This is a genomic window from Bremerella sp. JC817 (genome assembly GCF_040718835.1).
GTDB lineage: Bacteria > Planctomycetota > Planctomycetia > Pirellulales > Pirellulaceae > Bremerella.
In genome coordinates this window covers 634,387-749,729 of record NZ_JBFEFG010000274.1, presented here as the reverse complement: position 1 = coordinate 749,729, position 115,343 = coordinate 634,387, and the positions used below count along the sequence as shown (strand labels likewise).

Annotated in this window: 93 protein-coding genes (1 of these 93 running past the window's edge); 44 read left to right on the top strand and 49 right to left on the bottom strand. The window is 56.5% G+C overall.

Translation table 11 applies throughout. The features are described from left to right. From alaS to AB1L30_RS17240, 5 genes are all read left to right on the top strand, one after another. Nucleotides 1-547 carry the 3' end of an alanine--tRNA ligase gene (gene alaS / locus AB1L30_RS17260; RefSeq protein WP_367014648.1) on the top strand. 2,270 nt of this gene lie to the left of the window's left edge, so 547 of the gene's 2,817 nt are visible here — the last part of the coding sequence; its start codon lies beyond the left edge, outside the window; its stop codon occupies nucleotides 545-547. A 203-nt stretch (nucleotides 548-750) separates the two neighbouring features. After that, nucleotides 751-969, top strand: coding sequence for a BON domain-containing protein (locus AB1L30_RS17255; protein ID WP_345086904.1), 219 nt, complete (start codon nucleotides 751-753; stop codon nucleotides 967-969). 247 nt (nucleotides 970-1,216) lie between these two features. After that, on the top strand, nucleotides 1,217-1,738 hold the full coding sequence (gene tpx / locus AB1L30_RS17250) for a thiol peroxidase (RefSeq protein ID WP_367014647.1): 522 nt from the start codon (nucleotides 1,217-1,219) through the stop codon (nucleotides 1,736-1,738). Between the two features lie 90 nt (nucleotides 1,739-1,828). Further along, nucleotides 1,829-3,331 (top strand): hypothetical protein, encoded by a 1,503-nt coding sequence (locus tag AB1L30_RS17245; RefSeq protein WP_367014646.1) that lies wholly within the window; start codon nucleotides 1,829-1,831, stop codon nucleotides 3,329-3,331. Nucleotides 3,332-3,491: 160 nt separating this feature from the next. Beyond that, on the top strand, nucleotides 3,492-4,901 hold the full coding sequence (locus tag AB1L30_RS17240) for an undecaprenyl-phosphate glucose phosphotransferase (RefSeq protein ID WP_367014645.1): 1,410 nt from the start codon (nucleotides 3,492-3,494) through the stop codon (nucleotides 4,899-4,901). Between the two features lie 10 nt (nucleotides 4,902-4,911). Here the strand turns inward: AB1L30_RS17240 and AB1L30_RS17235 are convergent, their stop codons facing one another. Then, the gene (locus AB1L30_RS17235; RefSeq protein WP_367014644.1) at nucleotides 4,912-7,275 is read right to left on the bottom strand and encodes a PVC-type heme-binding CxxCH protein; all 2,364 of its coding nucleotides are present in this window, start codon (nucleotides 7,273-7,275) and stop codon (nucleotides 4,912-4,914) included. A 244-nt stretch (nucleotides 7,276-7,519) separates the two neighbouring features. On the opposite strand from AB1L30_RS17235, the gene AB1L30_RS17230 reads away from it, so the two are divergent. Next, complete coding sequence (locus AB1L30_RS17230; protein ID WP_367014643.1) at nucleotides 7,520-8,518, top strand: hypothetical protein; 999 nt, start codon at nucleotides 7,520-7,522, stop codon at nucleotides 8,516-8,518. 59 nt (nucleotides 8,519-8,577) lie between these two features. Here the strand turns inward: AB1L30_RS17230 and AB1L30_RS17225 are convergent, their stop codons facing one another. The 7 genes from AB1L30_RS17225 to eda form a co-directional block, all read right to left on the bottom strand. Beyond that, nucleotides 8,578-10,170, bottom strand: a complete 1,593-nt coding sequence (locus AB1L30_RS17225) for a Wzz/FepE/Etk N-terminal domain-containing protein (RefSeq protein ID WP_367014642.1) — start codon at nucleotides 10,168-10,170, stop codon at nucleotides 8,578-8,580. 113 nt (nucleotides 10,171-10,283) lie between these two features. Further along, a complete protein-coding gene (solA, locus tag AB1L30_RS17220; RefSeq protein ID WP_367014641.1) occupies nucleotides 10,284-11,411 on the bottom strand; it encodes an N-methyl-L-tryptophan oxidase in 1,128 nt (375 codons plus the stop codon). 9 nt (nucleotides 11,412-11,420) lie between these two features. Then, entirely contained in the window at nucleotides 11,421-13,280 is a 1,860-nt protein-coding gene (locus AB1L30_RS17215; protein ID WP_367014640.1) for a hypothetical protein, read from the bottom strand. Nucleotides 13,281-13,420: 140 nt separating this feature from the next. Continuing rightward, entirely contained in the window at nucleotides 13,421-14,521 is a 1,101-nt protein-coding gene (gene holA, locus AB1L30_RS17210) for a DNA polymerase III subunit delta (protein ID WP_367014639.1), read from the bottom strand. Nucleotides 14,522-14,564: 43 nt separating this feature from the next. Next, on the bottom strand, nucleotides 14,565-16,316 hold the full coding sequence (locus AB1L30_RS17205) for a hypothetical protein (protein ID WP_367014638.1): 1,752 nt from the start codon (nucleotides 16,314-16,316) through the stop codon (nucleotides 14,565-14,567). A gap of 151 nt (nucleotides 16,317-16,467) precedes the next feature. Continuing rightward, nucleotides 16,468-17,364, bottom strand: coding sequence for a DUF1559 domain-containing protein (locus AB1L30_RS17200; RefSeq protein WP_367014637.1), 897 nt, complete (start codon nucleotides 17,362-17,364; stop codon nucleotides 16,468-16,470). A 119-nt stretch (nucleotides 17,365-17,483) separates the two neighbouring features. After that, nucleotides 17,484-18,131: a bifunctional 4-hydroxy-2-oxoglutarate aldolase/2-dehydro-3-deoxy-phosphogluconate aldolase gene (eda, locus tag AB1L30_RS17195; protein WP_367014636.1), complete on the bottom strand. Its 648-nt coding sequence runs from the start codon at nucleotides 18,129-18,131 to the stop codon at nucleotides 17,484-17,486. An 879-nt stretch (nucleotides 18,132-19,010) separates the two neighbouring features. Between eda and clpX the strand changes: the two genes are divergently transcribed. From clpX to AB1L30_RS17165, 6 genes are all read left to right on the top strand, one after another. Then, the gene (gene clpX, locus AB1L30_RS17190; protein WP_367014635.1) at nucleotides 19,011-20,300 is read left to right on the top strand and encodes an ATP-dependent Clp protease ATP-binding subunit ClpX; all 1,290 of its coding nucleotides are present in this window, start codon (nucleotides 19,011-19,013) and stop codon (nucleotides 20,298-20,300) included. Between the two features lie 232 nt (nucleotides 20,301-20,532). Then, nucleotides 20,533-21,498 carry a UbiA family prenyltransferase gene (locus AB1L30_RS17185; protein WP_367014634.1) on the top strand — a complete coding sequence of 322 codons (966 nt, stop codon included), beginning with the start codon at nucleotides 20,533-20,535 and terminating at the stop codon, nucleotides 21,496-21,498. 90 nt (nucleotides 21,499-21,588) lie between these two features. Continuing rightward, nucleotides 21,589-22,422 carry a sugar phosphate isomerase/epimerase family protein gene (locus tag AB1L30_RS17180; RefSeq protein WP_367014633.1) on the top strand — a complete coding sequence of 278 codons (834 nt, stop codon included), beginning with the start codon at nucleotides 21,589-21,591 and terminating at the stop codon, nucleotides 22,420-22,422. A 133-nt stretch (nucleotides 22,423-22,555) separates the two neighbouring features. Further along, a complete protein-coding gene (locus AB1L30_RS17175; protein WP_367014632.1) occupies nucleotides 22,556-23,878 on the top strand; it encodes a nucleotide pyrophosphatase/phosphodiesterase family protein in 1,323 nt (440 codons plus the stop codon). A gap of 271 nt (nucleotides 23,879-24,149) precedes the next feature. After that, on the top strand, nucleotides 24,150-25,766 hold the full coding sequence (locus tag AB1L30_RS17170; RefSeq protein WP_367014631.1) for a HEAT repeat domain-containing protein: 1,617 nt from the start codon (nucleotides 24,150-24,152) through the stop codon (nucleotides 25,764-25,766). An 11-nt stretch (nucleotides 25,767-25,777) separates the two neighbouring features. Beyond that, the gene (locus AB1L30_RS17165; RefSeq protein ID WP_367014630.1) at nucleotides 25,778-26,254 is read left to right on the top strand and encodes a hypothetical protein; all 477 of its coding nucleotides are present in this window, start codon (nucleotides 25,778-25,780) and stop codon (nucleotides 26,252-26,254) included. Here AB1L30_RS17165 and AB1L30_RS17160 read toward each other — a convergent pair. Both AB1L30_RS17160 and AB1L30_RS17155 read right to left on the bottom strand, forming a co-directional pair. After that, nucleotides 26,251-26,577, bottom strand: coding sequence for a YbjQ family protein (locus AB1L30_RS17160; protein WP_367014629.1), 327 nt, complete (start codon nucleotides 26,575-26,577; stop codon nucleotides 26,251-26,253). The two genes, AB1L30_RS17165 and AB1L30_RS17160, sit on opposite strands and share 4 nt — an antisense overlap. 212 nt (nucleotides 26,578-26,789) lie before the next feature. Next, nucleotides 26,790-28,190, bottom strand: a complete 1,401-nt coding sequence (locus AB1L30_RS17155; protein WP_367014628.1) for a hypothetical protein — start codon at nucleotides 28,188-28,190, stop codon at nucleotides 26,790-26,792. Nucleotides 28,191-28,690: 500 nt separating this feature from the next. Between AB1L30_RS17155 and polA the strand changes: the two genes are divergently transcribed. The 7 genes from polA to AB1L30_RS17120 all read left to right on the top strand — a co-directional run bounded on the left by polA (nucleotide 28,691) and on the right by AB1L30_RS17120 (nucleotide 37,149). Further along, nucleotides 28,691-31,549, top strand: coding sequence for a DNA polymerase I (gene polA, locus AB1L30_RS17150; RefSeq protein ID WP_367014627.1), 2,859 nt, complete (start codon nucleotides 28,691-28,693; stop codon nucleotides 31,547-31,549). A 104-nt stretch (nucleotides 31,550-31,653) separates the two neighbouring features. Next, nucleotides 31,654-32,283, top strand: a complete 630-nt coding sequence (gene coaE, locus AB1L30_RS17145) for a dephospho-CoA kinase (protein ID WP_367014626.1) — start codon at nucleotides 31,654-31,656, stop codon at nucleotides 32,281-32,283. Between the two features lie 750 nt (nucleotides 32,284-33,033). After that, nucleotides 33,034-34,293 (top strand): transcription termination factor Rho, encoded by a 1,260-nt coding sequence (gene rho, locus AB1L30_RS17140; RefSeq protein ID WP_345090843.1) that lies wholly within the window; start codon nucleotides 33,034-33,036, stop codon nucleotides 34,291-34,293. A gap of 116 nt (nucleotides 34,294-34,409) precedes the next feature. Continuing rightward, nucleotides 34,410-34,892, top strand: a complete 483-nt coding sequence (gene ribH, locus AB1L30_RS17135) for a 6,7-dimethyl-8-ribityllumazine synthase (protein ID WP_367014625.1) — start codon at nucleotides 34,410-34,412, stop codon at nucleotides 34,890-34,892. Between the two features lie 101 nt (nucleotides 34,893-34,993). Then, nucleotides 34,994-35,413 carry a transcription antitermination factor NusB gene (gene nusB, locus AB1L30_RS17130; RefSeq protein WP_345086853.1) on the top strand — a complete coding sequence of 140 codons (420 nt, stop codon included), beginning with the start codon at nucleotides 34,994-34,996 and terminating at the stop codon, nucleotides 35,411-35,413. 175 nt (nucleotides 35,414-35,588) lie between these two features. Beyond that, a complete protein-coding gene (gene ftsY / locus AB1L30_RS17125) occupies nucleotides 35,589-36,578 on the top strand; it encodes a signal recognition particle-docking protein FtsY (protein ID WP_367014624.1) in 990 nt (329 codons plus the stop codon). A gap of 247 nt (nucleotides 36,579-36,825) precedes the next feature. After that, complete coding sequence (locus AB1L30_RS17120; protein WP_345086850.1) at nucleotides 36,826-37,149, top strand: calmodulin-binding protein; 324 nt, start codon at nucleotides 36,826-36,828, stop codon at nucleotides 37,147-37,149. Between the two features lie 131 nt (nucleotides 37,150-37,280). Here AB1L30_RS17120 and AB1L30_RS17115 read toward each other — a convergent pair whose 3' ends face one another. Continuing rightward, nucleotides 37,281-38,444: a M20 family metallopeptidase gene (locus AB1L30_RS17115; protein ID WP_367014623.1), complete on the bottom strand. Its 1,164-nt coding sequence runs from the start codon at nucleotides 38,442-38,444 to the stop codon at nucleotides 37,281-37,283. A 264-nt stretch (nucleotides 38,445-38,708) separates the two neighbouring features. Between AB1L30_RS17115 and AB1L30_RS17110 the strand changes: the two genes are divergently transcribed. The 3 genes from AB1L30_RS17110 to AB1L30_RS17100 all read left to right on the top strand — a co-directional run bounded on the left by AB1L30_RS17110 (nucleotide 38,709) and on the right by AB1L30_RS17100 (nucleotide 41,742). Continuing rightward, on the top strand, nucleotides 38,709-40,082 hold the full coding sequence (locus AB1L30_RS17110) for a sigma 54-interacting transcriptional regulator (RefSeq protein WP_367014622.1): 1,374 nt from the start codon (nucleotides 38,709-38,711) through the stop codon (nucleotides 40,080-40,082). A gap of 67 nt (nucleotides 40,083-40,149) precedes the next feature. Then, nucleotides 40,150-40,593 carry a hypothetical protein gene (locus AB1L30_RS17105; RefSeq protein WP_367014621.1) on the top strand — a complete coding sequence of 148 codons (444 nt, stop codon included), beginning with the start codon at nucleotides 40,150-40,152 and terminating at the stop codon, nucleotides 40,591-40,593. Nucleotides 40,594-40,674: 81 nt separating this feature from the next. Then, nucleotides 40,675-41,742, top strand: coding sequence for an Mrp/NBP35 family ATP-binding protein (locus AB1L30_RS17100; protein ID WP_367014620.1), 1,068 nt, complete (start codon nucleotides 40,675-40,677; stop codon nucleotides 41,740-41,742). Nucleotides 41,743-41,875: 133 nt separating this feature from the next. On the opposite strand, the gene AB1L30_RS17095 is transcribed toward AB1L30_RS17100, so the two are convergent. The 5 genes from AB1L30_RS17095 to nhaA form a co-directional block, all read right to left on the bottom strand. Next, nucleotides 41,876-42,166, bottom strand: a complete 291-nt coding sequence (locus tag AB1L30_RS17095) for a hypothetical protein (RefSeq protein ID WP_367014619.1) — start codon at nucleotides 42,164-42,166, stop codon at nucleotides 41,876-41,878. A 334-nt stretch (nucleotides 42,167-42,500) separates the two neighbouring features. Continuing rightward, nucleotides 42,501-43,295 (bottom strand): hypothetical protein, encoded by a 795-nt coding sequence (locus tag AB1L30_RS17090; RefSeq protein ID WP_367014618.1) that lies wholly within the window; start codon nucleotides 43,293-43,295, stop codon nucleotides 42,501-42,503. Then, nucleotides 43,292-44,083, bottom strand: coding sequence for a site-2 protease family protein (locus AB1L30_RS17085; protein WP_367014617.1), 792 nt, complete (start codon nucleotides 44,081-44,083; stop codon nucleotides 43,292-43,294). Before AB1L30_RS17085 ends, AB1L30_RS17090 begins: the two co-directional genes overlap by 4 nt. Nucleotides 44,084-44,342: 259 nt before the next feature. Next, the gene (locus AB1L30_RS17080; RefSeq protein ID WP_367014616.1) at nucleotides 44,343-45,038 is read right to left on the bottom strand and encodes a DUF1080 domain-containing protein; all 696 of its coding nucleotides are present in this window, start codon (nucleotides 45,036-45,038) and stop codon (nucleotides 44,343-44,345) included. 100 nt (nucleotides 45,039-45,138) lie between these two features. After that, on the bottom strand, nucleotides 45,139-46,563 hold the full coding sequence (nhaA, locus tag AB1L30_RS17075; protein ID WP_367014615.1) for a Na+/H+ antiporter NhaA: 1,425 nt from the start codon (nucleotides 46,561-46,563) through the stop codon (nucleotides 45,139-45,141). Nucleotides 46,564-46,727: 164 nt separating this feature from the next. Between nhaA and AB1L30_RS17070 the strand changes: the two genes are divergently transcribed. Both AB1L30_RS17070 and AB1L30_RS17065 read left to right on the top strand, forming a co-directional pair. Further along, nucleotides 46,728-48,299: a sialate O-acetylesterase gene (locus tag AB1L30_RS17070; RefSeq protein WP_367014614.1), complete on the top strand. Its 1,572-nt coding sequence runs from the start codon at nucleotides 46,728-46,730 to the stop codon at nucleotides 48,297-48,299. Between the two features lie 163 nt (nucleotides 48,300-48,462). Then, entirely contained in the window at nucleotides 48,463-49,356 is an 894-nt protein-coding gene (locus tag AB1L30_RS17065) for a mechanosensitive ion channel domain-containing protein (RefSeq protein WP_367014613.1), read from the top strand. A gap of 115 nt (nucleotides 49,357-49,471) precedes the next feature. Here the strand turns inward: AB1L30_RS17065 and AB1L30_RS17060 are convergent, their stop codons facing one another. Further along, the gene (locus AB1L30_RS17060) at nucleotides 49,472-50,062 is read right to left on the bottom strand and encodes a protoglobin family protein (RefSeq protein ID WP_367014612.1); all 591 of its coding nucleotides are present in this window, start codon (nucleotides 50,060-50,062) and stop codon (nucleotides 49,472-49,474) included. A gap of 150 nt (nucleotides 50,063-50,212) precedes the next feature. On the opposite strand from AB1L30_RS17060, the gene AB1L30_RS17055 reads away from it, so the two are divergent. Next, nucleotides 50,213-50,665, top strand: coding sequence for an Rrf2 family transcriptional regulator (locus AB1L30_RS17055; protein ID WP_367014611.1), 453 nt, complete (start codon nucleotides 50,213-50,215; stop codon nucleotides 50,663-50,665). Nucleotides 50,666-50,733: 68 nt separating this feature from the next. Here the strand turns inward: AB1L30_RS17055 and AB1L30_RS17050 are convergent, their stop codons facing one another. Together AB1L30_RS17050 and AB1L30_RS17045 are read right to left on the bottom strand one after the other, a co-directional pair. Next, entirely contained in the window at nucleotides 50,734-50,901 is a 168-nt protein-coding gene (locus AB1L30_RS17050; protein ID WP_367014610.1) for a hypothetical protein, read from the bottom strand. A gap of 99 nt (nucleotides 50,902-51,000) precedes the next feature. Beyond that, on the bottom strand, nucleotides 51,001-52,011 hold the full coding sequence (locus tag AB1L30_RS17045) for a DUF1559 domain-containing protein (protein ID WP_367014609.1): 1,011 nt from the start codon (nucleotides 52,009-52,011) through the stop codon (nucleotides 51,001-51,003). A gap of 791 nt (nucleotides 52,012-52,802) precedes the next feature. Here AB1L30_RS17045 and AB1L30_RS17040 point away from each other — a divergent pair. After that, nucleotides 52,803-54,113, top strand: coding sequence for a hypothetical protein (locus AB1L30_RS17040; protein ID WP_367014608.1), 1,311 nt, complete (start codon nucleotides 52,803-52,805; stop codon nucleotides 54,111-54,113). Nucleotides 54,114-54,156: 43 nt separating this feature from the next. Here the strand turns inward: AB1L30_RS17040 and AB1L30_RS17035 are convergent, their stop codons facing one another. Both AB1L30_RS17035 and AB1L30_RS17030 read right to left on the bottom strand, forming a co-directional pair. After that, nucleotides 54,157-55,821 carry a hypothetical protein gene (locus AB1L30_RS17035; protein WP_367014607.1) on the bottom strand — a complete coding sequence of 555 codons (1,665 nt, stop codon included), beginning with the start codon at nucleotides 55,819-55,821 and terminating at the stop codon, nucleotides 54,157-54,159. 56 nt (nucleotides 55,822-55,877) lie between these two features. Further along, nucleotides 55,878-57,578, bottom strand: coding sequence for a hypothetical protein (locus tag AB1L30_RS17030; protein ID WP_367014606.1), 1,701 nt, complete (start codon nucleotides 57,576-57,578; stop codon nucleotides 55,878-55,880). 310 nt (nucleotides 57,579-57,888) lie between these two features. Between AB1L30_RS17030 and AB1L30_RS17025 the strand changes: the two genes are divergently transcribed. Next, complete coding sequence (locus AB1L30_RS17025) at nucleotides 57,889-59,523, top strand: M60 family metallopeptidase (protein ID WP_367014605.1); 1,635 nt, start codon at nucleotides 57,889-57,891, stop codon at nucleotides 59,521-59,523. Nucleotides 59,524-59,550: 27 nt separating this feature from the next. Here the strand turns inward: AB1L30_RS17025 and hisB are convergent, their stop codons facing one another. From hisB to rlmKL, 6 genes are all read right to left on the bottom strand, one after another. Beyond that, complete coding sequence (gene hisB, locus AB1L30_RS17020) at nucleotides 59,551-60,144, bottom strand: imidazoleglycerol-phosphate dehydratase HisB (RefSeq protein ID WP_367014604.1); 594 nt, start codon at nucleotides 60,142-60,144, stop codon at nucleotides 59,551-59,553. A gap of 20 nt (nucleotides 60,145-60,164) precedes the next feature. Continuing rightward, on the bottom strand, nucleotides 60,165-61,223 hold the full coding sequence (hisC, locus tag AB1L30_RS17015; protein ID WP_367014603.1) for a histidinol-phosphate transaminase: 1,059 nt from the start codon (nucleotides 61,221-61,223) through the stop codon (nucleotides 60,165-60,167). A 16-nt stretch (nucleotides 61,224-61,239) separates the two neighbouring features. Further along, nucleotides 61,240-62,604, bottom strand: a complete 1,365-nt coding sequence (gene hisD, locus AB1L30_RS17010; protein ID WP_367014602.1) for a histidinol dehydrogenase — start codon at nucleotides 62,602-62,604, stop codon at nucleotides 61,240-61,242. 257 nt (nucleotides 62,605-62,861) lie between these two features. Next, nucleotides 62,862-63,932, bottom strand: a complete 1,071-nt coding sequence (locus AB1L30_RS17005) for a DUF1559 domain-containing protein (RefSeq protein ID WP_367014601.1) — start codon at nucleotides 63,930-63,932, stop codon at nucleotides 62,862-62,864. A gap of 153 nt (nucleotides 63,933-64,085) precedes the next feature. Next, nucleotides 64,086-64,550, bottom strand: coding sequence for a carboxypeptidase-like regulatory domain-containing protein (locus AB1L30_RS17000; RefSeq protein ID WP_367014600.1), 465 nt, complete (start codon nucleotides 64,548-64,550; stop codon nucleotides 64,086-64,088). A 171-nt stretch (nucleotides 64,551-64,721) separates the two neighbouring features. Then, complete coding sequence (gene rlmKL, locus AB1L30_RS16995; protein ID WP_367014599.1) at nucleotides 64,722-66,938, bottom strand: bifunctional 23S rRNA (guanine(2069)-N(7))-methyltransferase RlmK/23S rRNA (guanine(2445)-N(2))-methyltransferase RlmL; 2,217 nt, start codon at nucleotides 66,936-66,938, stop codon at nucleotides 64,722-64,724. Nucleotides 66,939-67,134: 196 nt separating this feature from the next. On the opposite strand from rlmKL, the gene AB1L30_RS16990 reads away from it, so the two are divergent. The 4 genes from AB1L30_RS16990 (at nucleotide 67,135) to AB1L30_RS16975 (ending at nucleotide 75,426) form a co-directional block, all read left to right on the top strand. Continuing rightward, nucleotides 67,135-68,862 (top strand): DUF1559 domain-containing protein, encoded by a 1,728-nt coding sequence (locus tag AB1L30_RS16990; protein ID WP_367014598.1) that lies wholly within the window; start codon nucleotides 67,135-67,137, stop codon nucleotides 68,860-68,862. Nucleotides 68,863-68,970: 108 nt separating this feature from the next. Next, nucleotides 68,971-70,017: a GntG family PLP-dependent aldolase gene (locus AB1L30_RS16985; RefSeq protein ID WP_367014597.1), complete on the top strand. Its 1,047-nt coding sequence runs from the start codon at nucleotides 68,971-68,973 to the stop codon at nucleotides 70,015-70,017. A gap of 275 nt (nucleotides 70,018-70,292) precedes the next feature. Beyond that, nucleotides 70,293-73,271 carry a protein kinase gene (locus tag AB1L30_RS16980; RefSeq protein WP_367014596.1) on the top strand — a complete coding sequence of 993 codons (2,979 nt, stop codon included), beginning with the start codon at nucleotides 70,293-70,295 and terminating at the stop codon, nucleotides 73,269-73,271. 25 nt (nucleotides 73,272-73,296) lie between these two features. Continuing rightward, on the top strand, nucleotides 73,297-75,426 hold the full coding sequence (locus AB1L30_RS16975; protein WP_367014595.1) for a hypothetical protein: 2,130 nt from the start codon (nucleotides 73,297-73,299) through the stop codon (nucleotides 75,424-75,426). Between the two features lie 100 nt (nucleotides 75,427-75,526). Here AB1L30_RS16975 and aroF read toward each other — a convergent pair whose 3' ends face one another. Both aroF and AB1L30_RS16965 read right to left on the bottom strand, forming a co-directional pair. Next, nucleotides 75,527-76,552 carry a 3-deoxy-7-phosphoheptulonate synthase gene (gene aroF, locus AB1L30_RS16970; RefSeq protein ID WP_367014594.1) on the bottom strand — a complete coding sequence of 342 codons (1,026 nt, stop codon included), beginning with the start codon at nucleotides 76,550-76,552 and terminating at the stop codon, nucleotides 75,527-75,529. A 282-nt stretch (nucleotides 76,553-76,834) separates the two neighbouring features. Further along, on the bottom strand, nucleotides 76,835-77,689 hold the full coding sequence (locus AB1L30_RS16965) for an ATP-binding protein (RefSeq protein WP_345086791.1): 855 nt from the start codon (nucleotides 77,687-77,689) through the stop codon (nucleotides 76,835-76,837). Nucleotides 77,690-77,913: 224 nt separating this feature from the next. Between AB1L30_RS16965 and AB1L30_RS16960 the strand changes: the two genes are divergently transcribed. Next, nucleotides 77,914-78,174 carry a hypothetical protein gene (locus tag AB1L30_RS16960; protein WP_345086789.1) on the top strand — a complete coding sequence of 87 codons (261 nt, stop codon included), beginning with the start codon at nucleotides 77,914-77,916 and terminating at the stop codon, nucleotides 78,172-78,174. Nucleotides 78,175-78,200: 26 nt separating this feature from the next. Here the strand turns inward: AB1L30_RS16960 and nadD are convergent, their stop codons facing one another. Further along, the gene (gene nadD / locus AB1L30_RS16955) at nucleotides 78,201-78,824 is read right to left on the bottom strand and encodes a nicotinate-nucleotide adenylyltransferase (protein WP_367014593.1); all 624 of its coding nucleotides are present in this window, start codon (nucleotides 78,822-78,824) and stop codon (nucleotides 78,201-78,203) included. 214 nt (nucleotides 78,825-79,038) lie between these two features. Here nadD and priA point away from each other — a divergent pair, with 214 nt between their 5' ends. From priA to recG, 4 genes are all read left to right on the top strand, one after another. Beyond that, complete coding sequence (priA, locus tag AB1L30_RS16950) at nucleotides 79,039-81,237, top strand: primosomal protein N' (protein ID WP_367014592.1); 2,199 nt, start codon at nucleotides 79,039-79,041, stop codon at nucleotides 81,235-81,237. Between the two features lie 87 nt (nucleotides 81,238-81,324). After that, nucleotides 81,325-83,217, top strand: coding sequence for a HAMP domain-containing sensor histidine kinase (locus AB1L30_RS16945; RefSeq protein ID WP_367014591.1), 1,893 nt, complete (start codon nucleotides 81,325-81,327; stop codon nucleotides 83,215-83,217). 148 nt (nucleotides 83,218-83,365) lie between these two features. Further along, on the top strand, nucleotides 83,366-83,833 hold the full coding sequence (gene rnhA, locus AB1L30_RS16940; RefSeq protein WP_345086780.1) for a ribonuclease HI: 468 nt from the start codon (nucleotides 83,366-83,368) through the stop codon (nucleotides 83,831-83,833). Nucleotides 83,834-83,863: 30 nt separating this feature from the next. Next, the gene (gene recG / locus AB1L30_RS16935; RefSeq protein ID WP_367014590.1) at nucleotides 83,864-85,960 is read left to right on the top strand and encodes an ATP-dependent DNA helicase RecG; all 2,097 of its coding nucleotides are present in this window, start codon (nucleotides 83,864-83,866) and stop codon (nucleotides 85,958-85,960) included. Between the two features lie 19 nt (nucleotides 85,961-85,979). Here the strand turns inward: recG and AB1L30_RS16930 are convergent, their stop codons facing one another. The 7 genes from AB1L30_RS16930 to ubiE form a co-directional block, all read right to left on the bottom strand. Further along, nucleotides 85,980-87,005: a DUF4272 domain-containing protein gene (locus AB1L30_RS16930; protein ID WP_367014589.1), complete on the bottom strand. Its 1,026-nt coding sequence runs from the start codon at nucleotides 87,003-87,005 to the stop codon at nucleotides 85,980-85,982. A gap of 21 nt (nucleotides 87,006-87,026) precedes the next feature. Next, nucleotides 87,027-87,863 (bottom strand): hypothetical protein, encoded by an 837-nt coding sequence (locus AB1L30_RS16925; RefSeq protein ID WP_367014588.1) that lies wholly within the window; start codon nucleotides 87,861-87,863, stop codon nucleotides 87,027-87,029. Nucleotides 87,864-87,917: 54 nt separating this feature from the next. Continuing rightward, nucleotides 87,918-88,406, bottom strand: a complete 489-nt coding sequence (locus tag AB1L30_RS16920) for a molybdate metabolism regulator (RefSeq protein WP_367014587.1) — start codon at nucleotides 88,404-88,406, stop codon at nucleotides 87,918-87,920. 21 nt (nucleotides 88,407-88,427) lie between these two features. Continuing rightward, nucleotides 88,428-89,579: an aminofutalosine synthase MqnE gene (gene mqnE, locus AB1L30_RS16915; protein ID WP_367014586.1), complete on the bottom strand. Its 1,152-nt coding sequence runs from the start codon at nucleotides 89,577-89,579 to the stop codon at nucleotides 88,428-88,430. 116 nt (nucleotides 89,580-89,695) lie between these two features. After that, a complete protein-coding gene (locus AB1L30_RS16910; protein ID WP_367014585.1) occupies nucleotides 89,696-90,604 on the bottom strand; it encodes a UbiA-like polyprenyltransferase in 909 nt (302 codons plus the stop codon). Further along, nucleotides 90,597-91,250: a flavin prenyltransferase UbiX gene (locus AB1L30_RS16905; protein ID WP_367014584.1), complete on the bottom strand. Its 654-nt coding sequence runs from the start codon at nucleotides 91,248-91,250 to the stop codon at nucleotides 90,597-90,599. The genes AB1L30_RS16910 and AB1L30_RS16905 overlap by 8 nt, the downstream gene beginning before the upstream one ends. Further along, nucleotides 91,247-91,921, bottom strand: a complete 675-nt coding sequence (gene ubiE, locus AB1L30_RS16900) for a bifunctional demethylmenaquinone methyltransferase/2-methoxy-6-polyprenyl-1,4-benzoquinol methylase UbiE (protein ID WP_367014583.1) — start codon at nucleotides 91,919-91,921, stop codon at nucleotides 91,247-91,249. Before ubiE ends, AB1L30_RS16905 begins: the two co-directional genes overlap by 4 nt. Before the next feature lie 468 nt (nucleotides 91,922-92,389). On the opposite strand from ubiE, the gene rpmE reads away from it, so the two are divergent. The 3 genes from rpmE (at nucleotide 92,390) to prmC (ending at nucleotide 94,753) form a co-directional block, all read left to right on the top strand. After that, complete coding sequence (gene rpmE, locus AB1L30_RS16895; RefSeq protein ID WP_345086761.1) at nucleotides 92,390-92,620, top strand: 50S ribosomal protein L31; 231 nt, start codon at nucleotides 92,390-92,392, stop codon at nucleotides 92,618-92,620. Between the two features lie 133 nt (nucleotides 92,621-92,753). Then, nucleotides 92,754-93,830, top strand: coding sequence for a peptide chain release factor 1 (gene prfA / locus AB1L30_RS16890; protein ID WP_367014582.1), 1,077 nt, complete (start codon nucleotides 92,754-92,756; stop codon nucleotides 93,828-93,830). A 44-nt stretch (nucleotides 93,831-93,874) separates the two neighbouring features. Continuing rightward, nucleotides 93,875-94,753, top strand: a complete 879-nt coding sequence (gene prmC, locus AB1L30_RS16885) for a peptide chain release factor N(5)-glutamine methyltransferase (protein WP_367014581.1) — start codon at nucleotides 93,875-93,877, stop codon at nucleotides 94,751-94,753. On the opposite strand, the gene AB1L30_RS16880 is transcribed toward prmC, so the two are convergent. The 4 genes from AB1L30_RS16880 to galE form a co-directional block, all read right to left on the bottom strand. Beyond that, nucleotides 94,750-96,045, bottom strand: a complete 1,296-nt coding sequence (locus AB1L30_RS16880; protein ID WP_367014580.1) for a GGDEF domain-containing protein — start codon at nucleotides 96,043-96,045, stop codon at nucleotides 94,750-94,752. The genes prmC and AB1L30_RS16880 overlap by 4 nt on opposite strands. A 114-nt stretch (nucleotides 96,046-96,159) precedes the next feature. After that, nucleotides 96,160-97,176, bottom strand: coding sequence for an HD domain-containing protein (locus tag AB1L30_RS16875; RefSeq protein WP_367014579.1), 1,017 nt, complete (start codon nucleotides 97,174-97,176; stop codon nucleotides 96,160-96,162). 78 nt (nucleotides 97,177-97,254) lie between these two features. Then, nucleotides 97,255-98,475, bottom strand: coding sequence for a 1-acyl-sn-glycerol-3-phosphate acyltransferase (locus AB1L30_RS16870; protein ID WP_367014578.1), 1,221 nt, complete (start codon nucleotides 98,473-98,475; stop codon nucleotides 97,255-97,257). A gap of 36 nt (nucleotides 98,476-98,511) precedes the next feature. Further along, nucleotides 98,512-99,495, bottom strand: a complete 984-nt coding sequence (gene galE, locus AB1L30_RS16865) for a UDP-glucose 4-epimerase GalE (RefSeq protein WP_367014577.1) — start codon at nucleotides 99,493-99,495, stop codon at nucleotides 98,512-98,514. A 209-nt stretch (nucleotides 99,496-99,704) separates the two neighbouring features. Between galE and xerD the strand changes: the two genes are divergently transcribed. Further along, nucleotides 99,705-100,646, top strand: a complete 942-nt coding sequence (gene xerD / locus AB1L30_RS16860) for a site-specific tyrosine recombinase XerD (RefSeq protein WP_367014576.1) — start codon at nucleotides 99,705-99,707, stop codon at nucleotides 100,644-100,646. A 40-nt stretch (nucleotides 100,647-100,686) separates the two neighbouring features. Here the strand turns inward: xerD and AB1L30_RS16855 are convergent, their stop codons facing one another. From AB1L30_RS16855 to AB1L30_RS16825, 7 genes are all read right to left on the bottom strand, one after another. Next, nucleotides 100,687-101,190, bottom strand: coding sequence for a biopolymer transporter ExbD (locus AB1L30_RS16855; protein WP_345086744.1), 504 nt, complete (start codon nucleotides 101,188-101,190; stop codon nucleotides 100,687-100,689). A 17-nt stretch (nucleotides 101,191-101,207) separates the two neighbouring features. Then, nucleotides 101,208-101,657, bottom strand: a complete 450-nt coding sequence (locus AB1L30_RS16850) for a biopolymer transporter ExbD (RefSeq protein ID WP_345086742.1) — start codon at nucleotides 101,655-101,657, stop codon at nucleotides 101,208-101,210. Between the two features lie 45 nt (nucleotides 101,658-101,702). Next, nucleotides 101,703-102,521, bottom strand: a complete 819-nt coding sequence (locus tag AB1L30_RS16845) for a MotA/TolQ/ExbB proton channel family protein (RefSeq protein WP_345086740.1) — start codon at nucleotides 102,519-102,521, stop codon at nucleotides 101,703-101,705. A 240-nt stretch (nucleotides 102,522-102,761) separates the two neighbouring features. Beyond that, entirely contained in the window at nucleotides 102,762-103,778 is a 1,017-nt protein-coding gene (locus tag AB1L30_RS16840) for a hypothetical protein (protein ID WP_367014575.1), read from the bottom strand. A gap of 69 nt (nucleotides 103,779-103,847) precedes the next feature. Next, entirely contained in the window at nucleotides 103,848-107,009 is a 3,162-nt protein-coding gene (locus AB1L30_RS16835) for a hypothetical protein (protein WP_367014574.1), read from the bottom strand. Between the two features lie 262 nt (nucleotides 107,010-107,271). Continuing rightward, complete coding sequence (locus AB1L30_RS16830) at nucleotides 107,272-109,359, bottom strand: hypothetical protein (protein WP_367014573.1); 2,088 nt, start codon at nucleotides 109,357-109,359, stop codon at nucleotides 107,272-107,274. Nucleotides 109,360-109,424: 65 nt separating this feature from the next. Beyond that, the gene (locus tag AB1L30_RS16825) at nucleotides 109,425-109,925 is read right to left on the bottom strand and encodes an RNA polymerase sigma factor (RefSeq protein WP_367014572.1); all 501 of its coding nucleotides are present in this window, start codon (nucleotides 109,923-109,925) and stop codon (nucleotides 109,425-109,427) included. Between the two features lie 362 nt (nucleotides 109,926-110,287). On the opposite strand from AB1L30_RS16825, the gene AB1L30_RS16820 reads away from it, so the two are divergent. The 3 genes from AB1L30_RS16820 to mdh all read left to right on the top strand — a co-directional run bounded on the left by AB1L30_RS16820 (nucleotide 110,288) and on the right by mdh (nucleotide 113,981). Next, a complete protein-coding gene (locus AB1L30_RS16820) occupies nucleotides 110,288-111,406 on the top strand; it encodes a hypothetical protein (RefSeq protein ID WP_367014571.1) in 1,119 nt (372 codons plus the stop codon). Between the two features lie 22 nt (nucleotides 111,407-111,428). Next, nucleotides 111,429-112,850 (top strand): hypothetical protein, encoded by a 1,422-nt coding sequence (locus AB1L30_RS16815; RefSeq protein ID WP_367014570.1) that lies wholly within the window; start codon nucleotides 111,429-111,431, stop codon nucleotides 112,848-112,850. 186 nt (nucleotides 112,851-113,036) lie between these two features. Next, nucleotides 113,037-113,981: a malate dehydrogenase gene (mdh, locus tag AB1L30_RS16810; RefSeq protein WP_345086726.1), complete on the top strand. Its 945-nt coding sequence runs from the start codon at nucleotides 113,037-113,039 to the stop codon at nucleotides 113,979-113,981. A 130-nt stretch (nucleotides 113,982-114,111) separates the two neighbouring features. On the opposite strand, the gene AB1L30_RS16805 is transcribed toward mdh, so the two are convergent. Beyond that, on the bottom strand, nucleotides 114,112-114,264 hold the full coding sequence (locus tag AB1L30_RS16805) for a hypothetical protein (protein ID WP_367014569.1): 153 nt from the start codon (nucleotides 114,262-114,264) through the stop codon (nucleotides 114,112-114,114). A 53-nt stretch (nucleotides 114,265-114,317) separates the two neighbouring features. Here AB1L30_RS16805 and AB1L30_RS16800 point away from each other — a divergent pair, with 53 nt between their 5' ends. Beyond that, nucleotides 114,318-115,061 carry a hypothetical protein gene (locus AB1L30_RS16800; RefSeq protein WP_367014568.1) on the top strand — a complete coding sequence of 248 codons (744 nt, stop codon included), beginning with the start codon at nucleotides 114,318-114,320 and terminating at the stop codon, nucleotides 115,059-115,061. Nucleotides 115,062-115,343 lie beyond the last annotated feature (282 nt).

The window sequence follows — 115,343 nt, the reverse complement described above, 5'->3', positions numbered from 1 at the left end:
GGTCGCTACGTCGAGCAAGGCAGACGTCGATTACTTCCATCGCAAAGAGATGCTGAAGGAATCGGCTCGTCAGTTGAATTCGCCACTGTTCGAGTCGGCTGAACGCGTGAAGACGTTGTTCGCGGAAATCGAAAAGCTGAAGCACCAACTGACCGAACGTGAAAAGTCAGGCACGCTGACCGGCGACGACCTGCTGGCCAAGTCGAGCACTGTCGGCGACGTCTCGGTGGTGGTGGCGGAAGTCCCAGGGGCCAACGCTAACCTGATGCGTCAGTTGATCGATCAGATCCGCAAAAGCACCTCGTCTTCGGCCGTCATGCTGTTTGCAGCCGCGGACGAAGGAAAGGTGACCATCGTGGCTGGACTCAGCAAAACGCTGACCGACAAGGGCTTGAAGGCCGGCGACTGGGTCAAGGAACCTGCCGCACTGGTCGGTGGCTCTGGCGGTGGTCGTCCCGACATGGCTCAGGCCGGCGGTAAAGACGCCGCTCAGATTCCTTCCGCCATGGAAAAGGCCGAAGAGCTGGCCAAGAGCTTGTTCGCTTAGATGAATCGATCGGGTGTCACGTTCTGTCGTGGCACCCTTCTTCTGGTGCGGTAATCGGTACAGTCGGTTCAATCGGCACTGCTTTGCATCGGTTTTCCTACGGGGACGTTAAATTCGTCCAGGCTTTCCGCAGGGGACTCCGATAGCAGTGATAGCACTCAAGCTAATATCCCGATCTCAGAACCAACCCCGAGGCACCCGTGATGCAAGACGTGACCGCGATTGCCAGCACTGTTCATCAGGCCCTTTCGGCCAACCCTCACTTCCCCAGCCGCCATCTTCAGGTGGAAGGAAGCGAAGGTCGCGTGATCTTGAAGGGTCGCGTGGGCAGCTATTTCCAAAAGCAGATGGCCCAAGAGGCCGTTCGCCGCGTCGATGGCGTGCATGAAGTTGAAAATCAACTGGAAGTCGATTGGCTCTAATTGGTCCGCCTCCAACGGACAAAGATTTTGGCCAGCGATCCATTTCCATAACAAAAAGCCGCCGGGTGCACGCCGGGCGGCTTTTTTCGTTTCTTGGACGTCGGCAGAGGACGGCATTCGCGCTGCAAATCCCCCGAAACGGGCACGCCCTCTTTAATCACCCGAAGCGGCGCGGCACAATGCGGTTTCGTTACCAAACCGAAGATGTGCCTTTCGGCACCCTGATTTTCATGTAGAAGGAAATTTCATGAGCCGCCCCGCAGCGATTACGTTCAAAGGCAACCCGATGACCCTGGTTGGCGAAGAAGTCCAAGTGGGCCAAGCTGCCCCTGACTTCAAGCTGCACGCATTTGGTCCTCAGGGCCTGACCGCGATCACCGTATCCGACCTGAAGGGTAAGCCCAGCATTTTGAGCGTGGTTCCTTCGCTCGATACCGGTGTCTGCCAGGTTCAGACCAAGAAGTTCAACGAAAGCCTCGGCGAAATGGGCGATTCGATCAACGCCCTGACGATCAGCTTGGACCTGCCTTTCGCCCAGAATCGCTTCTGCGGTGCTGAAAACATCACCAACATCAAGCAGTACAGCGATTACCAGGAACGCAGCTTCGGTAACAACTGGGGCATGCTGATCGACGAACTGAAACTGCTGGCCCGTGGCACATTTGTGCTCGATAGCGAAGGCAAAGTCGTCTACGCTGAAACCTGTAAGGAAGTCACCGAAGAGCCCAACTACGACGCTGCCCTGGCCGCGCTGAAGTCGCTCCTCTAAATATCCGGCCGATGCTCCTCGTCTCCGTTTCGGGCGAGGAGCCATGGCTCGCGGCGGCAAGCTGGTTTTCTTTTTTCCGGATGTCACGCCATGAACTGGATCCGTAAACACTGGGGTAAGGTTCTTCTGGCTGGCGGCTCCTTCGTGGGCTTGCTGGTTGTTCTGGTTATTGCCGCCCCCACCTTGATTAGCTACGGTCCAGTCCGAAACTTTCTGTTGCACCAACTATTCAATGGTAAGGAAGTCGACGTGTCGGTCGGCTCGGTTTCCGTTGGTTGGTTTACGCCCACCGAGATCACCAATCTGAAGGTGACGCAAAACAGCGGTAAGTATGACATCGGGGTCCCACGCATCTCGAACGATGTCACGCTTTTCCATTTGCTGAAGCAGCCTCGGCAGTTGGGCAATCTCAAGATCGAGAGTCCCCTGATCGAGATTGAGCTTCCTTCCGAAGAGGCCGACCTGGCGAACGATGGCCCCGCCGAAGCTCCCTCACTCGATAAAGAAAAAGTCCAAGCCGCGCTGCAGCGGACCATTGATGTCGCGGTGACCGATGCCACCGTCCGAGTGAGCAAGCCAGGGGCTACGCAGCCATGGGGCTTCGACAAGATTGGTTTCCTGGCTCAGCTACGCCCAGGCCAGACCGATGCGGAAGGCCCCACCATCCTGATTCCCCGGGCCACGCTGATGGATCATCAACAGATGACCCAAGCGATGTGCGACGACATGCTGAAGTTTGTCGCTCCGGTTGTGACCGGGGTGACGAAGGTGAACGGCGATATTTCCCTTTCGCTGGAAGACATACAGGTCCCACTGGCAGACCACCAAAATGCGGTTGGCAAGGGCAAGCTGGTGATTCACAAAGCTCAGCTGACAGGCACTCCGCTAGTGCAAAAGATTACCGAATTCGTTGGGCTTGGCCCATCGGTCGATGTCTTTTCCGACTGCACGATCAACTTCGAGCTCGCGGATAAACAGGTCTATCATGAAGGCCTCGATTTCGGAATTGGCAACCTGCGGGTACGAACGCATGGCTATGTCGGCCTCGATAAATCACTGAATCTGATCGCCGAAATTCCGATTCCGCTGAACCCGACCGAAGGGCTCGAAGAAGGGGAGTTGCCGCTTCCGTTCTTGACGGCGCTACGAGGCAAGACGATCGAGATCCCGATCACCGGTACGCTTGATCACCCGATCATCGACAAACGGCGATTCGGAAATTCGCTGATGACGACAGCCGAGTCAACGCTGCAAGACCTGCTGAAGAGTGACGAATTCAAGCTCGACTTCGAGGGCGAAGATGGTGAACTCGACCTGGAAGGGGTGATGGGAATGGCAGGGGCATTGTTGAAAGGAACCGCGGGCGAAGGTGGCTTGCTCGACCTGATGCGCGAACGTCGCCAGGCCAATCAGGACACCCCATCGCCGTCCGATCCGGCAGGTACAGATCAGGAAGAGACTCCGCGGAAGGGATTGTTTCGTCGCTTAAGAGAACGGAGCCAGGAAGAACCGGCGCCGAAACAACTGGAACTTCCTCCTCCGCCAGAGACGCTTCCGCCGCAGATCGATCTGGAAGGCGCGATCGACATCTAATCGTAGTCGCGACAATCGCTACGACTGCTACGATCGTTTCCACGGCTCACACGATCTGAATTCTGCTTGGCGCATGCTTCGCTCGGCGAAGGGGCTTAACCTATATTTGCCTGGTTTTCTTTTTCGGCCGGCGAGTCCGCCCTGCTGCCAGGCAACATTGATGAGCAATCCACTTCGACAGATCCAACACAAATCGACCCTGCTCGACGGTATCTACCGCGTAGCGGATGCCGCCGCCATTTTGTTTGGCCTGGTCTTGGCCGTCATGAGCGCCGGCGAAACTCCGGCTGGCGATCATCAACTGGCAGGCGTGGTCGCCTTGGCGATCTATTACGTCGTGGCCGAATTCACCGGCGTCTATCGCAACTGGCGTGGTGTTTCGACCGAACGCGAAATCAGTTGCGGTGCGTTGACCTGGGCAATTTCGCTCGGGCTGCTCGTTGTTTCGGCGACTGTCGTTCACTACGAACATCCGCTGCATCGCTACACGCTGGTGTGGTGGTTCTTGATTACGCCACTCTTGCTGACCGTTTCGCGCATGATCATTCGTACCGTGCTGCGATGGATGCTTGCCAGCGGATTGAATCAGCATGGCGTGGCGATTGTTGGCGTGAACGAGCTTGGCATTCAGCTGGCTGAAAATATCCGCGATACCCCGGACCTCGGCATGCGTGTGGCTGGCTTCTACGACGATCGCCCTAGCGAACGATTGCCTGCCATTCCGGCTAACCTCGGCATGCGGATTGGCAACCTGAACGATCTGGTCGAGGCGGCTCGTCGGGGCGAAGTTCATCGAATCTATATCACGTTTCCGATGCGTGCCGAGACACGAATTCGCAACGTGCTGAATCACCTGGGCGATACGACCGCCTCGGTTTATATCGTGCCGGACTTCTTCGTGTTCGAGATTTTACACTCGCGCTGGTCCGATATCCGCGGACTGCCGGTGGTTAGTGTTTACGAAAACCCTTTGCTCGGCGTCGATGGAATCTTGAAGCGGGTGAGCGATATCATCCTGGCGTCATTCGTGCTGCTGTTGCTTTCGATTCCGATGGCACTGGTCGCCCTGGCCGTCAAGCTGACCTCGAAGGGCCCAGTCTTCTTCCGTCAGCGACGTTATGGTTTGGACGGCCAGGAAATTCTGGTGTGGAAATTCCGCAGCATGACCGTCTGTGAAGATGGCCCAAACGTGAAACAGGCGCAGAAGAACGACAGTCGACTCACACCGATTGGCGGGTTCCTGCGGAAGAGCTCGATCGACGAACTACCGCAGTTGTTCAACGTGATCGGTGGAACGATGTCGTTGGTGGGACCTCGGCCCCATGCTTCGGCCCACAACGAACAATATCGCAAACTGATCCATCACTACATGCTGCGGCACAAGGTGAAGCCTGGGATTACCGGGCTGGCCCAGGTTCGCGGCTGGCGTGGCGAAACCGACACCGTCGAAAAGATGGAACGTCGCGTTCAATGCGATCACGAATACATCCGCACGTGGAGCATCTGGCTCGACCTGCGAATCTTGTTCGAAACGGTCTTTGTCGTGCTGGGACGCAAAAACGCGTACTAAAGCAGCTGGCTTACGACTGCGGTGTCGCCAGCAGGAAGGCGATCAGGTCACGCATTTCTTCCGGCGTCAGCACTTGCTGGAAGCCGGCAGGCATGATCGACTTGTCCGAGTCCTTTTCTTCTTCGATCGAGGTGGGTTCCAACTCGAATCGTTGACCGGCCGTGTCGACAAAGAGCCGCTTTTCGTTCACCTTCGGATCGGTAATCGGATAGCCAATGTGCAAGCGGCCGTCATCGGTCAGCACCACCTTGGGAACGTACATCGGAGCGATCTCGCGGCTCGGCTGCAGGATCGATTCCAGCAGTTTCTTCTTCGTCATTCGCTGACCGATGTAAGTCAGGTCGGGCCCGACATCGGCGCCACTTCCATCAAAGCGGTGGCAACGAATGCAGTAGCCACCTTGCGAAGAAAGAAACGTTCGCCGACCAGCCGCTACGTCTCCTACGCCTGCGATTCGCGTCAACCATTGATCGAGGTCGTCTGGCGGCGTTGGGTTGGCAACCATTTCGGAATCCAACGTGCGTTTTGCTTCTCGCTGCACGACCTCATTAGAATCTTGGCTCAATATTTCGAGCTGCTTCTGGAACTGGTCGGCATGATCTGATAAGCCGACGATCGCCATCGCACGTAGTTCTGGCGAACGTTTTCGGTCCATGGCAATCGCTTCGGCCAGCTTCTCGGCCTCGGAACCGCCACGAAGGTAGATCGATTGCATCGCCTGCTGAGCAAGTTCCGCCGACGCGCTGTCGACGAGCGCACGAATCTCTTCTAGCTTCAGTTGATTGCCACCGGGGACGATCAACTTCAGAGCCAACGTCCGCAGTTCGGCCGACTGCTTCTCGTCGCGAACGATGTCGGCCAGCATGCGCTGCTCGACAATATCGTTCTTTCCGCCTGCGTTGCCCGACTCCAGCCACGAAATGGTACTGAGCAACACCGGAAACTCACGAACGGTCGGTGTGGCTACCTTCAATCGCTGCTGCAAGTCAGGCAGGAACTCGGTTCGCTTCTGATCGGCGATCCAGCGCATCGCATACATCCGAACACGATCGTCCTGATCGTTGAGCGCCTTTCGTAGCTGCTGCGGATTCGTCTCCGGGAACGTCGCTTCCTGGTTCCAGTGAATGGCTTCGAGCACGCCGAGCCGCTGGGTACCGGTCGGCACCGAAGTCCAGTCGATGCCGGCCAGCATTTCTGGGTTTTGCGAAAGCCCATACGTGGCGGCCTGCCGTAGGAAAGGATCGTCGGAGTCGAGTGCCGCGAGGGTTGGTTCCTGACGCAACTTGGCGGCTTGCTGCTCTTCCGCGGAAAGCGGGAGGGGAGTGTCGGTCGGCGGCGACCCTTTCCACGAAAGCCGCCAGATGGCACCTTTGCCATGGACCGGATAACTACGATCGACCCAGTCCGTGAAATAGAGCGAGCCATCCGGAGCGACCGCGAAATCGACCGGGCGAAAGTTGTGATCGCCTTGAACGACGGTCTGTGGTGTGGCTTGCACGCCAGCGCCGTTATGGCCAAGACGGAACGTTTCAACGCGATGGTCGCCCCAACTGCTGCCCCAAAGTTCACCGTGGTACCACAGCACGCCGCTGGGTGCTTCGCCCGTTCCGGCAACCATCGGCAATGTGCCCGGCAGTTCGCCATTCCAGGCCTGTAGCGGATGCACGCCGGTGCGACCGTAGCGGAATTGATAGCCATAGTCGCCCCCAGGAACAATTTGCAGCAAGCGACATGGTGGGCGGCTGTCTGGATCATTGTCGACCATGAACAAGCGGCCTGAGGGATCGAAGATCATACCGAACGGATTCCAAACACCGGTAGCGAGGCGTTCCAGTCCCGAGCCATCCATGCGGCAACGATAAATCGTGCCTCCTTCGCCTCCGCCAGAAAGCTTCGCGCCATCGCTCCCCACCAAGGCGTACGGTTCGCCAAGGTTCTCGCCCAGACCGAAGTACAAAAAACCATCCGGACCAAAGGCGATGCCGGCCAGGCCGTTGTGGGGATAGCGTCCTGCCGTTTCCAAGTGAGCGATTTCGTCTCGCTTGTCGGCAACTTTGTCACCGTTGGTGTCGCGTAGTCGAAAGACTTCCATGCGTGTGGCAACGTAGATCGAACCATCACTGGCGGCGACCAGACTCATCGTCGCTTCGGTTCCTTCGTAAAACGTGCTCCAGGTATCGAGCTTGCCATCGTTATCGGTATCGGCGAAGCGGCGGATGCGATCCGTGGGCGGGCCTTGGTAATCGGCCTGGCGATGATGCGTGTGCGATTCGATCACCAGCAAGTCCCCATGCTGGTCGAATGTGATTCCGATTGGCGTGACGATCTCGGGCTGCTGCGCAATTTGTTCCAGTTGAAAACGTGGGTCGAGCACCTTAGGGGTTCCGGCCGTCGCGGAGCGAAACGGTATCAGAAAAATCGCACAGCAAAAAGCAATCCAACAGAAGCGATTCATGCGGAAACCTTCGGGGAAGAGCAGGTTGGGGAGGGATGGGGGCAGGGATCGAGTTTTTCGCCCGAATTGCCACTGGCCAAACGGTGCATTGAGCCTCGGTTTCGATTATAAACGAAGGGACTCACAACTTCCCACCTCCCCAATCCCCACCAGGAATTTCTCAATGATTGCCAGGAATCTGTGGACTGCTCTGATCGCGATGGTGATTCTGCCCTGTTCGATGGTCTCGGCGAACGAGTCGGTGCTTTCTTTCGACGGCGGCGAAGGTCACGGCAAAGGGAAGAAGATCGTTCTGATCAGTGGTGACGAAGAATATCGTTCGGAAGAAGCGTTGCCGATGCTGGCGAAGATCTTGTCGCAGCATCACGGCTTTCAGTGCACCGTCTTGTTTGCGATCAACCCGGAAGATGGCACCATCGATCCCAACAACCAGACCAACATTCCTGGCATGGAAGCGCTGAAGGATGCTGACCTTTGCATCTTGATGACGCGTTTCCGAAACTTGCCGGAAGCCGACATGCAGATCTTGGACGACTACCTGAAGGCTGGCAAGCCGATCATTGGTATCCGCACTTCCACCCATGCGTTCAACATTCCGAAGGACGCCAAGTTCGGCAACTACAGTTGGAGCAACAACGGCGGCTTTGGCAAGAAGGTGCTGGGCGAAACCTGGGTGAACCATCATGGCCGCCACAAGGGAGAAAGTACCCGGGGTGTGATCAACGAAGCCGAGAAAGACAATCCAATCCTCAGTGGTGTCGACGATGTCTGGGGACCGACCGATGTCTATGGGATTCGTTCGTTGCCCGACGATGCCAAGGTGCTGATGTACGGTGCCGTGCTAACCGGGATGAAGCCAGAAGACAAGCCGCTGGAAGGTGCCAAGAACGATCCCATGATGCCAATCGTCTGGACGATGCCTTACCAGTGGGAAGGTGGCAAGCAAGGGACGTCGGTCTGCAGCACGTTTGGAAGTGCGATCGACTTCGTCAACGAAGATGGACGCCGCTTGATCGTGAACGCGGCTTATGACCTGGTGGGCTTGGAAGACAAGATCACGCCCGATCTCGATGTGACGATCGTGGGCGATTACGAGCCAAGCTTCTATGGCTTCAACGCGTTCCAGAAAGGGCTGAAGCCAGCCGACTTCCAGGGTAAATAACTATCGCCCCGACAGATTTGTTTCACCATGAAAGCCAGTTGCAATCGCGACTGGCTTTTTTATTTCGCTCGGCGATCGTCTGGCGTTGGCACACCACGGCGATCGAGGCCGCTGCGTCGGTCGATTTCGGGATAGGTTGCCTGAGGAACCTGATCGGTGGCTCGGCGTCCGCGAGAAGCTCCATTGGCATTCTGCGCTGGAGGAGCCTGTTGAGGAGGTGCACTCCCTGCACGGCGATCACCACCGGCAGGCGTCGTGGTGTCGGTCGAGCGACGTCCCCACAAACGATCGGTCCAGCGGCGACCCTGACCGTTTTCTGGCGGAGCCAACAAGACCACCAGGCCAATGCCCAGTGCCAGCCCACCCAACAAGCCGGTGCCGGCGATGACGGTCTTGCCAGGTCCCAGCGGGTTTTCGCCGGTCGTTGGCAAGTCGATGCGAGTAATCAGGCTCGAAGTTTCCGAAGCGAGTTTATTCGCCTTCGCGTCGGCCAGTTGTTCGTGAGCGGCGCGAAGCACCTGCGAGCATTTCTCAACGTCAGCAACCAGGTTGGCGTAGGTCGCACGAATCGAAGCCAACGCATCGAGGCGTTTACGGACATCTTCTTCCTGCGAACTGATCGACTTGATCTGGGTCTGCTGAAGCTTGATGTCGGCTTGAACGCCACGGACCGCGATCGAAAGCTCGTCACGTAGTTTGTTACGCACTTCTTCTTCGGAAGCCATCGCCGATTGCACCTGCGGATGGTCCTTGCTCATCTTGCCCATCAGCTGCGACGTGCGAAGTTGAGCGTCGACCAGGCCATCTTTCAAGCGACGGAGGGCAGGCTGGCTTTCGAGCAATGCGTTAGGCGTCGCGATCAATTGTTCAGGGTCGCTTTGGGCTTCCTGCAGGATCTTGAGTTGTTCCTGAAGCTTGGCGAGATCCGATTCGCCATCGCGGATCTGCTGCTTGATTTGGTTCCACGAGTTTCGCAGATTGCCATCGCCTGAGGTGGCATCGTTCAGGCTGCGAAGTTCACCCAGATCGCTACCGACTTGGGTTTCTTGAGCCTTCAACGCTAATGTCGACTTATCAAGTTCCTGCTGAGCAAGTTTCTCGGCATCTTTCAATTCATCGATCACGCTATCGGCACGTCTATTACGAATGTCCTTCAGGGCCTTGTCGAGTTCTGTGCAAAGCGCCGAGGTCAACTGAATGGCTCGTTCGCGATTGTCGGACACGACCGACAGATGCAAAACTTCGGTCGTGCCGAACTCGGCGCCGTTGGGTGGGCTGACCGAAACGTTCTTGCGGAGACTTTCGATATCGCTAAGCGATGGCCAGGTGCCATGGCTGGAATGATTCGGAGCAGGGCCGACCTTTTGCAATGTGGCTTCCAGGACGGCCTGGTTACGGGCCACTTCGACCACCATTTCCTGCGCTGCTTTCAGGGTATCGTTGCTGTCGAAACGTCCCTGGCCGCTGAGCTGACCGGCGGCTTCGTCACGCAGAACGACCGACTGGGTCGCCTTCCATTCATCTGGCTTGATCAACGCATAGGTAGCGGCCAGCAGGAAACAACCAACGGCCACCGGGACCCACAGCTTCCATTGAGCGCGAAGCAATTGAATATATTGTTGGGCCTGACGAGGCAACTGAAGCTGGCTCATGATGACTTCCGAGTGCAGATTGCAGCGGTTGTGACGATTGTCCGAGGTCTGCGCTGTGGCGCAATAAGACGTGTAAGCAACTCTAGGTTGTCGTTACGAGCGCGGGGGCCGAATTACGAGAATCGGTTTGGCGAAAGAAAGCCGATCGGCGAGGCCGTTTGGCCGGTCGTGGCCAGGTCGCAAAGAATCTGCCCCAAGGCAGACGCAAACTTGAATCCGTGTCCCGAGAGCCCTGCCGCGAAATGCAGGCCCGATTGCTCCGGATGCGAGCCAACCAGGAAGTGTTGGTCGGGTGTCATCGTATACATGCAGGCCGCATGGCGTGTCAGGTTCCTCGAAAGCTGCGGCATGCAGGTTTGCACGAACTCTTCGACCGATTGACGATCGGCGATGTCTTCGGTCTGCGAATGGGCTTGCGCAGAAGCGATCGTTTCGCCTCCATCGTGCCGGGCCAGCTTCACACCCTGCGCATCGATCTGAGGAAATCCATAATAGATCCCATGCGCCGTTTCGAAGAGAAACACCGGGAATGAAGCCTCGGTGGTGTAATGCGGAACCTGATTGTCAAACCAGTAAAGCTGCTTGCGGAAGATCGTCAGCGGGACGTTTAAGTCGGCGAGCAGTTGTTGCGCCCATGCCCCTCCGCAAACCACCAACTGCTTCGCGTGGGTTGGCCCGGAGGCGGTCTGTAGGACGAACTCGTCCGCTTCCTTATCCCAGGCATGAACCGGGCAATTGGTCGCCATCTCGGCACCAAGTTGAACGGCCAATTTCAGGTAGGCATCGATGCACTCGGACACCAGCAGATAGCCAGCGTTGCGCTCGAGGAGGCCGACACAGTTCTCGGGTGGAACCAGGCCGGGAAATGCCTTCGAGATCTCTTCGTGCGAAAACGAGTCGATCGCCAGTTGATGCTGCTCGGCACTTTTGCGGACGCCGGCAATCACTTCGCCTGATTCGGGACCGATCTGCAAGACACCGGTCGGGAAGTAAAGCGTGCGGCCGCTGGCCGCTTCTAATTCGTACCAGGCCTGGTACGACTGACGGAGCAGGGGGACATAGTCTGGGTGCTCGAAGTAGGCCATCCGAATCACCCGGGTTTGGCCGTGCGAGCTACCCAGCGAATGCGGAGGTGCGAACCGGTCGAGACCGATCACACGGGCACCACTCTTCGCCAAATGGTACAGCGCCGAACTTCCGACGCCGCCGATTCCGATCACCGCAACGTCGTATGTGGTCATACCTCGTCCCTACTTGATACGGAAGTCGATCGATGACTGCCCGAACTTGTCGGAGGCAGGATCGCGAACCGTCAATTCTAAACGATATGAACCAGGCGTGATGTTCTCGGGCATGTAAAGCCGGTAAGGAACGTAGAAGTCGCGGCGACGAACGCGGCAACTGTCTTTCACTTCCGGGAACTGGCGAGCATCGATTCGACGCCCGGCCTGATCGTAGATTTCGTAGTTGCTTTGTAGCGTCGTTTCAAACTTGCCACCGTTGTCGCGGCTCGAGAAGTTGTCGACTTCGACGTACAGTAGCACTTCCTGTTGGGGTTGGAAGTCGTGCGAAGGGAAAGGCTTGAACTGGCCAAAGCTGTCGACGCTTTGGATGAACTCGAGATTCTTCAGTTCCAATGGGCTGGCGGCTTCCAGGTGCGACATCACGCGGCGGAACGATCCCAAGGCAAGGCTATGGCGTCGTTCGACCGGGATCTCTTCGACTTGCATATAGTCGGCCAGGCCAAACAGCGTGTTGCTCCAGACCTCTTGTTCTTCAGGGCTCAAGCCTTCGACCTTCTCTAAGGCGTCCGACTTGCGATCGGCGACCAGGTACAGCATTCGCAAGCGAAGCTGGGCGATCGTTCGTTCTTCTTCGGAGAGTCGGCTGTCACCGGCGACCTGTTGAAGTTGCTGGATCGAATCCGAAACTAGTTTCTCCCAGTCGCCGCTGCTTGATTCAGGCTGGTTGCGGGAAGCCCAGTAGGCAACCGTGTTGCCACGACGCGTGTCCGCAATCCATCCACGTCCCTTCAAATCGAAGAGGATGGCATGCAGTTCGTCGAGGCTCATCGCAATTGGGTTCGGCGAAGTCCGCGACTGTTCCGGACCGAACTGGGCGAGGTAATCTTTGTGCAACGCTTCGAGCGAAACCTGACCTCGTTCCCATAAGATCTGCATCACGCGGTATTCGTCCTTGGTCAGGTTGCTGACCGACTCCTCTTCGGCGGGCTTCTTTTTGGGCCCCGCCATCTTGTCTGGCAGACTTTTCGTGTCGTTACGCATCTGGTTGTAGGCGACAATCTGGACGTCTTCCGGGTAAAGCCCTTCGCTGCCGGCATCGACTTCCGTGACATGGGCAGCCAGTTGGACTCCTGCATCCCGGTGGTTTGCGGCTTCCAGAGCGACCGGCTGACGTGCTCCGGGCATCGTCTTTCCACGCTCGAGATCGATCGTTTTGGGATACAAATCAGGATCGACCTGGGCTAAGTGCGAGGTGTCTTGATGCATGTTCGTGGAAGGCAAACGCTTTGGGCCTTCTTCGGCATTGGTCGCCGGCTGTGGCACGCTGCCACTGGCGAGGTGCTGCTGGACCAGCTTTGTGGCATACTTCTGCACCATATCCTCGCTCTTGGCCGGAGGCGGTGCCTGCTGAGCGATCTTGGTTTCAGTCTTCGGGCCGAAGACTGGTTCGAGCTTGGAAAGCAGTTCTTCCCACTGCGAATCGTTGGCCGAGGCGAACTCGGTCAGAATCTGCTGCTTGTCCGCTTCCGGAAGAGTCAACGCGGCGACGCGAGCAGCATAGGAGGCTGGTTTCTTGGCTTCTGTTGATGGTGGCTGCTGCTGATCGGCTTCCGCCAGACGTGCCGCCAGCTTCTTGCCGAGGGAAACATCGCTGCTTTCCGACTCGACCAGAATATTCTTTTCCGGAGGCTTCTCTTCCATGCCGGCCGGCTTGGTCGACATTGGGCGCGCTTTGGTGGCGGCTTGATGGTCTAGGTAGCTGTTCAACGAGCTGGATTCTTTGGCGCCCCGGTTCCAACCGCTCATGCAGCCAGTCAGCAGAACGCTTAGCAGTACGATACAGGGAAGGTAAATCTTCGACATCATTCGCTCGGGCTTCCGTTGTTGGCGCGCTTGCGCAAGCCTTCTTCCAAGAAACGGTCCGGCGGATAGTAGGAAAACCTCAAGTTTGAAGCAAGAGATACCGATCGGTGAATCTTCGAGCAGTGATAGCACGCGGCGATCCGCTACCGAGCGTTGCTAGCTCGCGGTGGATCGAGGGCCTTCGAGAACGAAACCACCAGCTTCTCTAAGGCCAGTCGGCCACGAGTTTCGTGCGAGTGGCTTCCCTTCAGGGAGAGATCCAGCTCCAGCAGTTGGCGGTAGAGTCGCCCCCCGCGAATTTGCCCCAGGGCCAATAGACGACGCTGGGCTTCTTCCAACGCCTTGGGCCAGTTCGGGAAGCCTGCTTCCTTCAAGGCATCTCGCAGGCTGACGGCATCACCGCGGCGACGTGCCCGTTGATAGATACGCGTGGCGGCAGCAAAACGTCGCAGGCTCCAGGCGATCTGACCGTACAGCTTCTGAGGTTTCTCACCGGCTTGGAACAATCGGTCGAGTTGCAGCAAGGCATCCGCCGTCTTCCCTTCGACGGCCGCATCGACCAGGTGCCAGATCTCTTGCAACTGGCCACCATGCACTTGTTCGGTAACGAGCGCTTCGTCGATCGGTTGATGGATATCGACAAACAATGCGAGCCGGGCGATCTCTTGATCGATCAAACCGAGTTCCGTGCCGAGCATCTCGACCAACAGGTTCGCTGCGCCGACGTTCAACTTGGCATCGTGTTCGACCTTGGCACGCCGCACAAACCACTTGGCCAGGGCATCGTAGTCGAGCGAGGTCTTCTTGCCCGACTTCTTCTCAGGTGGATTGCATTGAATCTGAAGACCGGTCGCGTCGCACTTTTTGTAGAGACGCGTGTTGGCGGCCCACTTCTCGACCTGAAGAACCAGCACGCCGCCTGGACGTTTCTTCTCGAGAAAGTTTTCTAGTTCGTCGCGGTAACGGCTGACGAATGGATCGGCGTCTTCCACCACGGCAAGGCGGCGACCGGAACTGCCGAACAAGCTGACGGTCGAGACTTCATCGGCGACATCGACCCATGTCACGGTGTTGCCGGCAAGCTTGCCGTAAGGAACATCGGTATCAGCCCCCAAGACTGCCTGGCGAACCTTCTCGGTGGCCAGTCCGCGCAAGAAGGCGTCGCGTCCGAAAACAATGCAGACCGAAGGAATCGTCGTTTCCTCGGCGTCCAGAAAGTCGAAAGCATGAACCGTATTTGCCATGGCACCAAGTTACCCGGTCTGGCACCGATTGGCTACCGGCGACCTAGCGGACGGTGACCGGCATGGCGGCTTGTTCCGGCTGGTTGTTTCGCGGCTGGATCGAGCGAATTTGCCCCCGTGGAACGAGTCCATCGTTGGCGATGGCCCGTTTCAGAATGAATTCGCCAATGTTGCCGGCCTTGTCCTGCGATTCGACCTTCAGGTAGATGTCGGCGGGGACTTCCGGCGTAATCTTCCAGACGTATTTGCCGGAGTTCGCGATTTCTTGGGCAATCGGCTTCCAGGGGCCATTCACCGACGACGAGTAGAACAGCGAAATCGGCCGTTCGGTCAAGTTCGCATCGCTGCTGGTCCAGTTGATATCGAGGTGCCCGACATGAGGCCCTTCGCCATAGACAACGTTGGTCAGCGTGGCGACCGGTTTCGTCAGGTCAACATTCACCCAGATATCGGCCAGGTCACCCGCTTGGGGGCGGCGACCAGTCAAACCATTGCCACCTTCGACGACGATCCGGAAGCCGTAGATGCCTTCGGCTTGAACTTCAACATCGAAGGGACTTTCGCGGTCAGGATCGATACCGCCTGGTTCCCAGGTTTCGCCCCCGTTTCGCGTGACCCACAGTTCGATCTGACCGATCCCTGAAGGACCGACCGTATCGACACCGTAGTTCAAGGCGAACGTCTTCTGATTGATCGATTGCGGCACGACGCCTGGCGGCAGGCCAACCATCGCGGGCTGCGTAGGCTGAGGTGCCGATGGCTGGCCCGAGTTGGCAACCGGAGGTTCCATCTTCATGCTCGCCGGACGGAATCGATCTGGCATGCCCGATGGAATCGGAGCCAGGCCATTTCCGCCAGCGGCTGGTGGTGCCGGTTGCTGCGGAGCCGCGGCCAGGTTGCCGGCCGCTGGAGTTTGCGGGCGAGGCACTGCGTTATCGGTTGGCCATGGAATCGACTGCGACGGTGGTGGTGGCATGTCGACACGTCGTTGTTGGAATGGATCGACCGGAACGTTGCCGCCTGCCAGAGGATTGGAAGGCTGGCCATCCTGCCCCGGCAGCGGTCGGGAAACGCCATTCCAGCGAGGTCGCTGGGCGACCAATGGAACCGCGACCGATTGCTGCGAGAAACCAACGTTGCCTGCTTTGTCGTTCGCATCGAGTCGAACCAGCATCACGCGGTCGGTCGCGATCGGAAACCAGCGGGTTTCGCCTGCAATGATTCCATTGGCCTGATAGGCCTGACTGGGGTCGATCTGAACTTGCTGGAAAGGGCTTTGCTGCGAAGTCTGATAGCTCAGTCGAATCTGGCTCGCATCGATCGCCTTATCGCGGACCGTCCACTTGGCGATGACTTCGCCGCTGTCCAGGGCCTCGACTTCCAGGTTGATGACCGGCGTCTGGGTATCGATCGCCACTTTGAGTTCCGGTTTCATCACCGGCGAAGCATTCGTGGGCCGTCCCGAATTGTCGAAGGTCCGAATGGCGAACCAGTATTCGCCATCGCTGCTGGCTTGAAACACGAAGCGATCTTGCCGAGACGACTGGCGTTGGTAGCCCACCCAGTTCACGCCTTGATCGTTCGAGACCATCAGTTGAACTTCAGGCGTCGTATTGGGGGCATCGACCTGGTAAGGGATGCCGAACTCGGTCTGACGAATTACGACCGGCTCTCCCTTGTCTTGGGACGGCCGAGCTGGCTGCGCTTGCTGTGCTGATAGCATGCCAGGGCCGGATGCCAGCATCGATGCTAATACGCCAGCCGTGGCTGCGAGCATACGTGGATTGCTGAACATGAATGACCCTTTGAACGATAGAGGACGCGACAGAGAATCTATCGGTTGTTCGGGAAGGCCGCTTGACGGGGTCGCCCATATGGTACGCGTCAGCGAAGGCTGGCAATTTGTACCGGTCGTATCGTTCGTAACAATCGGCGAGGCCGTGCCGTCATGGCATGGTCAAAGTGCTCAGGTCGATATCGAGCGGTTCGCTGCCGCTACGAGTGGCTAAGGCCTGCAGACGAACAGGAGAAGTGTTCTCGTGGAAGTGGTAAGTGTCCCCGTTCAGCATGCCGACATTGCCGCTGAGCGTCGATGCTGGCGCGTTGGGGTCGGTGCGAATGATCATCGTTCCCTGAGGCGAATCGATATCGTAGTTGTTTGTCGGATCGGTCCAGTCGAGACCGATTCCATTCACCTCGACAATCGTGAGGATACCCTCCGGGTCATCGAGTGCTTGGGCACGCCCAACGGACTTGTCGCGGGGGAAGATCGAACGATTTCCGACGACGGCGGCAAAGTGGGTGATTGTGTTGTTGGCGGAAGTTTCGTCGAACGCACGAAAGACTGACGGCATCTGCATCGTGACGTTGACGTTATGAGCCGAATTCCAGGCCTCGTCGAATTTGTACTGGTCGTACAGATGCTGATAGCCGAGTTCTGGCAGGATCATGACCCGCCAGGAATGGGCTGGCTTCCCTTTCTCGTCCAGGAAGTAGGCCGGGGGGAAGGTGCCATGCGTGTCGTGGTACGCGTTCAAGGCGTTGATCAACTTGGCAATTTGCTGCTGGTTGGCCTTGTTGCGAGCATCGGTTCGCATCTGGGCGATCGCCGGCAGACCCACGCGAAAGATCAATACTGCCAGTAGAAAGAGCACCGAAAAGGAAACGACGGCGACTCCCAGAATGCCGATCAGCGTTCCCAGCTCGACGCCACGGTCGCGATTGTCGTCAGAGCTTTGTCCAGATCGGGCATTCTTGTTGTCCGAAGGTTCAGGAATGCTGATCGTCTTCGCACAGACAGCACATGGCCCAGTTTGCCCCGCATATTGATCCAGGACTTTCATCCTGGTTCCACAGTTGGGGCATTCAAACGTAATGGGCATCGGGTGTCAGCTACACGAAGAGTACGAGCGAGGAAGTCAGCACTTCGATTTATCGTAGCCCCGAGCATCCAGCGGAACAACTATTGAGCACGGAATCGCTGGACGATCTCGACGTACTGACTTGCAAGATCTCGGATGCGATCCATATTGCCGCTGCTGACGGCCGACTTCTCGACCAGCGAGCCGCCAATTCCCAGCGAACAGGCACCTGCCTTCAGGAACGATTCGGCCGTATCGAGGTTCACACCGCCTGTTGGCATCATGCGCACTTGGGGTAGGGGACCCTTCAAGGCCTTCAGATAGTCAGGACCGGTCAGGTCAGATGGGAAGATCTTGACGACGTCGGCCCCTGCTTGCCATGCCTGAACGACTTCCGTCGGTGTCAAAGCTCCTGGCATCATCGCTTTGTCGTAACGATGACTCATCTCGATCGTTCGCGGATCGACGATGGGAGAAACGATGAACTCGGCACCGGCCAGAATGGCAATGCGTGCCGTTTCTGGATCGAGCACGGTGCCAGCACCGAGCTGAATCTGGTCACCGAAGCGGTCGGCGACGTATTCAAGCACCTTGTGAGCCTTGGGCACGGTGAAGGTAACTTCGATCGCCGTGACACCTCCGTCGACGAGTGCCTGGGTGACGTCCGCCAGGATTTCCCCATTGTCCGCGCGAATGACCGCGACGACGCCCACATCGCAGATCTTTTGAACGGTTGCTTCGCGTGCCATGCCTGTTGCCCTAAATGATGCTTGAATAAGAGGATACGTCTGTATTAAGCCTATCGCCCTGAAAAGGGTGCTGTCAATTTGCCGATCGGGCTGAGCATTCCGGGCGAATCATTGGACGTCGCACGCGATAATGGAAATAATGGAGGATTGAGAGACTCCGGGCGGTTCGGTTGTATTTGCCTGGTAGGAAAACCTTGTCGATTCAACCTCTGCCGTACCGCGATGGAAAAGTACTACCTGCAGTTAGCATTCGCAGTATTCCTACTAGCGATATGCATCCTAGGATTGGCACTAACGTTCCACCTTGTGAGAAAATGGCGCGAATACTCGGACGACGACCAACAAGGACCCGATGGGATGCTATCAAAGTTCCGCGAAATGCATTCACGGGGTGAGCTATCGGACGAGGAATTCCGAAAGATAAAGACGGACATCAAAGCCAGAATCCAAGAGCCAGCAACAGTTTCGGAAGAAGCGGAACCCGTTTTTGCCGAAGATGCCAGCAAGGCGGATTAAGGTGAATTTGTCTGGTTTTGCGAAAGACAATCGCACAAACCAAAACATCGTTTCGTAATGCGAGGTGTGGTGCCTGGGAGGCCAACCAACGAGAGTTGCTAGTCGACTCTCTCTTCGCCCATGCGAAGCGGTATCAGCGTAGAGAGTTGCACGAATAGAAGCAGCTACTGCGGCTGAAGAATACGGCTCGAACTTCTTGCGGACAAGGATGCCCCCAGGCCAAACGGCTTCGATAAGCCATGGCCAGTCGAGCAGCACGTGGAAATTTTAACAGCCCTGGCCGGCATTGCATCAAGAGATTGACTCAAGGTCCCAAGCCCACTGCCAGACGCTGTTCCAAGCGAAGCCGAAAGGAGTTAATTCATGCCCGCAGGTAATGACGTTGGTGGATCCCGGCACAACAGCACCAACAAGAAAAATGCATTCTGCTCGTTCTGTCGTCGCAACTATCGCGAAGTTGGTCCTTTGGTCGAGGGCCCAGGCGACGTTTACAATAACGTGTACATTTGCGGCGAGTGCATCGACCTGTGCAAAGAGATCCTGGAAAAAGAGAACCGACGCCGTGGCGCCGGTAACAAGCTCTTCAACAAGATCCCCAGCCCTCGTGAAATCATGGCCAACCTCGACGAGTATGTCATTGGTCAGGATGGGGCGAAGAAGGTCCTCTCGGTCGCGGTTCATAACCACTACAAGCGACTGGTCGTCGGTCACGAAGGTTCCGACGTTGAAATCGAAAAGTCCAACATCATGCTGGTAGGTCCTACTGGTAGCGGTAAGACGCTGCTGGCTCGTACCCTGGCACGTATCCTGAACGTTCCTTTCGCCATCGGCGATGCCACCACGCTGACCGAAGCTGGTTACGTGGGTGAAGACGTCGAAAACCTGCTGCTGAAACTGCTGCACGCTGCCGACTTCGACGTCGAAGCTGCCCAGCGAGGCATTCTGTACATCGACGAAATCGACAAGATCGGCAAGACCTCCAACAACGTTTCGATCACCCGTGACGTGTCGGGCGAAGGTGTGCAGCAGGCTTTGCTGAAGATGCTGGAAGGCACCGTCGCCAACGTTCCACCACAAGGTGGTCGTAAGCATCCAGAGCAGCAGTACATCCAGATCGACACGAGCAACATCCTGTTTATCTGTGGTGGTACGTTCGTCGGTATCGAAGACATCGTGCGTCGCCGCATGGGCCGCAAGAGCATTGGCTTCGGTCAGTCCTCGGGCTTCAAGTCGGAAGCAGATGCTGCCGAACTGATGCGAAACGTCACCAGCGACGACGTCCTGGAATTCGGTTTGATTCCGGAACTGGTCGGTCGTTTGCCAATGGTCGCTTCGCTGGAACCACTCGATCTGCCAGCTCTCAAGAGCGTGTTGACGCAGCCAAAGAACGCCCTGATCAAGCAGTACCAAACGCTGTTCGAGATGGAAAACGCCGAGCTGCAGTTCACCGACGAAGCGATCGAAGCCATCGCCCAGCGGGCCTTGGCCAAGGGAACCGGTGCTCGTGGTCTGCGTTCGATCATCGAATCGGTCATGCTCGACATCATGTTTGACCTGCCAGAACAGGAACCAGGTTCCAACTACTCGATCACTCGCGAAATCGTTGAAGGCCGTGAAAAGCTTTTCAAGATGCCTGAAACGAAGAGTGCCTAAGAAGTCTCCTGACTTCCCCTCCTTTTCCAACGCAGAACCCCGCGTCATCGCCCGGCGCGGGGTTCTTTTTATTCCTCCCTCTCTTTTCGATTTATTCCCCGGTCGCCAGTTCTCGACGATAAAGGGCGAAAATCGTACAATCGCAGCCTAATCCTGACGCGCCGAACGAGCTTTCGAGAGATGCCCCTTGGACGATTCGAGCCAAACTGAATCCTCTGTCGACTCCCCCTGGTTGGCTTTCGGAAAACTGTGTCGACTTCCGAATCTATTCACGGCTTGGGCCGATATCTTCGCCGGTTTTTTCATCGTCTCGGCGTTTTCGAACCTGGGCATTGCCAATCTGAACGCCCCGGCGATCTTCGTGTGCCTGGTGCTGGCCTCGAGTTTGATTTACTCGGCCGGTATGGTGCTGAACGACTATTACGACCGAGACATCGACGCCCAACAGCGACCCAATCGGCCCATTCCTTCCGGGGCGATCGCTCCCCAGACGGCGATGCTGGCGGGCTATGGCATGTTGCTTGTGGGCTGCCTGGTCGCGCTGCTGGGGGGCTATGTTTACGTCGACTACGCTGCGATTCCTTGGCGAGGCGGGGTCGTGGCCCTGGCTCTGTCGGTTTGCGTGGTTGCTTACGATGCCGTCCTGAAGCGGACCTTTCTGGCTCCCTGGATGATGGGGGCATGCCGCTTTTTCAATATCTTGCTCGGAATGAGCCTGGCCAAGGGATTGCCCCTGGAAGACTGGCCTCAACTGCTGAGCTTTGATCTGGGACAACTGATGTTTGCCGGCGGGATTGGTCTGTATATCGTCGGGGTGACCTGGTTTGCCCGGACGGAAGCGACCGAAAGCAGCCGCCCGATGCTGATTTTGGGGGCCGGGTTGATGCTGGCGGGCATCCTGATGCTGGCCGTTTTGCCGTTCGTGCAGCCCTCGATTGTCGATGTCGACCGATCTCAGGCATTCGGCTTGGCAGGCATTTTGGTATTATTAAGTCTGTCCTTAATCCGACGCGTGGTGATCGCCATCATGACGCCGGTTCCCGAAAATGTGCAAACGACGATCAAACAGGCGATCTTGTCGCTGATTTTTTTCAACGCGGCAATTACCCTGGCTGTATGTGGAACGATCTGGGCGGTTTCGATTGTCGCCTTGCTGGTTCCCATGCTGGGGCTGCGGCGTTGGATGTATTCAACCTAATCACCACCCGGCAACTGCCTTTCCAGCAACACGCAGAACAAGCCGGACTGAAGTAACAGCGACACCAAAAGGCCGAAGGTACCATTGGGGATGATCCTGGGATACAACACGAATGGACTCGCGCATCACGATCCTTTCGATGCCGTAGAGATCTTATCCGAGATCGGATACTCGGCCATCGCGTTGACGATCGATCATCTGACGTTGACCCCCTTCGGTAATACCTATCTGGCAACTCGCCAGGTCGATCTGTTGGCCAAAGTTCTGGACGAAGCGAAGATGCGTTCGGTTATCGAGACCGGTGCCCGCTTCCTGCTGAACCCACGTGTCAAGCACGAGCCCACATTCGTCAGCCCTGATGCCAAAGGTCGGGACCTTCGTTACGAATTCATGCGGCACTGTATTGATACCGCCCAGACACTCAAAAGCGACTGCGTGTCGGTCTGGTCTGGGCGACTGTTGGACGATGTCTCGGAAGAGGTCGCCATGGATCGCCTGGTCGCGTCGCTCGAGCCAGTCCTCGACTACGCCGCCGAACGCGAGGTGACGCTTGGCTTTGAACCCGAGCCAGGCATGTTCATCGATACGATGGCGAAGTTCGATCAATTGCAGCAGCGGATCGATGCGACCAACTTCCAGTTGACCATTGATATCGGCCACCTCCATTGTCAGGGGGAAACCCCGATCGCGGACTACCTGCGGCGATATGGTGATCGGATTGTGAACATTCATATTGAAGACATGAAGGCCGGGGTGCACGAGCACCTACCCTTCGGTGATGGCGAAATCGATTTCCCGCCGATCTTCCAGGCTTTGAAAGAGATCGACTACCAAGGCCCGGTGAACGTCGAGTTGAGTCGCCACAGCCACGATGGGCCGAACATGGCCCAAAAGTCGTACGACTTTCTGAAGCCGCTAATTTAGTCGCGGTCTCTTATTCCAAAGCACATACGGCAGTGGCAAGTTGCCCCGGTTTTCTCGCATGGCGTCTCCGGTTAGAGTGACTTGATCGCCTTTTGCACTTCGTTCCTGCCCCCATCTCTGCGAGCACATTCTCATGGCCGACAACGTCGTACTCCTTTCGATCCCAGGCCTGCGAGCCTCCGACGTCGCCCACATGCCAAACCTGAAGGCACTGACGCAAGATGGCGACAAGGCGACCTTGGTACCAAGCTTTCCGGCCGTGACCCTTTCGGTGGAAACCAACATCATGACCGGTACCTTGCCGGTCGATCATGGTGTGGTGGCCAACGGTTGGTACGACCGAGCCAAGGGAGAAGTCGAACTGTGGACGATGGGTAACGAGGCCATCGAGCAGCCCCAGATCTGGGATATCTTGAAGAAGCACAACGCGGACCTAACTTCGGCTGTCTGGTTCCCGATGTTGAGCAAACGCTGCAAAGCCGATTACGTCTGCATGCCAGCCCCGGTGCATAACCCGGACGGCAGCGAATCGTTGTGGTGCTATACCCGACCAACCGAATACTACGGGGACTTGCTGGCCGAATATGGTCACTTCCCGCTCAAGTTCTTCTGGGGGCCATTGGCTTCGATTCCATCGACCATATGGATCTCGGACACGGCCGTGCTGACCGCCAAGAAACACAAGCCAAACTTCTTCTACATCTACTTGCCGCACCTCGACTACCAGGCCCAGAAGTTGGGCCCCGACAGCGAGGCGGCCATGAAATCGGTCGCGGAACTCGATGCCGTGCTGGGCGAGATGTTCGCCGGCTTGAAAGAAGCCTACGGCGAAGAAGTGCTGATCCTGGTCGCCAGCGAATATACGATCGTTCCAGTCGATCACGTGGCCTACCCGAACCGCGTGCTGCGAGAAGCAGGACTGTTGCAGGTGAACAGCGGCGAAGAAGGGGAAACGATCGACTACCCCGGCAGCAGCGCCTTCGCGGTGGCGGATCACCAGGTTTCGCACGTCTATGTGAAAGATGCCGACGAAGCGACCATTCAAAAGGTTGTCGAGCTATTCCAGGGAACCGAAGGCATTGCAGAGGTCCTGGCTGGCAGCGATCGTGGCAAGTACTTCCTGGAGCATGCCAATAGCGGCGACGTCATTCTGGTGTCGTCCGCCAACAGTTGGCAGGCTTATTATTACTGGCTCGACGATGCGGCCGCGCCGAAGTTTGCTCGCACCGTCGACATCCATCGCAAGCCTGGTTACGACCCGGTTGAACTGCATGTCGACATGGCGACCAAGTCGATTCCGCTCGATGCGACGCTCGTCAAAGGCTCGCATGGTGCACCGGCCCAGTCCGATGCCCAGCGCGGCGTACTGCTGTCGAACCAGAAAGGTGTCTATCCCGAGACCCCGATCGCCGACACCGACGTGTGTGACCTGATTCTCCGCCAGTTCAATATCTAAGGGGTTAGGATCCTCGATAATACTAGGGAATCGGTAGCTCTCCTCACTTAGGGGGTTCGCGATGGTTCGATCCTGCCCATTCCCCCTTCCAGGACCAGCGTTATCGTTCCGTTTGTAACGGTCGTAGGCTCTTTTTGTCCCACGGTTCCCGAAATCACTTCGATTCTCCCGGCCGATCAACGTGGTGAGGCCTAGATTTTCATGTAGTCGCAGACGCCCTGCGGGGCAGCTTGCGCCGAAATGGAATTAGATGTGCAGCGGGAATTGAAGCGTGCCTTCGGGAATCGAAAAAACCTTTCAGCTGTTAGCCAATACGGATAACCATGCAGTGGTTCCGGTGTTGGTTGACGCGCTCGACTCTCCTTATACCGATGTTCGAGAAGCAGCCTTATCGGCTTTACTTGAGCAGCGGCATGCTGTTGCGCAACGAGCTCTGGTACAGCGATGGCGTAATTTCACGCCAGTTCAACGGAGCTGGATCGAGCTTTCTGGCATCTCGCTCGAGATCGCACTTCGCGAGCTCATTCAATCGAACGACAACGAACAATTCACTCTGGCACTAGAGATCCTTGACCAGGTACCAGAGTTCGAACTCATTCCTTCGCTGGCCGTCATCGTACGAGATTCAGGGCATGCATTCCGCGATCCAGCGGGCAATACGCTGGTGAACCTGGCCGCGAACCTTCGTAAGAAATTGCGGGACGACGGCATCCAGGCCAACGTCGAGTCGGTACGCAGCCGGGCGATCGATTCCCTCGGGGATTGCATTCGTCACTACGAACAACACGAATCGCTACCGATTCTGGAAGCGTTTCTGGTTCTCGTCACGCGCGAGAATCAATTGCTGCGAGAGGCTTGGAATAACCCTCGCCACCCGGCTCACTCGGCGATCATTCGCTTCCTGCGGCATAGCTCACGACCTGAGATCATCGAACTGGTCCTCAGCTCGCTCACCGATATGCACCCTGCCGGCCCGGTGCTGAATATCATCGGTTTGCGACACGATCCGGCATTCATTGCCGAACTGACCACGCGGGCTCAAGGATCGATGAACGATACCATCCGGCGTAACCTCTCTCGACTGACGAAGGTTGCCTGGGCGGAAGAACATAGCCACGTACTGGATAAGCTGAATGGCTTGCAACAAGCGGCAGCGGTTCATATGTCGATGTCGACATCGATTGGCAGCGATCGACTCTACGATCTGCTGATCATCATGGCCCATTCCAGTCACGCCAGCGGTCGCCTCGCGGCTTTGGAAGAGTTGGCCAGTTACGTCGATCCCAAGACCAACGAGCTTATTCTGGAAGCGGTCAGCGATCGGAACTCTGCAGTCCGGGCCGAAGCGTTGCGTCAGCTTCGTCCACGTGGCATTCCTGGGGCAATCAAGCTGTTGCTGCAGCATCTCGATAGCCCACAGCTTATCGTGCAAGACACGGTTCGCAAAGCGCTGGCCGAGTTCAATTTCCCTCGGTATCTGGCCGCTTTCGATAAGATGAGCCCCGACGCCCAAAAGAACAACGGACGCCTGGTGCGTGGTATCGATGTGAATACCCAGCGGTTGTTAGCGGCAGAGCTAACCAGTGACGCTTCTTATCGCCGCATGCGAGCCTTGAAGGTGATTGATGTGATGGAAAATCACATCGATATGGAACCTGATTTGATCAAGGCGATGCAGCACGACGACTATTTTCTGCGAGCCGAAGCGGCCAAGCTGCTGGGCCACTGTTCGTCGTCCACCGCGGTGAACGCACTCCGAAACGCGATGCTCGATCGTAACGTGCGAGTTCGCGAAAATGCGGAAGAGAGCCTGCGAAAGATTGCTGGCAACAAGTTCGTTCCTCCCACGACCGAATCGTCTCCGGGCGAAGGTCGTCTGAAGACATAAGGAACGAACCTATGACAGCCCTCTGGAACTTGGTTCTCTTGGCCGACCGCGAAGCCGACTTCACGGCGATGGGAGATCACTTCCGTGCCGAGTCGGCTCACTTGAATATTCCCCACTTATTCGTGCTGGGACTCTCGGTTCTGACCGTCGCTTCGCTCATCTGGGCTTTAACGCGTTGGCAGGACAACGACTTTGCATGGAACCTGGACAACCCTCAGCGATTGTTCTGGGATCTCTGTCGGCGACACGAGTTGAACACCAACGAGACGACGTTGCTCCGTAAGGTGAGCCGCGAACTGCAACTGGCTCACCCAGCTAGTCTGTTCGTCGATCCTCGCTTGCTGATCTCGGCCATGCAGTTGGAGAAGTTCCACGACCTGCACGGCGAGATTTGCAAGCTGGGCGAGATCTTCTTTGGCTACCATCTGTGGCAACAGGCGATGGCAGCCGATAAAAATCGGAAGCAAGAAGAGTCACTCGTTGTTTAACCAGCGATGGGACGGATCTTTACGGCCGTTCCGTAGGCCAACACTTCGGTCGATCCCTGCATGAATTCGCTGCCGTCGTAACGCATGGCGATGATGCCATCGGCGCCAACTTGTTCCGCGTGCTCGATCAGCAGTTGATAAGCATGGCCGCGGGCTTCTTCACACACGGCGACGTATTCGGGGATATTGCCGCCTGCGATCGAGCGGATCCCACCGACAAACCCACGGGCAATCCCCGTCGAGCGAACGATGATGCCGCGAACGACTCCGAGGTATTCGACGATTTCGTAGCCGGCGATATCGTTGGCTGTCGTGACAATCATGTGTTGGACTTCCTTGTGCCTTGGTGAGATGAAACCAATAACGAACGGAGTAGGTTATAGTCGCTCTCGCGGCCTGAAGGGGAGAGCGATTCGATGCTTTTGCTCATCGACCCAGCCGATGGGAGTGCCGGTGGATCAAGGCAGACCGCGCATGAAAAAAGCCGAGAACATGTTCTCGGCCTTTCCCGTTTTGCTGATTGAAGATCGGCAGCTTAGAAAGCGCTGTTGCCACTTGGACGACGCTTCTGGAAGCCAGCCTTTTCCTTTTCGGCCTGAGCTTCGAGCTCTTCCAGCTTCGAGGCGGCATTCAAGCGAACCAATTCTTCGGCTCCGACATAGCCGGCCCAGTCGATGAACTGGTCGACGCGGATGGCCTGGATACCGTTGGCTCGGGCAGCTTCGTTCATCTGCGAGTAAGCTGCGAGGCCGCCTTCCGAAGTCTTTTCGGTTGGGCGTTCGCCGAGGATCAGGTAACGAATGTCTGGGGTCAACGCACCCTTGATGCTGCCGGTTTCGTCGACGTAAGCCGAGACCACGCCGCCAGCCGTTTCGATGATACCACGCAGCATTTCCGAGTCGTCCTTGTCGTCGCCATCGATGTCGATGAAACCGACGATTGCGAACTTCTCTGGACGTCCTGGAGTCCAGGTTGGGGTGAAGATGGTATCGCCAGGCATCACTGGGTTCGAAACATCGAAGTTGGTGATACGAGCTTCGGCCTGGTGACGATCGTGAATCTTGGTGACTTCGATCGTGGCCTTAGGATCGATACCCGCCAGGTTTTCCTGACCGACTGGGAAGACGCTGAAAGTCATCTGAGGACGCAGCAAGTCTTGCGAACCGAGGTTGATCCAGACGGTCTGTTCTCGCTGGTTCGACCAGACAACCTTGCCGTCTGGACGATCGGTGATCTGAGGCTGGAAGTCCTGGTTAACCTTCTTCAAGCCTTCCACCAGCTTTTCGAGGTCTCCCTTTTCCTTGTCCATCACCTTCTTTTCCTGGGTGAACTTGGCGGTCACCTGAGCGACCTGGCCTTCGATAGCTTGCTTCGAGGCCAACACCTTCTTTTGGTCATCCTGGAGAGCCTGACGCGAGGTGTTGTATTCGGCGGTCAACTTCTGGAGACGATCTTCGGCCGAGTTCTTTTCCGAGATTGCCTTGGCAACGTTGGCATCGGCGGTCTGGCGGATGGTGTCACGTTCGGCCTGCAGGGCATTGACCGTTTCGCGAGCGGAAGCCAACTGTTGTTCCAGAGTCGAGTACTTGTTGCGAAGCTCGACCGGGATCTTGCGGTAGTTCAGGGCCTGGGCATCAGGAGCGGTACCGTTTTCATCGGCGACGAACGAATTAACGTCGCTGGTGAACTGGGTTTCGACTTCTTCCATGGTCGTTTCTTCGGTATGACCGATGATGACCTTCAGACGGTTACGTTCCAGCAGGTACTCGCGAGCCTTGCTCGATTCCGACTGAGCACGCGTGTTTGCATCCTTGGCATCGGTCTGGGCTTTCAGGTTCGCGTTATAGAACACGCCTGTGGTGATACCCAAACCAACCACCATCATGACAAGCAAGATGACGGCGATCTGAAGACCTTGATTATCGCGGGCTGCCATGTGCGGAATTCTCCTTCGGGCGACAAGTGGTAGGGAGACGAGTCCAGGAATTACGGTCTCCCCAGTTTGCCTAAATTAGTCAAAGCTAGGGCAAATGCCAATCCGGCCGTTGGTAGGGACTACGTAAAATCTACGTAAGACGCTCTCAATTGGGCGTGATGGTTAAGCGATTGTTAACCGAGCTGCGGATTAGCGAAGGTGGATGGGTTGTGACTGAGCAGTATTATGCCAGCATTGTTAGTCTACACGGCAAAAACCGGGAAGTCAACGAAATGGAATTTTCGTAAGTCGTTACATCGCAATGGATTGATGGCATTGATGGAATAATTATTCATGGTGATTTTTCGCAACGCACCTTCAGGGAGTCATGTTGAAAATGCACCAAGGGACCAAAGTGTGTTAAAACGCAACGCTGCTTGTTCGTAACTCGTTACTCCACAATAATCTACGTGCAGGGTGATCTTTCCGATCTGACATCGGCTTCTCTTTCAGCAGTAGACATGATGAAAAATCGCACGCGGCAGACGTCGCTTAGTTTCGACACGGACGACGCTCAGGAAATTTCGGAAAAATCGCCGACACCGCCCGTAGTTGCTCAGCCAGTTGGGGATCCGGACGATCTGACCGGCAAAGAGGTGTGGGTGGTCGATTCGCACTCCCTTATCTTTCAGGTCTTCCATGCCATCCCTCCCATGACGGGGCCGGCCGGTCAGCCGGTCGCAGCGGTGTATGGGTTTGCTCGTGACATGGTCTTCCTGCTCGAAAAAAAGAAGCCGGACTATCTGATCTGCGCGTTTGATCTTTCTGGGCCCACGTTCCGCAACGAACTTTACGATCAGTACAAAGCCAACCGCGACGAGATGCCGCAGGAACTCCCTGCGCAGATCGAATCGATCCGACGGATGCTCGACGCGATGAATATCCCCGTGTTGGCCAAGCCTGGTTTCGAAGCCGACGACATCCTGGCAGCCGCCGCGAAGGTTGTGGAAGAGAAGGGGGGCCGCTGCACGTTGGTGACGACCGACAAAGACTGCCGCCAGTTGATCACCGACAACGTACGGCTGTTCAACGTGCGGAAAGATGCCTTCTACACCGCCGAGTCTTTGATGGAAGACTGGGGCATCCGCCCTGATCAGGTCGTCGATTTCCAGGCGATGGTGGGCGATGCGGTCGACAACGTACCTGGTATTCCGTTGATTGGTCCTAAGATCGCGAAAGACTTGCTCAATCAGTTCGGCACTTTGGAAGAGGTGCTCGATAACGTCGACAAGATCTCGGGCAAGAAGCGAAAAGAGAATATCACCAACGGTCGCGAACTCGCATTGGTCAGCAAAGACCTGGTTCGCCTTCGCAACGACGTGCCGCTGGAATGGGACTGGGCCAGCTACCTGGTCAGCCCGGTCGATGGCCCGGCCTGCGAAGCGTTGTGCGACGAATTCGGTTTCCGCACGCTTTCAAAGCAGCTTCAAAACCTGACCACGGCCGGCCCAGGTTCGGTCCCCGCGGCAAGTGTTTTGGAAAGCGAAACACTCGATTATCAGGCGATCGAAACGATCGACCAGTTGAAAGAACTGGCCAAACTTCTCGGCGAGCAAACGCGGATCTCGGTCGATACCGAAACAACGCATACCAATCCACGTTGGGCCGATCTGGTGGGGATCTCGGTTTGCTGGAAGCCTGGCACCGCGCGGTACATTCCGATTCAAACACCGGAAGGAGACGCGAGCTTGCCACTGGAAGAGGTCGTCGAGATCTTGCGACCGGTGCTCGAAAACCAAGCGATCAAGAAGGTTGGGCAGAACCTGAAGTACGATCAGATCGTCTTCCGAGGTGCGGGGATCGATCTGGCAGGCGTCGACTTCGACACAATGATCGCTCATTACTTATTGGAAGCCGGCGCACGATCGCACGGACTCGACGAGCTGGCACGTCGCTATTTGCAGCACGAAACGGTCAAAATCAGCGAGCTGATTGGCACCGGCAAGAAGCAGATCTTGATGAGTGAAGTGCCGCTCGAAAAGATCTCGTACTATGCCTGCGAAGATGCCGATATTCCTTTGCGGCTGTATGAAATCCTGGGTGGGCGTCTCGACGAAGAGGGGCTGAACGATCTGTTCGACGATGTCGAAGTTCCTTTGGTTGATGTCCTGGCCGAGATGGAATTCAACGGCATTCGTGTCGATACCGATCGCTTGAAAGGCTTGAGCGATTCGTACGGAGAACGCCTGGCTGAGGTCGAGCAGGAAATCTATAAGATCGCCGAGCAGCCTTTCAACATTGCTTCCCCCAAGCAGCTTGCCGAGATCTTGTTCGAGAAACGGGGCCTGCCAGTCATCAAGAAGACTAAGACAGGGGCTTCCACCGATGCCGAAGTTCTTGAGCAACTCGCCAAGCAAGATCCGCTGCCGAAGAAGATCGTCGACTTCCGTCAGTACGCGAAGCTGAAGAACACCTACATCGATGCGTTGCCGAACATGATTTGTCCGAAGACGAATCTGGTGCACACGTCGTTCAACCAGGTGGTCGCCGCGACCGGTCGCTTGAGCTCGAACGAACCGAACCTGCAGAACATTCCGATCCGGACGGAAGAAGGCAAGGAAATCCGTTCGGCGTTCAAAGCGAGCCGCGATGGTTGGGTGTTGGTGTGTGCCGACTACTCGCAGATCGAACTGCGTGTGCTGGCTCACTACAGCAAAGACGAAGCCCTCCGCGAGGCGTATCACAACGATCAAGACATTCACGCCAAGGTCGCGTCGGAGGTTTACGGCATTCCGTTAGAGGAAGTCACCTCCAACGAACGCCGCAGCGCCAAGGCAATCAACTTTGGAATCGTCTACGGGCAAAGTGCGTTCGGCCTTGCCAAGAGCCTCGACATCGAAAAGGACGAAGCATTTGGTTTCATTGATGCATACTTCCGCAAATACCCAGGCGTCGACGACTTTATGGAGAACACCTTGAAGCAGTGCTTCGTCGATGGCTTCGTGAAGACGATCCTGGGACGACGGCGTAAGATCGAAGGGGTCCGTTCGCCACAGAAACGAGATCGCATGGCCCGGCAGCTTCTGATGCCGGAACGGACCGCCGTCAATTCGGTGATCCAAGGTTCGGCTGCGGATATCATCAAGCTGGCCATGATTCGGGTCCATCGAGCACTGGCCGGATCCGATCTGCAATCACGATTACTACTGCAGATTCACGACGAACTGGTGTTCGAGGCGCCCCCGGAAGAAGTGGAACCGTTGGTGAAGCTGATGCTTCCTGAGATGACCGGAGCTGTCGAACTGGATGTGCCGCTGGTCGTCGATGTCGAGGCAGGCCAAAACTGGGCCGAGTGCGAGGCAGTCGATTTCAGCGGGTAAGTGTCCACCCAAGAAACTTTGGCAGGGAAAAAAGGCCAGATATCTTCTTGGGATTCAATCCCTTAAGGGCAGCTTCTCTGCCATGAAGCTGCAAGCATGCTGCAATGAAGACAATCGGTATCCTTGGGGGAATTGCCTCAGGCAAGAGTGCCGCGACCGAGGCGTTGCGGCAACTTGGTGCGGTGATCTTCGATGCCGACAAAGCTGGGCATCAGGTTCTCGAAATGCCCGAGGTGAAAGAGCAGATTCGGGATCGCTTTTCCAACGATGTTTTTGACGAAGAAGGAAACGTTTCGAGGCCCAAATTGGCCCGGCTGGTGTTTGGTAATGCCGACGACCATCGGCAAGCACTGGCCGACCTCGAGAAGATTTCGCATCCCCGCATTGGGGCGTTGTTGGAAGCAGCCCGCTTGCATGCAATGGCAGAAGATGCCCCGGCATTCGTGTTAGATGCCCCGGTAATGATTAAGGCGGGCTGGATTCGCCACTGCGACTATGTCCTGTTCATCGATTCCTCTCGCGCCCATCGGCTGCAACGAGCACTTGCGCGAAAGTGGACTGAAAATGAGTTTGACATTCGCGAGGCAGCGCAGGAAGAATTAGAGGTCAAACGGAATCTCGCCGACATCGTCATTCCGAACAACGACGACTTATCCCAGCTACGAGCCGCGATCGAAGCCTTTTGGAAACGGCAAGTCGCCCCCCCGCCAGGTCATCGCGGGAATCCGCGATAGCTTCCCCCAAAGATTTTCCTTTTCATCTCATATTGAGCTAGGACTGAGGGCGATCTTTTAGTGGCGATCAAACCCACCTTAAAACAAAGGTGGGGGTCGAGAACCTTCCTCCGGGAAAAGATGCCTGAATTATCGTTACCCCTTTAAATTTCAACCATTTACGAAGACTGGTATTCCTTCGAATATCGCCTCGCGAACTTTCCGGCCATTTGCTACAACGAAAGAGTCTCCTCCTCATTCCTGGAACAGCCGGCGTCCTTCGTTCACGCCATCCAAGCCAATTCATGAACCGATTCCCTTGGAAACCGGTCCAGGTTCGTTGGTTGAAGAGAGCTCCTTTTATCAGTTCCGGCCCAGGAAACTTCTCTCGGAGAACGATCTCCTATGCCACACAGAAACACGACGACAAACCGAAATTCCAATAACAGTTCGAATTCCACGAGCAACAAACTAACTTCCCGCGTCTCGAAGGACGGGAACTCGTTCGGTGCTGGCATCTTGCCCGAAACCGACGGCAACGCTTCGGAACAACCCACTCAGCCAATGTCCAATTCGCCCCAATCTTCTGATTCCAATTCGAACCATGGTTCCGACGGTCATCGCCACTCGCGCGGACCGTCCAAGCGGAACAACAATCACTACGACGACGGTCCCGAACCGATGTCGCTGGCAGAGCAGATCGCCCGAGGCAAACAACGCGGAGAAACGGTTGAAGAGGACGAGCAGTTCGAGCAACTCAAGCACAGCGAAGTGCATATCGCCGAACTGCAGAAGATGTCGATGACCGAGCTGATCGAAGAAGCTCGCAAAGAAAATCTTGAAGACGTATCGGGCTCGCGCCGCCAGGACCTGATCTTCCGTATCCTGAAGGAACGCGTGAAGATGTCGGGCCTGATGTACGGCGAAGGGACGCTCGAAATCCTTCCCGATGGCTTTGGCTTCCTGCGTAGCCCCGACTATCACTATCTTTCGTGCCCAGACGATATTTACGTCTCGCCGAGCCAGATTCGTCGGTTCGGTTTGAAGACGGGCAACATCGTCACCGGCCAGATCCGTCCGCCCAAAGAAAACGAACGTTACTTCGCATTGCTGCGAGTCGAAGCGGTCAACTACCAAGATCCGAACGTCGCCGCCCAGAAGGTCTTCTTCGATGACCTGACGCCGCTGCATCCCGACGATCGGATCCGGATGGAAACCGCGACGGAAGAAGTCAGTGGCCGCATTATCGATCTGATCGTGCCGATCGGTTTCGGTCAGCGTGGTCTGATTGTCAGCCCGCCTCGTGCCGGTAAGACGATCATGATGCAGAACATGGCGAAGGCTGTGTTGGCGAATTACCCCGACGCGTACGTCATCATGCTGTTGATCGACGAACGTCCGGAAGAAGTCACCGACATGGAACGCCAAGTGAAAGGCCCCAACTGCGAGGTCATCAGCTCGACGTTCGACGAACCACCATCCCGCCATGTTCAGGTCGCCGAAATGGTGATCGAAAAGGCGAAGCGAATGGTCGAGTTCGGCACCGACGTGGTGATCTTCCTCGACTCGATTACCCGGTTGGCGCGTGCTTGGAACAGCGAATGCCCACCATCCGGCAAGCTTCTGTCGGGCGGCTTGGATGCCAACGCATTGCAGCGACCGAAGCGATTCCTCGGTTCGGCCCGTAAGGTCGAAGAAGGGGGCTCGCTGACGATCATCGCCACCGCCCTGGTCGATACCGGTAGCCGCATGGACGACGTCATCTTTGAAGAGTTCAAAGGAACCGGTAACCAGGAAATCGTGCTCGATCGCCGCATGGTCGATCGACGCATCTGGCCTGCCATCGACATCAACGCCAGCGGTACGCGTCGCGAAGAAATGCTGATGGACCCGGACGAATACCGCCGCGTGTGCATCTTGCGTCGTGTCTTGAACGACATGAGTCCGACTGATGCGATGGAGTTTTTGCTGGGTCACATGAGCAAGAACAAAACCAACGCCGAATTTCTAATGAGCATGAACGTCCAGTAGCCAAGCGTACTGGCCAACCAGGCTCTGTTTTGTCTCGTTCCCCCGTCGACCTATCTGTGGCGGGGGATCTTTGAGACTCGCTCCCCATTTATCTGCATCCTTGCCGAGGCCCTTCCGTGCCAAACACTTACACCGGAACTGACTTCCAGCCGGAAGATCTTCAGGTCGCCATTGTCGTTTCGACCTACAACAACTCGATTACCGACAAGCTGCTGACCGGCTCGCTGCAAACACTGGAAAGCCGCGGAATCAGCACCGACAAGATCGACGTGGCTAAGGTACCAGGTGCCTGGGAAATCCCCCTGGCCGCCGCAGTAATGGCTCGCACCAAGAAGTATGCCGCGGTAATCTGTCTGGGATGTGTGATCCGTGGCGAAACGACCCACGACGTGCACATCAACACCCAGGTCAGCCAGACCTTGGGTAACCTGGCGATGGAATGCGAAATCCCGGTGGCTTTTGGAGTTCTGACGTGCAATACCGTCGAACAGGCGATCAGCCGGTCCGGGGGGGCTGTCGGAAACAAAGGTGTGGAAGCGGCAGAAGCGGCCCTCGAAATGATGGGACTTCTCCGAAAACTGCCAGTCGCGAAACCATGACCCTGGCTCGCTCGCTATAATTCAACAGACGCAACCGGCCAGCCCCACCGAATTCAGGCCGGTTGTACGTTTCTCGAGACGAGGCACTCTCTTAGATTCCCATGGCAAGACGCAGTCGAGCGCGCGAAGTTGTTCTTCAGATCCTCTACCAAGAGGACCTTAATCCCGATGCCGATCCCGGTCTGGCAGATCAGTTCCTTCGCGCACGCTTGAAGAATGATGAGAACCTGGTCGAGTTCGGGCGATACCTCCTGGTCGGTACCCGCGAACATCGCAAGAGAATCGATATGCAGTTGGAACGGTTCGCCGACAACTGGAGCTTGCGGCGTATGGCTGCGACCGATCGCAACTTGTTGCGGTTGGGGGCTTTCGAGATTCTTTATTCGGACACGCCGGCCCGCGTTGCCATCAACGAAGCGGTCGAGTTGGCCAAGCGTTTTGGGGGCAAGCACAGCCCGCAGTTCGTGAACGGTCTGCTGGATCGTATTCTGAAGAGCAAGCAAGCCCTGGGGGATGCGTAAGCACGCATCCTTCTAAGTCTCAGGCATCCGCAACCTTTCCGCCGGCCCAGTTCTGTCGGCAAAGGCAGCTACCTGAAACCCTCGGCAGACAAATTGCCTCGAATGGGGTACATTGGCGTGCGGACCCCCTTTCATGTTTGCCCAATTAAATAGGCATAAGGCGAGAGTCGTAACGATGGGAATTTTCGGTTTCGGTAAGAAGAAAGAAGACGCTGAAGGCACCTCGTCCGAAGCAGGAGCCGAAAAGCAGCCAGGTTTCTTTGGCCGCTTAGCGCAAGGCATGACGCGAACGCGTCGCCTGTTGAATACCGACATCCGCGACCTCTTCAAGGCGGAAGGACGCCTGGTCGACGAAGAGCTTCTCGACGAGATCTTCGCCATCCTCATTCAAACCGACATGGGAGCCGGTCCGGCGACGCAGATCAAAGATCGGATCGCCCGCGACTTCCGTGGCCGTATCGTCCATACCGAAGACATCCTGAAAGACATTCGGGAAGAACTCGCCAGCCTGATGCACCAGGATGCCGAACCAATCAAGATGGCGGCCGAAGGCCCCACGGTGATCCTGGTCGTCGGCGTGAACGGCGCCGGCAAGACAACCACCATCGCCAAGCTCACCCGCTGGTTTATCGATCAAGGCAACTCGGTTGTGCTGGGGGCCGGAGATACCTTCCGTGCCGCGGCAACCGAACAGTTGACCATCTGGGCCGAACGTCTCGGGGCCACGATCATCAAGGGAGAGCAGGGGACCGACCCCGCCAGTGTCGTCTTTCGTGCGGTGGACGAAGGCCTGAAGGCGAATGCCGACGTGATCATCATCGATACGGCCGGTCGTCTGCAAACGCAAAAGAACCTGATGACCGAGCTCGAAAAGATGCGTCGCGTCATCGGTAAGAAGATCGAAGACGGCCCGCACGAAGTGCTGCTGGTCCTGGATGCGACCGCCGGCCAAAACGGGATCAGCCAGGCCAAGGGCTTTTCGGAAGCGGCTCAGTGTACCGGGATCGTGCTCACCAAGCTGGACGGGACCGCCAAGGGTGGTGTCGTTGTGCCGATTCGCAAGGCTTTCGAACTGCCGGTCAAATTCATTGGTGTGGGTGAGAAGCCAGAAGACCTGACGCGCTTCGATACCAATACCTTCTGCGACGCCTTGTTCGCCGAGTAATCGTCGGCAAGGTTCTGAATCAGAGAGGTTGCTAGCGGCGTGGCATGGCCTGCGCTGGCGTTCGTTATTACCGGTTCTATTCTCCTCAATTTGCGTCTCGTACCGGTTCTGCGGGATTTTCGTTTAATTCCAGGTTCCGGTCAGGCCGATGCTTATGGTGCGGCATGTCTCCGTGTCCGTGGGAAGCGTGGGTGATTGGCCACAGCTTCCAATGAAATAAACCAGAAGTTATTTGGGGGGATCATCGATGTTTCAACGCATCGTGTTTGGTCTAGTTATTGCCGCGATGATGTCGGTCTCGTTATCCAGCGCCGAAGCTGGGGACCAAGCATTCAGCCGCGTCTGGGGCGGAACTTACGGCAGCTATGACTGGGAGCGGTTCTACCACTATCCCTACGTCTATTATCCCCAGAACTTCCAGGGTGCCGATTACTATCGCAGCCGCGAGAGCCTGTACTATCGCTATCCGGCCGAAATGCGAATTCCTGTCTACAACGAACAGTGGCAGAACCCATACCCGAACGGTCGTCTGTACCACTCGGGTCACCACTTCCTGCTGGATGTGTTTTAATCGCGTCGCGGAAGCTGCCTGAAGCAAAACAACGAAGCGAGAGTCTGCATAAGCTGGCTCTCGCTTTTTGCTGCGCGCTGCTCGAGAGAAGGCAACGCGTGAAGATGATCAGACAAAAACGCTTTGCTCTCTTAGCCGAAGCCGCGACAAAGCTTCTCCAGGACATCGGTCGCCGTGTAAAGCTGTTCGATCTCGATGAACTCGTCCTTCGTGTGTGCCTGGGCCAAGGAGCCTGGGCCGAAGACCACCGACGGGACGCCAATCGCAAAGTACGCCGGCGAATCGGTGCCATAGGCGACCTGCATCGACTCGCTGGTCACGCCGAATTCCGAAGCGACCTCGGCAATACGTCGGGCCAGTTCCTGATTCGAGTCAGCCAATGGCAAGCCAGGTGAACTCATGTAAGGAGGATCGTGCTCAACTTTCTCAGGGGCATCGATCCGCGAGGCAATGAAGTCGATCACCTCTTGGCGGACTGCCTCCTGCGATTCGCCCGGCAACACGCGACGATCGATTTCAATCGTGCAGCGATCTGGCACGGTATTCACGCTGACGCCACCATGCACCGTTCCGACGCTGATGGTGGGAAGTCCGAGCACGCCTTGCTCTTCGGCGGTGTTTAAGACGGTTTGTTCGTATTCGCGAATCGCCCGCAGCACATCTCCCATGCGATAGATCGCGTTGTCGCCGACCGAAGGTCTGCTGCTATGCGCGGCCTGACCCTTGGTGTGGCAGCGCCAACGGACGACTCCTTTGTGCGAGACCACCACGTTCATCAAGGTTGGTTCCGCGACGATGACGGCGTCGGGCAGCTTCGAGATCAATTGCGAGTCGCCACTCTTCCAGACACTCGCCAGGTGCCGAGCGCCGGTGAAGCCGCACTCTTCGTTGACGGTACAAGCAACCAGAACCGTGGGCATGTTTTCGCTTGGCTGCTCCTTCAGACGCGACAGCACCGCCAGGCACATCGCCATGCCACCTTTCACATCACAAGCACCACGGCCATAGATGCGGTTGTCGACCAGATTAGCGCCGAACGGAGCGACCGTCATGCCATCGACCGGAACGGTATCCTGATGGGCTTCCAGCACGATGATCTTATCGGAACTGCCCGGCAGGCAAGCGACGACATTGTCGCGCTGCGGCGAGACTTCCATGCGTTCGTACTCGACCCCGATTTCCTGGAAGATCTTTTCCAGCAAGTCGCCCAAACGGTGTTCGAGTTGAATCTCGGGCTGATCGACTTTGTGCCCCATCGGATTGACGCTGGGAACTTGAACCAGTCGTTGCGTCAATTGCACCACATCCATCGGCATAAGTGAGTCCTGGGTGTTACGTATCCGTAACGCTTATTCTGAGAATCCTCGGTCGATCCCAGAAAGGTGGTTGTTGAAGTGAAATGGCGGCCGCATTGCCTTGCGAACCGACACTCTTTCCATTGTTCGCGCTTGTGGGATTTCTAACAAGCGCCCCGCGTCTCTGAAAGGGTTGGTTTATAATACGAAGTTTGGCCAAAATCGTAATCCTGCCTCTTTCGCGTCACCCAGGGAGCCTGCGGAGTGCCTTCTCCTCCACGCAAACCGACGACATTCTTAATCCAGGCCTTCGATCTGGCGGCCTGGCCGGTGGTGTTGTTCGGTGAAGGAAACGCGGTTCGCTACTTGAACGCCGCCGCCGAGAAAGCCTTGGGCGTTTCGCGTGACGAACTATTCGATCTAGCGGCCAAGTATCACGGGCTCGGCCAGTTACCCAAAGCCCTGCAATTGGTCTCCGATCTTTGTCCCGCCTCGAATGTCTGGCTTGGCGAAGTCGGAACGCGCGAGATTACCCTGGTCGCTGACGAAACGACCGACGAAGTTCGCTGGCAAGGGATCTTTTACCCGATCACCGATCAACCAGACACCGATGCGGTGGCGTTGGTTCGTAACGTGATGGTAATGCTCGCCCCGCCGGAACGCATTCCCAATTCTGGGGCATTGCAACCGCAGGAAGAGATCCACGCAACACTCCAGGCCTTACGGCACGAATATCGTGGACGCTATGCGGTAAGCCACCTGGTAGGGATCAGCACGGCGATGATCCGCGTGCGGCGATTGGTCGACCTGGCATCGCAGTCTCGTGTTCCGGTCTTGGTCATTGGACAGCCAGGGACAGGCCGCGAGCAAGTTGCCCGAACGATCTGTTACGCCTCGAACCATGGTCAGGCAGGACCGGTGATTTCGATCCAAGGGGAACTGATGGATGCCGAAATCATGCAAACTACCATCCGTGCCTTCGTCCGGCGAAGCTTGGATGAAGACGAAACCAAGCATGCTTCGCTCATTCTGCTGAACGCCGAGAAGATGGATCTTGGTGCCCAAAGCGAATTGCTGCATCTGTTGGACCTGATCGACATCGACCTGCGAATCTTGTCGACCTCTTCCGAGTCGCTTTTGACGCTGGCGCGCCGCGGCCAGTTTCGTGAAGACCTGGCGTTTCGGATTTCGACACTGGAAATTGAACTGCCGCCTCTTTGCGATCGGCCTGAAGACATTCCGTATCTTGCCCAAGCCATTGTGGAAGAATTGAACGTTCCTTCCGATCGGCAACTGCAATCGATCTCGGCCGACGCGATCGATCGGCTTCAGCAGCAAGAGTGGCCTGGCAATATCGATCAACTAACCGAGATGCTGACCACGGCCCATGAAGTCGCCACTGGATTTACCTTGGCCGTGACCGACTTTCCGGTCGATGTCGCTCGGACGCCGGCCAAGAAGGTGGACACCAAGCAGGCCGAATCGATCGATTTGGATGCCGCTTTGGAAGCGTACGAACGCGAGATCTTGATTCGGACCTTGAAGGCGGCGAAGGGAAACAAAACCCAGGCCGCCAACATGTTAGGGATTTCGAGGGCCCGATTGCATCGTCGAATCGAGCAATGGGGGCTCGAATGAGTGGTAGGAAGGGGCTGAGCGTGGTTGTCACCCCGGACCACGCTTTTTACGATGAGTAGAGGTTGTCATGGATCTATCGGATCGGTGTGTACTGTACGAACCTCAGCCTTGCTGGGCTCCCCGCTTGCGGGGGCTGACGCCGACGTCGTCGGTTGGTTTTGTCGAGGTTCGAATTGCCTCTGAGGTCGCCAAGCTGCTGCAAGAGGATAGTCACCGACTGCTGATGGTGGCTCTGCGAGACTCGATGACGGCCCCGCAAGTCGCGGCTCGCATCCGGCAAGTCGCCGAAGTCCGAAGTCGCTGGCCGGCATGTCACGTTCTGCTGTTGCTGGATGAGCAGATGGATGCCTGGCATCGGGCCTGCTGGGAAATGGGAAGTGGATTGGTTCTGATTGGAACGAAATCACTTCCGATCATTGGTCGAACCATCGATCGTTTTCTGGCGGACCTTCCTGACGAAACCGAAGTTCCGGAAACGGAACGAGACCCCTTGGATTGGCTCCCCTGGTAGACGCCACCCTCAACTCACAAACCACGCGGCACGTAACTCACACGTTTCGCGAAGCTGCTTCCGCTCGAAGGAGAGTTCTCCATGGCTGATGTGCAACAAGTCATCAAAGCCCTTGAAAGTGTCAAAGACCCGCTTAGTGGTCGTCCGGTGACCACGACCGATCAGGTCAAGGAAGTCGACGTCCATGAATCGAAGGCGTCGTTCATCCTGGAACTGACCACGCATAGCGCGCCGCTATGGGAAGAGACCAAAGAGCTGGCCAAAGCGGCCGTTCAAAAGGCGATGCCTGATCTGACCGAGGTCAACATTCAGGTCCGCGAACATCAACGCAAGATCGAACCGATCGGCCAGATTGGCTTGACTGCCCGCAGCGTCATTGCGGTTGGTTCCGGTAAAGGTGGCGTTGGTAAGAGCACGGTTGCTTCGTGCCTCGCTTATGCTTTAAAGAAGTCGGGTGCCAAGGTCGGTTTGATGGACGCCGATATCTATGGCCCCAGCATTCCTCACCTGCTTGGCGTGAGTGGTCGCCCGGAAGTCATCGAGAAACGGATTCAGCCGAAGGAAGTCGACGGCATGAAGATCATCTCGATGGGATTGATTGTCGATCCGAACGAAGCAGTCATCTGGCGTGGCCCCATGCTGCATGGTGCGGTGACGCAGTTCCTCCGCGATACCGATTGGGGACCGCTCGACTATCTGATCATCGACATGCCACCAGGCACCGGGGACATTGCGTTGACCCTGAGCCAATTGTTGCCATTGACCGGCAGCGTGGTCGTTTGCACGCCACAGCAAGTGGCGTTGCTCGACGCGATCAAGGCGATCGTGATGTTCCGCAAGGTGAAGATTCCGGTACTCGGTTTGGTCGAGAACATGAGCGGTTTCGTTTGCCCAGACACCGGCAAGGAATGGGACATCTTCGGACGGGGTGGCGCTCAAAAGAAGGCCGAGGAAATGGGCGTTCCATTCCTGGGCGACGTGCCGATTACGATCTCGATTCGAGAGCAGGGTGACGCCGGAAAGACCAGCGATGTTCTGCAGAATGAAGTGACCGCACCACGGTTCGAGCAGATCGCTTATAAGCTGGTGAAGCAGTTGGCTGACTCGGCCGCAGAGAAGCCACCGATGCCGACGTTAACTGTTCTGTAGTCAGCACTTTCAGCACAGTGACAAGAAAAAGTTAGAGCCGTTTTTCGCAGGAAAAACGGCTCTGTCTCGTTGTGATCTTGCTGAGGGAAAAGACGCACGTTGTGGGTGCGTCTCTTCAGCGAAGCGGGCTTACTTAGGCCTTCTTCTTGGCGGTCTTCTTTGCCGACTTCTTGGCAGCCTTCTTCACGGTCTTCTTTACCGTGGTGGTCTTCTTGGTGGCGGCCTTCTTAGGAGCAGCCTTCTTGACGACCTTCTTCTTTGCGGTCTTCTTTGGGGCAGCCTTCTTGGTGGCGGCCTTCTTCACGGCTTTCTTAGGAGCCTTCTTGGCGGCAGCCTTCTTTGGAGCAGCCTTTTTAGCGGCAGCCTTCTTGGTGGTTGCCTTCTTCGGTGCAGCCTTCTTAACAGTCTTCTTCTTTGTGGCCACTTAAACGTCCTCCGTAAGATCACGTCGCGACTTGGTTGACAACGAAAGTGTATCGAACCGATCGATCGCTTTCAGTGTTCCACTACGTTGCGACAAACATAAAAACTTGCCGGGCGCCCTGAGGGCAGTGCAGCTTCCGATGCTACCCGGTGCCTTCCTTCAGGCATTCACAAAAGAAGCTGAGGTAAGTTGTACGTATATTCGTTTTTTTTGCAACACGTTTTCCACATCTCACGATGCACAACTGCAAACTTCTTTGAGAAAAAATGGGGGTCGCGTAGAGAAGAGAAACGCGCGCTTCGTGGCTGTTCGAAGCGCGCTCGCGTAGCGCGCTTTAGTACAACGCGACCGTAAGATGTTCACCGCGCTTGATCGATGGTTGCGCTTGCGATTGTTCGATACCAAACATCGTGCGCGAGTAAGGACGCGTCATCCAATGCTTCATCGAATGAAAAAAGTTAGAGCGAACGCGCGAGTAATCGAACCTCGAATGGCCCAACGAAGAAAGAATCGTGTGCCACACTTCCGGTCGTTTGGCTTGTCGCCAATGAATCGGATCGAAGCCATACCACTCGGGTTTTTGCGGGATAAACATGATGTCGTCTTCTTTGCCGAACGCTTGTAAACGTGCGTCGAGTTCTTCCGCACGCTGCTGCACCGTAACCAACTGAAGGTTCGAAGAAGGAAACATCATCGCGCGGAGCGCGCAAAACTTGTACGGTGCTAAACTTCGCACGCCGGCAAGTGGAATGCCTGTGATCGCGATGGGACCTTCGGTTGTCCGCAAGCGAATGATGCACTGTTCAATCCAATCAATGATTTGATCAACAGTGCGATCGTAAAGAAGGTCGTTACCGATGTCGGTGATCACCGAAGTGGTTTTTGCGGGACCAGAAACTTTTTCCAGCGAAGGCCAAAGTTCGCTCTCTAAAATGCCTGGAAGACGACGGCAGAGAAACTTCGACTGGGTTCCATAAGAACGTCCGCGACCAATCGCGGCATAGACTTCCAGCGGTTGAGGAATCATCTCCGGGGCAACGTGCAGAAGAACTTCCAGGCTCTTGGCTACGTTACTGGCGCCAAGCACGATCAAGCGTTGACGCACCGTTTCGTTTTGTGGACTGGTCACCAAGGGTTGTTCCCTCCGTATCGATTGGAACCACTTAGTTCCTGATAGTTTTGAATCGCCATGAAGCCGAAAAAGATCGGCATGAAGCGCTGTTCTGCTTGAAATGCCCAGATCGCGACGGCGATTGCACAAATCAGCGACAGCATCAACGAGTTACGAATGGCCTGGCCGCCGTCGACCATCTGAAACAGTTCGCGCGAGATCTTGCCACCGTCGAGCGGCCAGATTGGCAGCAAATTGATCAGCCCCCACCAAATGTTGATGAACAACATGTCGAGGATGAAAAAAAACACGTTTGGCTTCGACATCAGACCCATGCTGGGGCCTAACTTATACCAGCGAGGGATGTTGGTGCCTTCGAACCATTCCAGTTCTACGGAAGCAACTCGCGTGCCTGCCAGGAACGCTAACATCAAGCCGGCCAACAGGAAGCCGGCGGCAGGGCCGGCAGCGCTGATGATGATTTGGGTCCATTTGCTCCGCCTTGCACGGCCAGGGCCGTATTGCGATTGAACGTATGGGTTATGGATGGCCAATCCGCCGAACGAATACAAAACAACGCTCGGCTCCCAACCGAAGTAGCGAATCACAATCGCATGTCCCATCTCGTGCACCAGGATCGAAATGAACACTGCCACGATCCACAGCAATACCATCTGCGGAGTTCGATCTGCCGCGAATCCCATCAAGGCCGACACCAACCAGAACATGGGATGGATACGAACTGGGATGTTGAGCAGATGGAAGTGGAGGTCGTAAGGTGTCTGACGCGGTTCAGTAAGAAACATGCGTGGTGATTTCGTAAGGAATAGGGTCGATGCCATGCTCCTTGGAACGTGTCGCCTTGCTTCGTTCGTTTGCCAACGAACAAAACCAAGACAACAGGCTCTTAAGGACTAGGCGAAAAACAAAAGCAAACAGGGCAATTCAGTTGGCATCTTAACGTTTATTTTGTGGCCGCATGAATCCAGGGACGCAAAAAAAGAGAGGCCGCAAACAGGTTGCGGCCTCTCTTCGTGAATCAAGTTACGTTGGAAAACGTAAGGCTTAGTCTTCCAGTTCGATGATCTTCACGTTACGCCATTTGATCTGCTTGCCGACTTTCTTTTCGTCGCCACCGATGCCGTGAACCTGCAGGGCGATGAAGCCGCTCGAGGTCATGTCATCTTTCAGGTCGGCTGCAGGAACGCCGTTGATCCAGGTCTTGATCGAGTCGCCGCGGCATTCGATGCGGTACTTGTTCCATTCGTTCTGCTTGAAGGCCTTCTGGGCTTCTGGCTTGTCCTTCAGGTTGAACAACCAACCACGACGACCTTCGTCGTAGATGCCACCGCTCCAGGCACGATCCGAAGGATCGATTTCGACCTGATAGCCATGCACGCGACCGGCACCGACCTTCACTTCTTTACCATCGCTGGTCTTGTAGGTCTTTGGTTCGTCGTAAACGTTGCTGCGAATCTGGATGCCTGAGTTGAGCAACGGATCGACCATGTATTCAACTTCCAGAATGAAGTTGTCGTAAGGCTTCTCGGTGCACAGGAAACTGTTGCCGGTCTTCGGTACCGAAGTACCGATGATCATGCCATCTTCCACGGTGTACTTTGCCGTGCCACCCTTCTGCACCCAGCCCTCCAGCGTTTCGCCATCGAACAGTGGGGTGAACTTTTCATCTTCAGCACAAACGAAGCTGGCCGACAGCAGGACGGCGGTGAGGCAGGCAGGAGCGATCCAAGAGCGATTCATGGGGATGTTATCCTTGAGGTGTTCCGGTGAATTGCGGAGGGGGTATCGTGAAAACGAAATTCAGAATAGTTGAGTTTCTGTGCAATGTCCATCCCCGCGGCTAGTCAAGCTCCGGCGGGGCTTGCCCGAGATTTGTCGAGTCATGTTGCTCGTTTTCTTCTGTTTTTTCTGAGGGAAGACACCACCAAACGATCGCACACCCGCCGATGCCGGCGATGGCCGACGCGATCAGAATACCCAGCTTCGCATCGTCGCGATGTTCCGACATCCTTCCATAGGCAAGGTTGGTAATGAACAGCGACATCGTGAAGCCGATGCCTCCCAGCCACGACAGGCCATACAGCATCCCCCACGAAACGCCGCGCGGCAGTCGAGCCAGGCCCATCTTGACCGCTCCCCAGGCCAACAGAGTGATGCCGATCTGTTTGCCGACCAACAGGCCGACGATCACGCCAATGGTGACCGGGTGACTTAGCTTCTCCCCTAGGTTGCCATTCAGTTCGATCCCGGCGTTGGCCAATGCGAAGACAGGCATGATGAAGAAGGTAATCCACAAGTGAAGTGCGTTCTCGAACCGCTTCAGTGGGGTCTGCGTCAAGCGACTCGCCGTTTCGACATCCGAAATCATCGCGTGACTTTGTTTGTCTTTAAGCACGCTCGTTTCTTCTTCGTGACGTGCTTCGATGCGATCGAGCAACATGCGTGTCGAAATCAAAAATTCATCCGACTGAAGTCTCGGTCGTGCAGGAATCGTTAGCGCTGCCAAGATTCCTGCGATGGTCGGATGAATGCCGGACTTCAAAAAACAAAACCAAAGTGCGAGCGACAGAAAGATATAGGGTGCCGATCGACGAACACCGAACGCATTGCACAGCACCAGGCAGATAAAGAAGAGGGAAGCCAAACCAACCATCGGCCAAATGATGTCTTCGGTATAGAAGAAGGCAATCACCATCGACGCGCCAATGTCGTCGACAATCGCGAACGCTGTTAGAAAAACCTTTGCCGAGAGCGGCACGCGCGATCCCAGTAGTGAAAGGATACCTAGGCTAAACGCGATGTCAGTCGCCATCGGAATCCCCCAGCCTTCCTGGCCAGCGGTTGAGTGCAAATTGATCAGCAGGAAGATCGCCGCTGGAAACAGCATGCCACCAAGTGCGGCGACGGCAGGCAAGACCGCTTCACGAACGGACGAAAGTTCGCCGACTAATATCTCGCGTTTGATTTCCAGGCCGACAACAAAGAAGAAGACCGCCATCAAGGCGTCGTTGATAAAGTGATGCACGTCGAGCACGAGATGCGAGTTGCCCAGTCCAACATCGACCGGCGCCGAAAGAATCTCGTGATACGCTTCGGCCCAATGGCTATTGGCGAGGTAGAGAGCGACGATCGTACTGATCATCAGCAGGACGCCTCCCCACGCGGCATCTGAGATCAAGCCTTCCAGGGGCGAGATCAACCGACGGATCGGTCCCCGCGTCTTCCACATCAAGTAATAGTCTTGATCTTGCGTTTTATCGTTCATCCGCTGACCTGATTTCAGGTGGGTGCCGGTTTTGTGGGGATTATTGGAAGATTAGGAGCAGGGAAGGGGTGTAGCAACTAGCTGTTTCTCACTTGGTGCTGTGCTATAGTGAGCGGTCTTGCCGGAGTTTCTATTCCTTACACCACCTTCCCGGAGACACCCTCATGAACTCCCGTTGGATGCAAAGCGGTACGTTCGCCGCTCTCTTAACTTTTCTGTTGGTTGGTTCGTTGCAAGCCGAACTCACCATGCCGGCGCTCTTCACCGATCACATGGTGCTACAGCGCGACATGCCAATCTTTATCTGGGGAAGTTCCGATAAAGGTGCCGAGGTAAACGTGACACTTGGTGACCAGAAAGTCACGGTCACTGCCAACGACAACGGCAAATGGAAAGCGGAACTGAAGCCTCTGCCAGCCGGCGGTCCTCACCAGGTCGTTGTCCGTAGCGGCGATGCCGAAAAGGTCATCACCGATGTTCTGGTTGGCGAAGTCTGGGTTTGCAGCGGCCAGTCGAATATGCAGTGGGACGTGAACGCATCGAACGATGCTGACCTCGAACGTCTGACGGCGAACTTCCCAAAGATTCGTCTGATCAGCGTGCCTCAGGTCGGTACCCAGGAAGCTCAAGAATCGTTCAACGGCAAATGGGAACTCTGCACGCCTGATACGGTTGGCAGCTTCTCTGGCGTTGGCTATTTCTTTGGTCGTCAGATCTATCAAACCTTGGACGTGCCGGTTGGTTTGATCGACAACGCCTGGGGTGGTTCGTCTGCCGAAGCTTGGGTGGAACGTGACGTGCTGAAGAACAGTGGCAAGTTCAACGAACTGATGGCTCGCTGGGAACAGACCGAAGCAACCTACAACCACGAACAAGCAGTTGCCCAGTACAAAGAAAATCTGAAGGCTTGGGAAGAAAAGGCCAAGCAGGCCAAAGCGGATGGCAAGCCAGAACCAGGCGGAAAGCCAAGCCCTCCACGCAATCCGCTCACCAACCAGCACCGTCCCGCGAACTTATACCAAGGCGTGCTGAACCCAATCATTGGCTACGGTATCCGTGGTGTGATCTGGTACCAGGGCGAATCGAACGCCGGTCGTGCTTATCAATACCGCGACTTGTTCCCACTGATGATCCAGAACTGGCGGGACCGCTGGGGTCAGGGGGACTTCCCATTCTATTGGGTTCAGTTGGCTGACTTCCTGCAAGAGCGTTCCGAACCAGGCGACAGTGCTTGGGCCGAACTTCGTGAAGCTCAAACGATGACCCTCGATCGTCTGCCGAACACCGGTCAGGCCGTCATCATTGATCTGGGCGAAGCGGAAGACATTCACCCACGTAACAAGCAAGACGTCGCCAAACGTCTGGCTCGCCTCGCGCTGGCCAACGAGTATGGCTACAAGATCGTCAGCCAAAGCCCTCGCTACAAGTCGATGAGCGTCGAAGGTAATGCGATCGTGATTGAAATGGATACCTACGGTAGCCAGCTCGATTCGTTCGATACCCGCGCTTTGCAGGGTTTCACCATCGCGGGTGCCGATAAGAAGTTCGTGAATGCCAAAGCTGAACTGATCGGCAGCAACAAGGTTCGAGTTTCGAGCCCTGAAGTGAAAGAGCCAGTGGCTGTCCGCTATGCTTGGGGGGATAACCCTGTGGCGAACCTGCAAAACGCTCAGGCCTTGCCTGCCACGCCATTCCGCACCGACGACTGGGATGGAACGACCAAGAACAACAAGTAAGCTCGCTTGACTTGCTGAACCTTAACGATCGGGCCGCGTGTCGAATTGGACTCGCGGCCCGATTTCGTTTCTTGATTCGACTTGGCCTTCGATAAGCGATGGCAAATAATCATCCTTCCAGTCGAAGCTTTGATTTCATAGACCAACCTCAGGAGATCGTCCCATGCTGCTGTTCGCTCAAGCCGGGAAAGAAGAAGCACCCCAAGATGCCATCACGCGACTGTCCGAGTTTTACAAAACCGCGTCCGATTTTCTCATCGAGCAAGGTCCGATTTGGGTGACCAATGTGATCGCTGCGATCGTGGTCTTGTTTTTGGGATGGATCGCAGCACGCATCTTTCGGAATCTGTTCAATCGGGCGCTCCAGCGAAGTCATCTCGATAACACGCTATCTGGTTTCCTTTCCAACATTGCCTACGCCTTGGTTGTTGGTCTGGTGATCATCGCCGCGCTGAATCAGCTGGGGATCAATACCACCTCGCTGGCAGCCGTGGTCGGGGCGGCCGGGTTGGCGGTTGGCCTGGCCTTGCAAAATTCGCTGTCGAACTTTGCCTCGGGCATCATGCTGATCATGTTTCGTCCGTTCGGCGTCGGAGACTTTGTCGAAGCGGCCGGCGCGACTGGGATCGTGCAGGAAGTCCATATCTTCCACACGGTGATGCGGACGATCGACAACAAAAGGGTGATCGTCCCTAATGGCGAGATCACCAAAGCGGTCATCACCAACTTCACCGGACATGCGACCCGCATGGTCGACCTGGAAATCGGCTGCGGCTACAACGACGATATCCGAGCGGTGAAGCAGTTCTTGATCGAGACACTCGAGGCCGACGATCGCATTCAGAAAGATCCTGCGGTCGAAGTTCGCGTGTTTGAACTAGGCGACAGCGCGATCATCTTCAAAGTGCGTGGTTGGGTGAAGACGCCTGATTGGTGGGCGACACGCTGCGATATTGTCGAAGAGATCAAAGTCGGCATGGACGAACGGGGGTTCCACATTCCGTTCCCACAACGCGACGTCCACTTCTATCAAGAAACAGAGAAGCAGCCTGCGTAAGAGGCAGGCCGCAAAAGTTGAAGCCGGTTACTGCCGTCCATGACAGTAACCTTCGCTTCTGTGTGGGGCCAAGGACACCTGCCTGAGGTCTCTTGCTTACGTGGTAGCGGTATCCTTAAGCCACGGTTGAACTGGCAGGCACGTAGTGCTTGTTGATCAAATCGTTCTGAAGCCACAACAGTTTATTGAATGCGCGAAGCGTCTTTACTTCCGTTTCGCGATCCAACCCCAGCCCGGTAATGGTGACAATCAAAGCGTCGGCAACAAAGCCCATCAAGGCATTCATCTGAACCAGCGGGACATCGAGGTCGCGGCTACCGGCGGCTGGCGTGTGCATCTTGCCGACCATGTCGAGGTAGCTCAACATTTTCTCGTCGTACGGCTTGGTGACCAGGGTAACCAGGTAACGTGCCAGGTGCTGTTTGCGGAACTGGATCTGTTCGTGATCGAGCGACAACGCCTCGACCGAAGTCGGAACGTCTCCTTCGTAGCCGTGCTGACGCGGCACGAAATGACGCCAGGTGGCATCGTAACCGTGAAGCTTGTCGTAGACCGCATCGACCAGCCCTGGGACCAGCGGTGCCAACGCTTCCGCGGCACCATGGACTGCCTCGATATCCTCTCCGCCAAAACCTACGAACTCGAGCAGATAACCGAAACGGTAGCCCAGGTCCGATTCCAAACGTGCTTCGTCGATATGTTTCATGGCTTTCCCAATCGAGTAAGAGAGGAACTTACGCTAAACTGGATGGGGCGGGAGACAAAACGGACAAAGGAGTCCTGTTTTGTTTTTTGCAATCTACGACACGAATAATTGGATGTCAATGTCCAATTTAGCCACACTTGTGGGAAAAGCATGTTTTCGCAGACTGTTGAATATGCTCTGCGAGCGGTGTGCCATTTGGCCTATACCGCTCCGGCTAGCTCGACCACCGAAGAAATCGCGAACAGCACCAAGGTTCCGATTGCCTATCTTTCCAAGGTTCTCCAGGGGCTGGCTCGAACCGGGGTCGTGAAGTCGCAACGGGGCGTCGGCGGCGGGATCTCGCTGGTGAAGTCGCCCGACGAGCTGACCATTCTGGAAGTGGTCAACGCGGTCGATCCGATCGAGCGGATCTCGACCTGTCCGCTCGGGCTCTCGGCGCATGGCAAGAATCTTTGCCCGCTGCATCGCCGGCTCGACAACGCGATGGCCAGCGTGGAAGAGGCATTTCGCAGCACGACCTTGGCGGAAGTGATTGCTGAACCGACCACCAGCATTCCGCTGTGCGAGTTTCCGAGCGAACGCCCGCAGAAGAAAGAGTCGTAGCGCACGAAAAAGCCCAGGCACCAACGAGGCAGGGTACCTGGGCTTCATTTCGGAATCGACAACCTCGCTTACTGGTTGGCTCGTTCCGCATCTTCAACCGCTTGGATTTCAGCCTTGAGGTTTTCTTCTTCGTCAGCGGTCATCTGCTGGATTTCGCCTTTGTTCGTCGTTCCGCCACCACAGCCGGTGGTCAGACCGAGAGCCAGAAACAACATCGCGATCGATACGTACTTCATCGGAGGGTTCTCTTTCGAGGGGTGAGAGGGAGCATTGCCACTTCGCCAGGGTAGGGGACGAAGTGGCAAGTTGAATTCAGGCTTCAAACCAACGGCAAGTTACGGCCAATCGAACGTCTTGCGATCGTCGGCCAGGGCAGCGTAGGTGAAGACCAGGCCATCGACGGTGTAAGGAATGAAGCGAACCGAACCATCGCCGAGACAGAAGTTGGTGCCGCCGTTGTGCGACGAACCGAAATAAGGGTGCCAGCCCTTGAACACGCCATTCAAGCTGTACTTGGCGTCGAACGATTCAAAGGCACCACTGTCGTCGAACTTAGGAGCGGCCCAGTCTGGGATTGGGACCAGGGGAGTCGAGTCGCCGCTGCCCGAGTCGTAATACGAACCGAAGCGGATGACGTCTTCGTCCCAACCGGCGTTGTTCCACATTTCGTTGTCGCCACCTTCGACGCCATAGGCCGAATCGTGGAGAGCCTTTTCGCCCACCATGATGGTGTTCGACGAACCATCGCGGATGTGTTCGATCATCGCGGGGAACTTGGTCTTGTTGTTGCGGACGACGCCATGCTTACCGGTGCTGGTACCCGCACGCATACCGCTGCTGTGACGTTCGCCGGCGTTACCAGCGTAGTCGGCACGATAGACATTGCTACCGCCGTAAGGCGTGGCAACGCGCCGTGATGGACAGAAGTAGCCAGCGACACCATTGCGAGCGATCGAGCCTTCAGTACCGGTGGCGTTGTTCGGATCGCCCAGATCATAAAGGGCTGTCTGTTCCAGGAAGGGCAGGATCTGGTAGGTCCAGTTGAAGTAGTCGAGCTGGTCGGCATTGCAGCAGTCGCTTGGGCTCGACGAACCCATCGGAACGGCGGCGGTCGTATCGCTACCACCGTATGGCAGGTGACCGTACGTATCTTGGAAGTTGTGGAAGGCGAGACCAATCTGCTTCAGGTGATTGGTGCACTGGGTACGACGGGCCGATTCACGTGCTTGCTGCACGGCCGGCAAGAGCAGGGCGATCAAGATACCGATGATTGCGATGACCACCAGCAGTTCCACGAGCGTGAACGCAGAACGACGCGAAGCATGGGGCGGGAAGATGCGGTTCATAAAACGAAAGGTCCTATGGGTTCGTGTTTGGCGACGGGTCGGAGTGCCGTTGCTGCCGAGGGGAAGGCCAGTCAACGAATGGGCGTCGCCGAAAAACTCGATGCGCGAACCATCACGTTCTCTCTGGCCACACCGGCGGGAACGGGCTCGCGAAGCAAGGAAGCTAGTGGTCGCGTATGAAGAAAAAGCGAAGGAAATTGTGGGGAAGAGATGAAGCGATTTCTGCTGATTCAGAAGAAAAAAAGTTTCCCTGCATGAGGGTGGGACCGGTCGATCGTTTATCGCAGAAACGTGATTGCAATCTCGTTTTCGCGCAGACGAACACTAGCTGCCAGCAACGCGCGAATTGAGGTACCGACTTTTCCATTGCCAGTCCTGAAATCAAAACCCGTTGTTCCCTGCGTCGGGGTAGACCCGTTTTGCCTGCGCTTTGGTCTACGGTCGGGTTTGAATGAGTGGTCAATGTGGGTGGGTGTCTGTTCCCCCAGTACTGCGCGGACAAATTTCCAAGAATCTACGATGCCGCGGCTGCCACTTTCAGGCAAACATCAGTCGGCCAGGATGGGTGAACCCAGGCTCTCGTTCAAAGCTCATTTTAAATTAAGGGCTTTGGGGAGACTTTGCGGGGCGATGATGTCGGGCGTCGCAGTTTTTCCGATTTCTCCTAGAATTCGACCTGTGCAAGCATGGAGAGTCCTTCCAGGGGATGCCGAGTAGTGAACAACAACGGCTGCATCTTGCGATTTGGCCGATCTGGTGTTGGAAACTGTGGATTGAAAGAGGGAACGCCCATGCAAGGCCGCTTATGGATGGTGGCACTCGCGACTCTGGTAGCACACGTGGTCTCGGCGACTTCGGTCTGGGCCGACTGCAACTGTGCTCCCAAGAAATGCCAGTGCGTCAATCCTTGCCCTCCGGTTCCTTGCCAGCCAGGAACCGGTCAGGCCATGCCAGGCCAGCCAACGCCTTCCACTTCGCCGATGGGCGAAGTCCCCATGACCGACGACTTGATGCAGCCAGCCGACGATCTGCCGGCGATGCCGCTGCCGTCGACTACCTTCGCCACTTCGGCCCAGTTCGCTTCGGCGAACGAGAACATTGGCTTCCGCGATGCCACGATCGGTGACTTCTTTGGTTCGACCGCGCTGATCGCCGGTCCAAGCTACGGTAACACCAACATCAACAACGGCTTCAATGTGCCGATCGCTGGTGGTGATCGTCGTTTCAAGATCGCTGAAAACGTCAGCCCGATTCCGGTGAATCGTTGGTTCGTGAACTATAACCACTTCAGCCAGCCGGTCCGCAACATCGACCTGGCAGGGCAAGACGTGAACCGCGTCACGCTCGGTCTGGAAAAGACGTTTCTCGAGGGCTCGTCCTCGATTGAAGTTCGCATGCCATTGGTGGGCGGTCTCGATAACGTGCAAGACGTGAACGGAAGCGGTAGCCAGACCGACGTCGAGTTCGGCAACATGAGCCTTGTGTTCAAGAGCATCTTGCTACAGCAAGGAAACGACTCGGCGTTGTCGGCTGGCCTGACCGTCAGCTTGCCAACCGGTCCAGACGCTCGCCTGACCAACAGTTCGCTCGGCAGCACCATCTGCTACGTCCAGAACCAGTCGGTCCATCTGTTGCCGTTTGTGGCTTACTATCGTCGTCACACCGACCGTACCTGGTCGACCGCGATCGCCCAGCTCGACTTCGATTTGAATGGCGATACATTTAGCCGCGGGGATGGGGGCAATCGATTTGCGATCTCGCGATACCAGCAGCAGAACTTCTTGTACCTCGATTACACCTTGGGGCATTGGTTCTATCAGTCGCAGCATTGCGGACATTGGATTCAACGGGCTGCCGTGATCGGCGAGCTTCACTACTCGACCACGCTCAACGATACCGACCTGGCGGCGGCAGGGCCTTCGAGTGGGGACATCGTGACCAACCCTTACAACCGTCTCGATGTCTTGAACGCGACGGCTGGTCTGCGGTTTCAGTTGGGCCAAGACTACATTCTGACAGCCGCCGCGGTTGCTCCGCTGAAAGATGGCCCCGACAAGCTGTTCGACAGCGAGTTCGCCATCCTGCTGACCAAGATGTTCTGAGAGACATCTTGGTCGTGCGGACGACTGCGAGTCGCGAACTGCACTACTCGAACGCTGGAACCGCTTCATCGGCAGCCCCAACCCCAGGCAAGGTCTTGGGGGCGACGTGGACGTCGGCTGCCGAATAAATCGCAAGCGACTTCAGGTATTCTTCCACGCGTGAAACGACGCTGCGTTGATTGCGAACGATCAGACCGTTGGATGTTGCGAAGATGGCATGGCCGGGAACGCCCCAGGTCGCCTTATCTTGGGTGGCCTTGATCAGTGCGGCGATATCTTGCAGGTCGCCCTTGGTCAGTGGTGGATTATCATCGACCGGCGGTAACGCCACAAAGGAAACGGCAACCACTTCCTGGCGATAAGCGTGAATCTGCTGCTTCCACTGGTCGAGATCGATCGGCTTTTGCTGCTTACGGATCTGGTTGAGCTGCGCCTCGATTTGCCGATGGACTTTCGTCGATTGCATTACCACCAGGCAATCGCCGGGCAGGTACTCGATGATCGTGCATGGTCCCCCCAACATCTCCCAACTCTCGGCTTGGTTGGGAAAAACCAGCGAGGCGATCAGGTTATCGGTGTCAGGAAGGAGTGGCGCCGTCAAAGCCGCGCTGGGCATCGCCGATTGTTGATAGAACTGTTCGATTTCGTGTCGAAGGCGAGCATCTCGGACATCGAGCCCGTGCCAGAGCAAGTCTCTCACCGGATAGATGCGGATTTCCAAATTGCTGGTAACGTTCAACTCGGACGTGATCAGAATCGTTTCGTTGAAGATCTCCCAGCCAACGCCGAACTGCTGACAGATGGCATCGAGTGCTTTGCGAGCCGGGACTTTTTCGAGCTTTAAGTCGATCGTCTTCGGCAGTTCGAAGTCGCTGTAGGAGAGCTCGCTGTGATCGAGCATGATCGGTAGTTGGTTTGTCTTTCGTAGAAACCCAAACACTTCTTCCCGCGTCGCGTTGTTGAAATCGGCGGTAATGGTTGTGCTGTCGAGCTTTGCTTCCGCGATCGCCATCAGTTTAGCCGTTGGCCAAATATGAAGGGGCTGGACCGGGTAGTTTTCCGAAGGAAGATCGATCGCCTTCGTGAGTTGATCCAACAGCGTTTGCAGCTTGGCATGTACCCGCGGCGAGGCGGAAACCAGCATGCTGTTTTGGAAGACCTGGACCGTCCCGGTGCCACCGAGTACATCCCAACTTTCCGGTTCCAAGGTTGTGGTGATCACGTCGTAGAGATCGTTGTAGTACAACTCGGAAGGAAATCGCGAGAGGTCGTAGCAACGCGTCAAGTAACGTTCCTCCGAATGCTGTGGAGTCGAAATCACCACGGCATCGGACTGGAAGTAATAGGCCAGAGCGTGTTCGTGGGCGATCAACGAGAGGATCGTTGTGGCCGACAGTTCTTCCGCATCCAGCGTGATCGGCATATCGGGGGAGAAGTTGACATCCTGCAACGCTTTGAAGTCGATACGAATCGGAATCTCGGTCTTGCTTTCGATGAATCGCACCGCATCGACCAAGGGAAGTTCGTCGAAGTGCACGCCCAGTTTCTGCGTTTGCAGTTGGTCACGCAGAGCGTCAATCGCCGCGAGTTCGGAATCGGAATTGTCAGGAAGTTGGACCGTGATCGGTGTCACTTCGTCGAGCGAAATCTCTTCCGCAACCGATACGCCGGTGATCAACAATAAGCAAAGAGACAAGAAGATTCGCACGTTCAAAATCCTTGATGGCGAGAGTTGACTTTGAGGACGAGTTGATGGGGAAGCGACTAATAAATTCCGCCCGGCATTGGTTCACCGGAGATCTCTGGTTCGGCCGGAGCAGAAGCTTCGGTTTCTTCTGCCGTTGTGATCTTTGGCAAGGCTCGCTGCGTGACCAGGTAGCGATAAAGCTCTTGAACGACCGAGCGTTTGTTGAAAACAACGAGCCCGCGCGAGGTCACGTCGACATATGCCCCGTTTCGCTTCCAACTTTCCGGATCGATCCGGAACGTCGCACGCCGCGAAAGTAAATCTATTTCCGCCGTTGATCGCTGAGGCTTTGGGTCGTCGTCGTTGGTGAGATCGAAGACCACCGTGATCATCTCGTCGAGTTCGGCTTGTAGACGGGCTCGCAGTTCTTCGCGGTCTTCTGGTTTCTGTTGCCGGCGAAGGTACTGCAGAAACGACGCGACTTCCGCATGGACTTCCGCCGTCTGGCTCACGACCAGGCAATCGGCTTTGGCGTACAACCTCAGGCTGCCAGGGCCTCCCAGTTCATCCCATGATTCGGGAGCGACAAACTCTTGAATCGTGTCGCCAACATTGTCGGTGCTTGGAATGGAAGGCATGCTGGGGCAAGCAAGAATGGCCCAAGGATTGTCGTCCTTCTTGTTGGCTGCATCGGTAATCATTGTCAGCAGTTCGACATCGCGCGGGGCGAGGCCATGCCAGATCAAGTCGCGAATCGGATAGACGCGGGTTTGCAGGTTCGCCTCAACATCTTCCGGACTGGAAATGATCACGATGTCTCGATCGCAAATCCAATCCAGGCGATGTTGTCGCGTCAGCATGTTCAAGATATGACGCACGCTGAAGTTCTTCAGTTGTAAGTTGACGGCAACGTTCCGAGTCAGCCCCATGTTCTGCAGTTCAAGCGTATCGATCTCGATTGGGATCTGGCTCTCGACCGAGATCTGCTGGACCACTTCTGCCAGCGGCAATCGTTGGGCATCGATCGAGATGCGAGTGTTTTCCAGTCGCTTTTCCAATTCCGTTTGCTGCTGCGAAGAAGGGGAGACAGGCAAAGAAGCCGTCGCGTAAGCATCGTCTCTCAGCGATTTTGCCTGGCGAAGGACGCCCAGCAGGGCTTCGACCGACTGCTGCTCGGCAACGGGGGCATATACGAACATTCCGCCTGGATATTGCTCAATCGTTTGGGGGCCACCCAGATCGCTCCATCGTTCTGGCTGGATCGTGTCGACAATCACATGCCGCAGCGAATTGAAGTCACGCTTCGGATCGGGTACCAACGACGAGAGGTTATAGAACTTCGGAATCAACCGATGATGCCCTTCGACCTCGATGCCGAATACTTTGACGTGTTCAGGCGTGATCGTGTACGAAAGATGCTCTGGTCGCAGTAGCAGTCTCAATGCGGATGCCGCCGAAAGCTTGGGCTGCTTCAGCGTAACTGGCGTATCGAGAGAGATCCCGTGGTCCTCTAGGCTTTGCTGATGGATCTCGATCGGAATCTTGGTTTGCCGTGCGATTTCTTCCACAGCTTGCAACAAGGGTGTCTTCGCGAAATCGAGTTCGACTTGGGCAGTGAGCAGTTCGCTCGCCAGCTGTTCGATCTTCTCGAAATCAGCGGTCGCGGCTGGGGAATCGATAGTCACGATCCGCTCGAAGTCAGCACGGGGAGGCGCTTGAGCAAACGCCAGGTTCGCACCCAGAAGCAGCACCAGGCAGGCCGTTGCCAATGCTCGCATGACATAATCCTTTCGACGAGATCGTGAGACAGGAAGAGTGGCGTTATGTAGACTAATCGGGGAGGGGGTTCCGTGGCAACGAATTGGTGGAATCGCCTTTGGAAACCTCGCAGGTGGTAGTTTTGCGGCGAACTAGCAACAAGGTGAGCCCCTACGAGCCACATCGCCACGGGATTCGCGCGTTTTGCTTGTCAGCCCACGGTCATTGGTTCATACTGCAATCATCATTGCCTGCCGATTTTTTTTGTGGAGTCGATGATATCCCGGGATAGCTTGAGGCAAAGTGTTATTCGACAGGAACCAAAGTCTGATGGAACTGAGACAACTTTTGGGGCGTGCGTTGATCGCATGTCTGTGGCTAGGCATGGGGGCGGCATCGGTCGATGCGGCTACCGATGCAGAACTGCAAAAGGCGATTCAAGGCGAGAAGCTGACGGAGGAAGAGTACTCGTCACTGCGCAAAGCGGTCGAGAAAGAGGCCCGATCTGGCTTCACTTCTGATGGCTTGATGAAGGAGTTGATGGGCAAGCTCAAGGAAGTGCCTGCGGTAGAAATTGGTCCTGAAAAGGAAAACCAGTTCCGCGTTCGCGAGCATACCCTGATTGCCCTGCGAATGATTGTCGAAGCAGAACTGGCCGGCAAAGTCTTGCCGCCGGATCAGCTTCAAAAGCATCCTTCGTCCGACAAGTTCCCCGGCATGATTCCGAAGCATGCCAAGCCAGAGATGCAGGTCGTCGAGATCGATGGGAACTCTTATCGCTGGCAAAGCACGGGGCTGTATGCACCACCGGGGGAAGTGATCCACGTCACGATTCCTGAAGAGTATGTCGATGCCGGTTGGAAACTGCGAATCGGGGCGAACAGTACCTACATCGATACGCCGCGTCACTCGAAGCTGAATCGCTTCCCCCGAATCGATCGCGTCTTCGATATGAAAAAACGAACGACCGCCGCCGCGTGTTCGTTTGGCGGGCTGGTCTACATCGAATTGCCAACGCCCAAGGCGAAGACCTTCCTGTCGAAGGACAGCGATATCTATGATCTGGTCGATCACTACGATCCGCCGCCCAAGAAGCCGGTCTCGGTACGTTTCACGAATGTGCTGAAGGCGCCACGTTATGTGCATGGCGAGACCGACATTCATCAATGGCGAACCGAAATTCGTAGCTATCCAGCTCCGTATGCCGAGATCGGTAGCGACAAGGTGATCTTCATGATGCCGTCGCATTTGATCCGTCGGTTCGATACGCCGGACCTGGCGATGGAAAAGTGGAATCAATTGATCGATGCGATGAGCGAGTTGTCGGGACGTCCAAAAACGAAGCCGTTTCCGCATCGCTTTTTGATCGATGCCCATGTGAACTGGGGAGCGGCCTTCGCCAGCTACCCGATCAATGCACCGATTTCCTGGTCAAATGAGATCATTCGAGGCGAGCCGGGCTGGGGACATGCCCATGAACTGGGCCATTTGCATCAGCATCGTGTGTTCACGTATCAGGGGACCGGCGAGGTGACCGTGAACGTGTTTGCATCGTACGCCCTCGAGCAAGTGTTGGGGCACCCGCACGAACGCTCGACGCGTGAATCGGTGGTTGCCAACGCGGCCAAGTATCTCGAACGACCTTTGGAAGAACGCAACTGGATGACCGTCAACGGCGCGTTGTTCGAGCGTCTGGCGTTCTATCTGATTCTGTCGCACGAACTCGGCTGGGAACCTTACAAGCAGGTCTTCCGCGAGTACCGCGAACTGCCGTTGGATCAGCATCCGAAGTCCGACGTTGATCGGGCCAGCGATTTCCTGGTGAGGATGTCGCGGGCAACGAATCGCAACCTGGGACCTTACTTTGTCGAGTGGGGCGTGCAGGTCAACCAGACGGCTTTGGACGAAGTGAAGTCGCTGCCGGCCTGGGAATCGGAGATGATGAAAGAAGCTCGGGGCAAATAACGCCCCGAGTGACCCTTCCTGGTCGGCTTACGAATTCAACGTTCCCTTGGTGCTGGGCACGCCAGGGGAACGTGGATCGTGTTCGACTGCCATCCGCAAGCTGCGCGCCGCACACTTGAAGATCGCTTCGGAGATGTGGTGATTATTGCGGCCGTAGTGGATGTTGACGTGGAAGTTACACAACGCATTGGCGGCCAAGGCTTGCCAAAAGTCTTCCACCAGTTCGGTATCGAAGTCACCAATCTTGGCGGTTGTGAACTGTGCGTTGAACACCAGGTAATATCGCCCGCTCAGGTCCCACACCGTGCTGCACAGCGTTTCTTCCATCGGCAGCGTGAAGTGACCGTAACGCCGAATTCCCTTCTTATCGCCAATCGAATGGCGAATGGCCTGACCGATGCAAATGCCGGTGTCTTCTACCGTGTGATGCTGGTCGACGTGCAGGTCACCGTTCACTTCGACCTTCAAGTCGAAACAACCGTGCCGCGTGAACAACTGCAGCATGTGGTCGAAGAAGCCAACGCCGGTCGAGCCCGAGAAGTTGCCGGAGCCGTCGAGATTCATCTCGAGCTTGATCTGGGTTTCGGTCGTGTCGCGTTCGATTTTGGCAATGCGGGTCATGGGAGGCAATTATGCGGAGGTTACGGATTCTGCTGGAGATATTGCTCGATCAAGTCCAAGCATACGTCGGATTGGCCGTCGGTACCGACCGAGATGCGAATTCCTTCGGTGATACCGGGGTACTGCATGTATCTGATCAGCACATGGTTCGCCTTGAGGAATTCATAAATCGGTTTGAGTTTGACGCCTGGTCGCGTCGCCCAGACGAAGTTGGCCTGAGAATCAGGCACCGTGAAACCAAGCGAACGGAGCCGGCTGGTCATCCGGGCACGCGTGGCCACCACCTTCGCTTTGTTCTCGGCAACCCACTTCTGATCGTCGATCGCAGCGATCGCACCAGCGAGCGCGAGGGCATCGCAGTTGTAGCTGTCTTTGACCTTCATCAGTTGTTCGATCATCTGGGGCTGGGCCACCAGAAAACCAAACCGCAGACCGGCCAACGCGTACGATTTGCTGAGCGTTCGCGAGACCATGATCTTTTCGTTTTCACGAACCAGGTCGATGCAGTTGTCGTCGGCGAAATCGGCGTACGCTTCGTCGATCAGTAAAGGGCAGGGGAGCGAGTCCGCGATCGCTCGCAGTTGATCTTTAGGAACGACTGTTCCGCTCGGACTGTTCGGGTTCGGCAGAAACGCCAGCTTCAAATGATTGCTGGCCGTGCCAAACGATTCCGGCAGCGTCCAATCGTCGTTGAACTGAATCTCTTCGCTGTCGGCTCCCTGAATGTCAGCGAGCGTCTTGTAGAGGATGTAACTTGGCGTTGGCAAGCGGAGCCACTGGCCATCGCCGACGAACCCTCGTGTCAGGATGGTCAGGATGTCGTCGCTTCCGTTGCCGCACAAAATCCAGTCAGGCTCGACCCCCAGCACTTCCGCCGCACGAATGCGAAACGCGGTACCGATTGGGTCGGGATACTTCTCAAGTCCCTGGTCGAGTCGAGCACGAATCGCTTCGGCAACTTTCGGCGACGCAGGGTAAGGGTTCTCGTTGGTGTTCAGCTTGATGAACTTGCCGCCTTGCGGTTGTTCCCCAGGCTTGTAACCGGCGATGGCTTCGATTTCAGGACGAAAATAGCCCATGGTGTTCCTGCGATGTTTATTCGGTTTCGGTGCGAATGGTCACACTGCGTTTGTGCGCGGTTAGGCCTTCTTTATCGGCCAACGTCGTAACCAGTGGGGCGATCGCCTTCAGGCCATCTTCGGTGAAGTGGATTACGCTGCGCGAGCGAAGGAAGTCGTTGGCCGATAGGCCGCTGGCCCAGTGAGCTGTTGCTCCTGTCGGAAGCACGTGCGATGGCCCCGCGGCATAGTCACCCAAAGCGACCGGGGTGAAGTTACCCAGGAAGGTCGCTCCGGCGGTGAGAATCTTTTCGGCGGTCGCTTCGCTGTCTTGCGTGGCGATGTGCAAATGCTCTGGCGCCAGGTCGGTGGCGATGCGGCAAGCTTCGGCTTCGTTCTTGGTCAGGATCACGGCACCAAAGTCGATCAGGCTTTGAACCGTCAGGTCGCAGCGTTCCAAAACGGCGACCTGCTTTTCCAGTTCGGTTAACGCGGCGTCGATCAGTTGTTCGTCCCAGCTAATTAAGACGCTGCTGCCAGGAGAATGTTCGGCCTGAGCCAACATGTCGGCGGCAATATATTCTGGCTTGGCAGTCGAGTCCGCGACAACAACCACTTCGCTCGGGCCGGCGATCGAGTCGATGTCGACCTCGCCGAAGACATGCTTCTTGGCCAAGGCGACAAACAGATTGCCAGGACCGACAATCTTTTGAACCTTCGGGATGCCTTCGACGCCATAGGCCAACGCGGCGACGCCATGGGCACCACCGACGCGGTAAACTTCCTTCACGCCGATTTCGACGCAGGTCGCCAGCAGATCAAGATTGTACGAACCGAACGGAGTCGGAGGAGCGATCACGGCGAGTTCTTCGACACCGGCCGCCATCGCTGGCACCGCGGTCATCAAGACCGTCGAAGGATACGCAGCCGCACCGCCAGGAACACAGATGCCCACTCGCTTAAGCGGAGCATAGCGATGTCGTAGTCGACCGCCATGTTCAATGGGCACTTCGACGTCTTTGTGCAGAATGGCCGACTGGAAGCGAAGGATGTTTTCGCGAATGCTGCGGATCGTAGCCAGGAACTCAGGATCTGCCGCTTCGTGGGCCAGCCGCAGTTCTTCTTCCGAAACCCGAATGGTGGTGGCATAAAGCTGCTTACCATCGAGCTTCTGTCCGTACTCGAGCACGGCTGCCAGGCCGCGGCTTTCGACATCAGCGCAGATCCGCTGGACGACCTGCTGAGGACTCAGCGGTTCGCCAAAGACTTCGATCGTCCGACGACGTCCCGCTTCGCTGACGACATCCCCTTTAGGGCTCAGCTTGTCACGGACCTGTTGCAGTTGGGTATCGACGTCATCGTGTCGGGTATCGATCCAAGCGATTTGCGACTTCAAATCCATTGCGACCCTTAGGTTGGCACACGGGTGTTGGGGCGAAGGGGAAATCACTGTTGGATTCCCTCGGTCTGAACCAAACCTAACATTTTGGTCTGCCTGGCCCCTACAGAAAAGGCCCAATTGCCCTTTCCAGGTTCGCGGAATTGTTGCCAGACGAGGCAAATTAGGCCTAAACCGAAGGGATCGGCATAAAAATACCCACCGCACAGGCATGCGATGGGTATTGCTTCGTTTCCAATATCGGTTCTGTCAGGCCCAAATTAGCGGGAGACGACTTCGCCGCCCGACTTCGATCCCATGGCACCCCAGACGCCATAAGGGCTGCGGCCCGAGTTCACCGTCGGGTCGGTCAGGTCGCCGGTATCGATCGTTTCCGAAACAAACGACACCGAGCCATCGCAAAACAGACCCATCACGCCGCCTGGATGGTTGCTGGTGGGGGGCATGATGGTGTTGGCACCGTCGCCATTGGTATCGGCGCCATCGATGCACGAAGGGGCGTTCGGCGGCAAGACGGTCGTGAAGCCGACCTTTTCGATCTGGCCGTCGGTCCAACGCCAGCCGGTGCGGCCCTTGATGCTGGAAGGATCGATGTAGAACTGGCCGCTTGCGGCAGTAACGCACTGCGCCGGGTTGGTGGCCAGGCCCGAAAAGCCGGTCGCGGTACCATGCTTGACCGGAATCGAAGTTCCGCCGGAACCAAGATTGAAGTTGGTGACCAGACGCTCGCTCATGGCGATGGTGTTGCTCGAACCGTCGGTGATGTCACGCAGGCCAACTCCCTTCACCGAAGCGAACACGCCGCGAAGCGATTCACCGCTGCGGTTGTTGGTGATTTGGTCGCCGGCGCTGAACATGTAGTTGGTCGAGTTGGCTTGTTCGTTACGAGCCGTTGCTGAAGGGCACTTCAGCATCGAGGGAGGCGTATCCCAAACACTCCAGGCACGCCAGGCCCACGGACCGTAAGGAGCCACGGTGCCATCGCCGGCAGTGATGCGATCGTACATCGCACCTTGTTCCAGGTAAGGCAGCAAACCGATATAGCCGCTGGCCCGACCCCAGTTGTGCTGGTTCTCGGTGCCGCTCATGTCCGAGCCCGAAGGTAAGTTGGTGCCTTGGCGACGTGGCACGAAGGTCTTGTGGATGTCGTGATAATTGTGCAGCGCCAGCCCAAGCTGTTTCATGTTGTTCGAGCACTCCATGCGACGAGCCGCTTCACGGGCTTGTTGCACGGCCGGCAGAAGCAACGCGATCAACACGCCAATAATGGCGATCACCACAAGCAGTTCGACGAGTGTGAATCCGCGCGCAGGAAGACGTTGGTTGAGCATGAGGGAGAGACCTGTAGGGAAGTGGGTTTCAGGAAGGATCGAATCCAATGATCGAAGGAACTCGCAACAGAAAGGTAGGCACCGAGGGGAATCGAACCGCCACGATGAAATCTGTTGAGTGAGAAATATTGAACGAGCGAAATGGGCTTCCGCTTAGTTTTCCAAGGCGAGATCGAAGGTATTGTCCCCTTCGCTAATCGTGACCTTGAATGGGGAAGACGTCGCGTCGGCATACTTCTTGGGAAGCACGCTCACCGCTTGGGATTGCGAGTTCATTCCGCCGGCGTAGTTGGGATCGTCTTCGGAAGGGATCTCGGCGGCCGTAGTTTCAAACTTGGTAATCACCACGCGGTATTCGCCAGGGGCGACACCTGACTTACCGGTCGATGTGGCCAAATGGAATTTGCCATCGGCATCAGTGCGTCCAAAGGCACTCGGCAGACCGCGATCGGCCGAGCGAAACGTGACCATGGCTCCTTCAACTGGAGAGCCATTCAGAAGAACCGTTCCTTCCGCGGTCGCTCCGAGCGATTCCGCTTGGTTGGATTTAGCACAGCCCGTAAAGATCAGGCAAGGCAATGCCCATAGCAATAGAAATAGGGTACCGCGCGTTGGCATGGTGGGGGCGTCCAGCAGAGATCGAGGTGGGGTGGAACTTCCGGTGAGGGAAGCGGGGGGAAAGATTACATTAGCAAATCTTAATAAATGGCACCAGTCAGATTGTAATTGCTGGAGCACCCCCGTTTTAGGGTGAAACTGCGGTCAAACGGCAAGATGACCGAAATTCACCTAGCTATCTCCGCCCGGTTTCACGATTCGCCAGCAGCGATGGATGCGCTGATTACGAAAGTCCTCAGGCACGGTGTGCTTCGAGATCTCTCGAATCGACAGGCCTACGAGCGCTTCTTCGTCCAGCTTGAAGCGGCGGAAATTGTTCGAGAAATAGAGCACCGCGCCAGGGCTCATCAGGTCGAGCGTTCGTAAGATCAGTTCGACATGGTCATGCTGGACGTCAAAGACATCGTCCGTCTTTTTGCTGTTCGAGAACGTCGGCACGTCGACGATCGCTAGATCGAACTTCGCTCCGGCGGTTTGTTTGCGCAGGTACTGCATCACGTCGCTATTCACAAAGTGATGCTTGGCAATCGAGAGCCGATTGAGCTGGAAATTGCGGCCTGCCCAGTCCAGATAGTTCGCATTCAGGTCGACGCTAGTGGTCGAGGTCGCTCCACCCGCGGCAGCATAAACACTGAAAGCCCCGGTGTAACAGAACAGGTTCAGCACTCGCTTGCCGGAAGCTTCGTCCCGAAACTGACTGCGCAGGTTACGGTGATCGAGGAACAAGCCGGTATCGACGTAGTCCGACAGGTTGACCTCGAACTTCAAGCCACCTTCTTCAACGGTGATGATGTGCGAATCGTCGGCCACTTTTTCGTGCTGCGTCGTTCCGATCTGCCGAGCACGATGCTTCACGTACATCTGCCCTTCCGGGATCTCAAGCACCTCGCGAGCCGCCTCGCACATGTGATCGAGCCAGTCGGCATACTGGGCAGGTGTCCGGTCGTGCGGTCGTTCGTAATCGGTGATGTGCAGGTAATCGTGATACAGATCGATCACCAGCGGAATCTCGGGGATGTCGCGATCGTAGAGCCGATAGCAATAGATGCCTCGCTTCGGCCAGCGACGAAAATGCCGGGCTCGTTTTGATAGACGACTTTTGAGCAACTGCGCTTGTTCGCGAGCCTTGTCGTCCAGCCCACCAAACGCTGGTTGAATGACGGGACGTGGCTTGGGGACGACTTCTTCTTCGACTTCCTGGTTGGGGGCGTCAGCCTTCGGCGGCGGTGGCCCATGAAATTGATAGTAGTGGCACTCGACGCGACCGTTGTACATCTTGCGACGACGATTCGCCTCTTGCCCCATCGCTCGTTCGAACTCGGGGAAAGCCGTCAGGATGAAGTGCGACCAGGTCGGCAACTGGCGGAAAATGTCGGGAAAACTGCGGTAGAAATCCCACATCGTGCGGCGCGACCGGGAGTGATCGTCGTACGGCGGACTGGTGATGACGCAGCCATACTTTCGCTTGCTGGTCATCTGCGTGAAGGCTTGCTCTTGGAAGTGAATGTCTTTGTGGACACCGGCTGACATCGCCTGGCGACGGGCCAGCCGCAAGGCGGAAGGATCTTCGTCGTAGCCGATGATCGACTCTGGCAGCGACTCCAGTTCCTCTGCCCGGGCCTCTTCCTGCAGGTCGAGCCATTGTTCCTGATCGACGGCAGGCCATTCGATCAGTGCGAAGTCTCGCAGTAAACCCGGCGCGAGTTTGCGAGCGATCATCGCCGCTTCGATCAACAGAATGCCACTGCCACAAAACGGATCGACCAGAGGGCGGTCTTTGTCCCAGTAACTCAGTTGCACGAGCGCCGCCGCCAAGGTCGACTTCATCGGCGAATGGCGATCGGGATCAAGGTAACCACGTCGGGCCAGGCCGGCACCTGAGGTATCGATGGTCAGCGTGGCGATGTCTTTGGCAATCGCGACTTCGATAGTGTAGTTCGCGCCTGTTTCCGGGAGGTTGCCATGCACCGACTGCAGACGTTCAACGATGGCACGCTTGGTGGCTCGCTGCACCGCCGGAACACTAGTGAGCTGCGACTGGTAGCTGCGCCCTTTCACCGGGAACGCTCCTATGCCATCGATCCAGGTTTCCCAAGGCAGGGCCTTCACCCCTTCAAAGAGTGCATCGAAGTCGCCGGCCGGGATCTGGGCGACTTCAATCAGAATGCGATCGGCGGTTCGCAGATGCAGATTGGTCCGCATGGCATCGCGATAGTCGCCGGTAAAGCGGACGCGGCCTGAGCCCACGATCTCGGTCTGATAGCCGAGCAGTTGCAGTTCGCGCGCGGTGACCGCTTCGATCCCGAAGGCAGTGGTGGCCAAAAATGGAATTGCTGACGAATCGTTCACGCGTATAACCGCTTCCGAGGTTGGGATGGAATCCCTCATGGTACGCTGCGAATTCTACTTTACCAATCCCGGCCCGCCTGCCCCGAAGAGGCAGGGGAGGTGGAAAGATCGAACCCAGGCGAACATAAACTTTCCATAAAATAGTCGATGGGGGGCTCGGTACCGTCTATAACTTGGCAGTTGTGGAGCACATCTGTTTTTTCCCTCGTCTGGAGTCCGCGGAGGCCCCTTTTTCATGAGACATCTTTTCAGTGCGATTCTGATTGGTTTTCTTTCTGCCACGATGGCATTTCCTCCCCAAATGCTGATGGCCCAAGAGGCTGCCGCACCAGCACCAGCCGCCGACGACTTGCCGGGCTTGGCCTATGTGCCGGCCAATTCGGTTGGGGTGGGCTTTGTGAAAGCGAACCGCTTTCTGGGAGGCGATTTTGCTCGGGCCTATCCGGTCGAAGTGGTCGAGGCCTTCGGCAAGAAGTATCTCGGTTTCGATCCGATGAAGATCACCTCAATCACATTCTGCATTACGCCGCCGACTCCGGACTATCCTTACCCGGACATGTTCTCGATCGTCCGTACTTCGGAAACCTTGAGCCAGGAAACCTTCCTCGCCAATATCGAAGAACTGGCCGATGGCATGCCGGAAGAAGAGGAAATCAAAGAGTTCTACTCTGCGATCAACGGCAGTGTGTTTCTGCTGGATAGCTTCGAGATGGACTACCTGGCCGGGCATCTGTTGGACGAGCACTCCTTCCTGTTTGGAACCGCCGGAGCGGTGCAGAACGCCGTCGAAACCGGCCCAGGTGCTGAACTGACCGAACCTGCCAAGATGCTGCAGGCCAACAATAACGACGCCGATGGTTTCGTCGGGATCAACGTTGGACCGGTTCGCGAACAACTTAATGGCATGCTGGCTCAAGCACCGCTGGTGCCACCCTTCGCGATGTACAAGCAGATTCCGAACTATACCGAATCGATCACGCTCAGTTGTTACTGCACCGAGAAGATGGGTGCCGTGCTCAAGGTGAACGGCGTCGATAAAACGGCCACCGGTCGTTTGGAAGACATGGTTCAGTTCACGCTGGATCTCGGCAAGCAGGCCATGGTTCTCCAGGCCAATCAAATGCTGAAGAGCGACGATGAAATCGAAGTTGCGATGGGCAAGTATCAGACGCGTATCGCCGACGAAATGCTCAATGGCTTGAAGCCGGTCAAGGAAGGTAACTCGCTGGTCCTCAAGTTCGAGCAAGAGGGCAACAACGTGGCTGCCACCAACGTCGCCGTGGTTGGTATTCTCGTGGCGCTTCTTTTGCCTGCCGTGCAACAAGCACGATCCGCGGCACGTCGCATGCAATCGATGAATAATTTGAAGCAGATTATCCTGGCGATGCACAACTATCACGATACCTATCGAACGTTTCCGCCTGAGGCGAACCTCGATAAGGACGGCAAGAAGTTGCTGTCGTGGCGAGTGATGATCTTGCCGTTCCTCGAACAAAACGTCCTGTACGAACAGTTCAAATTGGACGAGCCTTGGGACAGCGAACACAACAAGCAGCTCATTCAGTTCATGCCGGAAGTTTATCGGAACCCCAATAGCACCGCTCCTGAAGGCTACACGACGTACCTGGTGCCACTGGGTAAGGACATGGCCTTTGAAGAGCCGAAGCTGGACGCGAATGGCAGAGCGACGGGGCCAAGGTTCGCCGACTTCTCGGACGGTATGTCGAACACGATCTTTGCTGTCGAAGCCAACGACGAAGCCGCGGTTATCTGGACGAAGCCCAGCGACTTGGAAGTCAACTTGCTGCACATTTGGAATGGCATTGGCAAGTCGCAACCAGGTGGTTTTCAGGCTGCGTTTGTGGATGGATCGGTGCGATTCATTTCCGAGAACGTCGATGCCAACGTGCTGAAGTGGCTCTTGCAGCGAAACGACGGACAGGAAATCCCCGGTAATTTCTAAAGCAGGCAAGCGATCTTTGCCGCCTGCTTGGCACTTGGAAGGCCTCCCGTCAAAATGATGGGAGGCCTTTTTTGTTTATCAACCATCCTCGTTCCCCTTTGGTGGTTCATGAGTTTCCCGATTGATCTTCGCAGCGACACGGTCACCCAGCCCAGCACAGCCATGCGTCAGTTCATGGCCCAGGCCGAAGTAGGCGACGCCGTGATCGATATCGATCCAACCACCGAACGCCTGGAACGTCTCACCGCCGATATGTTGGGAAAAGAGGCCGCGATCTTCATGCCTTCAGGCAGCATGACCAACCAGATCGCCATTCGCCTCCACTGTCAGCCAGGCGACGAATTTCTGTGTGAAGAAAACTGCCACGTCTACAACTACGAACAAGCCGCCTTTGCCCAGCTAAGTGGCGTAGTGGCTCGAACGTTGCCCGGCGTCCATGGCGTGCTTTCACCGGAACAGTTTGAAGGGACGATTCGCCCGATCAACGATCACCTGGTACGGACACGTTTGGTTTGTCTAGAGAACACGCACAATCGCGGCTCTGGGAAAGTTCAGCCTTTTGATACGGTCCAGCAGATTACCTCTTGGGCCCATGAGAACGGTTTGAAGACGCACCTCGACGGAGCCCGACTCTTCAACGCTGCCGCCGCGACCGATATCTCGGTGGCCCAGTGGAGCCAGTTGTTCGATACTGTCAGCGTTTGTTTCAGCAAGGGACTGGGGGCTCCCGTGGGTAGTGCTTTGGCCGGTTCTGCCGAGTTCATCCAGCAGGCCAAGCGTGCCCGGAAACTGTTTGGTGGCGGCATGCGACAGTCGGGCATCATCGCCGCCGGAGCGTTTTATGCCTTGCAGAACAATGTCAGCCGGCTGGCGGAAGATCACCAGATGGCCGCCAAACTGGCCGAGGCAATCCGGCAAACCGAAGGTCTGACGCTGGATGTCGATCCGGTCGAAACGAACATCGTGATCTTCGCCATCGACAAGCAACTTGGCACCGCCGCCCAGCTGCAGAAAGCGCTCGAAGAAAGAGGCGTTCGCACGCTGGCTGTCGCCCCGCAAAAGATCCGGATGGTGACCCATTTGGACGTCTCGATGGCGCAAGTCAATGGTGCGATTGAAGTTATCAAACAAACAGTTCCAGCCCTGACTGCCTAATCTCGGGCAGACGCTTCCCAAACGACCGTTGCGGCTCCCTCGTCTCGGGGAGGGGGCTCGCTACGAAGCAGGTACGGATCGTTCCGGTTTTGCCGAAGCACCCCCATCCCGGCAGTAACGATCGTCAAAACATGACGGATCTTTTGCTCTCGATGGAACCTGCGCGGTACACTAATACGTTGATAAAACAAGCTTTACGCCCTGCAACGGGAAGCCTTCGGTCTTTCGTTTTCCGTGTTCCAAGCGGAAATCGCCACCGCTCAACATAGATAAGCATGCAAGTAACCAAGACGAACGATTTCTGGAAGCTGATCCTCGAATCAGGCCTGATGACGAAAGAGGCCTGTAAACCGCTGCACGATCAGTATCAGCAGACCGCCAACAATGGCGATGCTCGGGTTTTAGCGACCTGGCTGGTCAAATGTGGCCATCTGACCGCCTATCAGGCGCGCGTTTTGCTCGCTGGTCGGGCCAAGGCGCTCACGATTGGCGAATACCAGATCGTCGATCGGATCGATTCCGGCGTCCTGCAGGGAACCTTCGTCGCCAAGCACCTTTCCAGCGGCCATCCCGTCTGGATGCATCCGATCGCCCCTGAGATCCAAGCCGATCCGGTTCGATTTCCGATTGTGCAGCAGATGTGTCGACTTCGCTCGTCGGTGCCGCATCCGCATCTGATTCGCTGCTTTCACTTGCGCCAAGGGCCCAAACGCAGTTACCTGGTGACCGAGCAGCTCGACGGCAACCCATTGGCTGAAAGCCGACCGGGGGACGGTGTTCCGATTCCTGCCCCCGACTGTGCCCGGCTTACCCGTCAGGCAGCCCTCGGCGCCACGCAGATCCATAGCCAGGGGATGGTCCTGGGCGATCTGACGATGGATCAGCTTTGGCTCGAGCCGACGGGCAACTTGAAGCTGCTGCATCTGCCGGTTCGCCCCGTCGAGGCCATCGCCTGGAGCGATGAAGAACAAAAGGCTCGCCTTGATGCGTTGGCGAACGTGGCCGCACCAGAACTGCAACAAACTGGCGCGGCACCTGCCAAGCTGACCGACATCTATGCCCTCGGCTCGATCTTGTTCGATCTGCTGACCGGCAAGCCGATGGTCGCTGGCTCGGTCGCCGAACGTTTGCAGCAGCATCTCACGGCCAACGTGCCGACACCTCCGTATATCCCCGCCGAACTGATGCAGGTCGTCCAGTATCTGTTGGCCAAAAACCCTGGCGGCCGATACCAGAACGCCCAGGACGTTGCCGAAGCACTGCGTCCGTTTATCGAAGCTTCGCAGTTGGCTCCTGCCATTGGCGAAACACCGCCGACGCTGGGAACCTATTTGCAGCAGCTCGCCGCGCAGTCAGCAGAACCTGTCGCTGCTCCGCCAGCCGCCGCCGCTCCACCGGCCGCGATGCCATTCCCCGGAGCAGCACCTCCTGCGGCGACTCCGGTTCCGCAGCCAGCACCGCCAGCCGCCGCACCTTTCCCAGGCGGTGGCATGCCGCAGCCTCCGATGGCACAGCCCGTTGCCCCTGGCATGGTGGCTCAGCCGATGGTTGCCACTGCCGTCCCAGCGGCTCAGCCCGTAGGTGAAGCGACCCCAGGCCGGGCATCGGCATTGGCAGAACGTATCCGCAAACGAAAGTTCCAGCGCAAGATTACCAGCCTGGTGGTCTTGGGCGTAATGGCGATCGCGGCGATCGTTGGTGGCTACTACGGCATGGGAATCTTGTTCCCGTCCGAAGAAATCGCCGACAACACACCGGTTGTGGAAACGCCGGTCGAAGAAGATCCGCAAACGCCTGACACGCCGGTCGACACCAATCCCGAGCCTGTCGCGCCGACCGGTCCGCAGTTGGTCGCCGACGATGGGCAAACGTTGTGGGCCTCGCCTACTTCAGGCGAACCGATCGATTTGACCGGTCTGCCGAAAGATACCCGACTCGCCCTGGTCGTTCGTCCGAGCGAATTGACTGGCAGTCCGGAAGGGGATCGAATCTTGCGTGCCCTTGGTCCGCAATTCACCGAAATTCGCCAGCAACTGGAAAGCAGCCTTGGGGTTCGACTCGAGCAACTTGATTCGCTGACCATCGGTCTGGGAGCATCCACAGCCAACGGACCTCCGTGCCTGGTCGCTCGCATGAAAGGAAGCACCGATCTGATTTCGGCTTGGGGGAACCCGACGCCCGTTTCAGGGGCTGCGGTTCCGATGTACGACGTCAAAGGTTGGACTGTGATGCCGATGCCTGGCAAAGAAAGCCAGGAGTTCGTCGCAGGGAACAAGGCGGTCGTGCAAGCCATTGCCCAGGCGGGCGTTTCCGCTCCGCAGCTTACCCGCGAACTGGAACAGCTTCGCCGCGAATCGGACAACCTGCAGACCGTTAACTTGTTGGTCGAGCCACAGTTCCTCAACACGAATGCCGCTCAGGCAATGCGTGGCGAACTGTCGGTCGCGACGGCGCCGCTGAAAGACTTCCTGGGGGAAGGCCTGCGTGGCGTGCTGGTGAGTGGCCATCTCGGGAAGAATCTCTACGTCGAAATGCGATGCATCGGTTCGCTGAGTCTCGATCCGCCGAGCCTGGCCAGTTCGATGAAGGAAAAGATCAATGGTGTTTCGCGTCGATTGGAAGATGCGATTCCTGCTTTGAATCCAACACCTTACTGGCGTCGTCTTGCTTTGCAGTTTCCGAACATGGTTCGCTTTGCCTATCAGCACACACGAACCGGCGTTGAAGCCAATCAGGCGGTGGTGAATATCATGTTGCCTGCTTCGGCAGGGCAGAACTTGATTGCCGGCACCGAACTGATGCTGGCCGCCAACATGGCTGGGGCAAGTGCTCCGGCGGCTGGTGGCGCGATGCCAGCCGAGAAGAAGCCCGAAACAATCGCCGAGAAGCTGGCCAGCAAAATGAGTATCTCGTTCCCGCAGAACTCGCTGGAATTCGCCATCCGTGACATCGGTGACGAAGCAGGCCTCGAAATCGAGATCAAAGGTGGCGACCTCCAGTTAGACGGCATCACCCGCAATAAAGAGATCAAAGATTTCCATCACGACAACAAGCCAGTCGGTGAGATCCTGGCCCAGCTTCTGGTACGAGCCAACCCCGAAGCCTCGCCGGGGGCCGGGACCGAGGTCCAGAAGCTGATTTACGTGGTGCATCCGGTGGATGGTCCCGAATCGGAAAAGAAGTTGATTGTCACCACCCGCAAGGCAGCCGAAACGAACAAATACACGCTGCCGGAAGTATTCAAAATTAAATAGTCTTGTCTTTGCCCAGAGAAGTTGCGTGACTCCATTCCGTGTTCAATGCCCGACCTGTGCCGCTCGCCTGAAGGTGACCAGCCGCTCGTTGATCGGTCAGATCGTGAACTGCCCCAAGTGTGGCAGTATGATCGAGATCGCCGAGCCTGGGCCTGCTGGTGGAAAGCCGGAAGCAGCCAAGCCGGCCAAGAAGCAGACGGAAGAGAAGCCCAAGGTCGCCGCAACGCCTCCGGTCGCGCCGCCAGCACCGGTCGAACCACCGGAGCCTGAAACGGCGAATGTCGAAGTCTCGGATTCCGAGGCGATGTTTGACAACCTCGACGAGATGCTCGATCACAAGCCCGAGGTCGCCCCAGTGGCTGCCGGTGCCTCGGATGCTGCCCCTCCAGAAACGACGCCAGAAATCGATCGGTTCAGCGACACCGCTTCGGTGGGCAAGTGGCGGAATGTTGCTTTGATTGGTGGTACGTCGGTGATGGCTCTGACCACCTTCGCGGTGATTGGTTATTCGGTCTTTTCAGGCAAAGCCACACCTCCGCCGGTCGATCCAAACGAAAACCAGCCGGTCGAAGTCTCCCAGGCCGACCCACCGGTCGAAGAAGAACCCGTCACCACCGAAGAGCCAGAGGCCAAGGAACCTGTCGAAGCTGCCTTGCCGGAAACGCCGCCGGAAGGAGTGCCTGTCGCCGAGATGCCCGCGGAAGAAGAAACGCCGGCCGAGACGGAAACTACCGAACAGCCGAAGCCAGGCCCGATTGGTAAGCCAGCCGATCCGATGATGCCGACGGACGACAATCCGTTTCTGTTCGATAATCCAGACGCCGCGAATCCACCGGAGCCAACGCCTGACAAGCCAGCCGATCCACCGACGGACGCCGGCAATCCGGTTGTCGCGGCTCGTTCTCCTTCGATTCTCGAACTGAAGGATGACCCGCTGTACGAGGTCTTCGGCGAATCGTTCCCGATTCTCGATCCTTCCGCTTTTGAAAACGCAGGCGGAAGTGCGCCGAACGCTCCGGCCGCCGCGACAACGCCTGAGCCGGTCGTTTCGGTTCAACCAGAACTGGTGCCACCGATTCCAGTTGTTGATGTTGCCCAGCGTCTGGGCGATCCGATTGTGAGAATCGAATTTCAGGGGATGCCGCTGAACGACTTCGCGTCGTTCGTTACCCAGATGAGCACGGTCCCGGTCACGATCGATCCGTTGGCGTTAGCCGCCGCCGATATCAAGGCGACCACGCCGATCACGATCAATCAAACGCAGACTTCGGTCCAAGGAATCCTGGACAGTGCGATTCGGCCATTCGGTCTGGAAACGCACGTCACCGATAAGAGTGCCCGGATCAGCATCACGCAGCCGCTCGACGGACATCGTCGCACGCAGCGTCTGCTGGTGGACGACCTGGTAGAAAACCAGCAGCAAGTGGCCGACATCGCCTATATGCTGACCCACCTGGTCGAGCCTCTTTCGTGGAAGCAATCCCGCGGCGAAGGGCTTTATCGCATCGACCCCGACGCGATCATGGTTACCCAATCCGAAGTCGCCCAGTTCAAAGCGTTGGTCTTTCTCGAGAAGTTGCGGGTCGCTCGCGGGCTGATGCCTCGCAGCAAATACAATCCGGAACTATTCAGTCTGACCTCGCGCGAACAGCAGCTAGCTCCTGCGTTGCTAAAAGATGTGAAAATCCAGATCGTCGTGCCAACGCCGATGTTTAAAGTGGTCGACCAGCTCGAAAAGAAGACGGGTCTGACGATCTTGTGCGATTGGGATTCGCTGGCCCTCAACAAGATTGGCCCTGCGACGCCGGTCACCTTGTCGGCCCCCGGTGTCACCGCAGGTCAAGCACTCGATCAGTTCTGCAAGGCCTGGAAGCTGGAAGCCTTGCCGATCAACGCGACAACCGTTCAGTTAGTCGCCGAACAAACCGTGCCGATCATGCCTTGGTTGGAAGCGTACGACGTCAGTCATTTGAATCTGAGCAAGTCGTCGGCTGCCGCGATGATCAACGATACCAAGCGAGAGCTGACCGACCTTCGCAAAACGACCTATGGCGAACTGCTGTACGATCCGATCTCGAAGAAGTTGTTCGCGCTGCTGTCGAACGACGATCATCGTCGATTGAAGTTTGCGTTGGAACGGAAACGGTCTTCGTAGTCGAACGCTTCCTAGTGCGAGCCATCGAACGCCGCGTGATCTTCTGGATCACGCGGCGTTCTTTTTGAGCTCTCACCTCAACCATGCTCAGCGGATGCGATTAAACGTCCGCACCACACTTCAGTCCAACCGCATTGGCCACCGCACGGCATCGCTGCATCGTGGCGGCGAAGGTTGGTAGGTCGAGTGATTGGTAGCCATCGCTCATTGCTTCGTCTGGTTCTGGATGGACTTCGACGATGATGCCATCAGCGCCGATGGCAACGGCGGCAACACACATGTCTGGCACCAGCGAGGCATGACCGGTACCGTGGCTTGGATCGATCACAACCGGCAGGTGGGTCTTCTGATGCAAGTAGGTCACCGTGGCCAGGGGCAGGGTGAAGCGGGTGTGCGATTCGAAGGTGCGGATACCTCGTTCGCACAGCATCACGCGGCTGTTGCCTTCGTTCAGAATGTACTCCGCGGCCAGCAGCAACTCGTCGATCGAAGCGGAAGGACCACGCTTCAGCAGCACAGCACGGTCAACGCGGCCGACCGCTTCCAGCAGGCGGTAGTTCTGCATGTTGCGAGCACCAATCTGCAGGACGTCAGCGTACTTGGCGACCAGCTCGACGTCTTCCGAAGCAACCACTTCCGTGACGACGGCCAGGCCGGTTTCTTCCCGGGCCGTGGCCAGCATTTTGAGGCCATCTTCTTTCAGACCTTGGAACGAGTAAGGGCTGGTGCGTGGCTTGAAAGCGCCACCTCGCAGGGCCGTGGCACCGGCGGCTTTGACCGCTTTGGCCGATTTAACGATTTGCTCTTCGTCTTCGACGCTACATGGGCCGGCGATAACGCCACACATGCCGTTGCCGACTTCCAGGCTGCCTGCTTTGACAAGCGTTGGTTCCGGTTTGACTTCGCGACTGGCAACCTTGTAAGGTGCCAGGATCGGAACCACCTTCGAGACGCCAGCAACGGTCTCGAGCGATTCACGCATCTCTTCTCGTTTGTCGCCGATGGCGGCGATCACGGTACGTTCGGTGCCGACAATAACGTGAGCTTTCAGGCCGAGTTTCTCGACCTTTTCGGCGGCATGCTGGACCATAGATTCGGTCGCTTCGCGTTTCATGACAATGATCATTGCTTTCTCTTCCCTGGATTGGTTTTGGTGAGGTGTGGGATCGTTAAGGTTGAGTCGAGAAACAAAAAAAGCCCTGAACCGTTTTCCGATTCAGGGCTTTGGTGTTCTCGCGTTTGTGGCTGTTGCAGCTTTACACAGAATCCTCGGCCCTACTCGGAAAGTAGGTAAAGAAGAAACCAAAATAAAACTGCCAGCTGTTGTTCATACGCGTTATTATGTGCGCGATTTCGTTTGTGACAAGTCCGTATTCCGTGAACTTGCCATGAAGTCGCCAAGTTTCGCCTATTGCCGCACCGGCGACGCGGGAAGCATTTCGTTTCCGGCAATCGGCACTCCGCGAGAGACAGGTGCCGGGGCAGCCTGGTTCGCAGTCGCCGCCGGAATTCGAATCGTGAACGCGGTGCCCACACCCACCGTGCTTTGCACGCGGATCTTCCCTTTGTGGGCTTCGACAATGTCACGGCATGCCGCAAGACCGATGCCCGTTCCCCCCTTGCCGGTTTCATCAGGTCCACTCTTGGTGGTGAAGAACGCATCGAAGATATGCGGCAGTTGATCGGCTGGAATGCCACAGCCATGGTCGCGAACCAACAGATCGACCATGTTCGATTGAGGATCGAACGATAGTTTCAGAATCAACTGACCACCTTGCGGCATCGCCTGGCGGGCATTGATCATCAGGTTCAAAAGCACCTGCTGCACCTGGTTGCCGTTGGCCAGGGCCTGGGGGACTTCGCCACGCTGGAAGTCGATGGCGATGCGATACTTTCGCAGTTCCCGTTCCAGCAGCACGATCGAGTCGTCGACAATCTTGGCGATGTCGGTCGGCTCCATCCGGTCGCCACGATTCTTGGCCAGGGCGAGAACACCGGTCGTGATCTTGGCGGCGCGTTCGCCGGCGGCAGCGATCTTTTCGAAACAGTTGTTGCGTGTCTGGTCGTCGGTATGACGAAGCCCCATGCGGGCATAGTTGATCACCGACATCAGCACGTTGTTGAATTCGTGCGTGGTAGTGCTGACCAGTTCACCCAGGGCCGTCAGCTTCTGCGCTTCGAGCAAGCGTCGCTTCAGGATTTCAATTTCTTTGGCCTGACGCTCGATGATGGAAGTTTCGGAGGGGGCTTGCGAGTGGGTCATCCTTGAGCCTGCTTGCATTAGTTCCGCGATTGACCGGTGACGAGCTAGCTGCTGGCAGTCTGCGAATCGACAGCTTCCTTGCTGACAATTCGAATGCAGGGGGCAGCACGTCCCGTAATATGTCTATCGACGATCCCCGGGTGACCGCTACAATTCGTGACGGAATAATCCGCAGTCTTTGTGACTGCTCATGTAAATTGCCTAGATCATCGGAGTTAGCAAGGATGCACACCCTCGATCTACTCGACCAGGCGATCGCTACGGCGAAAGACCTCGGCTACCAGATCCGCCGCGAATGGCTCAATGGCCAAGGGGGCGGCGTTTGCGAAATGGCCGGAAAACGCTGGATCTTCCTCGATTTAAGCCTTTCGTCGATGGAACAGCTCGAGCAAGTTCTCGATGCTTTGAAGTCGGATCCCGCCCTCGAACAAACACCTCTTACGCCGCAACTCGGCCAGGTGCTTGGACGCCGTCGCGCTGCCTAAGCAGTGCTGGCATCCCCAGCCAATGCTCAGACATGCGTCGGCTGATTGCGGAAAACATGTTGCGTTTCGATGTATTTCTCGACGCTGCGTGGCACCATGTAACGGATCGAACGTCCTTCGGTGACGCGACGACGGATCTCGGTGCTGGAAAGATCGATCAGCGGCATCTCGACAAAGTGCTGCTTGATCTGCGTCATTTGATCATCGTTGAGAACTTCCGGCAGACGCCCCCAGTCGTTCAGGTCGAAGCCTGGGCGACCGACGGTGCAGATAGTTGCCAGCTCGCAAATCTCTTCGATCTTGTGCCAATGAAAGAGCGACGCGAACGAATCGCCGCCGATCAGCAGAAATAGCTCGGCATGTGGAACGATCTGTCGGACTTCTCGCAGCGTATCGACGGTATAGCTAAGACCGCCCCGTTCCAGTTCGATCGGACTGACTTTGAAGGCATGGTTGCCGGCGATTGCCAGTTCTACCATGGCCGTACGATGCGCATCGGATGCCAGCTCGACATCCTGCTTCAAGGGGTTCGCGGCAGCCGGCAGGAACCAGACTTCGTTCAGTCCGCACTGTTCCCGACACGATTCTGCCAAAAGCAAGTGACCGTTGTGAATTGGGGAGAATGATCCCCCATAGATTCCCAGACGCATGGTACACCCCCTCGAGATAAGGTCGAAGTCGCTGTGGGTGGGAAGCTTGCCCTCAAACTGCTATCGTATCGGTCCCAGGCAGTCATTTCCAGAACGACCCAACTAAACCCTAGCATCTCAGATCTCGGTGAAGAATCAAAAAGGACTTTTCGGCGACGATTCCTCTCCCTGGGAACAGGACGATGCCCAGACTGGGTTAGTGGCGTCGATCGTGATGTCTACGGGACCTGAGAAGACCTTCGACTATCTGGTTCCCGACGAGCTAGTTGGCGAAGTCTTGCCTGGGCGAAGGGTTTACGTCCCGCTGGGGCGTTCTAATCGTCGTGTGATGGCGTACTGCGTTGCGGTTGAACGGAAGGAATACGGCACGCGGAAGCTGAAATACGTTCTGGGAACCTTGGATCAGCAGACGCTGTTGTCTTCGCACATGATGCAGATGACGCAGTGGATGGCGGACTATTATCTCGCCAGCTGGGGCCAGGTGCTCGATGCCGTCATTCCGGCTGCCGTGCGTGGGAATGCTGGTACCCGCGAAGTCACGCTGCTGAGCGTTCCATCCGAAGTGGTCATGCGGCTGTCGACCATCAAACTGCCGGAGAAGCAGCACAAGGTTCTGGCAACCTTGGCCGCCGCCAGCAAACCAATGACGCCTGGCGATCTGGCCGAGAAGTGTGGCTGCACCCAGGCCCCCATCACCGGGTTGCGAAAAAAGAGGCTGATTGATTCAGAAGTTCGTCGAGTTAGTCATGCCCACTTCGACGAAATCGACATGGAACGCGAGCCGGCCAAGACGCTCAGCGAGACGCAGGCCTCGGCACTGCAAACCATTTTGAACCAGGTCAAATCGCCCCAACCGAAGCCGATCTTGCTGCATGGCGTAACCGGCAGCGGAAAGACCGAAGTCTATATCCAGGCGATTCAGCATGTGATTGATCAAGGCAAGCAGGCAATTGTCCTGGTGCCCGAGATCAGCCTCACGCCGCAAACCAAACAACGCTTCGCCTCGCGATTCGATCGGATCGCCGTGTTGCATAGCCACATGAGCGACGTCGAGCGGCATTGGCAGTGGAAGCGTATTGCTTCAGGGATCGTCAATGTGGTCGTGGGTGCTCGCAGCGCAGTCTTCGCCCCTACGCCGCAGTTGGGCATGATCATTCTGGATGAAGAGCACGACACGTCCTTCAAGCAAGATTCCGTTCCGCGTTACCATGCCCGCGAAGTCGCCGCCAAGCGAGCCGAATATGAAAAAGTGCCTCTGATTCTGGGGACCGCGACTCCTTCGCTTGAAACCTTCTATCGTGCGCAAAAAGGGGAGTACGAACTGATCGCGATGCCAAATCGCATCGGCAACCGCCCTTTGCCGGCCGTGCGAACGGTCGACATGCGGTACGACAAAACGACCAGCTTTCGCGGAGCAATCAGCCGGCAGCTTTATCATTCGATGAAGCGAACGCTCGAACAGGACGGGCAGATTATCTTGCTGCTCAATCGTCGCGGGCATAGTACGCACATTCAATGTCCTGCGTGCGGGCATCTGGTCGAATGCCCTCACTGCGAGATCCCGCTGACGCATCACATCACCGACGGCAGCACCGTTTGCCATTACTGCGACTACCGCAGCACCGCCCCGCGCGTCTGCCCGGTACCAACGTGTCGTTACTCTGGGATACGTTTCTCAGGGATCGGGACGCAAAAGCTGGAACAAGAGGTGAAGTCGAAGTTCAGCTCGTTTCCGATCATCCGTATGGACTCGGACACGATGAAGAAGCCCGGTTCACACGAAGCGGCATTAGAGCGGTTTCGCAATCGCGAGGTGAAGATCCTGGTCGGTACGCAGATGATCGCCAAGGGACTCGACTTTCCTAACGTGACACTGGTCGGTGTGATCAATGCGGACACGGCACTTCACTTCCCGGACGTACGAGCTGGGGAGCGGACCTTTCAATTGATTACCCAGGTTGCCGGGCGGACAGGGCGTGGCGATCTGGGGGGGGAAGTGTTGGTGCAAACGCTCAGCCCCGATCACCCGGCGATCGAAGCCGCCACAAGGCACGATTACGCTCTGTTTGCCGAACGCGAACTGCCATTCCGTCGCGATTTTCAGATGACGCCTTTCGCGCACATGGTCCGCATTATTGCTCGTGGGCCGACCCAGCCTTCGGTCGAACTGTTCATGCAACGGGTATCGGAAGAGATGGCACGCTTCGCCGAAGAGAATCGGGGCGAGATCTCGCAGCAAGGGCCTGCCCCGGCTCCGATCGAGAAACTGCGGGGAAATTACCGCTATCACTTGCTGCTACACAGCTTTGATCGGCAGTTGATGCGTGACGCGGTCGTGCGATGTCGCGAGAAAATTGCCGTGCCGGAAGATGTCGTGTGGATCGCCGATGTCGACCCGATCGACATGATGTGAGCTTGCCTGGGAAATCTGGGTAGTTTCAGATGGGCGAAAGCGCTAGAATTCAGGGGTAACTGACTCCCTTCATGTAAGCTAATCCGTATGTCGTATCGTTCCATCAAGCGTGTTCTCGGCGAGACCAATCTCGAGCGAAAATGCCGCTTTCTGTACGGAACGTGCCTTTTGCTGCTGATTACCGGTAGTTTCTGGTGGTATGGGCAGTCGACCGAGCAGTTGGTGCACAACAACAACTTGAGCACCGGCCGACATCTGGTCGACGCCGTGTTGATGAAGATCCACTGGAAGCACGACGCCCAGGCCCAAAAGAATCTGGATGGCTGGGAAAAGCTGGTGCAAGATACGGGGCTCGATCTCGAGTACGTCAAGTATCGCTGGCAGGTCATGACGCTTGATCCGGCCGACCGCGCTTTGGCGGCCACCGGTCGACCTGCGGAACGTATCCATCTGCCGGCCAACGAAGAAGAAGCCGACATCTTGCGGCGTCTGAAAGATATTCAGCAGACCCGCGATAAAGAGATCCTCGAGAAGTTCCTGCGGACGCCAGATCTCGACACGCAGGAAACAACCGACGAGTTCATGCAGGTCGGTCACGAAAACGACGACGATTCGATTCCGTACTCGCCTGCCTCCGAGGCGTTCTACGATGCCGAGAACCAAGAGTATATCTATTACCAGCCGATCTACTGGAAGCGTTCGTGTACGATCGCTTGCCACAACACGAACCTGGCACCTGCCTTTCCGACTGGTGCCCTGGTCGAAAACGAACTGCCGTTCAACGTGATCAAAATCGTGAAAGACGATGAGATCACCCAGTTCGCCCTGACCAAGAACCGGGCTTACCTGTTGGCCACGGCCATCATCACGGTCGCGCTGTCGATGATCGCGTTGTACTTGATCGTGCGATACATCATCGTGAAGCCGCTGACACACTTGCGTGATGTGAGCGACGAGGTCAGCCAGGGACATCTCGACGTGCGTGCCGAGATCTACACGGGCGACGAATTCGAAGACCTGGCCACGTCGTTCAATCGCATGCTGGCTCACTTGATCGATGCCCAGAACAAGTTGACCTACGTTAATCGAGACCTCGACGGCAAAGTCGATCAGTTGGCCCAGGCCAATATGCAGTTGTACGAAATGAACTGCCTGAAGAGCGACTTCCTCGCCAGCATGAGCCACGAACTGCGAACTCCGCTCAACAGTATTCTCGGTTTCTCCGACGTGCTACGCGGGATCGACAGCTTGAACGACAAGCAGAAGCGTTATGTCGAAAACATTCAGAAGTCAGGCCGACTGCTGCTCGACATGATCAACGATATTCTCGACCTGGCGAAGATCGAGAGTGGCCGGATGGAAGTCCGTCCGTCGCGGTTCTCGGTATCGGCCGTGGTGAGCGGGGCCTGCGACATGGTTCGCTCGTTGACTGAAGAAAAGAATATCGATCTCACCTGCCAGGTCGACCCGAATGAAAAGCCTGCGTTGCAGGATCAATCGAAGTTCCAGCAGATCTTGACGAACCTGCTCTCCAACGCGATTAAGTTCACGCCCGAAGGTGGACGCATCGGTGTGAAGGCCCAACGAATCGATGGGCGGCTTTGCCTCGGCGTAGGGGACACGGGCGTTGGGATCGCCGAAGAAGATCGCGAAATCATCTTCGAGAAGTTCCGCCAGGGAACGACACCCCAAGGAGATACGCTGACTCGCGAGTACTCTGGCACCGGACTGGGGCTTTCGATCGTCCGCGAACTGTGTCAGCTTCTCGGCGGAACGGTTCGTGTCGAAAGCGAGCTCGGGAAGGGGAGCACGTTCTACGTGGACATCCCGTGGGAAATCGAAGATCGCCCCGATGTCATCGAAAACTCGTTCACCGCCCGGATCGACGAAATCACCAAGAGCAAGCAAGGAGATTTCGTGAAGATCCACGGTTCTCGCACGGTCGAGACGCCTGAAACGATGGATTCTTCGTCGAAATAACGCCGCTGGCTGGACGTTTCTTCTTTCGCGTGGGAAAAGTTTGGCGACGGATCCCGCGGATCGCAATTTCCGCCCGTCCATAGCCTTTTTCCTTGTGCAGCAAAGCGGCATAATTGGTCGTTTGAACCCCGACCCAACGGAGCAGAGCATGGCGGCTTCCCCATTTGAACCTGAAGTTCTCCTTTACACCGACGGAGCGTGTAGCGGAAACCCTGGCCCTGGCGGGTGGGCATTCATCTTGAAGCACCCCAAAACGGGCAAAGAGATGGAGAAGTCAGGCGGCGAGCGAGAAGCGACCAACAACCGTATGGAGTTGATGGCGGTGATTGAAGGGCTGAAAACCCTCAGCCGTCCCTGCAATATCGAGCTCTTTACCGACAGCGTGTACGTTGGCAAAGGGATTTCCGAGTGGATGCCCAATTGGAAGAAGAACAATTGGCGTCGCAAGGAAGGCAAGTCGTGGAAGCCGATCAAAAACGACGACTTGTGGAAGCAGCTTGACGAACAACTGCAACTGCATCGTGTCAAATATACGCGTGTGCCAGGGCATAGCGGACATCCCGAAAACGAACGCTGCGACGAGTTGGCGGTCGCGGCCTATCAGCCTTATCGATAAGAAGTGCCGTCCCACCAGACTGAGGTCGCCATGTCCGATCGCCGCGATTCGACACCGCTGCAGCGTTTGCGAACGCCGGTGCAGTTTCTGAAAGGTGTTGGGCCGCAACGTGCCGAGAAGCTGGCCAAGCTTCAACTCTACACGGCGCTCGATCTGATCTTCTTCTTTCCTCGCGACTATCAAGACCTGCGCGAGTTGGTCTCGGTCGACGATCTGATCGAGGACGAGCCTGCGTCGATTGCCGGCGTGATCGAAGATGTCGACTTTCGGGGAACCGGCCCAGGTCGATCGATCCTGGGGATTCTCGTTCGCGACAACCAGGCTTATTTGCGAGGCGTTTGGTTCAACCAGCCGTTCATGCGAAAGCGTTTCAACGCCGGTCAGCATGTGATTGTCTCTGGCAAGCCACGCCATCAAGGCAATCGCTGGGAGATGGCTCACCCGGTGGTCGATATCATCGAGCCGGGCGAACGGCCGGAAGGTGGCAAGCTGCTACCGGTCTATCCACTGACCGAAGGAGTGCGGCAGGGAATGATGCGGAAGATGGTGCACGCCGCCCTCGATTCGCACGGTGAAGATCTGGAAGAAGTCCTCCCGGAATCATTTCTGCAGCAGCATGGCCTGCTGACGATTCACGACGCTCTCAACAAGATCCATCGCCCTGAGACCCGGGAAGACATGGAGGCAGCTCGCAAGCGGTTCATCTATCAGGAGCTTCTGGTGCTGCAGTTGGCGATGTCGCTTCGCAAGCATCAACTGAATGAACGTAAGAGTGCCATACCGATCCCGGTCGACTTCCGGATCGACGAACGAATTCGCCGGTTGCTTCCGTTTGAATTGACGGAAGATCAGAACCAGGCTATTCACGAAATCTGTCACGATCTCGGGCGAACGATTCCGATGAATCGCCTGCTGCAAGGGGACGTCGGTACCGGCAAGACGATGGTCTCGGTCTATGCGATGTTGGCCGCGGTCGCGGCGAAGTCGCAAGCGGCTCTGATGGCACCGACGGAAGTGTTGGCTCGGCAGCATGCGCGAACGCTCACGAAGCTGCTAAGCCATGCCAAGGTGCGTATTGGCGTGCTGACCGGTTCGTTAACCGAAAAGCAGCGAGAACAACTGCTACAAGAAGTGGCCCGGGGCGAGATCGATCTGCTGATCGGCACCCAGGCGATTATCGCGACCGAAATCAACTTCCAGAAGCTGGGCCTGGTGATCATCGACGAGCAGCACAAGTTTGGCGTTCGGCAGCGAGCCGCCCTGCGAAGTGCCGGCAACGATCCGCATTACCTCGTGATGACCGCGACGCCGATTCCGCGAACGGTCGCCCTGGGAATGTTCGGCGACCTCGACATCTCGACAATTCGCAAAGCTCCGCCCGGTCGACAGACGATCAACACCTACATCGGCGACGACGAGCAGCGCGAGAAGTGGTGGCACTTCTATCGCAAGAAGCTACGCGAAGGCCGCCAAGGCTACGTCATTGCTCCGCTGGTTGATGAAACGCAGCGTGAAGATACGATCGGTGGTGTCGAGCAGTTGCTCGAACATCTGGCCAACGGCGAGCTCGAAGAATTTCGCTTGGAGATGCTGCATGGTCGTATGCCACCGGCCGAGAAAGATGCCGTCATGCAGCGGTTCGCTAATCACGAGATCGACGTGCTGATCGCCACGACCGTGGTCGAAGTGGGGGTCGACGTACCCAACGCCGTCATGATGACGATCGAAAGTGGCGAACGTTTCGGTCTGGCGCAGTTGCATCAGCTTCGTGGTCGAATCAGCCGCGGCAAGCATCCTGGCTACTTGTGTGTGTTCGCTAATCCGACGACCGATGCTTCGCGTGAACGACTCGAAGCGTTTGCCGGCACGACCGATGGATTCGAGTTGGCGGAAGTCGACTTCAAGCTTCGCGGGCCGGGCGATCTTTTCGGTTGGAAACAGCATGGCATGCCGCCGCTGCGAATCGCTGATTTGCAGCGTGATGGCGAACTGTTGGCGAAGGCCCGCGCCGATGCGTTCTCGATCACCGACACCGATCCGAACCTGGCAGGTGCCAAGTGGGAAAAGTTGCAGCGGATGGTGCTGACCCGCTACGGAAAGTCGCTCGACATTGGCGACCTTGGCTAGACGCCAGGCCGGTACGCTTTTACGTGGGGATCGAAACGTCATCCCAGTCGGCATCCTCGAAGCAGATCAGCCAGTTCAAGGCATGTCGCCGCTCGATCAGAACGCTGGTGTTGATATTGGAAGGCGGCTTCTGCTTACGCTGCCGGATTTCGGTCGTTGCCCAGTGAAGTCGCAAATGAAGATCGACTGCTTCCAGAATTTCCGCAGCGGGACGCAGCTTCGCGGTGGCGATCATCTCAGCCGCATCGCGATCGAGAATATCGCGCACGACTGCCGGAACATCGCAGATCTCTTCCGGGAAGGGGAGGGTGTCGAAGTGCCCCAATGCCCACTGCAGCAAAAACAACGCTTCGTAACGCCACACGAAGTTCATCACCGATTGCTGGTCCGGCATGTCGGTCTGCATGAACGTGGTTTCGTCCGGCGTCAGCGATTCGAAGGCGAGCGGCAGACGTCGCCGCATTTCTTCTTGCGGGACCGGCTGTTTCTCGGCAAGCATTTCGGCCCGGATGGCAACGACCAATAAGCTAAGCGTTCGGCGGGCAACCTCTTCGGCCGATCGCAGTTGGACTTCACACTCACCCACAACCGGAGGCAACGATGGCAGCGTCGGAATTCCGAGTGTGGCCAATTGTTGTTCCGTAGCTTCTTTTCGCTGGCGAGCATCCGGAGGGAAGGGGAGTTGAGCTTCCTCGTCGCAACTTCCATCGGCCGGATCGACAAGCGTATATCCCATGGCATCGCAAATTGAACCATCTGGCATGAACAAGATCGCGTTCGCCTCTTCGGCCCAGTAAGCGAACTTCTCGAAGTCGTCCTGATCGATCGTCAGGCTGAACTGATGCTGGACACGCTCGATATGGCGATAGACGTGATACAGAACCTGCGTCATTTCACGCTGGCCGTTCTGCATGACGTAACCGACGAAGCCGTTCAGGTGCTCGGCAAGTTCTGCATCGCTGCGATCGCGTCGCGAGTGCAACTCGTGGGGAAAGTTAGGTTCCGGTGGATTGCGATGCGTGCAGTAGGCGTTGATCAGAAGCATGGGCGTTTAAATGAATTTGAGTTAGTCATCTTTGGTTTGGGAACTACCAAATTTCAGCTTCAAGCTGATTGTCGGTTTCGAGTCGTCTTCCCCCAGATTCAAAATCACGGCGTTCTCGGCCGGTGCTTCTTCTGGTTCGACAGGCTCTTCTTCCTTGCCCAGCAGTTTGTTCCACTTCGATTTGATGGCATCTTTGCTGCGGCCTGCCAGATCGCCGGCGATTTCTTTCAGTTCCTTCTTATGGAACCGCGTCGTCGTTAGGTCGTCGTGACTTCCTGGTTTGCCATCGGGGCCGAATGAAAGCACGACGAGCTTGGTTCCATTAAGCACATCGGATCGTTGCAATACGAGGTGATGTTTCCAGGCATCGGTCTCCGCTAGTTTCCCCGGCTGGATCTCTTCGGTTTCGGCAACCACATCAGCCAACGCTTCGTCCGCGATCCGTTCGATCTGCGCCTTGGTGCTGGCGATCTTGCTCTTCTGCCAATCATCGGCAACGCGCCAGCCGATAAAGGTGACGGCAAACGTCAGGATGAGGACCAGCGGAACGAGAAAGAATATCGGCGATTGCCGAACGGCCCGAGTCGAATCATTCCATGGACGCTGGAATGCTTCCTGCAGCGACTCGCGATAACGAAGTTCTGCTTTCGAGAAACCAAGCGAACCGATCTCTTTCAGGAACATCGCCGTAGCCAGGGCCGCGCGAACGAAGGCCTCGCCCACTTTGAAAGCGAGCAGGAAGAAAATCATCGCCAGCCAGAAGAGCAGTTGCAGTACCAGGCCCATGACAATCCACGAAGAGGTGCGATCGGTCGCGTTGCACGGAGTATTGTCACTTCCCGCGAGCGAGGAAGTCAACCTTCCGAGGCGGCATCGTCTGATTTCCGCGGGCCAGCGAAATATTTTGCAGCCCTAGGCGTTGTCGACGACGCGCCGGGCTGCGTTCAAGATTTGTTGTCGACGTGGATCTGAAGATCGTCGCAGTTGACGTTCGATAGCGACGATCGCTAACGGTTTGGCATCCGCATCGATTGTCCCTTCGTCGAGTAATTGTCCGAGTGAGGTGGCGAGGATGGTGATGTCGAGCGTATCGATATCCCAGTGGTCGGCCAGAAATGCCGAAGAGGGATCGGCCAGGTCCTGGGCGATTCGCTCGTCACTATGGAGCGAAGCGTCGTACTGCTCGGACTGACCATCCAAGATCCAATCCAGACAAGCCGTCAGGGGCTGGTCTGGATTTTCTTCACGCCAATCACGCCACTCGTAATAGGCGTCCGACCCTTCGTCGCTGCCGAAGGGGGCTTGTTCATCGACGCAGTCCCAGAAGAACTCTTCGGTCATCAACTTTCGGGCACGAACATGAGCCGTTTCAGGTTCGTTGAATGGATCGTGATCCGACATGAAGACCGGGCCTTTCGCGGCTTAGTGAACTTCGACTGCTTCGCCGGTGGTCCACTCCGACATGTTGTCGGGGTTGCGTTCGACGCGATTGTAAACCGTGTCGCGTTCGACCGGTTCGCGGCCTGCTTCAGTGATCAAACGCTTGATGTCTTCGACCGACATCACTTCAGGCGTGGTCGCACCGGCATCGTGGTAAATCAACTCGTGACGAACGGTACCGTCGATATCGTCCGCACCGTACGACAACGCCGTTTGAGCGGTGCCGATACCGAGCATGATCCAGTAAGCCTTGATGTGCGGGAAGTTGTCCAGCATCAAACGCGAGACCGCCATCGTTCGCAGATCCATTATGACCGAAGGCTTCTTCAGCTTCTTGAGTTCAGCCAGTTCGGTGTTATCTGGATGGAAGGCGAGTGGAATGAACGTCTGGAAGCCGCCTGAGATGTCCTGAGTTTCCCGCAGACGAATCAGGTGGTCGATGCGGTGATAGGCGTTTTCGATGTGCCCATACAGCATCGTGGCGTTCGTCTTGATTCCCATTTCATGAGCGGTGCGATGGATCTCGTGCCACTTGCCGGTGTCGGCCTTGTGTTCGCAGATCTGATCGCGGACTTCACGATGGAAAATTTCGGCACCGCCACCTGGCATGCTGCCGAGGCCTGCGTCGCGGAGGACTTCAAGCACTTCGCGAACCGACTTCTTCGTCAGGAACTCGAACCAGTTGATTTCAACGGCGGTCCAAGCCTTCAGGTGCAGCTTCGGGAAGGCATCGTGCAAGATCTTCACCATGTTGACGTACCAGTCAAACTTCTTCTGGTGATGAAGGCCGCCGACGATGTGCATCTCGGTGCAACCGTTGTCGACCGCTTCCTGACCGCGAGCGAGGATCTGTTCGTCGCTCATCACGTACCCGCGCGGATCGCGAAGGTCAGCGCGGAAAGCACAGAAGTTGCAGCGATAGACGCAGATGTTGGTCGGGTTGAGGTGGGTGTTGATATTGTAGTAGCCGAAGTTGCCGTTCTTCCGCTCGCGAACCATGTTGGCCAACTCGCCCACTTCGTTCAGTGGAACGTCGTCGCGATAGAGGAAGACGCCTTCGTCCAGGTTCAAACGTTCGCCGTTCTCGACCTTCTTGCCGATGGTATCCAACGAAATTTTGTCAGCTCGAATCATTTCAGGTCGCTTGATCCAAATTTGAGAGGGAACGTTTTGTCTGGCTTCTTAACCGCGTTAAACGGGTGATTCGTAACTGCTATGGTCGCCGTTTGCCCCATTCGCTGCAAGGCGGGTCAGTTCCAAAGCAGGTCGATGCTCGTGAAAAGAAGCACTCCCACACCAATCACCGTGTTCACATGGAAGAACGCGAGATTTACTTTCGAGAGGTCGCTCGGGCGAACTAGCAGGTGTTCGTACACCAGCAACGCAGCAACGGTCGCCAACCCCAGCCAATAAATCAAACCCAACTGAGGTGCCGCCAACGGCAGGGTGGCAAACGCCAGCACCGCCAGAAGATGACTGACCGCAGCGATACGTAAAGCACCTGGAACACCGAACTTAGCAGGCACGCTTCGCAGCTTGGCGTCGCGATCGAAATCGGCATCCTGGCAGGCATATATGATGTCGAAACCAGCCACCCAGAAGAGGACACCCAGGCCGAGCGCTGCCGCTGGAAGGATGTCGGTGGGATGTTTCAGGACAATCTCGCCCCGAATAGCGACCCACGCACAAATGGGGGCCAACATCAACGAAATGCCCAGCCAATAGTGGGCGAAAGCGGTGAAGCGTTTCGTATAGCTGTAACCGCATAAAAAGGCGAGCACTGGGACCGACAACGCCAGCGGCAGCCAGTTCGGCCAGAACAGCAGTGTCGAGGCGACAAAGACGATGCTGCAGACCAACGTGAACAGAACCACGCTCTGAACTGAGAGCAGTCCGGCCGGGATATGCCGCGTGGCGGTTCGCGGGTTCTCGGCATCGATTCGGCGATCGACCAGACGATTGAACGCCATCGCCGCGCTTCGGGCAAAGACCATGCACAGCAAAATCCCCAGCAGGGCCTGCCAGGTCAACTGAACCGTTTCCCCTGCCGGTGCTGGAATCGCCCAAGCCATGATCGTCGCCAACAGCGCGAAAGGCATGGCGAAGACGGTGTGGCTGAACCGGATCATTTCCAGGATATGGCGAAGTCGCTCAGGCATCTTCTCCCCAGCGTTGCATCAAGGCGTGTGGAATTTCGAGTTGGTCCAGGATCCGTGCCACCATAAAGTCGATCAAGTCGTCCAGCGATTCGACTCCGTGGTACCAGCCCGGCATGGCAGGCATGACGACCGCCCCCGCTTCAGCCGCTTTGCGGAGGTTGTCGATGTAGCCGAGCGAAATCGGTGTTTCTCGGGGGACCAGAATGAGTTTGCGGCGTTCTTTCAGGTGAACTTCCGCAGCTCGTTGGATCAAGTTGGTGCAGTTGCCATGCACGATGCCTGCCAGGGTGCCGCCGGAACATGGACAAACCACCATGCCCGCCGAGCGTGCCGAACCACTCGCCATCGGGGACATGAAGTTGCCGAAATGGTAATAGCGAAGCGTGCCTGGCTTCGTGGCCTGGTTCTGTCTGGCGGTCTCGGTCAGACGCAGATCGTCGGCGGGGATGCTGTCGGTTACGAGCGTGGTCGGGTCGAAGCTATCGAGTTCAAGCCGAATGCCCAACTCTTGCTGGAAGACCGTTTGCCCCGATTGGCTGATCGAAAGCTGCACGTCGTGACCGCTATGGTACAGCACGTTCAGCAGTCGACGGGCATAGACCGCTCCGCTGGCTCCGGTGATTGCCACGACGACTGGCAAGCTCATTTTGTCCCCACGTAAAGTGTGGCCACGCCGAAGGTGAAAGGCTTGAAGAACACATCTTTCAGCCCGGCCGAACGCATCTTCACGGCGAGTGCTTCGCCATGCGGAAATTCGCCCACGCTGTCAGGCAGATACTTGTAGGCGTCTTGCTTGTTCTGAGCCAATGCCTGGCCGACGCGTGGCAAGATGTTCTTAAAGTAGAACTGGTATACACCTCGGAACGGCTGCCAACGCGGCTGCGAGAACTCGAGCACCGCGACCTTTCCGCCAGGGCGGCAGACGCGTGTCATCTCTTGGAGCCCGGCATCGGTGTCGGCCACATTTCGCAGACCGAAGGCGACCGACACGATCTGGAAGGTATCGTTCTCGAAAGGAAGCTGCTGAGTATCGGCTTCCTGGAAACGAACCTGGCCGTTGATGCCAAGTTTCTCTTTCTTCATCTCGCCCACTTCCAGCATCTCGGGGCAGAAGTCGGTGGCTTCGATTTGAACCTTGCCGCCAGCGGCTTTCCAATAGGCCAGTGCCAGGTCGCCGGTCCCGGTGCAGCAATCCAGAATGGGGCTATCGCCGGTCGGCGGGACGATCTTCACGGTTCGCCAGCGCCAGTACTTATCGATGTTCATCGAAAGCAGGTGGTTCATGCGGTCGTAGTTGCCCGCAATCTCCGAGAACATCTGCCGAACTCGGGTACCCGATTTATCAATCGCCATGCGTCGTCAGGCCTGAATTGTCTTAAATCTAAGGGACTAAACTGCTTAATCTACCGGAAATGGCTACCCATGGTAACACGCCCCCAAAAGTGAATTCCCGCAGGCCAATCGGGACCGGGTGACCTCTCGACGGCATAGGGACGCAGGCAGATTCGCTGCTCTGCCCCAGAAATTACCTTCCCGAGGCGTTGCTGGAAGCCAATTTTGATCGCGAGGTAAGTGCAACAATCACAATGGTTTGAGGCTTTATCAGACCCACAGCGTGATTTCGTGGTCACGGCGGTGGCAGGTATCTGGGGGCGAATCGCCCCGTGGGGACCTATCTGCGATTGTCTCCCTTGTCACCGAGCGCTATAATCGTAGGTTTTCCAGCACATCAGGGGAACGGACTAGCGAAGGGCTCGTCCGCGAACTTGCCACGGAGCGAAGGTCATGAAAGAAAAAATCCACCCCAAATATCAGGAAGCCGTGATTAAGTGCGGCTGTGGCAACTCGTTCACCACGCGAAGTACCCGCAAGGAAATCGTGGTCGACGTTTGCAATGTTTGCCATCCGTTCTACTCCGGCAAGGAACGTTTCGTCGACTCGGGTGGTCGTATCGAAAAGTTCAAGAACAAGTTTGCCGGCAATTACGCCAGCTTGGCAAAGAAAAAGAAGAAGTAGCTTCTTCCAATCTGAATGTCACTTGCACGCGAGAATCCTCTGCTGAGGGCTCGCGTGTTTTCGTAGAATCTCACATTCAACGGCCTGACGCGTTTACTTCTTTGGTCAGGCCAACCTCAGGAAGACGCTTCTCATGCGCGACATCTTGGAAGAAAAGCTCGCTCGGTTCGAGTTCCTCGAAAAGCAGATGAGCGACCCCGACGTGTTGTCTAATTCGTCGATGATGGCCAACGTGGCACGCGAACATGGTTCGTTGGCACGTCTTGCCGGTCGCTATCGCACGTTCAAGAACATCGTGGGCGAAATCGAAGACGCGCGCGAGATGATCGACGGCGACGACGCCGAGATGGCCGAACTGGCCGAAGCCGACCTGATCGAATTGAAGGCGAAGCGTGAGAAAGTCTGGCACGACTTGCTGGACATGACCATCGGTGGCGAAGACGCCAACCGCGACAAGATCGTGCTCGAAATTCGTGGTGGTACAGGTGGCGACGAAGCTGCTTTGTTTGCTCGCGACTTGTACGAAATGTACAAACGCTACGCGGAAAGCAAAGGCTGGAAGTACGAGATCATGGAATCGAATCCGACCGAACTGGGCGGGTTCAAGGAAGCGATCATCTCGGTTGCTGGCGAAGGCGTTTACCGGGAAATGCAGTACGAAAGTGGCGGTCACCGCGTGCAACGTGTTCCGGAGACGGAAACCAAGGGCCGCGTTCACACTTCGGCTGCCACCGTCGCTGTGATGCCGGAACCAGAAGAAGTCGAATTCGAGCTGAACGACGCCGACTTCACCGTCGAGCGTTACGCAGCCAGTAGCGGTCCTGGCGGTCAGCACGTCAACAAGACGGCATCGGCCGTCCGTCTGATCCATCAAGAGACCGGCATCATCGTGCAGTGCTGTGAAGAACGTAGCCAGCACAAGAACTTCGATCGTGCTTTGCGTCTGCTCAAGACCAAGTTGTACGATGCCCAGCGCGCACGAGAAGCGAAAGAGCGTGCGGACCATCGCAAGAGTTTGGTCGGTTCTGGCGACCGTAGCCAGCGCATCCGCACCTATAATTTTCCTGAAAATCGCATCACCGACCATCGCATCAACCTGACGCTGTACAAGCTCGATCAAGTGATGGCTGGTCAGTTGCAACCGGTGATCGACGCTTTGATCGATCACGACCGCGAAGAACTGCGTGGCTCGATGGGAGACCTCGACTAAGCCGCGCAGTCCCTTGCTTTCCCCTTTTGGTGAAAGAGCCCCCAATGTCGACTGCCGAACCATGGACGATTGGCCGTCTGTTAAACTGGACAACAGACTATCTCACCTCGAAAGGGAGTGAAGAGGCTCGCCTCGAAGCGCAGTTGCTCTTATGCCATGCGCTCAACTGCCAGAAGATTCAGCTCTATACCCGGTTTGAAGAAACGGTCGACGAAGACAACCGGGCCAAGTTCCGCGAACTGGTCAAGCAGCGGGCTGCCGGCATTCCGGTTGCCTACCTGTTAGGGGACAGCGAGTTTTACTCGATGGCGTTCGAGGTGACGCCTGATGTCTTGATCCCTCGTCCCGAGACCGAGCACCTCGTTATCGAGACACTCGATCGCATCAAGGGACGCTCAGGCGAATCGCTGCGTTTGTTGGAACTGGGAACCGGCAGCGGGATTATTGCCGTCTCGATTGCCAAGCACGCACCGAGGGTTACCTGCCTGGCGACTGACATCAGCGGCAAGGCCCTGGTAGTCGCCCAGCGTAACGCCACCAAGCACAAGGTTGACGATCGCATTGAGTTCGCCGAAGGAGATCTCTTTGCCGCGGTGCCGGATGGCGAGAAGTTCGATTTCATCGTCAGTAATCCGCCGTATGTCGCGGAATCGGAACGCGCGATGATGGACGCCCAGGTCATTGCTCACGAACCGCATCTGGCGCTGTTTGCACCGGAAGAGGGAGCGGCAGTGCTACGCCGGATCCTGGAAGAAGGAGCCGACTATCTGAAGACTGGCGGGTGGATGCTGCTGGAGTTCAGTCCGATGATTGCCCAGAGGGTTGCCAAGATCGCCGAAGAGACCGGCAACTACGAGCAGATTTCTATCGGGAAAGACCTGGCACGCCACGATCGCTACCTGGTCGCTCGTCGCACGCCTTAGTGTTGAGCGACGTGAACCACCTTCGCGCGCACCGAATACTCAGGCGGATCGATTGGTTGAGGTCCGCTGCCTTCGTCGATGAAGGTGCGGTTGCGGCCATTCTTCTTCGCCGTTCGTAGAGCGGTCATCGCTCGGCTGAAAAGCTTCGGCACGCTGTCGTTCGGTTTGGCTTCAGTCACGCCGGCACTCAAACGCAGCTCTAGCTCTTCGCCATCGAACTCGAACGCGGTACCGTTGATCGTCTGGCGAATCCGTTCGACGGCACTCGTTGCCCCGCGCGGACCGACGTCGCCAAAGAACAACAGGAAACGTTGGCCTTCCAGTCGCATCGCGAACTCGAAGCCGCGATTGGTGCGGATTAGTTCGGAAATGTACTTGCCAACCGAGGCAATGATCAAATCGCCCACTTCTGTTCCGAGCCGTTCGTTCAATCGGCGGAACGCATCGATGTCGACAATCGCGATGCTTAAGGCACGCTCGCGGCGGATGTCGTCTCGCCACCACTCGAACAGTTTGCATTCGATGCCGGTACGGTTGTAGAGCCCGGTCAGCGCGTCGACCTTCATGCCATGGTCGATCGTTGCCAGGCGCTTTTCAGCGCGAAGCACGGTGACGATGGTTTCGGTCATCTTGTCACGCAGGTCGTGGGCCAGATCGATCAGGCGTCCGATTTCCAGGATCAGCTTGCGGCACGTATCGGAAAGGTTGTTCTCGAAATCGAGTTGCTGCAAGTTGCTGAGGGTCGTTTCGATCTGAGCTGTTTGCTCGAACAGCGTATCGCACAAGCGGCGACCGACATCCGAGTAAGAGCCGAGGCCTCCCTGCGATCCATCTAGATGCTGAGCCGCTTCGGCCTGCTTATCGAGCCAATCGACATTCACCATGTCCACTTCGTCGGCGATGTCGTGTAGGGCATCTTCGGTTGGCTGATACCAGGTCTCGCGCAGCTTGTTTTCAATTTCAATCATGCGGGCCCGGTAACGTCCGATTTCCAGACGCAAGACCTGGGCGGTTGCTTCAACCAGACCGTTCGCTTCGACCGATTCTGCTTGCAGCACGGCCAGATATTCATAAGGAATAACTTCTTCGGGCGGCGGTAGCTTTTGCGTCGAACTGCTTCCGTCCGTTCGTGACACAGGCTGCGGTTCGTTATCGAGTTCGCTCAAGAAGATCTCGGCATTCTCGATGGTGACGATCGCCGGCTGATTTTGAATCAGTTGCCGGACGCGCACGGCGGCGCAGAATCCGATTAACAGATTCGCTGCGATCATCAGTATGAGAAGCAGAAACATCTACGTGGCCTTGCTGCACAATTCTTTCGAGTGCTAACCATCCATTGGATGGGTCAAGTAAACGTAGACCACGTTCTGTGACTGGCGAATCAGGTTGCGGAAAATCTGGTGGAATTATGCCGATGTTTCCGGTTCTGCCGGCAATTCCCCCCGAAAGACACGTCGCCCGAAAGGGTTCCTTCGTGGCAAAAAGGAACCTTGGTCTCCCTCCTGCTCCATCGCCGCGGCCAGCCGAAACATGTTTCCGTCAAGTTGATCGGCCCAATAAACCAGGTTGGCTTCCCAGGTCATCGGAGATTTCGGGCTTCCATGATCAGGGCCACCTTGATGGCTGACGACCAGGTGTTCAAGCCGTACGAGCCAAGGGCCATCGACTTCCAATTCGCGTGCCGTGTCGCGCACCAGATCACGGCCGAGCAGGATGTGCCCGATCAGTTCGCCAGGGATCGTATACGCCGTGTTGGCGACCTCTTCGTCCAGTTCCCACAGCTTGCCGATATCGTGGAGTAAGGCACCGGCGATCGCCAGTTCGCGCGTCAAAGTATCCCGCAACGAGGCATGCAGTCCACGATAAGTGTTGAGCAAATACAAAACATTTCGCGTCACGCTGTAAACATGCTCGAGAAACCCGCCAGCATAGGCATGATGGTGTCGCATGGCCCCCGGCATTCCCGCGAGCCGCTCTCGATGCGTTTGATAAATGGTCGTCACAAGCTGATGGAGATCCGGGATTGTGATTTCCTGATCGATGACGTTCAGCAGTTCGTCAAACAACTCTTGTGGGTCGTCGGCGGAAACGGGCTGGCAGAGGAGGGGATCGAAGCCTGCTTCATGGTCATCATCACCGACTTCGCGAAGCATCGAGATCTCGATCTTGCCGCCGAGGGTCGTTTCGCTGAAGCGGCCACGAATTTTGTAGAAACGACCCACGGTCCATTGGTCGCGGCAGGGAAGTTCGTGTGGCGATCCTTCCCAGATCACGGCCGCTACGTTGCGGCGGGCATCCCGAAATTCGAGCGAATAGTAAGGGCGACCCTGCCGGGTAAGACCACGTTCCTTCTTGAACAACTGAGCGAAGAAGTCGGCATGTTGTCCATGCTGAAGTTCCGACAGTGGCATCGTCTGAATCATGGCAGCCCCCAAGTGCAATTTACCAGAGATGGATTGGCGATCCCATCTTAAGAGGGGGCATGGCAGAACGCCAGCAATTTATGCGGGAGTGTACAGCTTCGATTCTTGACCAAGGCTTGTGAGCATCGTTTGAAGCCGCTTACGGAGTTCGACCATCAGGGGGTCTTCTTCTGCTTTGGGCCGACGTTCGGTACCCACCGCAATCGGGTGATCGACCTCGATCACGACGTGCAGCATGCCATGGTGAGTGGTGACATCTTTCAGGTCTTCCTCGTAACGTTCGACCGTTTCCAAAAGGCGGTCGATGCTGGGGTAATCGCGAACGTAGTTGGCGACGTAGCACGAGATCTGCTGGGCAACGTAAATATCTTCCAACTGCATCCAGCGGCGGGCACGTTCTTCCGCAGAGACTTTACCTGCGATCATGTCCGGCAGCATTCGCGAGCGTAGTGCTTTGATGCGCGGCAACACATTGCCTTCGCCCGGCTCCTGTAGCCACTCGCGTTCGAGAGGGTGCAGGATTTGATCGATCAGTTCGCGGGTCCGGGCTTTCATTTCGACCGGATTGCGAGGATGCCCGAAGTAGCGAATCTCTTCCAGGCAAAAGAGCCCCTCGCCAATGCGTTCAATCCGCTCCAGCAACGGAAGCTCTTCCAGAGTCCGCCAACCCAGGCGAAACTCGAGTTCGTGAAGCACAGGTTTCAGCGTCGCTTCAATATCACCCTGAAAATGATACTTGATGCCGATGGGATGGATAACGGTTGCCCCGCGCCCTTCCTTCTCGCGACGCTTGGCGGCCGACCGAGCGATGAATGCAACTCCGTCCAGAAGCGAGTGCAGGTGATCGTTCGTGCGGGTGGTCGAGCCTTCCGGAAAAAGAACCAGTGGGCGATCGGCTTCGACCATCACATCGATGGCCGTGGCGATCGACTTTCGATCGGTCCCTTCCCGATAAACGCTGAAGCCACCCATGATATGGATCGCCCAAGCCTTCAGCCAACCTTGGTTGAAAAGATGCCAACTGGCCATCGAGTAAAGGTTGCAATCGACTTCGCGCGCCAGAAAACCGAGCACCAGCGGATCGGACACGCGGGAATGATTAGGAGCCAGCAAAACCCCATGCCCCGCATCGAGCGATTCCTTCAAACGCTCTGGATAGCGAACCTCGTACGAAGCTACTCCTTCGTATTTGCGAAGGTAGATTCCGTAAAGGTTGAATCGCTGAATGATAGCAGGCCACCAGGTGCCCCGATGGGGAGGCACAAACTGGTAGGGCTTCTCGATGATGATGTTCTGCATGGGTGAGCGAAGGCTTTAGGGCCTGCGCTGAGGCTGTTATTTTGCGTATCCATGGGGGTGAGACTGATGCCAACGCCAGGCAGTTTCAATCGTCTCGCGAACGTCCAAGTACTGCGGTTGCCAACCGAGAATTGTATGGGCTTGCGTGGGATTGGCTACCAGGGCAGGGGGATCCCCCTCGCGTCGAGGCGCCATTTCGGTTGGAATTTCGTGCCCTGTGACATCGCGACACGCGTCAATGATCTCCAGCACGCTCACACCACGTCCGGTGCCGAGGTTCAGTTTCAGGCAATTCCCTGGGGTGATCTGCTCCATGGCCGCCAGGTGCGCATCGGCGAGATCGTCGACATGGATGTAGTCGCGGATACAGGTCTTATCGGGGGTGGGGTAATCGTCGCCGAAGATGCTGATCGATTTTCGCTGACCTAAGGCAACCTGCAGCACCAGCGGAATCAAGTGTGACTCGGGCGTGTGGTCTTCGCCAATATCTCCATCCGGGGAAGCCCCGGCGGCGTTGAAGTATCGCAGGGCAGCGAACGACATGCCATAGGCATGGGCGTAGTCTTGCAAAGCGTGCTCGATCGCGAGCTTCGTGAACCCATAAGGATTGACCGGACTCTGAGGGAACGATTCATCGATCGGGGACGAAGCGGGAATGCCATACGTCGCGCAGGTGCTGGAAAAGACAATCCGCGGCACATCGGCCGCTCGCATGGCATCCAGCAGACTGAGCGTTCCAGTGATATTGTTCTGATAGTACTTCGCCGGATTGGTGACCGATTCGCCGACCAGGGCGAACGCGGCGAAGTGGATGACCGCTTCGATCTTGTGCTGCTGCATGGTCGCGGTCAGTCGGTCCGTTTCGAGGAGGTCTCCTTCGACCAGGGGAAGCTTCGAGACGGCATCGCGATGGCCAGCCGAGAGATTGTCGTAGACGACGACGTCGTGCCCGGTTGCGGCCAATTTTCGGGCCGTGTGGGATCCAATGTAGCCCGCTCCACCAACCACTAGCACTCGCATCTTCACTTCCTCGATGTTTGCTGAATTCAATCGTTGACGTTGTGGCAGGTCCGCTACACCACGGGCTGTGCCACGATTCTGTCGAATCGAACCCCTACGATCAATACGACCGGAATCTTCGTTTGCCAGCTCGGCTCGGCCGCATTTCAGGCCGACAACAAGAATAAGCCAGGTTCTGTCCTTTGATTCAAAAGTAGCTTGGGTTCTCGATGAAACGAAAATTAAAGCTCAAACTCAAGCGACCGCTCCCTCAGCCTCAGGGGGAGCGAACCGAGCGGTTGATTGCGTCGATGGTCACTTATTTGACGACCGAATGTCACCTCTCGAATAACACCATCCAGGCTTATACGCGAGATCTTCGACGATTTCGGACATGGGTCGGCCCCAAAAATCCGACAACGCTGACCATCGCGGAACTCTCGGACTATGTTGCCTGGCTGCACGATCAAAACCTGGCCCCCGCTTCGGTGGCCCGGCATATCATCTCGCTGAAGGTCTTCTTCCGCTATCTGCAGTTGGAAGGGGTGATGCAAGACAACCTGGCCGAACTGCTAGGTTGCCAGAAGCTGTGGCAGAAGATTCCTTCCGTCATCCCGCCTTACCAGATCGACAATTTCCTGACCGCTCCGTGGAGTGAAGATCCTTACTGGCGACGCGATCGAGCGATTCTGGAAGTGTTGTACGCGTGCGGCTGCCGTGCGTCAGAGATCGCTGGACTGAATGCCAGCGACATACATCTGGAAGAGCAGTTCTGTCGGCTGCATGGAAAAGGGAACAAGCAGCGGCTGGTTCCGCTGGGTGAAAAAGCGGTTGCCGCGTGCGAACTCTATTTAAAAGAAGAGCGTCCCAAACTGGCCAAACGAGGCTTTGGTTCGCCGGCGTTCTTTCTGACTCGCACTGGACGACCTCTTCGCCGCGAGGCGATTTGGGAGATGGTCAAAAAGTACGCGCTGCGAGCCGGAATCGATCCGAATGTCAGCCCGCATACCTTGCGGCATAGCTTCGCCACGCATCTGCTGGCGGGAGGAGCCGATCTTCGGCAGGTCCAAGAGTTACTGGGGCATGCCAGTATAGCGACCACGCAGATTTACACGCACGTCGACCAGACGCGCCTAAAAAAAGTTCACGCCGCGTTTCATCCGCGAGCGTGAACTTCAGGTTGGAATCGATGGGCTGACCAGGTCGCCGTGACTAAGCACCGGCACCGGGAGCGAACTTGATCTTCTCGACCAGTTTCTGGACTTCGCCAGTCTTCGGGTCGACTCGGCCAGTCACCGCGGTGATGGCACGAATCACATAGTGATAATGCAACTGGAAGTCAGCATCGATTTCGATTTCCGATTCTTCCTGGGCCGAGCTAGGGCCGTCGGAAACGCCGATTTGCTGGACGATGGCATCCTGCAACTGGGCGAACTTTTCCTGCACGTTGCCATCGAAGGTGGTGTTGTTCAACGCCACCGATTGCAACGCACCATTCGGGCCTGCGCGAAGTTTCAGTTTCAAAGGGACCTGCAAACTAGTGCTAGGTGCCCCTTGGGCCGCTTGCGGCATGTTGATGTTGAAGTCACCTTCCATCGCGACGATTTTGAACGTCATGATGAAAAAGACGAGGAGCTGAAACACGATGTCGATCATCGGTGTCATCGGCACATCGATCTTTTCTCGTCCGTGGACTTCGTTCTTGCGAAGTTTCATGAACCTAACCGTTCACCTTAGTAGGGGACTTTTTCCTTGGCACGCAAAGCGAACTTCTCGAAGCCGACATCCTGACAAAGCTTGATGGTCTCTTGCACTTTGCCAGTCTCGACGAACGAGTCGCCACGAATGATGACGGTCACGTTTTGGGCACCGCCATCTTTCCCTTTGAACTCGTCCGCAATCTGCTTCTCGACCACCAGACGCGGACGCAGGCTATCGAGCGTGAAGTCGTTGCCGTCGAAATACACGTTGCCATTCTTATAGATCTGCAACGTGATCGCGTTCTCGAACGGTACTTCCGGCGGCTTGGCGAGTTCGCTTTCGGGGAGCTTAATCTCTTTGTTTTGATCGGCCTGCGTAAAGTTGATCAGCACCATAAAGAAGGCGATCAACTGGAACGTCATGTCGATCATCGGGGTCAGGTCCCCCTCGAGCATCTCCCGCTTTTTCTTATGGATCTTCATTCGCTATGTCTTATCGCTGAAGAGATCGGACGGAAACAACGGGACTTACTTGCCGACGTTTTGGAAACGGCTCATCAGGCCTTCGCTGGTGATACCGACTTCCAGGGCCAGACGGTCAACTCGGTTGCGAAGGATGTTGTAAGCGGCGATCGCTGGAATGGCCAAAGCCAGACCGACCAGCGTGGTGAACAAAGCGGTCGAAATACCATTGGCCAGCTTCGAGGCTTCCGGAGTCGAACCACTTTGGGCGATCACGCTAAACGAGCGAATCATACCGTCGACCGTGCCGAACAGGCCGATCATTGGGCTCAGCGTGCCGATGAGGGCGAGGTAGCTCAAACGGTGATCGAGCTTCATGTTCTCTTCTTCGCCCACTTCCTGCATTGCTTCGATCGCCTTGTCGTAGCCGAGCGAAACCTTTTCGAGGCCAGCCGACAGCACCTTGCCGAGGAACGATTCGTCTTCCTTGGCCATGTCGTAGGCTTCCTGGACCTGGTTTTCTTCCAGGCAGGCTTCAAAGCTTTCGACCAATGCCAGCGGCACGACGTTTTCGCGGCGGGCATTCATGATGTTCATCACCAACAGGGCGACGAAGATGATCGAGATGCACATGAAGATCCAGAAGTAATAGCTCAAGGCCTCGAAGACCCAAGCGAACAGGCTCTTGGCTTCTGGTGGGGCAGGATCGTTGCCGGCGGCCGGAGCAGCAGCCGGAGCGTCTGCCGCAGGGGCCTCGGCTGCTGGAGCAGCGTCTCCGCCTGCGTCCTGGGCGGTAACCGACTGCGTGGAAAGAAAAACACCCAGCATCAATGCGACGGTGGCCACGCAGAAGGAAAGGGAATAGGCATGAGGTCGACGCAACATTGGGTTCTCCAAACTTTGGCGAATAGCTGAGCTAGGTTTGTGATTTTGGAAGTGAGTGTAAGAATGCGCACTTGGCCCTCCCCTGGAAAGAAAGGGAAGAGAAGGCCGAGGAAAAGAGGTGAATCGACTAGAATGACTCGTATTCTAATTGGGTAATTTCACCCCGAAAAGCATCCGCACGGTGAGTTTGCCGGCGTTTCCGGTCAAACTCACCCATTTAATCGTTCTCACCAACGAGAATTATTGCTTGTTGGCCCAAGTGCTGCCCGGATATCGGTCATTCAGCAGGTTTCGGGCATCGGTCGCACGATCGGGATCGTTGATCTGCTTCCAGAGATTGGTCAGGTAATACAACGCTTCCGCGTGAATTTCGGGATCGGTATAGAACAAGATGTCAGTGTGCAGGTAAGCCAGCAAGGCGTCCTTCGGCTGGTTCGACTTCAAGTAGCACAGGCCCAACGCGTTGTAAGCACGGCCGAACAGTTCTTTGTCTTGAGGATCGGCGTTGTCGACGACCTTCTGAGCCAGTTCGATGCCTTGCTTGGCGTCGCCCGACGAAGCGAGTGCCTTTGCCTTACCGACGGCAGCAAAGTTCTTCTGGCGAGCGGCACCGGCGACCGATGCGTTGGTGCTGAGAACCTGATCGAAACGCTTTACGGCGTCGGCACCTTTATCCTGGGCCAAGAGTGCACGACCTTCCAGGACGAGGGCCGACATCTTGTAATCTGGCCAGGGAGCGTTGGCCAAACCACCGTAGTACTTGGCAGCCGATGCGTAGTCGCCACTGCTGACGGCGATGTCACCTAGCATGCGGGCCACGTCGTAGAAATGGAAGCTGTTGGTGGCACCACTGGCGAAGCCAAGCAGAGCCTTCGAGGCCGCGGCACGATCGCCGGAACCGGCCAGGGCCAGCTTGCCCATCGAATAGGCTCGCAGGAAAGCGATTTCCTGATTCACCAGTTCGTTGTTACCTGCTTGTGCGTTCTGCAGCTTTTCGATGGCGTCGGCGAACTGGCCGTTCTGAACCATTTTGCGAGCGGTCTTCACGTCGAACGGTTCCGCGTCGAGCGCGATTTCGATAATCTCGTTCGTCGGAATCTCGACCGGAGATCCACCCTTGTTCAGTTGCACGGCATCTTTGGTCGAGCTGACGATCGTGCCGGTCTGCGAACCGCTTTCCGTACGAACCGAGTCGGCCAGCACGGGGCTGCCGGCGACAAGGGCCATGGCGACTGCCTGGAAAAGAATTTGACGCATGTTTATTGCTCCTCGAATAGATCGATTTTGATCGGGAAAAGGTTGGGGTGAAACGGCGGCTCTATCAGACTATTTTTCGAGTCCCTTGGCTTCGCCGGTCAGGTCTTTCTGGATCTTACGCATTAGCGTATCGAACTTCTTGAACCACACTTCACCACCCAGTGACTTGTCGAACGACTGGGTCGAATAGATGTCTTTGGCAGCCGCGGCCAGATACTGCTTCTTCTTGTCATCGCTCGTTTGAGCCAAGGCGAACTGATAACGGCACTCGGCCAGGTAGTATCGCGATTCGAAGAAGGTATCGCGGAATGGCGATGGATCGGCACCGGCCTGGGCGTAGCGAGCCAGCAGCGATTGCAGGCGTCCCCAACCCCAGATGACATTCCGCTTGGTTTCCGGATCTTGTTCGGCACCCATCAGCGACTGGTAGAACGCCTTCGAGTCACCGCCGTTGAGGCCCCACAGATAGAACGTCTTGGCCGCTTCGACCTGAACGTTGACCATCATGTTGCTTTCCTTCAGCACGTCGGTGAAGGTGGCGATCGCTTTGTCGTATTCGCCGATTTCACGCTGAGCCATCGCGACGCGGACACGCACCTGTTGGATCATCGCAGGATTGATCGAGCCCTTAGCGGACTGATCTAGGATCTTGTTGTAGGCGGCAATTGCTTGGGTATAGAACGGCTTGGTGTCCCCAGTAAAGCTTGGATCTTCCGAGAAGCTTTGGCCGAGGTTGTAGAACGTTTCACCAACCCAGTTCAGTACATTGGGCTCGGTGCTGGAATCGCCGACCCGCGTCAGAAACTGTTCAAAGGCCTTTGCCAGCGAAAGCTTGGTGGCTGGGTCCGCGTTATCGAGTTGGCTCTTCAGGTCGTTCGCTAGCGAGATGTAGATGGCGACCAACTGCTTTTGGCTGTTGGCATCGTTGCCGGCCAGCGTCTTGAGCTGGGCCATGGCTTTCTCGGCGCTGGCCATCAACGACTCGGTCTTGGCCGGATCTTTGGTGGTTGGCAGGGCCGAGATGTAAGCTCGCACGGCCGCCTTGTAGATCAACTGATCGATCCCAGGCTTGGCGACCGCTGGGCTCTTCGATTCGATCAGCGTCATCAAGCCAACCTTCGGCTTTTCGAGCAGTTCGATCGCTTTCTCCGGTTGACCGACGTCGGTGTAGACCTGAGCCAGCGACAACGCACCCAGCACATAGGCATAATCGGCTTCGCCACCCTGGTAGCTGCTCACACCGGACGACAGGATGTCTTCCGTCTTCTTTTTGATCTCAGCCAACTGCTCTTCGGTTGGCACACCCATCAACTGCGGATCGGCCTTCGCCTGACGACGGAGGGCATTGCCGTTAAGGAACAAGTTCCAGTAAGTCTGACCAACTTTCAACTGGGCATCTGCCTTGGCAGCGGTTCCGTCACCGATCTTGGAGACCGATTCTTCCGCGGCGGCCAACATTGCTTTTTGCTGTTCCCAGCTCAGCTCTTTCGAGCCCGCTTGTTGCAGTTGGAAACCGATGAGAGCCAGCAGAGCCTGACCTGCTTCTTCCGAATCGGGCCAGGTCTTCACCATGAAGTCGGTGGTGTCTTCCACCAGACCCAACTCAAATGCTCGGTTGTCGGCAGGGGCCGATTCAAACAATCGCAGGGCACATGCCAACGCCATCTTCGAGCATGGCTTGGCACTTGGGCTGTTCGGATAACGCTTCGCGACGAAGGTTGCCCGGGTGTAAGTGTCCCAGTAATCGGCATCCTGGAAACCGAGGAACGACAGGAAGTAGTGGACCCCGTTCACTTCGTCCGAAGGAACATCGCGATCCGCCAGCAACAATGCTTTCTGGAAGTAGGCATTGGCCTTGCTGAACGACTGTTGAATCGTTTGTTCTTCCGTTTCGATCTGCGAAGTCAGTTCGTCCTTGGCAGCTTTGTCTTTCGTCTTGGCCAAGTCTTCTTTCATCTTGTTCACGGCGAAGCTTTGAGCGTTAGCTTCGGTGATCAGATCGCGACCGGCGGTGACCGCTTCCTGGAAGGTCTTTGGTTCCGGAATCTCTTGAACGACCGCGTCTTCGCCTTGCAGAGCGGTTCGCAGTTCCAAGGCTTCCTTCTGGTAGTCGCTGGGGAATTTTGAGACATCGACTGCCAGTTTCAACGCTTCGCGGCGGTTATCGCCACGAGCCTTATCTTTGTTGTCGCGACCATCGGCGTCTTTCTTGTAGGCCTTGGCAACGATCAGTTTCATCTGCAGCCAGTCTTCGGCACGTTGTTGATTCGGACGAAGTTGCTGCTGGCTCAACCAAGGAGCCAGATCGCTGATAACCTTACCCGGTTCGTCTTGGCCCATCCAGATTTCCGCCAGGCCGATGGCACCCTTCAGCTTCACCTGACGGAACTGTTCCGGCTGATCACCCAGCAGGAACAAGTCGTCTTTGTAGATCGCGATGGCTTCTTTGTTCTTGCCCAAGGCTTGCTGAGCCTGGCCTTCGTAGAGACGGGCATACAGACCAGCCAGTCGGGTCTTGTACTTGCTGTAGGTCTCGCCGAATTCTTTGGCGGCTTGCTCGAGTTGCTTCTTGCGGTTCGGATCTTTCTCCGGCAGCGTCTTAGCCATCTCGAAGAGGCAGTTTGACGCGAGCAACTGGGTTTGAATGTACGAGGCCCGCATCTCGTCGCGGAACTCGATCTTCTTGGCATCCTTGGATGGATCAAGCACTTTGCCCAGCGAGTTCAGCGTATCGCGGATCTTGGTGTTGGCCGCTTCGTAAACCTTGCGAGCTTCGTCGTAGTTCTTGCGAGCCGAGACGAGGTAAGGTTCTTTGTCTTCTGGCTTCTCTTGGCGACGAGCACGCGCTTCGGCCAGACGAGCCTGATCGGAAAGAACGTTACCGCGCTGGATCGTGGCGTCGATGACGCGATCGCTTTCGGGGTTGTCTTTCAGGAACTTGGCCAGGTTGGCGGCCGCCGAACTGAGCATCGCTTCGCGAGCATCGAGGTTCGGGCTTTGGCGCGCGGCTTCGATCTCGGCGATTGCCTTACGATAGTCGAGCGTCTTGCGGATGTCTTCCGGCAGGCTCGGCGACTTGGCCATCGAGTCGATGTACCAAATGGCCTGCTCCTGAAAACCGCGATCCAACAATCCGTTGAAGAACTCGTCGAACGGTTCGGCCGCATGAACGACCGGGGCCATGGCCATCAACAGGCCGGAAGTGAGAAAAAGCTGCTTAATCATCCGCATCGATTTCATCCTCTGAGACAAGGCGAATCCTCCACCTGGACAAGGACTTCTCGGAATAAACCGGTACCTGTGGGGCACGCTGGAATGTTGGGGCGAAAAGGTTGATTGTCCATGTCTGTGCATGGGCTGACAAATGAGATCAGGCCGGCACAAACACCTTAAAGAAGAGATGGGGGAAGAGGTGATGTTCCTTTGTTTCAAATTATCGGCTCAGCGTTGACGCTTCAAGACTGGCCGTTCATGGGCGAACTTTCATCGTGATCTAATCAGGCAGCCCAGGCAACAGGAGTTCCAGACGAGGAAAGCTCGCATGTTGCTTAAAAGCGGGATTCAACGATGAAGTCCAATTTTCTAACTCGTCGGTCGTGTTGCCACGGCGACGCGAAAAGTACGAATTCTGGTGCAATGCCAGACATTGCTCGGTCAGTTGTGCGGCTTGCAGCGACATGGGGGTAGCCTGCCACGACGAGGCGAATTGCAGCCGGCTGACCTTCTGGCTCGCCTTCTGAAGCTTTCCGTCGGTGTCGTGCCAGGTCAAGTCGATCGTGGCGACATCGTTCGGGCCGTCTTCCGGTAAGACTAGTTCAAACAACAAGGTCGCGCTCTCGCCCGCGTGGATTTCCCGCGTATGCGAAGTGGCCACAAAATCGCCACCAACTGGCTGATATCCGATCAGGCGATACTGCCCGACCGATTTCTCGTTCCATTTGACAGTGACTTCGGCATCGGTTCCGAGCAAGGTCGAAGCCCCATGCACTTGTTGATCCAGGAAGCGGTTCAAGCGACGCAGCGAGTTCGTCACCAGCCATCGGCCCATTCCATCCAGCGCTGCCGGGGGAGGGAGGATCGACGAATAGTTCTCGTTTTCAAGTTGGATCCAGGCGAAGTCGATGCCTTGCTGCGAGGCGTTCTCGATCAGCGGACGTAACTGGCGATTGGTGGCCTGATCGAGCGATGGGAAGCGATCGGAAAGCACGATCAGCGGGCGACGAATGTCACCAAAGCCTGGCTTTGTCAGCGAAGTTGCCGCGGCGAAGCGAATCCCTTCGGCGAGATTCGAGGTTTGGCCTGGCTCGATCTGGTCGAGCGCGGCGAACCATTGATCGCGATGGTCGAGCGTCGCGTCTTCAATCAAGGCGTAAGGAAACTCCGACATCACCACCAGGGTGAGTGTGTCGTGCGGTTGCAGATTTTCGATCGTTTCGCGCAGGGCAATCTTGACCGGCATCCAGGTCCGCAAGGCATGCTCTTCGTTCTCTGGCGGTGTGATGGCAATCGTCAGATGGACTGGCGAGCGATCTTTCGGATCGGCCGAGCCACCCACGACACCCACTTGCAGAAGCTGCGTTCCAGCACGAGCGAATACGGCGGGACCGGCGGCGGTACGAAGTTCCACTTTGCCTGGCTGACCAGGGACATAGAACTTGCCGGTCGCCGATAGCCATTCTTCGGTGCGAGCATTTTCGAGCAATTCTGGCGACCAGGGACGTTCCGAGAAGACAACGTTCTCGAAGCTTTCCTGCGAGGTCGTCACGGCAACTTTCGTCGCCCGAACGGCCGGATCTTGCGGGGAAGTAAAGGGGTGGCTTGCCTCGCGAAGGAGGAAGTCGCGATCGTACTGCTTGGTTTCGGGGAAGTAGGTGACCGGCGAACTATTGGGCAAGATCATCTGAGGCAAACCAAACGACGAAGCCACGGCGGGGTTCGCACCGAGTGGCTGCCAACGCATTAGAAATGTGTTCGCGAGCAGGTCGTGCGGAAGTTCTTCTGAAAGCGAGTGGATGTTCACCGATTGTGGAGGCGAAGCGAGCGACGCCGGCAAGCTAACTTGCGAGAGCGAAGGAGCAAGCAGATTCGCTTCCGCCAATTCGGTCAGGTTCGGGTCCGATACGCTTTGGGCAACTTCATCGTTGGTAAGCCCGAGCCATTCTAATTCCAGTTGCGATTCCGTCGGAGTCGCAAGAGCCAGATGATTGGCAACCGGATCGGTCGTGACGTCATTCTTGGCGAGGCCGTCGTTCTGCTGCATTTGCAGCGTCCAGCCAATACCAAAGGCAACGAGAATCGCGGCCGCAGAAGCCCACATGGCAACTGCCCAGGCAATACTTGGCTGCCGCTGAGCACCGCTGCGTTCGCGAATACTGCGTGTGACCAAGACGGGAGTGCCGGCGATCTGATGCAACTGAGGCACCAGGTTATCGGGGATTTCGACCGCCGAAAGCTGGGCATCCAACGCTGCGTCGATTTCCGCAGCTTCGGGAATGCGCTGGAGCCGAGCTACGAGATCGCCTGGGACAGGCACCTCTCGCAGTTGTCGCTCGAGTTCGAATTCGTGGTCGGATGGATTCACAGTGTCAGGATATCGTTCGATACGTTATTCAAGGGAAACCCGATCAAGCCGAAGCAATTGTCGCTTCAGGAGGGAGATCGGGTTGATAACTCTTGGTGCAGTTTTTTTCGGGCGCGACTCACGCGGGAAAGGATCGTACCGAGAGGGACTTCCAGCAGGTCGGCTGCCTCCTGGTGGGTCAGTTCACCCACGACCACCAACAAGATGGCCTCGCGAAGTTCGCTCGACAGGCTTTGCAGGGCGGCCTGCATCTCGTCGCTGAAGCCTTGTTCGGGCTCTTGCGGCGCTTCCAACTCGGGCGTGGTTTCGTCGTGATCGGAAAGAGGCATCGGCTGCTTCTTTCGCCGCCATCGGTCAACAACGCGTCGACGTAAGATGGCGATCAGCCAGGCCCGCTCTCCTTTGGTGGCGTCGAATCGATCTCGGCTGTCCCATACCGATCGAAAGGCGTCTTGAACGACGTCTTCAGCATCGTGCCGGTTGCCCATCAAGCGGAACGCCACGCGGTAGAGCGTGGGACCATGCTGGTCAACCAATCGGTGAAACTGCTCGGCAGAAAGAGCCAACGCACCCTCCGAGGGAAGAACTGAAAGAGGTAAATCTGCGAGACCGGAGCCAGGCAGAGCCCGTCGAACAACTCCTCCTATCTAACGCTTCGTGGCCTGTCGCCAGGATTATTCCCGTTAAGAGGAGCGTATTTCGAGATAAAACCCATGATACCATAGAGTTCAGGAAACGGCCGCGAGATTGGTAGGAGGCTAATTTCCTGCTTCGGTTGTTGCTGTATCTCTTGGTGGTCTTTAGATTTAAGAAAAACGATCGTTGATCCGTTGTTTAAACCGTACTCCGCCTTTTGGCGGGATGGTTCCTAAAGTCGCTCCGTTTGCCCAAATCAAGCAGCCGTCTGGGTGTCCGCTATAATTCCCGCATGTACTCTTCCAACCCACCATCGTCGAAACCACCTCGTAAGCCGGCCCGGAATTACTTTGCGCGGGGCGAGCAGCTTCGTCTGCTGATGCTGGTCGGCTCGTTGGGGCTGGTGATTATGCTCATGGCACGTGCGGCCGACCCGCAAACCTGGAAGTGGATTGCCCCGGACAATGCTGAGGTCGCTGATCAGTCTGGGGATGGACTGACGCCGGTGCCCGCCGAGCAGATTCGCGTTCCACGCCGGGCCGTCGCGGCCGATAACGGCACCGAGGGCGAGTTCCGCATGGTGGCAGATCGACGGCCGGCGACTCCCTACACGCTGGGCTCGAAGAAAGAGGAAGCGAAGAACGAAGCCAAAACGGAACGCTGGGCCACTGACGAGGCGTTGGCCAACGTCGAGGACAGCAGCCCGTTCCGTTCGGTTGACTTCGATGCGTGGGCTCAGATCTTCGATCGTCTGACGGAAGCGAACGCGAAAGACCTCTCGGCCGAAAACGCTCCGCCAGCGCAGTTCAGCCAGTTGTTCCAACAGTCGAATCTTTATCGCGGAAAGCTGGTCACGGTCAGTGGAACTATAAGACGCTGTGTGAAATTGCCGCCGAATCCATTGGATGAACGTGCAGGCAATTTGTGGCAGATGTGGTTGTTCTCTGGCGCGGACTCTTCGCCGATGGTGGTATATTGCATGAACTTGCCCGAAGGCTTCCCGGTGGGGAACGAAATCCATCAGAAGGTTTCGTTTCAGGCGGTCTACTTTAAGAAGTGGGTCTACGCCGCGAAGGGGGGCACCATGACGGCGCCGCTACTTCTCGCTCGAAATGTCAATTGGCAGGCCGCGCCTTCGCTTCAACGCGAAATTACTTCGGCCGAAATCTACGCCGGCATCGCTGGAACTTTTGTGGTGGCCATTGGAATCGTCGGCTTTGTCTGGTGGAATAGTCGCCATCGTGACTCCCAGGTCGAACAGATGATGCGACAACGCAATCGTCAGCAGTTCGAGCAACGTGCCGACGAGATCAGCGTAGGGGCATCCGTTCGCGATCAACTCGGCGAGCTTTCAGCTCAGATGAAAAAGACCTCCTCGACAGTGGAAACGGATGAGCAGTCCCCTTCATAGTTTCAGCCGATCGATGCACTGCATGGCAGTTTTGTGGCTGTTGTTCTTTGCCTCGCATCTGTTTGCTCAAGATGGCGGCGAGCCATCGACAATGACAGAAGAGCCAGCCGAAACGCCGATGGCCGAACCCGAGCCAAGTAAGCCGGCCACGCCTGACTTCGCCAACATGTCGTCGCGTGAGTTCTTCGCGATGATTGACTTCGGTCCCAGCTATTTGGAAATGTTGATCGATGGTGAGCCGTTGGTTCAGGGCGAGCAAGAGGCCGTCATCCGCGCGGTGACTCGTTTACGTCGATTGCAACCACATCGCATCACACGTTGGCTGAACCTGGAAACGCCCTGGCAAGACTTGCTGGATAACCCCAAGCAGCATCGCCTTGACTTCTTCCTGCTAACCGGCACGGTGCAAGCGGTGCGTGAGGTTTCCGTTCCGGCCGAAGCGGTCGAGAGCGTCGGCCTGGCCACCTATTACGAAGTGGATGTGCGATTCGATGAAACCGAAGGCAACGCGCAAGGAACGATCATCGTCGAGCAGATTCCTCAGGCCTGGCGGGTCGCTTTAAACCCCGAGAAAAACGTCGTGGGTGAACGCTTCAGTTGCCCTGGCATCTTTCTGAAGTCGTACGAATTGGAAGATGGTAAGCGCGGCTATGTCTTTGTTTCGCCGAAGCTTTCGTGGCATCCTCAACAGCCAAATCCTGCCTTAGGCGTAACGCCCGCATTGGTGCGACTGGCAGAGCAGGGGATGGATATAGGTGAGCTGTCACATGTGGTTGATCGAGCCAAGTTTGAGGGGCTCGAACGCGAACCGTTTTATCAAATGATGGCGGCGGTCACGCGACTGCCAATCGATCAGCAGACGGCGACGAGCGACAAGAATGTTTCGCAGCTATTGACGTTGCCTAAGAATGGCTTGATGGTCTCGCCAGAAGCCTATCGAGGCGAATTTATTCCACTCTATGGACTGTGTCGCCGCATCACACGCATCGAAATCGATGATGAAGATGTTCGCGAGCGACTGGGGCTCGATCACTATTACGAGTTGTCGGTCTTTGTGCCGATCCCTGCACCGATTGTCTCGCAGCGTCCTGGTGATGAGTCAACACGCAAAGAGTTTGCCAATGACTATCCGGTGCTGGTGTGTGTGCCTGAGTTACCGGCCGGCTTGAAGGTAGGCGAGCAATTGCATCAGCCGATTGAAGTGGTGGGGCCCTTCTTTAAGTTGTGGGCCTATCGAACACCGTTTATGTCTCGCGAAGATTTTACCCGTCGACAGATTAGTCCTTTGTTCATTGCGTCGAATGTTCGCTTGAGTGAGCAAAAGGTTAATCTGGAAACGAATAATTTTGTGCTCGCGGTGCTGATTATTTTGGGGGTCGTGATCGGCATGGGGGTCGCTTTTGGCCTGATCCTGGGACGCAAGTCGTCGTCGCGACGTCGTTAACATGCATGGCCAAGCGGCGAAGATTTTACGCGACGCGTCAAGCCCTCTTGATAATCGCTGGCGGCTGGCCCATATTCAGCAGCAGAGCCGGATTGTTGGGCTTAACAGCTTCAAACGATTCATCTTGCGGACATGTCTTCAACCATTTTTCCCAGCCGTAGCTGGGCTTTCGAGGAGAACTCTCTCATGAAACGAGCCAAGATCACGATCGTCGGTGCCGGTAATGTGGGAGCCACCTGCGCTCACTGGTGTGCAGCCGCCGAGCTGGGCGATGTCGTGTTGCTGGACATTCCGCAGACTGAAGATATGCCCAAGGGTAAGGCTCTCGACTTGATGCAGGCCTCGCCAATCGTTGGTTTCGACAGCAATGTCGTTGGTACCACCGATTACGCCGACACCAAGGACAGCGATGTTGTCGTGATCACCGCTGGTATTCCTCGCAAGCCAGGCATGAGCCGCGATGACTTGTTGGCAACCAACGCCAAGATCGTCACTGCCGTTACCGAACAAATTAAGGCCACCAGCCCGAACTGCACGATCATCGTCGTGAGCAACCCGCTCGACGCCATGGTGCAGCAGGCGCAGAAGGTCAGTGGTTTCCCACCAAACCGCGTCATGGGTCAGGCCGGTGTTCTCGACACCGCTCGTTACCGTACCTTCATCGCCATGGAACTGGGCGTCAGCGTCGAAGACGTCACCGCCATGCTGATGGGTGGCCACGGCGATACGATGGTTCCAATGCCATCGTGCACCTCGGTTGGTGGTATCCCGGTTACGCGTCTGATGGACGAAAAGCGTCTGGAAGAAATCGTCGACCGCGCTCGTAAGGGTGGTGCTGAAATCGTCGGTCTGTTGAAGACCGGCAGTGCTTACTACGCTCCAGCCGCTGCGACGGCTCAGATGGTTGAAGCGATCGTCCGTGACAAGAAGCGTCTGATCCCGGTCGCCGCTTACTGCGACAAGGAATACGGCGTCGGTGGATACTACGTTGGTGTGCCAGTGATCCTGGGTTCCAACGGTGTCGAAAAAGTCATCGAGCTCGAACTGACCGAGCAGGAAAAGACCGACTTCCAGAAGAGCGTCGACGCCGTGAAGGGCCTGGTCGAAGCGATGGACAAGCTGTTGGCATAAGTGCCGACAGGCTTTCTTTGGGAAACGCAAGTCGTCGGAAATCCGCGGTACAGCAATAACGGTTTGTACCGTGGATAATTGGGAAGAAATTCAGAGCAACCGACGTCGCTAGCAAGATTGTTTCCCTTCTTCATTCGTGATTCAATGCTTGTTCCAACGTGGCGGCAAGGATGTCGCGCAGGACGCTCGAGTACGATTTCTCAGCGTTGGCACTACTCAGGCGAAGCAGATCAGTCAAAAAGATGGAGAGGCTGATCTTGACCCATTTGGCGAACCAAGCCACATTTGGGCTTCGCTCTCCGAACAACCAACACCGAGAGTTCTCAGAACGTTTTCATGAAACGCTTAGACACGCCAGTGCCACCTGCGACGCATTCCTCGAACCTTAGCGTCCAGCAAAGCAAAATCTACGAGTTTCGCATTCGGCGAGATTCGTCGCAAAGTTGCCCTCTTGAGCTCTTCACGCCACTGCACTACGAGCCAGGCTATGCCTATCCGCTGATCGTGTGGCTGCATGGAGCGTTCGATAACGAGTCGCAGCTTCGCCGCATTATGCCGCTGACCAGTACCCGCAACTTCGTCGCCGTCGGGCCGCGAGGGACCAGCCGTCATTCGCGTGGCAGTGGTGCCGGGATGAGCAGCTATTACTGGGCTCAAGATGAAATGAGCATCGAAGCCGCCTCGCGACGCGTCGAGACGGCGATCGAATCGGCGTCGGACCAGTTCAATATCCATGGCCGCCGCATTTTCCTGGCAGGCTATCAAGATGGTGCTACCATGGCCCTTCGCCTGGCATTGCAGCATCCTGAGGATTACGCCGGTGTGATTTCGATTAATGGTCCATTTCCGGAAGGGCATGCTCCGCTGCGGAATCTGGGACTATGCGAGAAGATGCCGATCTTGCTGATGCACTGCCACGAAAGCACCTACTACACCGAAGACAATCTTTGCGACGACATTCGCCTGGGGCACAGTGCCGGGCTGAAAATGGACGTTCGCGAGTATCTTTGCGGCGATGGCATCATGACCGACATGCTGGAAGCCATGAACGGCTGGGTCATGGGGCAAATTCTTCGCTAATGCCCTTGGTTGGCATTCAGACGCACAATCCAAAGATAAAGGCCTCAATCTTCGAGGCCTTTTTTCGTGCGCGGACGGGACTGCCTGGCGCCTTTAAAAAAGGGGCATTCCTGCGAGGGGATTGCTAGCGAGACCCCCGACGCGATCTTTCCGATCTTGTCTTGACCCCTTTCGGCAGATTTCTGTACATATTGCCCCGCGAATCCATGCGCGGTTGCGTGCGCACGTCGGACTCGCGAATGTTTTTCGAGCAATTGACCGACAAACTCAGGCCAGACTCTC

Excerpts from the sequence above, each read along its gene's own strand:
- AB1L30_RS17045 (WP_367014609.1), bottom strand. The coding sequence starts at position 52,011 with ATGAACCGCATCTTCCCGCCCCATGCTTCGCGTCGTTCTGCGTTCACG.
- AB1L30_RS17040 (WP_367014608.1), top strand. The coding sequence starts at position 52,803 with ATGCAAGGCCGCTTATGGATGGTGGCACTCGCGACTCTGGTAGCACAC.
- polA (WP_367014627.1), top strand. The coding sequence starts at position 28,691 with ATGATGAAAAATCGCACGCGGCAGACGTCGCTTAGTTTCGACACGGAC.
- AB1L30_RS16930 (WP_367014589.1), bottom strand. The coding sequence starts at position 87,005 with ATGCTTCTGATCAACGCCTACTGCACGCATCGCAATCCACCGGAACCT.
- prmC (WP_367014581.1), top strand. The coding sequence starts at position 93,875 with ATGTCGACTGCCGAACCATGGACGATTGGCCGTCTGTTAAACTGGACA.
- AB1L30_RS16850 (WP_345086742.1), bottom strand. The coding sequence starts at position 101,657 with ATGAAGATCCATAAGAAAAAGCGGGAGATGCTCGAGGGGGACCTGACC.
- AB1L30_RS17215 (WP_367014640.1), bottom strand. The coding sequence starts at position 13,280 with ATGATGTCGAAGATTTACCTTCCCTGTATCGTACTGCTAAGCGTTCTG.
- xerD (WP_367014576.1), top strand. The coding sequence starts at position 99,705 with ATGAAACGAAAATTAAAGCTCAAACTCAAGCGACCGCTCCCTCAGCCT.
- holA (WP_367014639.1), bottom strand. The coding sequence starts at position 14,521 with ATGGCAAATACGGTTCATGCTTTCGACTTTCTGGACGCCGAGGAAACG.
- AB1L30_RS17175 (WP_367014632.1), top strand. The coding sequence starts at position 22,556 with ATGGCCGACAACGTCGTACTCCTTTCGATCCCAGGCCTGCGAGCCTCC.
- mqnE (WP_367014586.1), bottom strand. The coding sequence starts at position 89,579 with ATGATTCGAGCTGACAAAATTTCGTTGGATACCATCGGCAAGAAGGTC.
- AB1L30_RS17065 (WP_367014613.1), top strand. The coding sequence starts at position 48,463 with ATGCTGCTGTTCGCTCAAGCCGGGAAAGAAGAAGCACCCCAAGATGCC.
- AB1L30_RS17120 (WP_345086850.1), top strand. The coding sequence starts at position 36,826 with ATGTTTCAACGCATCGTGTTTGGTCTAGTTATTGCCGCGATGATGTCG.
- hisD (WP_367014602.1), bottom strand. The coding sequence starts at position 62,604 with ATGGATTTGAAGTCGCAAATCGCTTGGATCGATACCCGACACGATGAC.
- AB1L30_RS17240 (WP_367014645.1), top strand. The coding sequence starts at position 3,492 with ATGAGCAATCCACTTCGACAGATCCAACACAAATCGACCCTGCTCGAC.
- AB1L30_RS16855 (WP_345086744.1), bottom strand. The coding sequence starts at position 101,190 with ATGAAACTTCGCAAGAACGAAGTCCACGGACGAGAAAAGATCGATGTG.
- AB1L30_RS17165 (WP_367014630.1), top strand. The coding sequence starts at position 25,778 with ATGACAGCCCTCTGGAACTTGGTTCTCTTGGCCGACCGCGAAGCCGAC.
- AB1L30_RS16990 (WP_367014598.1), top strand. The coding sequence starts at position 67,135 with ATGAGACATCTTTTCAGTGCGATTCTGATTGGTTTTCTTTCTGCCACG.
- AB1L30_RS16880 (WP_367014580.1), bottom strand. The coding sequence starts at position 96,045 with ATGTTTCTGCTTCTCATACTGATGATCGCAGCGAATCTGTTAATCGGA.
- AB1L30_RS17200 (WP_367014637.1), bottom strand. The coding sequence starts at position 17,364 with ATGAAAGTCCTGGATCAATATGCGGGGCAAACTGGGCCATGTGCTGTC.
- ftsY (WP_367014624.1), top strand. The coding sequence starts at position 35,589 with ATGGGAATTTTCGGTTTCGGTAAGAAGAAAGAAGACGCTGAAGGCACC.
- nadD (WP_367014593.1), bottom strand. The coding sequence starts at position 78,824 with ATGCGTCTGGGAATCTATGGGGGATCATTCTCCCCAATTCACAACGGT.
- AB1L30_RS17085 (WP_367014617.1), bottom strand. The coding sequence starts at position 44,083 with ATGTTTCTTACTGAACCGCGTCAGACACCTTACGACCTCCACTTCCAT.
- AB1L30_RS16905 (WP_367014584.1), bottom strand. The coding sequence starts at position 91,250 with ATGAGCTTGCCAGTCGTCGTGGCAATCACCGGAGCCAGCGGAGCGGTC.
- AB1L30_RS17255 (WP_345086904.1), top strand. The coding sequence starts at position 751 with ATGCAAGACGTGACCGCGATTGCCAGCACTGTTCATCAGGCCCTTTCG.
- AB1L30_RS16920 (WP_367014587.1), bottom strand. The coding sequence starts at position 88,406 with ATGTCGGATCACGATCCATTCAACGAACCTGAAACGGCTCATGTTCGT.
- hisC (WP_367014603.1), bottom strand. The coding sequence starts at position 61,223 with ATGGGCTATTTTCGTCCTGAAATCGAAGCCATCGCCGGTTACAAGCCT.
- AB1L30_RS16840 (WP_367014575.1), bottom strand. The coding sequence starts at position 103,778 with ATGCGTCAAATTCTTTTCCAGGCAGTCGCCATGGCCCTTGTCGCCGGC.
- priA (WP_367014592.1), top strand. The coding sequence starts at position 79,039 with ATGTCTACGGGACCTGAGAAGACCTTCGACTATCTGGTTCCCGACGAG.
- eda (WP_367014636.1), bottom strand. The coding sequence starts at position 18,131 with ATGGCACGCGAAGCAACCGTTCAAAAGATCTGCGATGTGGGCGTCGTC.
- AB1L30_RS17245 (WP_367014646.1), top strand. The coding sequence starts at position 1,829 with ATGAACTGGATCCGTAAACACTGGGGTAAGGTTCTTCTGGCTGGCGGC.
- ubiE (WP_367014583.1), bottom strand. The coding sequence starts at position 91,921 with ATGTTCTCGGAGATTGCGGGCAACTACGACCGCATGAACCACCTGCTT.
- AB1L30_RS17225 (WP_367014642.1), bottom strand. The coding sequence starts at position 10,170 with ATGAGCCAGCTTCAGTTGCCTCGTCAGGCCCAACAATATATTCAATTG.
- solA (WP_367014641.1), bottom strand. The coding sequence starts at position 11,411 with ATGACCACATACGACGTTGCGGTGATCGGAATCGGCGGCGTCGGAAGT.
- mdh (WP_345086726.1), top strand. The coding sequence starts at position 113,037 with ATGAAACGAGCCAAGATCACGATCGTCGGTGCCGGTAATGTGGGAGCC.
- coaE (WP_367014626.1), top strand. The coding sequence starts at position 31,654 with ATGAAGACAATCGGTATCCTTGGGGGAATTGCCTCAGGCAAGAGTGCC.
- AB1L30_RS17005 (WP_367014601.1), bottom strand. The coding sequence starts at position 63,932 with ATGCTCAACCAACGTCTTCCTGCGCGCGGATTCACACTCGTCGAACTG.
- AB1L30_RS17205 (WP_367014638.1), bottom strand. The coding sequence starts at position 16,316 with ATGTTCAGCAATCCACGTATGCTCGCAGCCACGGCTGGCGTATTAGCA.
- AB1L30_RS16945 (WP_367014591.1), top strand. The coding sequence starts at position 81,325 with ATGTCGTATCGTTCCATCAAGCGTGTTCTCGGCGAGACCAATCTCGAG.
- AB1L30_RS17000 (WP_367014600.1), bottom strand. The coding sequence starts at position 64,550 with ATGCCAACGCGCGGTACCCTATTTCTATTGCTATGGGCATTGCCTTGC.
- rpmE (WP_345086761.1), top strand. The coding sequence starts at position 92,390 with ATGAAAGAAAAAATCCACCCCAAATATCAGGAAGCCGTGATTAAGTGC.
- AB1L30_RS16870 (WP_367014578.1), bottom strand. The coding sequence starts at position 98,475 with ATGCAGAACATCATCATCGAGAAGCCCTACCAGTTTGTGCCTCCCCAT.
- recG (WP_367014590.1), top strand. The coding sequence starts at position 83,864 with ATGTCCGATCGCCGCGATTCGACACCGCTGCAGCGTTTGCGAACGCCG.
- AB1L30_RS17025 (WP_367014605.1), top strand. The coding sequence starts at position 57,889 with ATGGAACTGAGACAACTTTTGGGGCGTGCGTTGATCGCATGTCTGTGG.
- AB1L30_RS17160 (WP_367014629.1), bottom strand. The coding sequence starts at position 26,577 with ATGATTGTCACGACAGCCAACGATATCGCCGGCTACGAAATCGTCGAA.
- AB1L30_RS17100 (WP_367014620.1), top strand. The coding sequence starts at position 40,675 with ATGGCTGATGTGCAACAAGTCATCAAAGCCCTTGAAAGTGTCAAAGAC.
- AB1L30_RS17105 (WP_367014621.1), top strand. The coding sequence starts at position 40,150 with ATGGATCTATCGGATCGGTGTGTACTGTACGAACCTCAGCCTTGCTGG.
- AB1L30_RS17230 (WP_367014643.1), top strand. The coding sequence starts at position 7,520 with ATGATTGCCAGGAATCTGTGGACTGCTCTGATCGCGATGGTGATTCTG.
- AB1L30_RS16965 (WP_345086791.1), bottom strand. The coding sequence starts at position 77,689 with ATGACCCACTCGCAAGCCCCCTCCGAAACTTCCATCATCGAGCGTCAG.
- galE (WP_367014577.1), bottom strand. The coding sequence starts at position 99,495 with ATGCGAGTGCTAGTGGTTGGTGGAGCGGGCTACATTGGATCCCACACG.
- hisB (WP_367014604.1), bottom strand. The coding sequence starts at position 60,144 with ATGACCCGCATTGCCAAAATCGAACGCGACACGACCGAAACCCAGATC.
- AB1L30_RS16820 (WP_367014571.1), top strand. The coding sequence starts at position 110,288 with ATGTACTCTTCCAACCCACCATCGTCGAAACCACCTCGTAAGCCGGCC.
- nusB (WP_345086853.1), top strand. The coding sequence starts at position 34,994 with ATGGCAAGACGCAGTCGAGCGCGCGAAGTTGTTCTTCAGATCCTCTAC.
- AB1L30_RS16835 (WP_367014574.1), bottom strand. The coding sequence starts at position 107,009 with ATGCGGATGATTAAGCAGCTTTTTCTCACTTCCGGCCTGTTGATGGCC.
- nhaA (WP_367014615.1), bottom strand. The coding sequence starts at position 46,563 with ATGAACGATAAAACGCAAGATCAAGACTATTACTTGATGTGGAAGACG.
- rlmKL (WP_367014599.1), bottom strand. The coding sequence starts at position 66,938 with ATGAGGGATTCCATCCCAACCTCGGAAGCGGTTATACGCGTGAACGAT.
- AB1L30_RS17080 (WP_367014616.1), bottom strand. The coding sequence starts at position 45,038 with ATGAATCGCTCTTGGATCGCTCCTGCCTGCCTCACCGCCGTCCTGCTG.
- tpx (WP_367014647.1), top strand. The coding sequence starts at position 1,217 with ATGAGCCGCCCCGCAGCGATTACGTTCAAAGGCAACCCGATGACCCTG.
- AB1L30_RS16960 (WP_345086789.1), top strand. The coding sequence starts at position 77,914 with ATGCACACCCTCGATCTACTCGACCAGGCGATCGCTACGGCGAAAGAC.
- AB1L30_RS17030 (WP_367014606.1), bottom strand. The coding sequence starts at position 57,578 with ATGCGAGCATTGGCAACGGCCTGCCTGGTGCTGCTTCTGGGTGCGAAC.
- rnhA (WP_345086780.1), top strand. The coding sequence starts at position 83,366 with ATGGCGGCTTCCCCATTTGAACCTGAAGTTCTCCTTTACACCGACGGA.
- AB1L30_RS16980 (WP_367014596.1), top strand. The coding sequence starts at position 70,293 with ATGCAAGTAACCAAGACGAACGATTTCTGGAAGCTGATCCTCGAATCA.
- AB1L30_RS17155 (WP_367014628.1), bottom strand. The coding sequence starts at position 28,190 with ATGGCAGCCCGCGATAATCAAGGTCTTCAGATCGCCGTCATCTTGCTT.
- clpX (WP_367014635.1), top strand. The coding sequence starts at position 19,011 with ATGCCCGCAGGTAATGACGTTGGTGGATCCCGGCACAACAGCACCAAC.
- AB1L30_RS17180 (WP_367014633.1), top strand. The coding sequence starts at position 21,589 with ATGATCCTGGGATACAACACGAATGGACTCGCGCATCACGATCCTTTC.
- prfA (WP_367014582.1), top strand. The coding sequence starts at position 92,754 with ATGCGCGACATCTTGGAAGAAAAGCTCGCTCGGTTCGAGTTCCTCGAA.
- AB1L30_RS16875 (WP_367014579.1), bottom strand. The coding sequence starts at position 97,176 with ATGATTCAGACGATGCCACTGTCGGAACTTCAGCATGGACAACATGCC.
- AB1L30_RS16910 (WP_367014585.1), bottom strand. The coding sequence starts at position 90,604 with ATGCCTGAGCGACTTCGCCATATCCTGGAAATGATCCGGTTCAGCCAC.
- AB1L30_RS16815 (WP_367014570.1), top strand. The coding sequence starts at position 111,429 with ATGGCAGTTTTGTGGCTGTTGTTCTTTGCCTCGCATCTGTTTGCTCAA.
- AB1L30_RS17060 (WP_367014612.1), bottom strand. The coding sequence starts at position 50,062 with ATGAAACATATCGACGAAGCACGTTTGGAATCGGACCTGGGCTACCGT.
- AB1L30_RS17050 (WP_367014610.1), bottom strand. The coding sequence starts at position 50,901 with ATGAAGTACGTATCGATCGCGATGTTGTTTCTGGCTCTCGGTCTGACC.
- aroF (WP_367014594.1), bottom strand. The coding sequence starts at position 76,552 with ATGATCATTGTCATGAAACGCGAAGCGACCGAATCTATGGTCCAGCAT.
- AB1L30_RS17070 (WP_367014614.1), top strand. The coding sequence starts at position 46,728 with ATGAACTCCCGTTGGATGCAAAGCGGTACGTTCGCCGCTCTCTTAACT.
- AB1L30_RS16800 (WP_367014568.1), top strand. The coding sequence starts at position 114,318 with ATGAAACGCTTAGACACGCCAGTGCCACCTGCGACGCATTCCTCGAAC.
- AB1L30_RS16985 (WP_367014597.1), top strand. The coding sequence starts at position 68,971 with ATGAGTTTCCCGATTGATCTTCGCAGCGACACGGTCACCCAGCCCAGC.
- AB1L30_RS17055 (WP_367014611.1), top strand. The coding sequence starts at position 50,213 with ATGTTTTCGCAGACTGTTGAATATGCTCTGCGAGCGGTGTGCCATTTG.
- AB1L30_RS16845 (WP_345086740.1), bottom strand. The coding sequence starts at position 102,521 with ATGTTGCGTCGACCTCATGCCTATTCCCTTTCCTTCTGCGTGGCCACC.